This window comes from Streptomyces sp. RG80 (genome assembly GCF_040446465.1).
Taxonomy (GTDB): domain Bacteria; phylum Actinomycetota; class Actinomycetes; order Streptomycetales; family Streptomycetaceae; genus Streptomyces.
Genome location: NZ_JBEAAJ010000002.1, coordinates 668,192 through 781,446 on the forward strand (window position 1 = coordinate 668,192; position 113,255 = coordinate 781,446).

General features: G+C 71.3%; 101 protein-coding genes and 3 tRNA genes (2 of these 104 running past the window's edge). 45 read left to right on the plus strand and 59 right to left on the minus strand.

Going from position 1 to position 113,255, the window contains the following annotated elements:
* From ABKA17_RS09130 to ABKA17_RS09140, 3 genes are all read right to left on the minus strand, one after another.
* On the minus strand, positions 1-139 hold the 5' end (the start) of the coding sequence (locus ABKA17_RS09130; protein WP_353691389.1) for a BCCT family transporter. 1,565 nt of this gene lie to the left of the window's left edge; only the first 139 of its 1,704 coding nucleotides appear in the window; its start codon is at positions 137-139; its stop codon lies beyond the left edge, outside the window.
* Positions 140-204: 65 nt separating this feature from the next.
* The gene (locus ABKA17_RS09135) at positions 205-1,449 is read right to left on the minus strand and encodes a M14 family metallopeptidase (RefSeq protein WP_353691390.1); all 1,245 of its coding nucleotides are present in this window, start codon (positions 1,447-1,449) and stop codon (positions 205-207) included.
* The gene (locus tag ABKA17_RS09140; protein ID WP_353691391.1) at positions 1,446-3,401 is read right to left on the minus strand and encodes a Xaa-Pro dipeptidyl-peptidase; all 1,956 of its coding nucleotides are present in this window, start codon (positions 3,399-3,401) and stop codon (positions 1,446-1,448) included. Before ABKA17_RS09140 ends, ABKA17_RS09135 begins: the two co-directional genes overlap by 4 nt.
* Before the next feature lie 204 nt (positions 3,402-3,605).
* Here ABKA17_RS09140 and ABKA17_RS09145 point away from each other — a divergent pair, with 204 nt between their 5' ends.
* Positions 3,606-5,135 (plus strand): M1 family metallopeptidase, encoded by a 1,530-nt coding sequence (locus ABKA17_RS09145; protein ID WP_353691392.1) that lies wholly within the window; start codon positions 3,606-3,608, stop codon positions 5,133-5,135.
* Positions 5,136-5,159: 24 nt separating this feature from the next.
* Here ABKA17_RS09145 and ABKA17_RS09150 read toward each other — a convergent pair whose 3' ends face one another.
* The 4 genes from ABKA17_RS09150 to ABKA17_RS09165 all read right to left on the minus strand — a co-directional run bounded on the left by ABKA17_RS09150 (position 5,160) and on the right by ABKA17_RS09165 (position 7,763).
* The gene (locus ABKA17_RS09150) at positions 5,160-5,846 is read right to left on the minus strand and encodes a DUF6766 family protein (protein WP_353691393.1); all 687 of its coding nucleotides are present in this window, start codon (positions 5,844-5,846) and stop codon (positions 5,160-5,162) included.
* A gap of 86 nt (positions 5,847-5,932) precedes the next feature.
* Entirely contained in the window at positions 5,933-6,346 is a 414-nt protein-coding gene (locus ABKA17_RS09155; RefSeq protein ID WP_353691394.1) for a hypothetical protein, read from the minus strand.
* A complete protein-coding gene (locus ABKA17_RS09160; RefSeq protein ID WP_353691395.1) occupies positions 6,343-7,278 on the minus strand; it encodes a PfkB family carbohydrate kinase in 936 nt (311 codons plus the stop codon). The genes ABKA17_RS09155 and ABKA17_RS09160 overlap by 4 nt, the downstream gene beginning before the upstream one ends.
* Positions 7,275-7,763, minus strand: coding sequence for a macro domain-containing protein (locus ABKA17_RS09165; protein WP_353691396.1), 489 nt, complete (start codon positions 7,761-7,763; stop codon positions 7,275-7,277). Before ABKA17_RS09165 ends, ABKA17_RS09160 begins: the two co-directional genes overlap by 4 nt.
* A gap of 138 nt (positions 7,764-7,901) precedes the next feature.
* Here ABKA17_RS09165 and ABKA17_RS09170 point away from each other — a divergent pair, with 138 nt between their 5' ends.
* Positions 7,902-8,627 (plus strand): MerR family transcriptional regulator, encoded by a 726-nt coding sequence (locus ABKA17_RS09170; protein WP_353691397.1) that lies wholly within the window; start codon positions 7,902-7,904, stop codon positions 8,625-8,627.
* Here ABKA17_RS09170 and ABKA17_RS09175 read toward each other — a convergent pair.
* The gene (locus tag ABKA17_RS09175) at positions 8,613-9,338 is read right to left on the minus strand and encodes an SDR family NAD(P)-dependent oxidoreductase (protein ID WP_353691398.1); all 726 of its coding nucleotides are present in this window, start codon (positions 9,336-9,338) and stop codon (positions 8,613-8,615) included. The genes ABKA17_RS09170 and ABKA17_RS09175 overlap by 15 nt on opposite strands.
* Positions 9,339-9,489: 151 nt before the next feature.
* Between ABKA17_RS09175 and ABKA17_RS09180 the strand changes: the two genes are divergently transcribed.
* The 3 genes from ABKA17_RS09180 to ABKA17_RS09190 are packed head-to-tail and all read left to right on the plus strand — an operon-like array spanning position 9,490 to position 13,080.
* Positions 9,490-10,521 (plus strand): ABC transporter permease, encoded by a 1,032-nt coding sequence (locus ABKA17_RS09180; RefSeq protein ID WP_353691399.1) that lies wholly within the window; start codon positions 9,490-9,492, stop codon positions 10,519-10,521.
* Positions 10,518-11,609, plus strand: a complete 1,092-nt coding sequence (locus tag ABKA17_RS09185) for a sugar ABC transporter substrate-binding protein (protein WP_353691400.1) — start codon at positions 10,518-10,520, stop codon at positions 11,607-11,609. Before ABKA17_RS09180 ends, ABKA17_RS09185 begins: the two co-directional genes overlap by 4 nt.
* A gap of 1 nt (position 11,610) precedes the next feature.
* Positions 11,611-13,080 (plus strand): sugar ABC transporter ATP-binding protein, encoded by a 1,470-nt coding sequence (locus ABKA17_RS09190; RefSeq protein ID WP_353691401.1) that lies wholly within the window; start codon positions 11,611-11,613, stop codon positions 13,078-13,080.
* Here ABKA17_RS09190 and ABKA17_RS09195 read toward each other — a convergent pair.
* The 7 genes from ABKA17_RS09195 to ABKA17_RS09225 all read right to left on the minus strand — a co-directional run bounded on the left by ABKA17_RS09195 (position 13,072) and on the right by ABKA17_RS09225 (position 22,134).
* Positions 13,072-13,815 carry an IclR family transcriptional regulator gene (locus ABKA17_RS09195; RefSeq protein ID WP_353691402.1) on the minus strand — a complete coding sequence of 248 codons (744 nt, stop codon included), beginning with the start codon at positions 13,813-13,815 and terminating at the stop codon, positions 13,072-13,074. The genes ABKA17_RS09190 and ABKA17_RS09195 overlap by 9 nt on opposite strands.
* 61 nt (positions 13,816-13,876) lie before the next feature.
* Complete coding sequence (locus tag ABKA17_RS09200) at positions 13,877-15,505, minus strand: thiamine pyrophosphate-binding protein (protein WP_353691403.1); 1,629 nt, start codon at positions 15,503-15,505, stop codon at positions 13,877-13,879.
* Between the two features lie 367 nt (positions 15,506-15,872).
* Positions 15,873-18,050 carry a 3-hydroxyacyl-CoA dehydrogenase NAD-binding domain-containing protein gene (locus tag ABKA17_RS09205; RefSeq protein WP_353691404.1) on the minus strand — a complete coding sequence of 726 codons (2,178 nt, stop codon included), beginning with the start codon at positions 18,048-18,050 and terminating at the stop codon, positions 15,873-15,875.
* A 43-nt stretch (positions 18,051-18,093) separates the two neighbouring features.
* Positions 18,094-19,308 (minus strand): acetyl-CoA C-acetyltransferase, encoded by a 1,215-nt coding sequence (locus ABKA17_RS09210; protein ID WP_353691405.1) that lies wholly within the window; start codon positions 19,306-19,308, stop codon positions 18,094-18,096.
* A gap of 43 nt (positions 19,309-19,351) precedes the next feature.
* Positions 19,352-20,494 carry an acyl-CoA dehydrogenase family protein gene (locus ABKA17_RS09215; protein ID WP_353691406.1) on the minus strand — a complete coding sequence of 381 codons (1,143 nt, stop codon included), beginning with the start codon at positions 20,492-20,494 and terminating at the stop codon, positions 19,352-19,354.
* Positions 20,495-20,504: 10 nt separating this feature from the next.
* Positions 20,505-21,647, minus strand: coding sequence for a CaiB/BaiF CoA transferase family protein (locus ABKA17_RS09220; RefSeq protein ID WP_353691407.1), 1,143 nt, complete (start codon positions 21,645-21,647; stop codon positions 20,505-20,507).
* Between the two features lie 106 nt (positions 21,648-21,753).
* Positions 21,754-22,134 (minus strand): MmcQ/YjbR family DNA-binding protein, encoded by a 381-nt coding sequence (locus tag ABKA17_RS09225; RefSeq protein ID WP_353691408.1) that lies wholly within the window; start codon positions 22,132-22,134, stop codon positions 21,754-21,756.
* 91 nt (positions 22,135-22,225) lie between these two features.
* Between ABKA17_RS09225 and ABKA17_RS09230 the strand changes: the two genes are divergently transcribed.
* A complete protein-coding gene (locus ABKA17_RS09230; RefSeq protein ID WP_353691409.1) occupies positions 22,226-23,404 on the plus strand; it encodes a saccharopine dehydrogenase family protein in 1,179 nt (392 codons plus the stop codon).
* A gap of 1 nt (position 23,405) precedes the next feature.
* On the opposite strand, the gene mmpA is transcribed toward ABKA17_RS09230, so the two are convergent.
* Together mmpA and ABKA17_RS09240 are read right to left on the minus strand one after the other, a co-directional pair.
* Positions 23,406-23,552, minus strand: a complete 147-nt coding sequence (gene mmpA / locus ABKA17_RS09235; protein WP_502994189.1) for a morphogenic membrane protein MmpA — start codon at positions 23,550-23,552, stop codon at positions 23,406-23,408.
* Positions 23,553-23,880: 328 nt separating this feature from the next.
* Positions 23,881-24,609: an endonuclease V gene (locus ABKA17_RS09240; RefSeq protein ID WP_353691411.1), complete on the minus strand. Its 729-nt coding sequence runs from the start codon at positions 24,607-24,609 to the stop codon at positions 23,881-23,883.
* 37 nt (positions 24,610-24,646) lie between these two features.
* Here ABKA17_RS09240 and ABKA17_RS09245 point away from each other — a divergent pair, with 37 nt between their 5' ends.
* Complete coding sequence (locus ABKA17_RS09245; protein ID WP_353691412.1) at positions 24,647-24,943, plus strand: YciI family protein; 297 nt, start codon at positions 24,647-24,649, stop codon at positions 24,941-24,943.
* A gap of 4 nt (positions 24,944-24,947) precedes the next feature.
* On the opposite strand, the gene ABKA17_RS09250 is transcribed toward ABKA17_RS09245, so the two are convergent.
* Complete coding sequence (locus ABKA17_RS09250; protein WP_353691413.1) at positions 24,948-25,271, minus strand: plasmid stabilization protein; 324 nt, start codon at positions 25,269-25,271, stop codon at positions 24,948-24,950.
* Between the two features lie 48 nt (positions 25,272-25,319).
* Positions 25,320-26,429, minus strand: coding sequence for a WD40/YVTN/BNR-like repeat-containing protein (locus ABKA17_RS09255; RefSeq protein WP_353691414.1), 1,110 nt, complete (start codon positions 26,427-26,429; stop codon positions 25,320-25,322).
* Between the two features lie 237 nt (positions 26,430-26,666).
* On the opposite strand from ABKA17_RS09255, the gene ssgD reads away from it, so the two are divergent.
* A complete protein-coding gene (gene ssgD, locus ABKA17_RS09260; protein WP_353691415.1) occupies positions 26,667-27,080 on the plus strand; it encodes a spore wall synthesis regulator SsgD in 414 nt (137 codons plus the stop codon).
* A gap of 33 nt (positions 27,081-27,113) precedes the next feature.
* Here ssgD and ABKA17_RS09265 read toward each other — a convergent pair whose 3' ends face one another.
* Complete coding sequence (locus tag ABKA17_RS09265; protein WP_353691416.1) at positions 27,114-27,950, minus strand: isocitrate lyase/PEP mutase family protein; 837 nt, start codon at positions 27,948-27,950, stop codon at positions 27,114-27,116.
* 370 nt (positions 27,951-28,320) lie between these two features.
* On the minus strand, positions 28,321-28,989 hold the full coding sequence (locus tag ABKA17_RS09270) for a GOLPH3/VPS74 family protein (protein WP_353691417.1): 669 nt from the start codon (positions 28,987-28,989) through the stop codon (positions 28,321-28,323).
* Positions 28,990-29,331: 342 nt separating this feature from the next.
* Between ABKA17_RS09270 and ABKA17_RS09275 the strand changes: the two genes are divergently transcribed.
* From ABKA17_RS09275 to ABKA17_RS09290, 4 genes are all read left to right on the plus strand, one after another.
* The gene (locus tag ABKA17_RS09275) at positions 29,332-30,954 is read left to right on the plus strand and encodes an ABC-F family ATP-binding cassette domain-containing protein (protein ID WP_353691418.1); all 1,623 of its coding nucleotides are present in this window, start codon (positions 29,332-29,334) and stop codon (positions 30,952-30,954) included.
* 169 nt (positions 30,955-31,123) lie between these two features.
* Entirely contained in the window at positions 31,124-31,900 is a 777-nt protein-coding gene (ddaH, locus tag ABKA17_RS09280; protein WP_353691419.1) for a dimethylargininase, read from the plus strand.
* Between the two features lie 218 nt (positions 31,901-32,118).
* Positions 32,119-33,093: an acyl-ACP desaturase gene (locus tag ABKA17_RS09285; RefSeq protein ID WP_353691420.1), complete on the plus strand. Its 975-nt coding sequence runs from the start codon at positions 32,119-32,121 to the stop codon at positions 33,091-33,093.
* A gap of 82 nt (positions 33,094-33,175) precedes the next feature.
* A complete protein-coding gene (locus tag ABKA17_RS09290; protein WP_353691421.1) occupies positions 33,176-34,015 on the plus strand; it encodes a hypothetical protein in 840 nt (279 codons plus the stop codon).
* 33 nt (positions 34,016-34,048) lie between these two features.
* Here the strand turns inward: ABKA17_RS09290 and ABKA17_RS09295 are convergent.
* A tRNA-Trp gene (locus tag ABKA17_RS09295) sits at positions 34,049-34,124 on the minus strand.
* Between the two features lie 90 nt (positions 34,125-34,214).
* On the opposite strand from ABKA17_RS09295, the gene ABKA17_RS09300 reads away from it, so the two are divergent.
* Together ABKA17_RS09300 and ABKA17_RS09305 are read left to right on the plus strand one after the other, a co-directional pair.
* Entirely contained in the window at positions 34,215-35,621 is a 1,407-nt protein-coding gene (locus ABKA17_RS09300) for a DUF2201 family putative metallopeptidase (protein ID WP_353691422.1), read from the plus strand.
* 20 nt (positions 35,622-35,641) lie between these two features.
* Entirely contained in the window at positions 35,642-37,450 is a 1,809-nt protein-coding gene (locus ABKA17_RS09305) for an AAA family ATPase (protein ID WP_353691423.1), read from the plus strand.
* Between the two features lie 18 nt (positions 37,451-37,468).
* Here the strand turns inward: ABKA17_RS09305 and ABKA17_RS09310 are convergent, their stop codons facing one another.
* From ABKA17_RS09310 to ABKA17_RS09325, 4 genes are all read right to left on the minus strand, one after another.
* On the minus strand, positions 37,469-38,677 hold the full coding sequence (locus tag ABKA17_RS09310) for a leucine-rich repeat domain-containing protein (RefSeq protein ID WP_353691424.1): 1,209 nt from the start codon (positions 38,675-38,677) through the stop codon (positions 37,469-37,471).
* Positions 38,674-40,038 carry an SDR family NAD(P)-dependent oxidoreductase gene (locus ABKA17_RS09315; protein WP_502994175.1) on the minus strand — a complete coding sequence of 455 codons (1,365 nt, stop codon included), beginning with the start codon at positions 40,036-40,038 and terminating at the stop codon, positions 38,674-38,676. The genes ABKA17_RS09310 and ABKA17_RS09315 overlap by 4 nt, the downstream gene beginning before the upstream one ends.
* A gap of 33 nt (positions 40,039-40,071) precedes the next feature.
* Positions 40,072-40,143: transfer RNA gene (locus ABKA17_RS09320), tRNA-Asp, on the minus strand.
* A 9-nt stretch (positions 40,144-40,152) separates the two neighbouring features.
* Positions 40,153-40,224, minus strand: a tRNA-Cys gene (locus tag ABKA17_RS09325).
* A 96-nt stretch (positions 40,225-40,320) separates the two neighbouring features.
* Between ABKA17_RS09325 and ABKA17_RS09330 the strand changes: the two genes are divergently transcribed.
* Positions 40,321-42,792, plus strand: coding sequence for a glucosidase family protein (locus ABKA17_RS09330; protein WP_353691425.1), 2,472 nt, complete (start codon positions 40,321-40,323; stop codon positions 42,790-42,792).
* 41 nt (positions 42,793-42,833) lie between these two features.
* Here ABKA17_RS09330 and ABKA17_RS09335 read toward each other — a convergent pair whose 3' ends face one another.
* Positions 42,834-43,118 carry a WhiB family transcriptional regulator gene (locus ABKA17_RS09335; RefSeq protein WP_502994176.1) on the minus strand — a complete coding sequence of 95 codons (285 nt, stop codon included), beginning with the start codon at positions 43,116-43,118 and terminating at the stop codon, positions 42,834-42,836.
* A gap of 203 nt (positions 43,119-43,321) precedes the next feature.
* On the opposite strand from ABKA17_RS09335, the gene ABKA17_RS09340 reads away from it, so the two are divergent.
* A complete protein-coding gene (locus ABKA17_RS09340) occupies positions 43,322-44,107 on the plus strand; it encodes a VOC family protein (RefSeq protein WP_353691427.1) in 786 nt (261 codons plus the stop codon).
* Between the two features lie 75 nt (positions 44,108-44,182).
* Here ABKA17_RS09340 and ABKA17_RS09345 read toward each other — a convergent pair whose 3' ends face one another.
* Both ABKA17_RS09345 and ABKA17_RS09350 read right to left on the minus strand, forming a co-directional pair.
* Complete coding sequence (locus tag ABKA17_RS09345; protein ID WP_353691428.1) at positions 44,183-45,196, minus strand: LacI family DNA-binding transcriptional regulator; 1,014 nt, start codon at positions 45,194-45,196, stop codon at positions 44,183-44,185.
* 117 nt (positions 45,197-45,313) lie between these two features.
* Positions 45,314-46,291: a multicopper oxidase domain-containing protein gene (locus ABKA17_RS09350; protein ID WP_353691429.1), complete on the minus strand. Its 978-nt coding sequence runs from the start codon at positions 46,289-46,291 to the stop codon at positions 45,314-45,316.
* 189 nt (positions 46,292-46,480) lie between these two features.
* Between ABKA17_RS09350 and ABKA17_RS09355 the strand changes: the two genes are divergently transcribed.
* The 3 genes from ABKA17_RS09355 (at position 46,481) to ABKA17_RS09365 (ending at position 52,667) form a co-directional block, all read left to right on the plus strand.
* Complete coding sequence (locus tag ABKA17_RS09355) at positions 46,481-48,961, plus strand: ThuA domain-containing protein (RefSeq protein ID WP_353691430.1); 2,481 nt, start codon at positions 46,481-46,483, stop codon at positions 48,959-48,961.
* A gap of 56 nt (positions 48,962-49,017) precedes the next feature.
* Positions 49,018-51,171, plus strand: coding sequence for an OmpL47-type beta-barrel domain-containing protein (locus ABKA17_RS09360; RefSeq protein WP_353691624.1), 2,154 nt, complete (start codon positions 49,018-49,020; stop codon positions 51,169-51,171).
* 359 nt (positions 51,172-51,530) lie between these two features.
* Positions 51,531-52,667 carry a methyltransferase gene (locus ABKA17_RS09365; protein ID WP_353691431.1) on the plus strand — a complete coding sequence of 379 codons (1,137 nt, stop codon included), beginning with the start codon at positions 51,531-51,533 and terminating at the stop codon, positions 52,665-52,667.
* Positions 52,668-52,674: 7 nt separating this feature from the next.
* Here ABKA17_RS09365 and ligD read toward each other — a convergent pair whose 3' ends face one another.
* Positions 52,675-53,691 carry a non-homologous end-joining DNA ligase gene (gene ligD, locus ABKA17_RS09370; RefSeq protein ID WP_353691432.1) on the minus strand — a complete coding sequence of 339 codons (1,017 nt, stop codon included), beginning with the start codon at positions 53,689-53,691 and terminating at the stop codon, positions 52,675-52,677.
* 75 nt (positions 53,692-53,766) lie between these two features.
* Between ligD and ABKA17_RS09375 the strand changes: the two genes are divergently transcribed.
* Positions 53,767-54,834 (plus strand): ATP-dependent DNA ligase, encoded by a 1,068-nt coding sequence (locus tag ABKA17_RS09375; RefSeq protein ID WP_353691433.1) that lies wholly within the window; start codon positions 53,767-53,769, stop codon positions 54,832-54,834.
* 27 nt (positions 54,835-54,861) lie between these two features.
* Here ABKA17_RS09375 and ABKA17_RS09380 read toward each other — a convergent pair whose 3' ends face one another.
* Positions 54,862-56,052, minus strand: coding sequence for a zinc-dependent alcohol dehydrogenase (locus tag ABKA17_RS09380; RefSeq protein WP_353691434.1), 1,191 nt, complete (start codon positions 56,050-56,052; stop codon positions 54,862-54,864).
* Positions 56,053-56,252: 200 nt separating this feature from the next.
* Between ABKA17_RS09380 and ABKA17_RS09385 the strand changes: the two genes are divergently transcribed.
* Positions 56,253-57,269, plus strand: coding sequence for a DUF3048 domain-containing protein (locus tag ABKA17_RS09385; RefSeq protein ID WP_353691435.1), 1,017 nt, complete (start codon positions 56,253-56,255; stop codon positions 57,267-57,269).
* Here ABKA17_RS09385 and ABKA17_RS09390 read toward each other — a convergent pair.
* Positions 57,266-57,730 (minus strand): MarR family winged helix-turn-helix transcriptional regulator, encoded by a 465-nt coding sequence (locus tag ABKA17_RS09390; RefSeq protein ID WP_353691436.1) that lies wholly within the window; start codon positions 57,728-57,730, stop codon positions 57,266-57,268. The two genes, ABKA17_RS09385 and ABKA17_RS09390, sit on opposite strands and share 4 nt — an antisense overlap.
* A gap of 211 nt (positions 57,731-57,941) precedes the next feature.
* Here ABKA17_RS09390 and ABKA17_RS09395 point away from each other — a divergent pair, with 211 nt between their 5' ends.
* The 8 genes from ABKA17_RS09395 to ABKA17_RS09430 all read left to right on the plus strand — a co-directional run bounded on the left by ABKA17_RS09395 (position 57,942) and on the right by ABKA17_RS09430 (position 65,387).
* Positions 57,942-58,697 carry a CoA transferase subunit A gene (locus tag ABKA17_RS09395; protein ID WP_353691437.1) on the plus strand — a complete coding sequence of 252 codons (756 nt, stop codon included), beginning with the start codon at positions 57,942-57,944 and terminating at the stop codon, positions 58,695-58,697.
* Positions 58,697-59,341 carry a CoA transferase subunit B gene (locus ABKA17_RS09400; RefSeq protein WP_353691438.1) on the plus strand — a complete coding sequence of 215 codons (645 nt, stop codon included), beginning with the start codon at positions 58,697-58,699 and terminating at the stop codon, positions 59,339-59,341. Before ABKA17_RS09395 ends, ABKA17_RS09400 begins: the two co-directional genes overlap by 1 nt.
* Complete coding sequence (locus ABKA17_RS09405; protein WP_353691439.1) at positions 59,338-60,540, plus strand: thiolase family protein; 1,203 nt, start codon at positions 59,338-59,340, stop codon at positions 60,538-60,540. The genes ABKA17_RS09400 and ABKA17_RS09405 overlap by 4 nt, the downstream gene beginning before the upstream one ends.
* Before the next feature lie 131 nt (positions 60,541-60,671).
* Positions 60,672-61,445 carry a protocatechuate 3,4-dioxygenase subunit beta gene (pcaH, locus tag ABKA17_RS09410; RefSeq protein ID WP_353691440.1) on the plus strand — a complete coding sequence of 258 codons (774 nt, stop codon included), beginning with the start codon at positions 60,672-60,674 and terminating at the stop codon, positions 61,443-61,445.
* Between the two features lie 6 nt (positions 61,446-61,451).
* Positions 61,452-62,057, plus strand: a complete 606-nt coding sequence (pcaG, locus tag ABKA17_RS09415; RefSeq protein ID WP_353691441.1) for a protocatechuate 3,4-dioxygenase subunit alpha — start codon at positions 61,452-61,454, stop codon at positions 62,055-62,057.
* Complete coding sequence (pcaB, locus tag ABKA17_RS09420) at positions 62,054-63,388, plus strand: 3-carboxy-cis,cis-muconate cycloisomerase (protein WP_353691442.1); 1,335 nt, start codon at positions 62,054-62,056, stop codon at positions 63,386-63,388. Before pcaG ends, pcaB begins: the two co-directional genes overlap by 4 nt.
* Positions 63,385-64,521, plus strand: a complete 1,137-nt coding sequence (pcaDC, locus tag ABKA17_RS09425; protein ID WP_353691443.1) for a bifunctional 3-oxoadipate enol-lactonase/4-carboxymuconolactone decarboxylase PcaDC — start codon at positions 63,385-63,387, stop codon at positions 64,519-64,521. The genes pcaB and pcaDC overlap by 4 nt, the downstream gene beginning before the upstream one ends.
* A gap of 74 nt (positions 64,522-64,595) precedes the next feature.
* The gene (locus ABKA17_RS09430) at positions 64,596-65,387 is read left to right on the plus strand and encodes an SDR family NAD(P)-dependent oxidoreductase (RefSeq protein WP_353691444.1); all 792 of its coding nucleotides are present in this window, start codon (positions 64,596-64,598) and stop codon (positions 65,385-65,387) included.
* Here the strand turns inward: ABKA17_RS09430 and ABKA17_RS09435 are convergent.
* On the minus strand, positions 65,384-68,062 hold the full coding sequence (locus tag ABKA17_RS09435) for an ATP-binding protein (protein ID WP_353691445.1): 2,679 nt from the start codon (positions 68,060-68,062) through the stop codon (positions 65,384-65,386). The genes ABKA17_RS09430 and ABKA17_RS09435 overlap by 4 nt on opposite strands.
* Before the next feature lie 190 nt (positions 68,063-68,252).
* Here ABKA17_RS09435 and ABKA17_RS09440 point away from each other — a divergent pair, with 190 nt between their 5' ends.
* The 3 genes from ABKA17_RS09440 to ABKA17_RS09450 are packed head-to-tail and all read left to right on the plus strand — an operon-like array spanning position 68,253 to position 71,752.
* Positions 68,253-69,515, plus strand: a complete 1,263-nt coding sequence (locus ABKA17_RS09440; RefSeq protein ID WP_353691625.1) for an MFS transporter — start codon at positions 68,253-68,255, stop codon at positions 69,513-69,515.
* A gap of 4 nt (positions 69,516-69,519) precedes the next feature.
* Positions 69,520-70,674 (plus strand): anhydro-N-acetylmuramic acid kinase, encoded by a 1,155-nt coding sequence (locus tag ABKA17_RS09445; protein WP_353691446.1) that lies wholly within the window; start codon positions 69,520-69,522, stop codon positions 70,672-70,674.
* A 58-nt stretch (positions 70,675-70,732) separates the two neighbouring features.
* On the plus strand, positions 70,733-71,752 hold the full coding sequence (locus ABKA17_RS09450) for a DUF2510 domain-containing protein (RefSeq protein WP_353691447.1): 1,020 nt from the start codon (positions 70,733-70,735) through the stop codon (positions 71,750-71,752).
* A 146-nt stretch (positions 71,753-71,898) separates the two neighbouring features.
* Here ABKA17_RS09450 and ABKA17_RS09455 read toward each other — a convergent pair whose 3' ends face one another.
* Positions 71,899-72,513: a TetR/AcrR family transcriptional regulator gene (locus ABKA17_RS09455; RefSeq protein WP_353691448.1), complete on the minus strand. Its 615-nt coding sequence runs from the start codon at positions 72,511-72,513 to the stop codon at positions 71,899-71,901.
* Positions 72,514-72,737: 224 nt separating this feature from the next.
* Here ABKA17_RS09455 and ABKA17_RS09460 point away from each other — a divergent pair, with 224 nt between their 5' ends.
* Both ABKA17_RS09460 and ABKA17_RS09465 read left to right on the plus strand, forming a co-directional pair.
* Positions 72,738-73,616: a phosphatase PAP2 family protein gene (locus ABKA17_RS09460; protein ID WP_353691449.1), complete on the plus strand. Its 879-nt coding sequence runs from the start codon at positions 72,738-72,740 to the stop codon at positions 73,614-73,616.
* On the plus strand, positions 73,613-74,647 hold the full coding sequence (locus tag ABKA17_RS09465) for a DMT family protein (protein WP_353691450.1): 1,035 nt from the start codon (positions 73,613-73,615) through the stop codon (positions 74,645-74,647). Before ABKA17_RS09460 ends, ABKA17_RS09465 begins: the two co-directional genes overlap by 4 nt.
* A 6-nt stretch (positions 74,648-74,653) precedes the next feature.
* Here ABKA17_RS09465 and ABKA17_RS09470 read toward each other — a convergent pair whose 3' ends face one another.
* From ABKA17_RS09470 to ABKA17_RS09495, 6 genes are all read right to left on the minus strand, one after another.
* A complete protein-coding gene (locus ABKA17_RS09470) occupies positions 74,654-76,708 on the minus strand; it encodes a phosphocholine-specific phospholipase C (protein ID WP_353691451.1) in 2,055 nt (684 codons plus the stop codon).
* A gap of 181 nt (positions 76,709-76,889) precedes the next feature.
* Positions 76,890-77,672, minus strand: a complete 783-nt coding sequence (locus ABKA17_RS09475; RefSeq protein WP_353691452.1) for an alpha/beta fold hydrolase — start codon at positions 77,670-77,672, stop codon at positions 76,890-76,892.
* Positions 77,673-77,746: 74 nt separating this feature from the next.
* A complete protein-coding gene (locus ABKA17_RS09480; protein ID WP_353691453.1) occupies positions 77,747-80,659 on the minus strand; it encodes a Tat pathway signal sequence domain protein in 2,913 nt (970 codons plus the stop codon).
* A 10-nt stretch (positions 80,660-80,669) separates the two neighbouring features.
* Positions 80,670-81,551, minus strand: coding sequence for a carbohydrate ABC transporter permease (locus ABKA17_RS09485; protein ID WP_353691454.1), 882 nt, complete (start codon positions 81,549-81,551; stop codon positions 80,670-80,672).
* Positions 81,548-82,501 carry a carbohydrate ABC transporter permease gene (locus tag ABKA17_RS09490; protein ID WP_353691455.1) on the minus strand — a complete coding sequence of 318 codons (954 nt, stop codon included), beginning with the start codon at positions 82,499-82,501 and terminating at the stop codon, positions 81,548-81,550. Before ABKA17_RS09490 ends, ABKA17_RS09485 begins: the two co-directional genes overlap by 4 nt.
* 40 nt (positions 82,502-82,541) lie before the next feature.
* Complete coding sequence (locus tag ABKA17_RS09495) at positions 82,542-83,864, minus strand: ABC transporter substrate-binding protein (RefSeq protein WP_353691456.1); 1,323 nt, start codon at positions 83,862-83,864, stop codon at positions 82,542-82,544.
* Positions 83,865-84,326: 462 nt separating this feature from the next.
* Between ABKA17_RS09495 and ABKA17_RS09500 the strand changes: the two genes are divergently transcribed.
* Genes ABKA17_RS09500 through ABKA17_RS09510 form a run of 3 tightly spaced genes read left to right on the plus strand, consistent with a single transcriptional unit; the run spans position 84,327 to position 86,502 of the window.
* Positions 84,327-85,400: a Rieske 2Fe-2S domain-containing protein gene (locus ABKA17_RS09500; protein ID WP_353691457.1), complete on the plus strand. Its 1,074-nt coding sequence runs from the start codon at positions 84,327-84,329 to the stop codon at positions 85,398-85,400.
* A complete protein-coding gene (locus tag ABKA17_RS09505) occupies positions 85,397-85,570 on the plus strand; it encodes a hypothetical protein (RefSeq protein ID WP_353691458.1) in 174 nt (57 codons plus the stop codon). The genes ABKA17_RS09500 and ABKA17_RS09505 overlap by 4 nt, the downstream gene beginning before the upstream one ends.
* Positions 85,567-86,502, plus strand: coding sequence for a PDR/VanB family oxidoreductase (locus tag ABKA17_RS09510; RefSeq protein WP_353691459.1), 936 nt, complete (start codon positions 85,567-85,569; stop codon positions 86,500-86,502). The genes ABKA17_RS09505 and ABKA17_RS09510 overlap by 4 nt, the downstream gene beginning before the upstream one ends.
* On the opposite strand, the gene ABKA17_RS09515 is transcribed toward ABKA17_RS09510, so the two are convergent.
* Entirely contained in the window at positions 86,417-87,271 is an 855-nt protein-coding gene (locus tag ABKA17_RS09515; RefSeq protein ID WP_353691460.1) for an IclR family transcriptional regulator domain-containing protein, read from the minus strand. The two genes, ABKA17_RS09510 and ABKA17_RS09515, sit on opposite strands and share 86 nt — an antisense overlap.
* Positions 87,272-87,424: 153 nt before the next feature.
* On the opposite strand from ABKA17_RS09515, the gene ABKA17_RS09520 reads away from it, so the two are divergent.
* From ABKA17_RS09520 to ABKA17_RS09535, 4 genes are read left to right on the plus strand one after another with little or no spacing between them, the layout of a single operon-like run.
* Positions 87,425-88,393: an ABC transporter substrate-binding protein gene (locus ABKA17_RS09520; protein ID WP_353691461.1), complete on the plus strand. Its 969-nt coding sequence runs from the start codon at positions 87,425-87,427 to the stop codon at positions 88,391-88,393.
* On the plus strand, positions 88,390-89,172 hold the full coding sequence (locus ABKA17_RS09525) for an ABC transporter permease (protein WP_353691462.1): 783 nt from the start codon (positions 88,390-88,392) through the stop codon (positions 89,170-89,172). Before ABKA17_RS09520 ends, ABKA17_RS09525 begins: the two co-directional genes overlap by 4 nt.
* Positions 89,136-89,948: an ABC transporter permease gene (locus ABKA17_RS09530; protein ID WP_502994178.1), complete on the plus strand. Its 813-nt coding sequence runs from the start codon at positions 89,136-89,138 to the stop codon at positions 89,946-89,948. The genes ABKA17_RS09525 and ABKA17_RS09530 overlap by 37 nt, the downstream gene beginning before the upstream one ends.
* A 20-nt stretch (positions 89,949-89,968) precedes the next feature.
* The gene (locus ABKA17_RS09535) at positions 89,969-90,778 is read left to right on the plus strand and encodes an ABC transporter ATP-binding protein (RefSeq protein ID WP_353691464.1); all 810 of its coding nucleotides are present in this window, start codon (positions 89,969-89,971) and stop codon (positions 90,776-90,778) included.
* Here ABKA17_RS09535 and ABKA17_RS09540 read toward each other — a convergent pair.
* The 16 genes from ABKA17_RS09540 to ABKA17_RS09615 form a co-directional block, all read right to left on the minus strand.
* Positions 90,750-92,891, minus strand: coding sequence for a discoidin domain-containing protein (locus ABKA17_RS09540; RefSeq protein ID WP_502994179.1), 2,142 nt, complete (start codon positions 92,889-92,891; stop codon positions 90,750-90,752). The two genes, ABKA17_RS09535 and ABKA17_RS09540, sit on opposite strands and share 29 nt — an antisense overlap.
* 117 nt (positions 92,892-93,008) lie before the next feature.
* Positions 93,009-94,598: a glycoside hydrolase family 13 protein gene (locus tag ABKA17_RS09545; RefSeq protein ID WP_353691466.1), complete on the minus strand. Its 1,590-nt coding sequence runs from the start codon at positions 94,596-94,598 to the stop codon at positions 93,009-93,011.
* A gap of 33 nt (positions 94,599-94,631) precedes the next feature.
* On the minus strand, positions 94,632-95,492 hold the full coding sequence (locus tag ABKA17_RS09550; RefSeq protein ID WP_353691467.1) for a carbohydrate ABC transporter permease: 861 nt from the start codon (positions 95,490-95,492) through the stop codon (positions 94,632-94,634).
* The gene (locus tag ABKA17_RS09555) at positions 95,489-96,448 is read right to left on the minus strand and encodes a carbohydrate ABC transporter permease (RefSeq protein WP_353691468.1); all 960 of its coding nucleotides are present in this window, start codon (positions 96,446-96,448) and stop codon (positions 95,489-95,491) included. The genes ABKA17_RS09550 and ABKA17_RS09555 overlap by 4 nt, the downstream gene beginning before the upstream one ends.
* A gap of 5 nt (positions 96,449-96,453) precedes the next feature.
* The gene (locus tag ABKA17_RS09560; RefSeq protein ID WP_353691469.1) at positions 96,454-97,800 is read right to left on the minus strand and encodes an ABC transporter substrate-binding protein; all 1,347 of its coding nucleotides are present in this window, start codon (positions 97,798-97,800) and stop codon (positions 96,454-96,456) included.
* A 146-nt stretch (positions 97,801-97,946) separates the two neighbouring features.
* The gene (locus ABKA17_RS09565) at positions 97,947-98,942 is read right to left on the minus strand and encodes a LacI family DNA-binding transcriptional regulator (protein WP_353691470.1); all 996 of its coding nucleotides are present in this window, start codon (positions 98,940-98,942) and stop codon (positions 97,947-97,949) included.
* A gap of 87 nt (positions 98,943-99,029) precedes the next feature.
* Positions 99,030-99,719, minus strand: coding sequence for a GntR family transcriptional regulator (locus ABKA17_RS09570; protein WP_353691471.1), 690 nt, complete (start codon positions 99,717-99,719; stop codon positions 99,030-99,032).
* A 123-nt stretch (positions 99,720-99,842) separates the two neighbouring features.
* The gene (locus tag ABKA17_RS09575; RefSeq protein WP_353691472.1) at positions 99,843-100,844 is read right to left on the minus strand and encodes a proline racemase family protein; all 1,002 of its coding nucleotides are present in this window, start codon (positions 100,842-100,844) and stop codon (positions 99,843-99,845) included.
* A 42-nt stretch (positions 100,845-100,886) separates the two neighbouring features.
* Entirely contained in the window at positions 100,887-101,855 is a 969-nt protein-coding gene (locus ABKA17_RS09580; RefSeq protein ID WP_353691473.1) for a dihydrodipicolinate synthase family protein, read from the minus strand.
* 34 nt (positions 101,856-101,889) lie between these two features.
* Positions 101,890-103,317, minus strand: coding sequence for an FAD-dependent oxidoreductase (locus tag ABKA17_RS09585; protein WP_353691474.1), 1,428 nt, complete (start codon positions 103,315-103,317; stop codon positions 101,890-101,892).
* Complete coding sequence (locus ABKA17_RS09590) at positions 103,307-103,609, minus strand: (2Fe-2S)-binding protein (RefSeq protein WP_353691475.1); 303 nt, start codon at positions 103,607-103,609, stop codon at positions 103,307-103,309. Before ABKA17_RS09590 ends, ABKA17_RS09585 begins: the two co-directional genes overlap by 11 nt.
* Positions 103,606-104,796, minus strand: coding sequence for an NAD(P)/FAD-dependent oxidoreductase (locus tag ABKA17_RS09595; protein WP_353691476.1), 1,191 nt, complete (start codon positions 104,794-104,796; stop codon positions 103,606-103,608). The genes ABKA17_RS09590 and ABKA17_RS09595 overlap by 4 nt, the downstream gene beginning before the upstream one ends.
* A gap of 96 nt (positions 104,797-104,892) precedes the next feature.
* Positions 104,893-105,708 carry an ABC transporter permease gene (locus tag ABKA17_RS09600; RefSeq protein ID WP_353691477.1) on the minus strand — a complete coding sequence of 272 codons (816 nt, stop codon included), beginning with the start codon at positions 105,706-105,708 and terminating at the stop codon, positions 104,893-104,895.
* A gap of 12 nt (positions 105,709-105,720) precedes the next feature.
* Positions 105,721-106,584 (minus strand): ABC transporter permease, encoded by an 864-nt coding sequence (locus ABKA17_RS09605; RefSeq protein ID WP_353691478.1) that lies wholly within the window; start codon positions 106,582-106,584, stop codon positions 105,721-105,723.
* A gap of 4 nt (positions 106,585-106,588) precedes the next feature.
* On the minus strand, positions 106,589-107,785 hold the full coding sequence (locus ABKA17_RS09610) for an ABC transporter substrate-binding protein (RefSeq protein WP_353691479.1): 1,197 nt from the start codon (positions 107,783-107,785) through the stop codon (positions 106,589-106,591).
* A 32-nt stretch (positions 107,786-107,817) separates the two neighbouring features.
* Positions 107,818-108,855 (minus strand): ABC transporter ATP-binding protein, encoded by a 1,038-nt coding sequence (locus ABKA17_RS09615; RefSeq protein WP_353691480.1) that lies wholly within the window; start codon positions 108,853-108,855, stop codon positions 107,818-107,820.
* A 103-nt stretch (positions 108,856-108,958) separates the two neighbouring features.
* Here ABKA17_RS09615 and ABKA17_RS09620 point away from each other — a divergent pair, with 103 nt between their 5' ends.
* Complete coding sequence (locus ABKA17_RS09620; RefSeq protein ID WP_353691481.1) at positions 108,959-109,717, plus strand: FadR/GntR family transcriptional regulator; 759 nt, start codon at positions 108,959-108,961, stop codon at positions 109,715-109,717.
* Between the two features lie 41 nt (positions 109,718-109,758).
* Positions 109,759-110,523, plus strand: coding sequence for a cache domain-containing protein (locus ABKA17_RS09625; RefSeq protein WP_353691482.1), 765 nt, complete (start codon positions 109,759-109,761; stop codon positions 110,521-110,523).
* 47 nt (positions 110,524-110,570) lie between these two features.
* Here ABKA17_RS09625 and ABKA17_RS09630 read toward each other — a convergent pair whose 3' ends face one another.
* Positions 110,571-111,230 (minus strand): MmyB family transcriptional regulator, encoded by a 660-nt coding sequence (locus ABKA17_RS09630; RefSeq protein WP_353691483.1) that lies wholly within the window; start codon positions 111,228-111,230, stop codon positions 110,571-110,573.
* A 237-nt stretch (positions 111,231-111,467) separates the two neighbouring features.
* Here ABKA17_RS09630 and ABKA17_RS09635 point away from each other — a divergent pair, with 237 nt between their 5' ends.
* Positions 111,468-112,124, plus strand: coding sequence for a helix-turn-helix domain-containing protein (locus tag ABKA17_RS09635; RefSeq protein ID WP_353691626.1), 657 nt, complete (start codon positions 111,468-111,470; stop codon positions 112,122-112,124).
* A gap of 33 nt (positions 112,125-112,157) precedes the next feature.
* A complete protein-coding gene (locus ABKA17_RS09640) occupies positions 112,158-112,688 on the plus strand; it encodes a toxin-antitoxin system, toxin component (RefSeq protein WP_353691627.1) in 531 nt (176 codons plus the stop codon).
* Between the two features lie 26 nt (positions 112,689-112,714).
* Here ABKA17_RS09640 and ABKA17_RS09645 read toward each other — a convergent pair whose 3' ends face one another.
* Positions 112,715-113,255, minus strand: partial view of an alpha/beta fold hydrolase gene (locus tag ABKA17_RS09645; protein ID WP_353691484.1) — the 3' portion only. It continues 482 nt past the right edge of the window; the window shows 541 of its 1,023 coding nt (coding positions 483-1,023); its start codon lies beyond the right edge, outside the window; its stop codon occupies positions 112,715-112,717.

Sequence of the window (113,255 nt, forward strand, 5' to 3'; positions counted from 1 at the left end):
CCGTGCCCGTCGAGCCCCAGATCACGAAGGCCACGGTGATGACGGCGGTGACCCCGAACACCACCCGGTCCGTGGTGTGGGGGTCGGGAACGTCCGAAGGACCTTCCCGACCGCCCCTTTTCTTCAGGTCTTCTGTCATTTGCGGCACCTTTTCCTGAAAGTCGTGGTTACGACCTACCACAGGTACCGCGGATCGTCATGGTTTCAACAGTCGGTGTCGGGTTCCCCGATCGTGAGGTGGTATGCGGCGCGTTCGTCCAGGAGCAGCGGGACGAGGGCGCGCAGGGGCTGGCGGAGCGGGACCCAGGTGCCCTTGGTGCGGACTCCGTGCAGGGCGAGTTCGTCCTTGACCTGCGCGTACTGGTCGTCGGTGAGCCGGTAGCCGCAGGGCGGGTCCGCGATCACCTCGGCGGGTTCGGGCAGGTCGTTGTCGGCGCCGCCCAGGTAGACCGGACCGGTGTCGGCGTAGCCCTCGTGGCGGGCCGTGGTCGTGGCCGCCTCGATCCGGCCGCGCCGCTCGTCGGCGTACCCGAACAGGCCTTTCAGTGCGGCCAGTTGGGAGTTCACGCGGCGCCGGTTGTTCGTCGCCTCGTCGACGCCGGACAGGTTGTCGACGCGGCTCTCGATGAGCAGGCCGACCGCGTGCTTGACGCCGGACATGTTCCGCAGGATGCGTTCCTGTCCGTCACCGGCGGTCTGCTTGATCGGGTCGCCCGTGACGGGGTCGGTCCAGATGCCGTAGGTGCCGGTGGTGTACCCGGCGTCCCGGGCGGCGGGGCGGACATGGGCCCGGGACAGGGTCTCGGCCTCGTCGTGGACCTGCTCGTCGGTGTTGAGGTTGCGGGGCCAGAGGTCGAAGAGGTCCTTGTCGTAGTAGGGGGGTGTGGCCGAGTACTCGTGCAGGTCGTAGACGATGTCGGGCTTCCGGTCGCGGATCACGGCGGCCATGGCCCGGCCCTCGGCCGTCGCGAGCGCGAGGTGGTCGCGGTTGACGTCGACGCCGTCGCTGTTGCCCCGGGTGTCGGCGGCCCGGCCGTCGGGGTTGGCGGTGGGCACGACGAGCAGGGTGGTGCGGTCCAGGAAGCGCCGGGTGCCGGCGTCCTTCGCGTACGCCAGGTCGCGGATCCTCGACAGACAGGCCTCGCGGCCGGAGGGTTCGTCGCCGTGCTGGCTGCACACGAGGAGCACCTTGCTCGGGGCGTCCGGCCTGCCCAGGCGGGCCAGTTGCAGGGGCCGGCCCTGTTTCGTCGTACCGATGCGGGCGACGGAGAGACGGTCGCTCGCCGCGTCGACGGCTGCCAGGAAGTCCTGTTCCTCCGCCTCGCCGGTCCAGCGGGCTCCGTTCGACTTCTCGAAGCCGGTGCGCGGCGGGGCGTCGGCCGCGTGGGCCGGCACGGCGACCAAGGACGCTGCCAGGGCCGCCGTGCTCAGGGTGAGGGCCCGGATCAACGGGCTTCACCGGGGACTCGCTGGACGGTGCGCGGGGCCTGGACGCCGTCGAGCGTCACGGCCTCGGGTACGGCGGTCTCGGCGCCCTTGGTGGCCTGGGCGAAGGCGGGGGCGCCGCCGACCAGCGGGACGCTCGCCTTCGTACGGGACAGGTCGACCGTGAGCGTCGGGGTCGTCGACGGCGGGTCGATCAGGTCCTTGTCGGTGCCCGCGACGATCAGGGCGAGACGGTGACCGGCGGGGACCACGTGGTCGGTGGCGGCCAGGTCGAGGGTGATGGTGTACGCCTTGCCCGGGGTGAGCGGGACGCCCTTGCCGGGGTTCGCGTAGGTGCCCAGGTCGGCCCAACCGCGGCTGACGACCTCGTAGTCGACGTCGGCCGTCCTGGCCTTGGTCTCCTTGAAGCAGGCGCTGTCCCCGGCGGTGCTCGCGCCCCAGCAGGTGCGGTCGGTGAGCGTGCTGATGCCTTCGCCGCTCGCCGCGTAGTCGCGGATGGTCGCGGGGCCGAGGTCCACGAGGACGGCGGAGAGGTGGGCCGTCGAGGTGGTCGGGGTCGCGGTGACGGTGACCTTGGAGGAGCCGGCCAGGCGCAGGTCCTTGGTGAGGGCGCCGGTGGTGAAGCCCGCCTTGTCGGGGGTGGCGGTGTCGATCTGCGCCGCCCAGTCGGTCTCGTTCAGCGCCGGGTTGTCGGTGAAGGTCTCGGTGCCCTTGGCGCGGGAGAGGCCGAGGGTGCCGACGCCGGGCTCGGTGCCCTGGGCGGGGCGCAGGGTGGCGGTGGAGGTGGTGCGCGGGGGCCAGACCTTGGAGGTCACCCACTGGTCGGGGTGGCGCTCGATGTCGGCCATCGGCTCACGGTCGACGCCGTTGTCGTAGCCGAGGAGTTCGTGGTCGAACCAGCGGTGCAGGGTGTCGACCCACTGCGCGCGCCGGAAGTCGAAGGGGTCGACATGGCCGGTCTGGGAGAGCCAGATCTTGCGCTCGACGCCATTGCGGCCGAGGGCGTCCCACCACTGGCCGAGGTGCTTCATCCGGACGTTGAGGTCCTGCTGCCCGTGGATCGCGAAGACGCTGGCCTTGATCTTGCGGGCGTCCTTGACGTAGTCGCGCTCGGTCCAGAAGTCGGTCCGGTCACCGGTGCGCGGGGCGCCGGCGACGATCTTCTGCTGGACGGCGTCGCACTTGGCGCGGGCGTCGGGGCTGTTGACATAGTCGGACAGCCAGTCGGGGCCGGAGTCGTAGAGGGGAGCGCCCTGCTGGAAGTAGTAGTCGTACCAGGAGGAGATGGCGCTGATCGGGACGATCGTCTTCAGGCCCTTGACGCCGGTGGCGGCCACGCCGTTGGCGATGGTGCCGTCCCAGCTCTTGCCGATCATGCCGGTCCGGCCGTTGGTCCAGGTCGCCTTGGCACGGTCGGTGCCGGTGCGGCTGGTGTAGGCGGTGGCCCGGCCGTTCAGCCAGTCGACGACCGCCTTGGCGGAGAGGATGTCCGAGCGGCCGCCCACGTCGACGCAGCCGTCGGAGCGGTTCGTGCCGGCGAGGTCCACGCCGACGAAGGCGTAGCCGCGGGGCACGAAGTAGTTGTCGTAGAAGAGCGGCGCCTGGACGACGTTGCCCTGTGCGTCGTACGTCTTCTTCTGGCTCTCGTTGCCGCGCCCGCAGCAGGAGTAGTAGGGGCTGGCGTCCATGATGACCGGAACCTTGCGGCCCTGTCCGGCCGGTTCGCGGGGGCGGACGATGTCGACGGCGACGCGGTCCTTCTTGCCGTCGCCGTCTCCGTCGAGTCCGGTGTCCACCCAGACGGCCTCGCGGACGGCGTCGGCGTAGGAGTAGACGGGTTTGCTCTCGCGCGGGGCGGCCTGTGCGGCGGCCGGCGCGAGGAAGGTGGTCAGCAGGGCGGCGGTGGCCGCCGTCGCGAGCGGTCTCCAGGTCGTGAAGCGCGTGCGTATCGGCATGCGGCGGACGGTACAGCGGTCAACTCCCGTGCAAAAGAGGGCCGATCGGGGCGGGTGGAGTGTGGCTGGAAAGGTGCGTGGGACGTGATCGCTCATGACGGCCGAATGGCGATCGTGTGACGGCAGCGGCCGTGGACACGCGTGGGCTCACAGGTGATGAATAGGCTCCGAACAGACTTCGTGCCCCTACGACTTGGAGCTTTCGTGCACCGCAGACTCATCACGCCCGGCGCACTGGCCGCCGCGTCCGTCCTGCTGGCGATCCCGGCGTCGGCCGCGAGCCACTCCCCCGGCGCTCCGGGCATCGGCGACCCCTACTACCCGGCCTACGGCAACGGCGGATACGACGTCTCCCACTACGACCTGCGTCTGAAGTACCAGCCGGCGACGGACGAACTCGAGGGCACGGCCACCCTGCTCGCCCGTACCACCGAGGACCTGTCGCGCTTCAACCTGGACTTCCTGCTGGACGTCGGCGAGGTACGGGTCAACGGCGCGAAGGCGGCGTTCACCACCTCCGGGGAGCACGAACTGGAGATCACCCCGAAGACACCGCTGGCCAAGGGCACGGCGGTCACCGTGGTGGTGCGCTACAGCGGGGTGCCGTCGTCGAAGGAGGCGTACGGCTTCAACGCCTGGCTGCGCACCCCGGACGGCGGGGTCGCCGCGGGCGAGCCCGAGGGGGCCTGGTGGTGGTTCCCGAGCAACGACCACCCGCTCGACAAGGCGACCTTCGACGTGTCGGTGCAGGTGCCGACCGGCACCCAGTTCGTCTCCAACGGCACGCTCCAGTCGACGACTTCACGCCTGGGCTGGACCCGTTACAACTGGCGTTCCAACAAGCCGCAGGCCACCTATCTGGCCACGTTCGCGGCCGGCCGCTTCGACGTGACCACGGGGACCTCCGAGAGCGGTATCCCGGTCGTCAACGCGTACAGCAAGGATCTCGGCGACAACGCCGGTTCGGCGCGGGCGAGTGTCGAGCGGACCGGGGAGGTCGCCGACTGGCTGAGCGAGTACTTCGGGCCGTATCCCTTCAGCGCGCTCGGCGGCTATGTGCCCAACACCCCGCAGGTGGGGTACGCCCTGGAGACGCAGACCCGGCCGTTCTACAGCCCCCGGCAGTTCGCGAGCGGGTCGAACGTGTCCGTCGTCGTGCACGAGCTGGCGCACCAGTGGTACGGCGACGACGTGTCGGTCAAGGGCTGGAGGGACATCTGGATCAACGAGGGCTTCGCGCGCTACGCGCAGTGGCTGTGGTCCGAGCACGAGGGTGAGGGCACCGCGCAGGAGATCGCCGACTACGTGTACTCCTCACGTCCGGCCGACGATCCCTTCTGGACGGTGAAGCCGGGCGACCCCGGGCCCGAGAACCAGTTCCACGGCGCCGTGTACGACCGTGGGGCGCTGGCCCTGCAGGCGCTGCGCAACGAGATCGGGGACGAGGCGTTCTTCGCGACCCTGAAGGGCTGGCCGCAGAAGTACGCGTACGGCAACGCCTCGGTGGCCGACTTCCAGGCGTACGCGGAACAGGTGTCGGGACAGTCGCTGTCGGCGCTCTTCGACACCTGGCTGTTCCAGCCGTCGAAGCCGGCCGCGCCCGCGGCGGCGAGCGCGTCCATCGCGCGGGCGGCGGACGCGTCGGTGCAGCCGAAGTCGTGGAAGAAGATCGCCGCGACGAACGACGTGCACGAGCACGGACAGCACGGGCACGGGCACGAGCTCGGTCACTAGGAGGAGCGCGGCGGGGCGGTCCGGTCAGCCTTCGACTCCGGTCGAGGTGTGGGCCGCCCCGACGGGCTTGGACTCCGGCGAGCCGCGCTGTCGGAGGTAGATCGACAGGATCGCCATGGAGGCGACCGCGAGCAGCTCGGACTGCCAGTTCTGCAGGGTCCGGCTCCAGAAGTCCGCGGAGCCGATGTAGCCGCCCCAGCTCATGGGCGCCTGGAGCCCGCGCAGTTGCTCCTCGTTGTACGCGGCGACTCCGCTGATCGACTGGGCCAGCCACGACAGGGCGAACAGGGTGCCCATCACCAGCCCGAGCGAGTGCGAGTAGACGTGCCGCCGGAAGCCGTGGCCGCGGGCCCAGCGCGGCGAGTACCGGTGGGCGTACGGGCCCACCTGCTGGGCCCGGTCCGATTCCGTTCCGGCTTTGTCCATCTCCTTCGATTCGGGTGAGCCGCGTTGGAGAAGCCATACGGTCGCGGTGATGTAGAGGAAGAACTGGAGATATTCGGACTGCCAGTTCTCCGTCACGTCGACGGCGAAATCGGACGACATCAGATATTCGCCGAATCCGACCTGGGCGAGCCCGTCGGAGGCCAGTTGGTTGTTGAAGTCCGCGTGTCCGGCGATCGCCTGTCCCACGAGCGCCAGCAGGAAGGCGAGGCCGAATCCCAGGCCCAGTCCGTTGTCGCGAAGGAATCCGCGCGTTCTCGTGGTCATCGGTACATCAGCCCCACAGCGGTGAAGTAGGCGAGGCCGCCGACGACGATGACCAGACAGAGCGTGAACATGACCCGCATAGGGCGTCAGCCTCCCTTGATCACGCACTGGTAGGGCTGACCCGGGCGGGGGACGCAACCGGCCGCGACGACCTTCCAGCCGTCCGTGAACCGCGACAGGAACAGCGTGTCCGATTCGAGGACCACACGTGCCTGCCGACCGTAGACGTCGGTGCCGCGGATGTCGCCGCCGAGGGGGATGTCCTGGGAGGCGATCGCCTTCTCGCAGGCCTCCTTCTCGGACTCCTCCACCTCGCTCCGGGTCTCCGGCGCGAGGGCCGCGCACAGGCCCGCGGTGTCGTCGGAGCGCAGCAGACGCTCGAATCCGGTCGCCGCGGCGGAGGCCGCCGACTCGCGCTCCCCGGCACTGTCACAACCGGCGAGCCCCAGTCCGCAGAGGGACAGGACTGCCAGTGTGCCGATCCAGCGCACCTTTCTCACAAAGCTCGGGTACCCGCTTCCTCCGCACTCGAAAAACCGGTCACACGGGCGTGGAGCGTGTCCCGTCCTATCGCGTCCGTCTCCGTCGAGGGCACCGTGCAGGCGTGGGCGCCGGCGATCGCCCCGTACAGGGCACTGCGGTGCGGTGGCTCGCCGGTCAGCCTGCCGTAGAGGAAGGCCGCGGCGAAGGCGTCGCCCGCGCCGTTGGAGTCCACGACCGGGGCGGGCGGGGCGACCGCGGGGATCCGGGTCAGCTCACCGTCGGCGAGCAGATGGGCGCCCTCTGCTCCGGCGGTGGCGACGACGACCTCGGCGCGGCCGCGTTCGACGATCCGGCGCATGGTGCGCTCCGGGTCGGTGAGGGCGGCGGCGGAGAGGAAGACCACGTCCGCCGTGTACGCGAACGGCTCGTGGTAGGGGTTCTCGCCGTCCCAGTCGTGCAGGTCGGTGGAGATGCTCACGCCGGACTCGCGCAGGGCGGGCAGGGCGTGGGCGCAGGGCTGGGTGATCGACACATGCGCGTGCCGGCTGGACTCCGCCAGCTCCCGGACCGTTGCCTCGGGCAGCCGGTCCTGCGGGTGCGAGCGGCTCACGTCGTACAGGGAGAGGCGTCGTCCGTCCGGTCCTACGAGGTTGACGGCGCGCTTGGTGCCGGCGGGCTGGGGTACGGCGGTGAGGCCGATGCCGCGGTCGCGGTGCAGGGCGCGGACGAGGTCGCCCTCGGGGTCGTCGCCGAGCATGTCGAGGTGGTGGGTGCGCAGGCCCAGGGCGGTCAGACCGACGGCGACGAAGTCCCCGGTCTGGCCGGCGCGGGTACGGATCCCGGAGTCGATCATGTAGCTGTCCGCGTACGGGAGCGGTAGCTCCGGCACGTACACGATGGTGTCGACGCCCGCGCCGCCCAGTACCAGTACGTCGATGTCCCTGCTCAACTCCGGCCCTCCCCGTGGTCGTAGACGGTGACCGCGATCCCCCGCCCGGCCAGCCGCTCCCGGACGAGCGGCTCGACCCGGGACCACTTGCCCCCGGCCAACCCGCACCCTATCCGTGGCATGTGCACGGAGGCGCCGAGTTCCGCGGCCTTGTCGGCGACCTTCGCCAGGGCCGCGTCGACGGCCTCGTAGCGCACGGGTACGCCCTTGCTGCCCGTGCGGATGCCCCGCTGCCCGACCATGTTGGCCACCCACACGTACGGCTCGACCTGGACGAACTGGACCGCCCCGAGCCCGAAGTCGTTCGACGCGCGTCCCCGGTGCCAGGCGCGGAACGCCGCCTCCGGCTCCGGCCAGCGGCGCGACAGCGCCAGCACGAAGCCCTTTCCCCATCCCCCGATGTCGTTGCAGACATGGGCGATCACCTTGACGCCCTTCACCGACGGAACGGTGGCGTCACCCCTGACGTAAGTGATCTCCGACATGACGCCACCGTAGAGGGCGGCACTGACAGTGGCCCTCGGGTTTTCCCTGGCCACGGTTTCTCGCGTGATCGCCGGGGATGGTCGTCACGGGGGCCCACGAGGTTTCACAGCACTGGTGAGACAGCGATACTGCTGCACATGACGACCGAACCCACCGAGATCGACGCGACCGACCTCACGATCGACGAGCTGGCCGCGCGGGCGGGCGTCACGGTGCGCACGGTCCGCTTCTACGGCACCAAGGGATTGCTGCCGCCGCCGGTGATCGGTCCGCGGCGGGTGGGGCACTACGGGCAGGAGCATCTGTCTCGGCTGGCGCTGATCGAGGAGCTTCAGCACCAGGGGATGACGCTGGCGGCGATCGAGCGGTATCTGCGGCAGCTGCCGCCCGACCTGAGCCCGCACGATCTCGCGATCCACCGCGCGGTGGTCGCCTCCTGGGCTCCCGACACGGCGGAGACGGCCGGCCGGGAGGAGCTGGCGCGGCGGGCGGGGCGGTCGCTCAGCGACGCGGACGTGGAGCGGCTGGCGGCGATGAACGTCGTACGGCCGGACGGGGACGTCTACCGCTTCGACTCGGGGCTGCTGCGGCTCGGTGTGCAACTGCTCGACGTACCGCTGTCCCTGGAGTCGATCCTCGCCGCGCGCGGGGTGCTGGTCGAGCATTCGCGGGCGGCGGCGCACGAGTTGGCGGAGCTGTTCCGGGGCGAGGTGTCGCAGCGGGACACGCAGGACGTGAAGTCGCTGTCCGCCCATATGCATCCGATCGTGGTGCAGGCGCTGCTGACCACGTTCCAGCGGTCGTTGAAGGAGGAGCTCAGCGAATGGGTCCCGGGCTCGTCCGGCCCCTCACAAGTAGGCTGACCCGCCTGACACGTTGAGGGTCTGGCCGGTCAGGAAGCCACTGCCCTCGTCCACCACGTACAGCAGCGTCGAGACGAGGTCGGCGGGCTCCTGGGTGCGGTCGACGGCCTGTCCGGCGCGCACGGACGCGAAGCCGCCGTCCGCGCCGACCGTGCGCTCGGCGGTGGCGGTGCGGACCATGGTGGGCGCGATGGCGTTGACGGTGATCCCGTGCGGGGCGAGCGCGGCGGCCAGCGCGCGGGTGAAGCCGATCAGGCCCATCTTCGAGGCGACGTAGGGGACCATCGTGGGCGGCGCGGTGAACACGGCCGCGGAGGCGATGTTGACGACCCGCCCCCACCCGGCCGCCTTCAGGTACGGCAGCGCCGCCTGTGTCACCAGGAACGGGGCCTCCAGGTTGACGCGCATGACCCGGCGCCAGTCCTCGGCGGTGGTCTCCTCGAAGGGTTTCGACGGGTAGACGCCGGCGTTGTTGACGACGACGTGCAAGGTGCCGAACTGGTCGACGACACGCTCCAGTTCGGCCCGTACCGCCTCCTCGTCGGTGACGTCCGCGACCAGTTCCAGATAGTCGAGGATGCGGCCCGCGGTCTCCCGCTGCGGGACCAGGTCGAGGCCCGCGACCCGGTAGCCGCGCCCGGCGAGCGCGACGGCGAACTCCTGCCCGAGGCCCTGTGCCGCTCCGGTCACCAGGGCGGTACGCGTCTCCATGGGGCGAGTGTGATGACCCGTCAGGCGCCCGGCAAGAGCGCATTCCACTCGCTGGAACGCCCGTGTTGCCGCCCGCGCCCGTGGGCCCGACGCTGCGGCCAGTCGCCCGTGGGGGCGGCCCGCAGCCGCAGCCGTACGGGAGCCGTGCCCGATGACCGAGACCGAGCGTGCCGTGGACGACGCCGAGCGCGCCCGCGCCCAGGACACCGGGCCGCGCCGCCGGTGGCCGCTGCCGCCGCGCCGGCTGGTACGGGACGAACTCGGTGTCCTGCTCGTGCTGGGGCTGCTGGTGCTGGCGATCGGCATCCCGTACCCGGACTTCTTCGACACGGACAACCTGCTGTCCACCGCCCACAACTCCGTCTACATCTCGCTGATGGCGTGCGGCATGGTCTTCGCGCTGGCCATGCGCGAGGTCGACCTGTCCGTGGGCGGCACGTACGCGATGGTGCTGGTCGTGGGGGCGTTGCTGGTGCGGGACGGGTGGGCGCCCTGGGCGGCGGTGCCGGTGATGCTGCTCACCGGGATCGCGCTCGGGGTGTTCAACGCGCTGGTGACGACGCTGCTCGCGCTGCCGTCGTTCATCGTCACGCTGGGCACGCTGATGCTGTACCGGGGTGTCGGGCTGGCGCTGGCCGACGGCAAGCAGATCACCGATCTGCCGCTGGACGACTCGTTCTTCACCTTCGCGGGCGGCGATCCGGGCGGGGTGCCGTTCGCGCTGTGGGTGCTGCTCGCGGTGGTCGCGGTGCTGGCCGTGGTGCTCAGCCGCACCCGTTTCGGGGCCCGGGTGCGGGCCGTCGGCTCCAATCCCGACGCCGCCGCCTTCAGCGGCATCCCGGTGGTACGCACCCGGGTGCAGGCCCTGGGGCTGTCCGGGCTGACCACGGCGTGCGCCGCCGTGCTCGCCCTCGCGTTCTACGGCGCCGGCGACCCGACCCTGGGCCAGGGGTACGAGTTGCAGGCCATCGCCGCGTGCATCATCGGCGGCACCCCGCTGGCCGGGGGGCGCGGTTCGGTGGTCGGCGCGGTGGCGGGGGCGATGATCCTGGCGGTGGTGGCCGCCGGGCTCGTGTTCTTCGAAGTACCCATCAACTGGACGTCGTTCGCGACCGGCGGGGTCATCCTCGTCGCGGTCGCGGCGGACAGCGCGCTGCGCCGCACCGGACGCCGCCGTCAATGAGCCGCTCCCTGGAGGCCCTGATGCACCCACGACTGCGTACGGTGGCCGCCGCTCTCGGCGTCCTGGCACTGCTGGGCGCCTCCGGGTGCGGCGACGGCGAGGGGTCCGGCGGCAAGGGCGGCAAGCTGGACATGGGGATCGCGGTGGCCAACATCTCGCTCAACTTCGCCCACGAGATGGTGCTGGGCGCCGAGAGCGCGGCGAGCCACGCCGAGGACGTCGACCTCCAGGCGGTCGGCCCGCCCAACACCGACGGGCCGGCCGAGGTGCAGCTCTTCCAGAACCTCACCACCACGGCCAGGGACGGCATCGTCCTGGAGAACCTCGACCCGCCGATCTTCACCCGCCCCGCCGCCCGGGCCGTCGACAAGGGCATCCCGATCGTCGCCCTGGACACCTCCCCCACCGAGGGCAGCAAGGTGAACTTCTATGTCGGCAACGACAATTACGCGCTCGGCGAGCTGATGGCGAAGGAGGCGCTGAAGCGGCTGGGCGACGATCCGAAGGGTGAGGTCGCCATCGGCGTGCCCAATCCCGGTACGCCGGTGCTGGACAACCGGGCGCGGGGCATCGCCGACACCTTGGCGAAGGAGGCGCCGAACGTCGAGATCGTCGGCCCCTTCCAGACGTACAGCGATCCCGGCCAGAACTACAGCTCCTGGTCCGCGCAGGTCAACGCGCATCCGGACGCGCTGGCGTTCCTCGGCGTCGGGGACGCCGACAGCTACAACCTGGCCAAGATCAAGAAGCAGAAGAAGGGGAAGTGGCTGACGGCCGGCTTCGATGTCGACCCGAAGACCCTGGACGCGGTCGAGGACGGCTCGAACTTCGTCGCCATCGACCCCCAGCACTTCCTCAAGGGCTATCTCTCCACGGCGATCCTGATCGACTCGGTGCGCGACAACGACGGCAAGCTGCCGGACGGCTGGTTCCTCTCCCCCGGCGGGGTCGTCGACTCCTCCAACATCGCCGAGGTCATCGCCCGGCAGAAGTCCCCGGAAGCGGCCTACGACTGGTACAGGCCGACGATCGACAAGCTCCTCGGCGACCAGGACGGGCAGCTGCGTCCCCTGAAGGACGCGCGCTGAGATGAGCCACGGCGACATCCTCGTGGCACAGGGGCTGGTCAAGTCCTACGGCGGCGTACGGGCGTTGGACGGAGCCGGACTGCGGCTGCGGGGCGGCGAGGTGCACGCGCTGGTCGGGGAGAACGGCGCGGGCAAGTCGACGCTGGTGCGGATCGTGTCCGGGACGCTGCCGGCGGAGGAGGGGGTGGTGCGGCCGGCCGGGGACGTCCGGATCGCCACCGTCTCCCAGGAGTTGAGCCTGTTCCCCGACCTCACCGTGCGGGAGAACCTCTTCCCCCACCGTCCGCCGCGCCGCTTCGGCCTGCTCGACCGGGGCGCCATGGACCGGGCGGCCCGGCCGGGCCTCGCCGAGCTGGGCCTGGACGTCGAGCTCGGCACGGAGGTCGGCGAACTCTCCCTCGCCGACCAGCAGTTGACGGAGATCGCGCGGGCACTGCTGCGGCGCCCCCGGCTCCTGATCCTCGACGAGCCGACCTCGGCCCTGCCGGCCGCCGCCGTCGACCGGCTGGAGGGGGTGCTGCGCACGCTCACCGGGCGGGGCATCGCCGTCCTGTACGTCACCCACTTCCTGGAGGAGGTGATGCGGTTCGCGCAGCGCGTCACCGTGCTCCGGGACGGGCGGGTCGCGCTGGCCGGGGTGCGCCGCGAGGAGGTCGACGTGCCCGAGCTGGTGACCGCGATGCTGGGCGGCCGGCCCGAGCGGCAGGTGCGCCGGGCGCGGACCGTGGTCGATCTGCCGCCGCCCGTGGTGCTGTCGGGGGTGAGTGTGCCCGGGAAGCTCGCGGACGTGACGTTCACGGTCCGGGCGGGTGAGGTGGTCGGGGTCGCGGGGCTCCAAGGGGCGGGCCATCTCGGCGCGTTGGAGGTGGTCTGCGGCCGTACGGCGATCTCCGCGGGCCGGGTGGACATCGGCGGGCGCGGGCTGCCGCACTCGCTGCGGGACGCGGTGCGGTCGGGTGTCGCGTTCGTGCCGAGCGACCGCAAGCGGTACGGGCTGATGGTGGACCGGGAGGTGTGGGAGAACACGACATCGGTGAGCTGGCTGGGCCTCGGCCGGGGCGGCATCGCGCCCGCACGCTCCGAACTGGTCCGCCGTAGCGCCGACTTGACCGAGCGGTTGCGGCTGCGGGGCGGGCCGCACGACGTGGTGGCCCGGCTGTCCGGGGGCAACCAGCAGAAGGTCGTCTTCGCCAAGTGGCTGGCGACCGAACCGAGGATCGTGGTCCTCGACGATCCGACACGGGGCGTCGACGTCGGCGTGCGGGCCGAAATGCACCGCATCGTGAGCGAGTTGGCAGCAGGCGGCGCGGCGGTGCTGATCGCGTCGACGGACCTGGCGGAGCTGACGGAGGTGTGCGACCGGGTGCTGGTGTTCGTGCGGGGGCGGGTGACGGAGGAGGTGCACGGGGCGCAGCTGACGGAGCACGCGCTGGCGGTCGCGATGCAGCGGGGGGCGTCGGCGTCAGGCTGACAGCGTGCGCGTGAGCGCCCGTGCCGCCGCGCACACCCGTGCTCCCACCCGGTCCACGTCCAGTCGGCGCGTGCCGCCCGTCACCGAGATCGCGGCGACGGGGCGGGAGCCCCGGTGGTGGGCGTAGACGGGGGCGGCGACGGCCGAGACGCCGACCTCGGCCTCCTCCAGGTTGACGCCGAAGCCGCGGGCCCTGGTCAGGGCGAGGTCGCGGGCGAGCTGACCGGGCAGGACCAGGGTGCGGGGGGTCAGCCGGAGCAGGGTGCGGTGGGGCGGGCGGGGGTCCTCGGCGAGGAAGACCTTGCCGGTGGCGGTGCAGTGCGCCGGGAGACGGCCGCCGGTGCGGGAGACGATCGGGGTGGCCCGGCGGCCCGTGATCTTCTCCAGGAACAGGGTGTCGGTGCCGTCCGGGACGGCGAGGTGCACGTTCTCGTGCGTGGCCTCGTGCAGATCGCCCAGATACGGCAGCGCGGCGTCCCGCAGCTCGCGCACGGACGGCGCGGACTGGCCGAGGACGAACAGGCCGAGCCCGATCCGGTAGCTGCCTTCGGGGGTGCGCTCGACCAGACCGAGGCGGACCAGTTCGCCGATCAGCCGGTGGGCCGTGGGCTTCGGCAGCCCGGTGCGCAGGGCCAGTTCGGCGAGGCTGAGGGCGGTCCCCGAGTCCCCGCAGGCGCGCAGCAGCGTCGCACCGCGGGCGAGCACCGACTTGGGCAGAGGACCGTCGTCCGTCATGGACCGAATGGTGCTGCCCGCGTGCGCGAGTGGCAAGGTGCGCGTCGCTGTGAGTGGCCGATCATGGCCGGATGGGTACGTCGACCAGCAGCGGCCCCGTCAACTCCCCTGCCCCGGCGACGAGTTCGCGCAGGTGCTGCGCGCTCTCCGCACGAACCGCGTCGACGCCGAAGAAGCCCGCGGCCCGCGTGAAGTCCAGCGAGCCCAGGTCGGAGCCGGGGCACGGGCCCTGGCCGCCCATCGCCTCGTAGGCGTCCTGGAGGGTGCGGTAGGCGCCGTTGCCCATCACGACGAACAGGACGGGGGCCGACTGCCGGGCGGCGCTCCACAGCCCCTGGAGCCCGAACAGGGCCGAGCCGTCACCCAGTACGGCGACCACCGGCCGCCCCGGCTCGGCGAGCGCCCGGCCGACGGCGGCGCCGATGCCCCAGCCGAGGCCGCCGCCGACGGTGTGCGTGTAGCTGCCGGGGCTGTCGAGACGTACCAGACGACGCAGCAACAGCCCTACGGTGATGGCCTCTTCGACGACGGCGGCGCCGGGCGGCAGACCGCGGGCCACGGCATGGGCGGCCGCCCAGGGGGCGATGGGGGCCGGGGAGTAGGCGGCGCGGGCGGCGGACTCGACGCGGTCGCGCTCCACGGCGTGCCGTTCGCCGGCGCGCAGCATGCGGCCCTTGGCGGTGCGGTCGGGCACGCGGTCGCGCAGCAGGTCGGCTAGGCGGTGCAGGGAGGGGTCGAGATGGCCGACCAGGCCCGCCTCGGCGGGGAAGTTGCGGCCGATCTCGTCGGGGTCGGAGTCGAGCTGGACGACCGTGAGGCCGGGCGGCAGCGCGGGTCCTGGCGTGTAGTGGTGCGGGGTGAAGGCGTGGGCGCCGGCGATGAGCAGCACGTCGTACGGGGCGAGCGCGGCGCGGATCGCGTCGTGGCGGGGCGGCAGCATCCCGGCGTACAGGGGGTGGGTGGTCGGGAAGTTCAGACAGTCGGCCATGGGCTGGTGGTGCACGGTCGCGCCGCAGGCCTCCGCGGTGCGGACCAGGGCGCCGAGGGCGTCCTCGCGGCCCACGCCGTCCCCGGCGACGATCGCGGGGCGGGCGGCGCCGCCGAGCAGGACGGCGGCGCGTTCGATGCCGGGGGCGGGGCCCGGCGGGGGCGCTGGGGTAGGGGCCGGGATCTCGACCTCGGTGTCCTCGGTGAGCACGTCCATGGGGATGGACAGCAGCACCGGCCCGGCGGGCGGTCGTACGGCCAGGGCGAAGGCCCGGCGTAACGCCAGTGGCAGGTCGTGGGCGTGCTGGATGTCGTACGCCGCCTTCACCGCGGGTGCGGCGAGCGTGACGAGGTCGCCGGAGAGCATCGGGTCCTGCTGGAGGTGGCGGCGGTCCTGCTGGCCCGCGGTGACGACGAGGGGGGTGCGGGAGCGGCGGGCGTTGAGGAGGCCGATGAGTCCGTTGGCCAGGCCTGCGGCGACGTGCAGGCTCACGAAGGCGGGCCTGCCGGTGGCGCGGGCGTATCCGTCGGCCATCGCGACGACGGCGCCCTCGTGTACGCCGAGGACGTACTCGGGGGCGTTCTCGGTCTGGGACAGCGCGGCGAGGAAGGGGAGTTCGGTGGTGCCGGGGTTGCCGAAGACCCGGTCCACGCCCTCGCCGCGGAGGATGTCCAGGAGGGCGAGGGCGGGACGGGTTCCCATGGGGGGCTCCTCGGTGGGGACGGGGACCGACCGGTTCGCCGGTCAGCGTGGGGGGCCCGGTGTGCGCGGAGCAAGGGGGTCGTGTCGCTGAGCGGTATGGGGCGCGGATGTCTTGCTTTTTCCTCGCCCCCGCCGCCCCTACCCGTTCCCATCCTCCAGGGGCCGCTGCCCCTTCGACCCCGCACCCAGGGGGCTCCGCCCCCTGGACCCCCAACGGCCCTGAAGGGGCCTTGTCCTCAAACGCCGGACAGGCTGAAAAACGCGGGTGGGTGGGGGATCGGGACGGCGTGCTCTCGTCCTCAAACGCCGAACGGGCTGAAAAACACGACCCGGACCGGCGTTTGAGAGGTGCGTGCGCCGAACAGTGTCACGCGTCCCCGAACCGCTCCCCCTTCTCCGCCTTCTCCACCAGCAGCGCCGGCGGCGTGAACCTCTCCCCGTACCGCTCGGCGAGCTCACGCGCGCGTGCCACGAAGCCGGAGAGGCCGCCCTCGTAGCCGTTGATGTACTGGAGGACACCGCCGGTCCAGCCCGGGAAGCCGATGCCGAAGATGGAGCCGATGTTGGCGTCGGCGACCGAGGTCAGGACGCCCTCCTCAAGGAGCTTCACGGTGTCGAGGGCCTCGGAGAAGAGCATGCGTTCCTGCATGTCCCTGAACGGGATCTCCTGGCCCGGCTTGGTGAAGTGCTCGCGCAGGCCCGGCCAGAGGCCCGCCCGCTTGCCGTCCTCGGAGTAGTCGTAGAAGCCCGCTCCCCCGCTGCGGCCCGTGCGGCCGAACTCGTCGACCATGCGGTCGATGACGGCCTCCGCGGGGTGCGTGGGCCACACGCCGCCCGCCTCCTCGACCGCCCGCTTGGACTCGTTGCGGATCTTGCGCGGGAGCGTGAGGGTCAGTTCGTCCATGAGGGAGAGGACCTTGGCGGGGTAGCCCGCCTGGGCCGCCGCCTGTTCGATCGACGCGGGCTCGATACCCTCGCCGACCATCGCGACGCCCTCGTTGATGAAGTGGCCGATCACGCGGGAGGTGAAGAAGCCGCGCGAGTCGTTGACCACGATCGGCGTCTTCTTGATCTGCCGTACCAGGTCGAAGGCGCGGGCCAGTGCCTCGTCGCCCGTGCGCTCGCCCTTGATGATCTCCACCAGCGGCATCTTGTCGACCGGCGAGAAAAAGTGGAGTCCGATGAAGTCGGCCTGGCGCTCCACTCCTTCGGCGAGCACGCTGATCGGCAGGGTGGAGGTGTTGGAGCACAGCAGCGCGTCCGGCTCGACAACGTGCTGGATCTCCTGGAACACCTTGTGCTTGAGCTCAGGGTTCTCGAAGACGGCCTCGATCACCGCGTCGCAGCCCGCCAGGTCGGCGGCGTCGGCGGTCGGCGTGATGCGGGCCAGCAGCGCGTCCGCCTTCTCCTGGCTCGTACGGCCCCTGCTCACGGCCTTCGCGCACAGCTTCTCGGAGTAGGCCTTGCCCTTGGCCGCCGCCTCCGCCGACACGTCCTTGAGGACGACGTCGATGCCCGCGCGGGCGCACGAGTACGCGATGCCCGCGCCCATCATCCCGGCGCCGAGAACGGCGACCTTGCGGACCTTGCGCGGTTCGATGCCCTTGGGGCGGTTGGCGCCGGAGTTGACGGCCTGGAGGTCGAAGAAGAACGCCTGGATCATGTTCTTCGAGGTCTGCCCGGCGGCCAGTTCGACGAAGTAGCGGGCCTCGATGACCTGCGCGGTCTCGAAGTCGACCTGGGCACCCTCGACGGCCGCCGCGAGGATGTTGCGCGGTGCCGGGTAGGGCGCGCCGTTGGTCTGCTTGCGCAGATTGGCCGGGAAGGCGGGGAGGTTCGCCGCGAACTTGGGGTTGGCGGGGGTGCCGCCGGGGATGCGGTAGCCGGGCTTGTCCCAGGGCTGCTGGGAGGCGGGGTTGGCCTCGATGAAGGCGCGGGCCTTGGCGAGGAGCTCCTCCTGGGTGGCGGCCACCTCGTGGATCAGGCCGTTCTGGAGGGCTCGCTGCGGGCTGTACTGGGTGCCCTGGAGCAGCACCTTGAGCAGGGCGTCGGTGATGCCGAGGAGGCGGACCGTGCGGGCCACACCGCCGCCGCCCGGGAGCAGACCGAGGGTGACCTCGGGGCAGCCGATCTTCGAGCCCGGCGCGTCGAGGGCGACGCGGTGGTGGCAGGCCAGCGCGATCTCGAAGCCGCCGCCCAGGGCCGCGCCGTTCATCGCCGCGACGACCGGCTTGCCGAGGGTCTCGATGCGGCGCAGGTTGCGCTTGATGGCCAGGCCGCCGTCGAAGAGCTCCTGCGCGGTCTCCGGGGTGACCCGGATCAGGTCGCGCAGGTCGCCGCCCGCGAAGAAGGTCTTCTTGGCGGAGGTGATGATGATGCCGCGGACGGAGTCCTTCTCGGCCTCCAGGCGGTCGGTGACGTGCGCGAGGGAGTCGCGGAACGCCTGGTTCATGGTGTTCGCGGACTGGTTCGGGGCGTCCAGGACGAGGGTGACGACGCCGTCGCGGTCCTGTTCCCAGCGGATGGTGGTGGACTGAGTGCTCATGTGGAGGTGCTCCGTGTGATCCGTCGTATCCGTCGGGAGGGGGTCAGATGCGCTCGACGATGGTGGCGATGCCCATGCCACCGCCGACGCAGAGCGTGGCGAGGCCGTAGCGCTTGTCCTGGCGCTCCAGTTCGTCCACGAGCGAGCCGAGGATCATGGCGCCGGTCGCGCCGAGCGGGTGGCCGAGCGCGATGGCGCCGCCGTTGACGTTGACCCTGTCGAGCGAGAGGCCCATGTCCTTCACGAAGCGGAGCACGACGGCCGCGAACGCCTCGTTGATCTCCACCAGGTCGATGTCGTCGATCGTCAGCCCCGCCTTGGCGAGCGCCTTGCGGGTGGCGGGGGCCGGACCGGTGAGCATGATCGTCGGCTCGGAGCCGGAGACCGCCGCGGAGACGATCCGCGCGCGCGGGGTGAGGCCGTAGCGCTCGCCGACCTCCTTCGAACCGATGGCGACCAGGGAGGCGCCGTCGACGATGCCGGAGGAGTTGCCCGCGTGGTGGACGTGGTCGATCTTCTCGACCCAGTGGTACTTCTGGAGCGCCACCGCGTCGAAACCGCCCAGGTCGCCGATGTCCGCGAAGGACGGCTTGAGCCCCGCGAGCGAGTCGGCGGTGGTGCCGGGACGGAGGTGCTCGTCGTGGTCGAGGACGACCAGGCCCGCGCGGTCCTTCACCGGGACGACGGACCGGTCGAAGCGACCCTCCTTCCAGGCCGTCGCCGCGCGCTCCTGCGACAGCGCCGCGTACTCGTCGACGTCCCGGCGCGAGAAGCCCTCGATGGTGGCGATGAGGTCGGCGCCGATGCCCTGCGGCACGAAGTTGACGGCCAGGTTGGTCATCGGGTCGTTGAACCAGGCGCCGCCGTCCGAGGCCATCGGTACCCGCGACATGGACTCCACGCCGCCCGCGAGGACGAGGTCCTCCCAGCCGGAACGGACCTTGGCGGCGGCCATGTTGACGGCCTCCAGGCCCGAGGCACAGAAGCGGTTCTCCTGTACGCCGGCGACCGTGTCCGGCAGTCCGGCGGCCACGGCGGCAATGCGGGCGATGTCGGAGCCCTGGTCGCCGACGGGGCCGACCACGCCGAGCACGATGTCGTCGATCGCGGCCGGGTCCAGGCCCGGGAAGCGGCCGCGGATCTCGTGGATGAGTCCGACGACCAGGTCGATGGGCTTGGTGCCGTGCAGGGCGCCGTTCGCCTTGCCGCGACCGCGCGGGGTGCGGATCGCGTCGTACACGTACGCTTCGGTGCTCACAGGAAGGCCTTTCGAGGGTGAGGGTCAGCCGAGCAAGAAGGTGCTAGCCGAGCAGGGAACGCCCGATGATCTCCTTCATGATCTCGGTCGTCCCGCCGTAGATGGTCTGGATGCGGCCGTCCGTGAAGGCCCGGGCGACGGGGTACTCGCTCATGTAGCCGTAGCCGCCGTGCAGTTGCAGACAGCGGTCGGCGACCCGCTTCTGGAGTTCGGTCGCCCACCACTTGGCCATGGAGGCGTGCACCGCGTCGAGCTGCCCGATCGAGTGATCCTCGATGCAGCGGTCGAGGAAGGTGCGGGTGACGGCGCACTCGGTGGCCATCTCCGCCATCTCGAAACGGACGTGCTGCTTGGTGGCCAGCGGCCGGCCGAACGCCTCGCGCTCCTTGACGTACTCCGTGGTGATCTCCAGCAGGTGCTCGGCGGCGGCGATCGCGGAGACGGCGATGCTCAGGCGTTCCTGCGCGAGGTTGGTCATCAGGTGGACGAAGGCGCCGTTCAGCTCGCCGAGGAGGTTCTCCTTGGGCACGCGCACGTCGTGGAAGAACAACTCGGCCGTGTCCTGCGCCTTCTGGCCGATCTTGTCGAGGTTGCGGCCGCGCTCGAAGCCCGCCGTGCCGCGCTCGACGACGAGCAGCGACAGACCGTGCGCGCCGCCTTCGGGGGTGGTCTTCGCGACCACGATCACCAGGTCGGCGAGGATCCCGTTGGAGATGAACGTCTTGGAGCCGTTGAGCACCCAGTGGTCGCCGCGGTCCTCGGCGTGGGTGCGGATGCCCTGGAGGTCGGAGCCGGCGCCGGGCTCGGTCATCGCGATGGCCGTGATCAGCGTGCCGTCGCAGAAGCCGGGCAGCCAGCGCCGCCGCTGCTCCTCGGTGGCCAGGCCCGTCAGGTACGGGCCGATGATGTCGTTGTGCAGCCCGAGGGCGAGTCCGGGTGCCCCCGCGCGCGTGAACTCCTCGGCGAGGACGGCGCTGTAGCGGAAGTCGTCGGTGCCGCCGCCCCCGTACTCCTCGTCCACGGCGAGCCCGAGCAGGCCCTGCTTGCCGGCCGCGCGCCAGGCCTCCCGGGAGACGATGCCGGCCTTCTCCCAACTCTCGTAGTACGGCAGCACTTCCCTGGCCAGGAAGGCGCGGACCGTCTCACGGAACGCGTCGTGCTCGGGGGCGAAGATCTGGCGCTTCATGGTGTTCCGATCATGATGTTCCGAGGCCCTTCAGGAGATCGGGTACGTCCCAGTCGCGCGCCACGTCCTCGGTGTTCGCGCCGGGTCGCGCGGGGCCGGTGCGGACGGCGGTGGGGGTCGCGGAGAAGCGCGGTGCGGGCGCGGGCTGGGTGAGGCCGCCGTGGTCGGTGAAGGTGCCGCGGGCGGCGAGGTGCGGATGGTGCGGGGCCTCGCGCAGGGTAAGGACGGGGGCCACGCACGCGTCCGTACCGTCGAAGACGGCCGTCCACTCCTCGCGGGTACGGGACTTGAAGCGGGCGGCCACGGCCTCGCGCAGCTCCCCCCAGCGGGTCCAGTCCTTGCGGGCCCCGGCGTGCTCGGTGAGGTCGAGGAGCCGGACGAACTCGTCGTAGAACTGCGGCTCCAGCGGCCCGACGGCCATGTACCGTCCGTCGGCCGTCTCATAGGTGCCGTAGTACGGGCAGCCGCCGTCGAGGAGGTTGGCGCCGCGCCGGTCCTGCCAGCCGCCGGCGGCGAGCATGCCGTGGATCATCGCCGAGAGATGGGCGGTGCCGTCGACGATGGCGGCGTCGACGACCTGGCCGGTGCCGGTGGCGCGCGCGTGGTGGAGGGCGGCGAGGACGCCTACGACGAGGTAGAGGGAGCCGCCCGCGTAGTCGCCCAGGAGATTGGCGGGAGCCGGTGGCGGCTCGCCGGGGCTGCCGATCATGCCGAGGGTGCCGGTGAGGGCGATGTACGCGATGTCGTGGCCGGCGCGCTGGGCGAGCGGGCCGTCCTGCCCCCAGCCGGTCATCCGGCCGTAGACGAGCCTCGGGTTGCGGGCGTGGCAGGCCTCGGGTCCGATGCCGAGCCGCTCGGCGACACCGGGGCGGTAGCCCTCGACGAGGATGTCCGCACGCGCGGCGAGGTCCAGGACGCGGGCGGCGCCGTCCGGGGCCTTGAGGTCGATGACCACCGAGCGTTTGTTGCGGTTGGTGACGTCGAACTCGGGCTTGATGGCGAGTCCGGGGCCGCCGGGCCGGTCCACGCGGACGACGTCGGCGCCGAGGTCGGCGAGCAGCATGGCGGCGAACGGGCCCGGGCCGATACCGGCGAGCTCCAGTACGCGCACGCCGGTGAGCGGACCCTGCCCCGGCGTCGTTGCCGTTGTCATCCAGCCCCCATTGGCGTGACACAACCGATGTAACACCAGTGATGCTAAGAACACGTTCCACTGGATTCAAGACCTGGGCGAGCAAGCGCTTAGCCAATCATCGCGCTCACTGTCCGTCCAGCTCCGCTATCAGCCGTTTCGGTGCGATCACGCGGTAGCTCTCCTCCACCCAGTCGCACAGCAGCTCGGCGGCCGGGGCGCCGGTCTCCTCCAGCGGTACGCGGACCCAGCCCGCCTTGCCCAGGCCGTACCCGGCGGGTTCGGCGCCGGGGCAGGTCAGCGCGTGGGCGTGCGCCTCGTCGTCCTTGAGCTTGACCGTGACGCCCAGCGGATAGCTGCCGTCGGCGACACCGAGGAAGACGAACACCTTCTTGTTGACCTTGGCGACGGACTCGCCCCAGGGGTGGTCCTCGACGGCGCCGGGCATGCCGAGCGCGAAGGCGCGCACCTTTTCCCATTTCTTCAGGGCATTTTTGGGCACCGCCACCGCACACCTCCGGCCTGTCGTCTCCGCTCCGCACACCTCACGCTAGCCTCGGCCACCGACAACGGCGCGTGGTGCGGAACCGAGGGGTGTCATGAGCAGGCTGAACAGGGCGGACCGTCCGTACGACATCGTGCTCTTCGGAGCCACCGGGTTCGTGGGGACGCTCACCGCGGAGTACCTCGCCGCACACGCGCCCGAGGGGCTGCGCTGGGCGATCGCCGGGCGCAGCGAGGACAAGCTCCGGGCGCTGCGGGAGCGGCTGCCGGGCGGCTCGGAGGTGGGGGTGCTGCGGGCGGACGTGTCCGATCCGGCCTCGCTGCGGGCGCTCGCCGAGCACGCGCGCGTGGTGGCCACGACGGTGGGCCCCTATGTGACCTACGGCGAGGAGCTGGTGGCGGCCTGCGCGGGGAGCGGGGCGGACTATCTGGACCTCACCGGCGAGCCCGAGTTCGTGGACCGGATGTACGTCCTGCACGACGCACGCGCGCGTGAGACGGGGGCACGGCTGGTGCACGCCTGCGGGTTCGACTCGGTACCGCACGACCTGGGCGCGTACTTCACGGTGCGACAGCTGCCGGAGGGGGTGCCGCTCAGGGTCGACGGGTTCGTGACGGCGGACGCGACCTTCTCGGGCGGTACGTTCGCCTCGGCGCTGGGTCAGTTCGCGCGCGGGCGGCAGATGATCGCCGCCGCGCGGGACCGCGCCCGGCACGAGCCGCGGCTGGTCGGTCGGCGGGCCTCCACCCCGAACGGCGCTCCGCGGTTCGCCGGGGAGGTCGGTGCCTGGGCGCTGCCGCTGCCGACCATCGACGCGCAGATCGTGGGACGGTCGGCCCGGGCGCTGGAACGTTTCGGCCCCGACTTCCGCTACCGCCACTACGCGGCCGTACGCCGGCTGCCGATGGCGGTAGGCGGGGTCGCGGCGGTGGGCGCGCTGTTCGCGGCGGCCCAACTGCCGCCTGCCCGGCGCTGGTTGTCCGACCGGCTCAAGCCGGGAGAGGGGCCGAGCGCCGAGAAGCGCGCGAAGAGCTGGTTCTCGGTCCGCTTCGTGGGTGAGGGCGGTGGCCGCCGGGTGTTCACCGAGGTCGCGGGCGGTGACCCGGGCTACGACGAGACCGCGAAGATCTTCGCCGAGGCGGCGCTGTCGCTGGCCTTCGACGAACTCCCGCCGACGTCCGGTCAGGTCACCACGGCGGTGGCGATGGGCGACGCGCTGACCGAACGGCTGCAGCGGGCGGGCATCGTCTTCCGGGTGGCCGCGACCCGGTGACCTACAGCTGCCAGGTGGCGACCGTGTAGATCATCCCGCAGATCCAGGCGAGCCCGGCCAGCGCGGCGAGCACCAACGCGGCCGTCACGGCACGCTCGACCGGCCGCTCGGGGTCGGCGAGGGGCTTCGGGGAGCGGTGCCTGGGCATACGGTGCGTCGTCGTCATACGGCCCAGCCTGCCGCTCACGACGGCGCACCCACATCCGTACGGATACTCAGTTCACGTACTCAGGTACCGAGTACGGCGTCCACGCGCTCGCGCAGTTCGGGGTCGTCGGCGGTGGCCCGATGGGCGAGCGTTCATGGACCGTGCGCGTCCGGCTCCTCCAAGCAAACTGGGCGAAGTCGACTACGGTTCGGCAACGCCCTCAGGGGGCGCGGGGCTGTGACATATGCGGCTCCGCCGCGTGGGCGCGACAAGCCACAACGGCGCCGCAGCCGAACGACGGCGCCAGGCGGCACTTCCAGCGGAGCGCTTAGGCGTCCGGCGCCGCCTGTTCCATCTGCGGGCTCCCGGCCCGCGTCGCCTCCTTCAGCGCCCTCCGGCACAGCGCGTCCGCGTGGCGGGTCGTCTCCGGGAGGCGGTACTGGGGGGTCAACGCCAGTGTGTGGGCGCAGGCGTTGGCGAGGCTCACTCGGTGGCCGACCGAGACGAAGACCGGCTTCACGGACTCGCGGGTGCGCAGGGCTCGGCCGACCTCCTCGGTGTCCGCGAGGAGGGGGGAGGCGCTGCCGCGCGCGGTGTCCGGGTCGTCGTAGGTGAAGGTGAAGGGGTTCTTGGCGACGCCGATCGTGGGCAGGCCGGTGAGGACGCCGAGGTGGGCGGCGAGGCCGAAGCGGCGGGGGTGGGCGCGGCCGTAGCCGTCGCAGACGACCAGTCCCGGCGGGCACGGGAGGGCCTCCAGGGCGGCCATGACCGTGGGGATCTCGCGGAAGGCGAGCAGGCCCGGGACGTACGGGAAGGAGATCCGGCCGACCGCCGTGGCCTCGGCGACGACGTCGAGGCTCGCCGCGTCCAGGACGACGGCCGCGGCGACCACGACGTCCCGCTCGTCGTCGTAGGCCACGTCGACCCCGGTCACGTGCCCCTTGCCGGGCGGCGGGCCGGGCTCGTCGAGCACCACCCTCGTGCGCAACTCGTCCTGGACGGCGCGGGCTTGCTCCTCGGTCGCGGGCCAGCCCGCGGGAATGCGTACGGTCGTCATGATGGCAACGAGGGTACGTCGGCGTAGGCTCGCGATCATGTTCGTTCTGGAGCTGACGTACACCGCCCCGCTGGACAAGGTCGACGCCGTGCTGGAAGCGCACGTGGCGTGGCTCGACGAGCAGTACGCGCGGGGCGTGTTCCTCGCGTCCGGGCGCAAGAACCCCCGCGACGGCGGGGTGATCCTCGCCGTCGCGGAGGACCGCGCGCGGATCGAGCGGATCGCGGCCGGCGACCCGTTCGTGGAGGCCGGTGTCTGCGCCTACCGCGTCACCGAGTTCGCCGCCACGAAGACCGCGCCGGAGCTCGAGCGGTACCGCGAGTCGCCCTCCTGAGGCGTCACTTGCCCAGCGCCCGCTTCAGCTGGCTCTTGTTCATGTCCGAACGGCCGCTGACGTTGCGGCGCTTGGCCTCCTCGTAGAGCTGGTCGTAGGTCGGGCCCTGGGAGCCCTTCCCGGACCGCTGGCCGCCCCTCTTCCCGGACGACATGTCCTGGGTCGAGGTGCGGCTGGCGGTCTTGGACTCGCCGGAGCGGGCGCGTTCCTTGTTGACCGTGCGGGCGGCGATCTCCTCCGCACGCTTCTTGCTCTCACCCCGGTCCTGCGCGCTCTCCTTGATGTGCTCGTACTGCCGTTCCCTCTTCGGGCTCGAACCACGTGGCATGTGGGCTCACTCCTTCCGCGCTCGGCGACCGGGTACCCACATTCCGGATCAGCTCTCCAGCCGGGCCACGCGTCCCTTCTCCCCCGCCGCCCAGCAGCCGAGGTCGGGGGTGCAGTCGACGGTGTCGTACGAGCCCGTGTCGACCGTGCGCCAGGTGCGGCCGCCGTCCGTCGTCACATCGGTGCCGGTGGGGCCGACCGCGAGGGCCGCGGTGCGGCTGTACGGGAGCCAGGCGACGCCCGAGCGGTAGGCGGGCGGCGAGGTGGCGGCGGACCGCCAGGTGCGGCCGCCGTCCCGGGTCACGGCGCCCGCCTGCGGGGAGGCCTGGTCGGGGCGGTAGTCGCCGCCGACCGCGAGACCGTGCGCGCGGTCGCGGAAGGCGAGCGCGAAGACTCCCTTGGCGGGGTCGCCCGCCGGGATCGGCGACTCCGTGGCCGTCCAGGTCAGGCCGCGGTCGGAGGAGTGCAGCACGCGCGCGCGTGCCGCGCCGCCGGTGGCCAGCCAGACGTCCTTCGAACCGGAGCTCACCAGGCACTGGCCACTGGCCGCGAACCCGGCCTCGCCCTCCAGCGCGGCGGGCATGCCCGTGTTCGGCAGGACCTTCCAGGAGCGGCCGCCGTCGCTCGTCGACAGGATGCGGAATCTGCCCTCGACCGGGTCGCTCATCGCCAGTCCGTGCTTGCGGTCGAAGAAGGTGAGGCAGTCGTAGAAGGCCCGCGCGTCGGTGTTGCGGAAGGACTCGGTCCAGGTGGCCCCGCCGTCGTCGGTCCGGTACACCCGGGACGCCTCGCCCTCGCCGATGGCCAGGACGACGGCCCGGCGCGCGTCGAACGCCTCGATGTCCCGGAACTGGAGCTCGCCGGCGCCGGGCGGCGAGACGTTCCGCCAGCTCGCGCCGGCGTCCGTGGTGCGCAGAACGGTGCCCTGGGTGCCGGCGACCCAGGCGGTCGTCCGGCTGACGGCCGACAGACCGCGGAACCGCACCTCGGGCGTCCCGCTGTCCTTGAGTTCCCAGTGCGGCGCCGGGTGCCGCGGCTGTGCCTGCGCGGGTACGGCCGTCAGCGCGGCCAGCGCCGCCGCGCACGCCACCCCCGCGACGACCCCTCTGCCCGTACGTCCCCTGTGTCCCGTGCGTCGCGTGATCCCCAAGCGCCTCATGGCGGGCGAAGCTAGCCCACGCGCCCGTGGCCGTCCAGACCGCCGACGCGTGGGACGACGGTCGCCACAAGTGCCGTTCGCAACACAGAAGGTGGCCTGCGCCACTCTCGTGCATGAAAGACGGTGACCGAGGTCACTCGACTTTCGTGTACACGGATTGGCCGATTCCGTCGTCTCTACCAGTGCCCGGCCTCATCCGCCCGGAAGTCAGTCCAGCCGTCACGAGGGAGCAACGCGTTGTCCACTGTCATCGAGCAGCCCGTTGAGGCCCGTCTCGTCGCCGCCGCACCGCGGATGCCGAGCATCCCCGCCACGCTGCACTACGACCGGCGCGATCCGTTCGCCGTCCGCATGACCTTCCCGGCCCCGGCCACCCTGGAGGGCGTGGAGGTCTGCTGGACCTTCTCGCGCGAACTCCTCACCACGGGTCTGGAGACCGCCGAGGGACACGGCGACGTGCGGGTGCGGCCGTACGGCTACGACCGCACCGTCCTGGAGTTCCACGCCCCGGAGGGCACCGCCGTCGTGCATGTGCGCACGGGAGAGATCCGGCGGTTCCTGAAGGCGACGGCGGACCTGGTGCCCGTGGGGCTGGAGCACCTCCAGCTCGACCTGGACCAGCAGCTGGCCGAGCTGATGCGCGACGCGTAGCGCTCCGCACCGCTGGGCCGCCCCCTGGGTGTCTCAGCGTGCCGCCCCCAGCAACGCGTTGAGCCTGCCGTAGTCGAGGCCGTCCTCCAGCTCCCCGTACGTTCCCGCCCCCAGCAGCTCCCGTGCGGCGCGGTGGACCAGTGCGTGAGCCGCCTGGGCGATGGCCGAACCCGCGCTCACGCGCGCGACGCCGAGCGCCGACAGTTCCGCGACCGGGGGCGCGCCCGGGCCGACCATGACGTTCAGCGGGCCGTCGACGCCGTCGACGAGGAGCTTGACCGTGCCCGGGTCGACGGCCCCGGGGACGAAGATCCCGTCGGCACCCGCGGCCCGGAAGGCGGCGGCCCGCTCCAGAGTGAGGTCGACTCCCCCGGCGCCCCTCAGGAACGTGTCGATCCGGGCGTTGACGAACAGCGGCACGCCCTCGGCATCGGCGGCCTCCCGGGCTGCGGCGATCCGTTCGGCCTGCTCGGCCACCGACCGCAGCGGTCCGGTGCCCTCCTCGTACAGCGCGTCCTCGATGTTCACGCCCACCGCACCGGCCGCGAGCACCGCACGGATCGTGTGCGCCACGCCCTCCGGGTCCTCGGCGTAACCGCTCTCGACGTCCGCGCTGACGGGCACCCCGACGGCGGCGACGATCCCCGCGACGACCCCGAGCGCCCGCTCCCGCCCCACCCGGTCCCCGTCCGCCGTGCCGAGGGCCCACGCCAGCCCCGCGCTGGTGGTCGCCACGGCGGCGGCACCGGCGTCCTCGACGACCCGGGCGCTCGCGGCGTCCCAGGCGTTGGGCAGGACCAGCGGCCGCCCCGGCACATGCAGGGCACGGAAGGCGAGGGCACGCTCGCGAAGGGAGTTGAGGTTCGTCATGGCCCCACTCAAGCAGCGGGGCCGGGGCGGGTCCGGCAGGAATCCGACAGGGCCGTGAGGCCGCCGAGGGGGCTAGTGAAGGCGCGGCCACGACGACCGCCGACGGCTCGGCAGACCGCTTCACGGTGCCGCCCAGCCTCGCTCGACGCCGTCTCGGGCCCCGGGGTGCCGTATCGGGCCACCCATGGGGCTCAGGCCGCGCGCGGCATCTCAGGCTTGACCGTGCGGGCTTCCCGAGATGCGGGAACGCTTCGAACCCGGGCGGCACCGGCGAACTCCGGCAACGCCTCGAACCCCGGCGGCGTCGACCTCGCCAACCCCTCACACCTGGGCCGCACGTCAGGCAGTGCCGCATCCGGCCCCATGACGCTCACGCCCCCGTCGGTGCGTCCGCCGGTGTCAGGGCCGCGCAGAGTTCCGGTACGACCATCCGCAGCACCGGCGCCGCCGCTCCGCCGCGCTCGGTCAGTTCCAGCAGGCGGGCCTTGTGGTGGGCGCGTTCCTCGCGGGAGACACGGGGGGTGAGGCTGCGCAGCTCCGCGGCGGCCGCCAGTACGGCGAGGGCCGCGTCCCGGTCGGAGACCTCCGCGACCCGCACCGGCCCGTCCAGGATCCGCCGTACCTCCTCGCGCAGCGCCTCCACGACGGCGACGCGCTCCACGGCGTACTCCACGGTCGGGAAGAGGCCGAGAGCCCGCCGCTTCTCCACGCGCAGATACCCCTCGGCGGCCAGCTGCTCCCGTACGGCCTCGAACGTCACGCGCGCGTGCAGCGTCACCCAGCCGCGCCACCGGTGCGGCCGGGACTCGCGTACGAGTTCCAGGAGCCCGTCGAGGACGGCGTCCCCGGTGCGGGAGTCCATGTCGACGGGGGTGGCGATGCCGTCGTCGTCGACGAGCAGCCCGCGCCGGGCCAGTTCGGTGAGGGCGCCGGCCCGCACCAGGTGGTGGAGGTGGGTGGTGCCGGCGAGCTCGTTCCTCGTGGTGTCCCAGGCCAGCAGGTGGAGCCGGGCCGGCAGGGACAGCGAGCCGTTGGGCACGGGGCCTCCTTCGGGGCGGTGCGGTCGGACTTCACGTTAATTCGTTGACAGCCCACACGCCCCCTCGTACGGTGTATATCGCTTCTGTTGCCGTCGATTGGAGAAGGACGTTGCTCGTCTGAGGTCCTGAGACACCGCGTCACACCACACATCTTGTGTGGGTGCGCTGCGTGTGACCTCGGCGTACGAGCCGTCCTCCGGTGCAGGGCTTTTTTCATGCCCACGGATCATGCCCATGGATCTTCTCCAGGGATCATGTCCACGGAGCCTCGCCTCCCCCTCGGTCGCAGGTGTCTCGATACGCGTTTGCCCCCAGCCGCATCGAGCAACCGCGAGGCCTGTATGTCTACTTCCATCACCTGCACGTCCCTGTCCTTCACCTGGTCCGACGGCACCCCCGTCCTCGAGGACCTGGACGTCGCCTTCGGCCCCGGCCGCACCGGACTCGTCGGCGTCAACGGTTCGGGGAAATCAACCCTGTTGAGGCTGATCGCCGGTGAACTCACCCCCACCGACGGCGCCGTGCGCGTCACGGGCGAGGTGGGCTACCTCCCGCAGAACGTCACGCTCGACACCGGCCTGAGGGTCGACGAGGCGCTGGGCATCGCCGCCCGGCGTGCCGCACTGCACGCCATCGAGGCGGGCGACGTGGCCGAGGAGCACTTCGAGACCCTCGGCGACGACTGGGACGTCGAGGAACGCGCCCTGGCCACGCTCGGCGAACTCGGCCTCGGCGACATCGGGTTGGACCGTACGATCGGCGAGGTGTCCGGCGGGGAGTCGGTACTGCTCCGGCTGGCCGCGCTGCTGCTGCGCCGACCGGACGTCCTGCTGCTGGACGAGCCGACCAACAACCTGGACCTGTACGCCCGCAGGCGGCTGTACGCGGCCGTCGCGTCCTGGCCCGGCGTCATGGTCGTGGTCAGCCACGACCGCGAACTGCTGGACCTGGTCGACCAGATCGCCGATCTGCGCGGCGGGGAGGTCACCTGGTACGGCGGCAACTTCTCCGCGTACGAGGAGGCCCTCGCCACCGAACAGGAGGCGGCGGAGCGGATGGTGCGGGTCGCCGAGGCGGATCTCAAGAAGCAGAAGCGCGAACTGGTGGACGCCCAGGTCAAGTTGGCCCGCCGCAAGCGGTACGGCCAGAAGATGTGGGACCAGAAGCGGGAGCCGAAGATCGTCATGGGGGCACGCAAGCGCGCGGCGCAGGAGTCCGCGGGCAAGCACCGCATCATGCACGAGGAGCGGCTCGCCGAGGCCAAGGAGCGGCTCGGGGACGCGGTGGAGGCGGTACGGGACGACGACGAGATCCGCGTCGACCTGCCGTACACCGCCGTGCCACCGGGGCGTGAGGTCCTGACCCTCATGGACCTGGAGCCGGCGTACGGCGCCCGTGTGGGCGGCGGCTTCGACCTGCGCGGTCCGGAGCGGGTCGCGCTGGTCGGACGCAACGGCGCGGGCAAGACGACGTTGCTGCGGACGATCGCCGGGCAGCTGGCGCCGGTGGCGGGCGAGGCGACGGCACATGTGCCGATGCGTTTCCTGCCCCAGCGTCTGGACGTGCTCGACGACGAGCTGTCCGTCGCCGAGAACGTGGCCCGGTTCGCGCCGGGCGCCACCAACAACCGGATCCGGGCCCGTCTCGCCCGCTTCCTGTTCCGGGGCGCCCGCGCCGACCAGAAGGCGGCGACGCTCTCCGGCGGCGAGCGCTTCCGGGCGGCGCTGGCCGCGCTGATGCTGGCCGAGCCCGCGCCGCAGCTGCTGATGCTGGACGAGCCGACGAACAACCTCGACATGGCGAGCGTCCGTCAGCTCACCACGGCCCTGGACTCGTACGAGGGGGCGCTGATCGTGGCCAGCCACGACCTGCCGTTCCTGGAGTCGATCGGCATCACCCGCTGGCTGCTGCTGGACGGGGAACTGCGGGAAACCACGCCGGAGGCCGTCGGACGTCCCGCGTGACCGTCCGGGCCGCGAGCCCCGCTCGCGGCCCGGATCCGGTTACCGGCGCGTATCTCAGGAGGGCCACAGCCTGACGACGGGGGTTTTGTGTGTGCGGGCCCGCCCTGCATGATGGCGGCCGGTGCCGCTTTTCCGGGGCGCCGTCCCTGCCGCCGTTACGGAGTTCCTCGTGCCCAGCAAGAAGGCCCTCGTCCGCCGCCCCAGCCCGCGCCTCGCCGAAGGACTGGTGACGCACATCGAGCGCGAGAAGATCGACGTCGATCTCGCGGTCGAACAGTGGGAGGCGTATGTCGAGACCCTGCGCGCGCACGGCTGGGAGACCGTCGAGGTGGACCCGGCCGACGACTGCCCGGACGCGGTGTTCGTCGAGGACACGGTCGTCATGTACAAGAACGTCGCCCTCATCACCCGGCCCGGCGCCGAGTCCCGGCGCGGCGAGACCGCCGGGGTCGAGGAGGCGGTGGCCTCGCTCGGCTGCTCGGTGAACTGGGTCTGGGAGCCCGGCACGCTGGACGGCGGCGACGTCCTCAAGGTCGGTGACACGATCTACGTCGGCCGGGGCGGGCGTACCAACGCGGCCGGCGTCCAGCAGCTGCGGGCCGCCTTCGAGCCGCTCGGCGCGCGGGTCGTCGCGGTGCCGGTGAGCAAGGTGCTGCATCTGAAGTCGGCGGTCACGGCGCTGCCCGACGGCACGGTGATCGGGCACATCCCGAAGGTGGACCGGCCCTCGCTCTTCCCGCGCTTCCTGTCGGTGCCCGAGGAGGCCGGCGGCCATGTGGTGCTGCTGGGCGGGCACCAGCTGCTCATCTCGGCGAGCGCGCCGAAGACGACGGAGCTGCTCGCCGACCTCGGCCACGAGCCGGTCGTCGTCGACATCAGCGAGTTCGAGAAGCTCGAAGGCTGTGTGACATGTCTCTCGGTCCGGATGCGGGAGCTGTACGCCTGACCGAGTGAGCGGACCACCCGTTCGGCCCGGGGACCTGCGGGTCCGGGGACTTCTTGTCATGCCCGGGAACAGGGGCTGAACTGGGATCTTTACAACGTACTTAACCTACGGTCTCGTAACCTACGGATTCGTAGCCTACGCTTTCGTAAGTTCCTGTTTGGATCCGGCAACCGCTCGCCGGTTTGTTCCGCTTTGTTACGCGTCCCCCTGGAGTTCCCGTGACGATCACCACCCCTCACCTCGGCAGCCCTTCCGTCTGGACCGACGCCAAGCTGCTGTACGCGCTGGAGGAAGTGGTCGAGAAGGAACTCAACCGGCACCTCAAGGTCACCAAGGACTGGATGCCGCACGAGTACGTGCCGTGGAGCGACGCCCGCAACTTCCCCGGCTTCTTCGAGGACGGCGAGGCCTGGGACAAGGAGCAGTCGAAGGTCACCGAGATCGGCCGTATCGCGCTCGTGGTGAACCTCCTGACCGAGGACAACCTCCCCAGCTACCACCACGAGATCGCCTCGCTCTTCGGCCGCGACGGCGCCTGGGGCACCTGGGTGCACCGCTGGACCGCCGAGGAGGGCCGGCACGGCATCGTGATGCGCGACTACCTCCTCGCGTCGCGCGCGGTGGACCCGGACAAGCTGGAAGCGTTCCGCATGCAGCACATGAGCGAGGGCTTCGAGTCGGACAACCGGCACTCGATGCTGCACTCGGTCGCCTACGTCGCCTTCCAGGAGCTCGCGACCCGCGTCTCGCACCGCAACACCGGCCACCAGTCGGGCGACCCGGTCTGCGACCGCATGCTGGCGCGCATCGCGACCGACGAGAACCTCCACATGGTCTTCTACCGCAACCTCCTCAAGGCCGCGTTCGAGCTGGCCCCCGACCTGACCATGCAGGCCGTGCGCGACGTCCTCGTCAACTTCCGCATGCCCGGCCACGGCATGCCCGGCTTCGAGCGGTTCGCGGCGCAGATGGCGATCGGCGAGGTCTACAACCTGCGCATCCACCACGACGACGTCATCCAGCCGGTGCTGCGGTTCCTGAAGGTCATGGAGATCGACGGTCTCGGCCCCGAGGGACAGAAGGCGCAGGACGAGATCGGCCTGTACATGGGCGGTCTCGACTCGGAGGCCGCCAAGTTCGACGAGAAGCTGGCCGCGCGCAAGGCGCGGATGGCGGCACGCGCCGCAGGCTGACGTCACCGAAGAGCACCTGAGCCGGCCCGCGCGGAGAGATTCTCCGGTGCGGGCCGGCTTCTGCCTGCGGCATCATGCCGCCATGCGGCAGAACAGCAGGGTGGAACAGGCGGTCGGCTTTCTGCTCGGCCTGGTCGACGGGGCGACCGCCGAGCGGGTCCGGGCGCGGACCGGGCTGCCCCCGACCGAGAGCCCCGAGGACACGGCGGTGCGGGTGCGACGAGCCTGGACATGGGCGACGCACCTGCCGGCCTCCGTCGCGCTGTGGATCCTGGAGAACGACGATCCCCAGCTGAACGCCGTGGTCTGGAGGCACATCCCGACCGACGCCGGGCTGCGCCGGGCCATCTCGCGCGGTGTGCCGTTCGCACCCGGCCGCACCGGAACCATCCCGGTCGACCGCACCCTCCCGGGCGCCGAGCCGGAGATCCCCGAGGCCTACGTCGATCACGGCCTCGTCGGCAGTCTGCGCGCGGTGACCTCCATGGAGGCGGGGCGCGCCGCCGCGTCCATGGTGCTGACCAGGGACGACTGGCGGGCGGTCGGCGAGACGGACAGCGCGTTCCCGCTGCCGGGTTACGCGCGCTGGGCACTGTCCGTGCGCCCGGACTGCCCGCCGTCGGTGCGGGCCGGGTTCGGCTCGCACGCCAAGTTCACCCACCGACTGCGTCAGGCCGGCGTCTTCGACGGCCCCGCGGACTACGTGGCCTCCAAGGTCCCCGCCGTCCAGGTCCTGGAAGTGCTCGCGATGGGCCATGTGCTGTTCCCGGCCCGCGTCCGGGAGGCCGAGGACACGCTCCGGCCGCTCGTCCAGGACCACTTGGGCGACCGCGAGGAGGCCTGGGCGGTGCTGGCCCAGCTGATCGAGACCTTCCACGGGAACGCGCCGGAGCTGGTGGTGACGGCGGGCGCGATCGCCTAGGGGGCGGTTGGGCAGCGGTCGGTAGGACAGGGGGGCGGGGCGGCTGGATTCGAACCAGCGTGTTCTGGATCTGGAGTCCGGTGCGCCTGCCTCTGCGCTACGACCCCGCCCTTGGCAGCAGATCGTAATGCCTTGGCCCGATGTCAGTGGGTCCTGGTACCAATGAGGCACGGGGGAACGGCAGTACGGGGGGCACGACATGGCGTACGGAGAGCGGGGGCGGCCTGCCCCGGTGGTCGACCTCGCCGACCGGCGGGCGCTGGAGGCGTACCGCCCGGCGGACCCGGAGGTGGTGGAGCGGGCGCGGCGGCTCAAGGAGGCCGCGCTGCTGGACTTCGGGCTGACCGAGTCGGCGGTGGCGTCCTGGCTGTACGCCAAGTGCCATCACCAGATCCCGACGACCGCGATCGACACCGCGGCCGTGGTCGCCTCCGGCGACGGCACCTGCCTGCTGCTCTACAACCCGGACTTCTTCGTGGGACTCGGCCTGGACGGCGTGAAGTTCGTCCTCTTCCACGAGGCACGCCACCTGGTGCACCGCCACCTGTTCGCCGACCCGGAGCTACGGGACGACCCAGTCTTCGAGCTGGCCGCCGAGGTGTCCATCAACCATGTGGCACTGGTCCGTCTCGACCGGCGGGAACTGCCCCTGCTCGACGGCCGGCCGACCGGCGTCGACCCGCGCGCGGTGTACGGCCACTACCGCGCGGACCTGACGGCCCACGGCCTGGAGCCGGTGGCGTACGAGACGTTCACCGAGACGGACATGCGGGTCTACGGCGAGCTGAAGCGGATGCACGCCCCGCCGGTGCCGCCGCGCCGGCTCTGTGTGCACCTGACCGGCGGCGCCCCGGTCCCGGCCGACCAGGACACCGTCGACGCGGTCACCTCCTCCGCGCTGCTCAACTCCCTGCTGGCGGCCCGGCGCGGGCACGCGGGCGCGGAGCGGGAGCTGCTCGACCTGATGGGCCGCACCGAGGACGGCAACGCCCGGGCCGCCCGGATCTGGGGGAACCTCGGCGCGGGCATGCTCCGCGGCGAGACCACGCGCACGCGTACGGTCCACTGGTGGCAGCGCTGGCTGGTCGACGTGCTCGGCTCCAGACTGCGCGAGGGCGAGCGGCTGGTGTACCCGAAGAAGCGGGGCGCCCTGCTCGCGGCCCTCGGCCAGGACCCGATGCTGGCGCGCCGTGGCCCGGTGCGACACAAGGTGCTGGTCATCGCGTACGACACCTCGGGCTCGATGCCGCACCACGTGATCACCTGGCTCACCGCACTGGTCGGCCGGATCGACGGCGTGCAGGCCCACTGGCTCTCCTTCGACGCCGTGGTCATGCCCTTCGTCCCCGGCGAGCGGGTCTACGGCGGAGGCGGGACGAGCTTCCAGGCGGTCGCGGACTACGTGGAGGGCCGTACGGAGGTGAACGGGCGCCGTTTCGACGAGACCCCCGACGCCGTCGTGGTGCTCACCGACGGATACGCCCCGCCCATCGCCCCCGCCGAGCCGGACAAATGGATCTGGCTGATCACCGAGGGCGGCGACGAATGGCCCGAGCGGCACACACCGGCGATGGACTGCCATCGCGTGACCACGGGTTCGCGGTAACGAGCGGGGGACGGCAGCACATGACCACGGAAACAGAGCAGTCGACGACCAGGGGGACCGTCTCCCGGCTCGAGTCCTTCATCGACGCGATGATCGACATGGGCCAGACGGGCCAGATCTTCGGCGAGCACGGCATCGGCAAGACGGCGACGTTCTTCGCGCACATCGCCCGCGCCCACCCCGGCACCACCCTGGTGTACGTCCCGGCGGCGAACCTGACACCGGACGACCTGCTGGTCAACGCGCCGGTGCGCGATCCGCACACCGGTGAACTGGTGCTGCGCCAGCTGGTGATGAGCCAGTTGAAGCCGGGCACACCGTTCGTGCTGCTCATCGACGACTCGCTGCAGGCGGGCGACACCATCCAGTCGCAGCTGATGCAGATCGCCTGCAACTGGACGCTGGGCGAGCACGATCTGCGCGCGCTCGGCTGTGTCGGCGTGTTCCTGACCGACAACGAGTCCCTCGCGGAGACCTCGGCCCGGCGCGGCGACCTGGCGCTCCTGGACCGTATGGTCACGCTGCGGATCACCGCCAACGACACGTCCTGGCGCAGGCATCTGGCGGGCAAGTACCGCCCGTGGGACCTGCGTCCGGTGTTCTCCCTCTGGGCCTCCCTCTCCCCCGCCCTGCGCGAACTGCTCTCCCCGCGCACCCTCGACCACGTCCTGGCCAACGCCAAGGAGGGCTTCCCCCTGCGCTGGGGCCTGCCCCTGGTCGACGGCGAGCGGCTGCGGCTGGCCGAGCCCGGGCCCGACGGCAAACCCGGCCAGAACCGTACGCACGAGATCCTGGACCGGATCGCCGCGTCGGTGGGCGTGGCCAACCCGTCCACCGTCCCCGACCCGGTACGTCAGGTCCTGCGCGCCGCGCTGCGCAACCGCTGGACGGTGCTGCTCCAGGGCCCGCCCGGATGCGGCAAGACGGAACTGGTGCGGGAGACGGTGCGCGAGGGGCTCGGCAGGGACCCCCTGTACTTCTCGCTGCCGGTGACCAACGTCGAGGACCTGTGCGCGCCGATCCCCTCGTCCGACGGCACCCTCGACAACCTCCTCGCCGCGCACTTCACCGGCCCCGAGCCGAAGGCGATCGTCTGGGACGAGTACAACCGGCCCAAGGACAAGGCCGCGTTCGCCAAGCTCATGGAGATCACCCAGGAGTGGTCGCTGGCCGGACGCCGGATCGAGAACCTGCGCGCCCAGATCGCCGTCCAGAACCCGCCGTACCACCTCGGCCGCAAGCTGCTGGTGTCCCGGAACAACATCGCGCAGGCCACGCGGTTCACCGCCACGCTGGAGGTGCGCCCCGAGGACATCCCGGCCAACGAGTGGCTGCTCGCCCGGTACGGCGCGGACGCCGAGACGGTCCTGGAGTGGTGGAAGCACGACATCGACGACGACGGCCGCGCCTGGATCACCAAGCGCACCCTGGAGCGGCTCATCAAGCTGCACCGGCGCGGTCTGCCGCTGGAGATGGGCACGGTCTACCTGGGTGACGGCGAGTACGCGCCCGTGCCCCTGACGGCGCTCATGGATCGCCTGAAGGGCCGCCAGGTCACGGGCCTGCGCGAGCTCGCGCGCGACGCCGACGCGTGGGAGGCCCGGCTGCGCCGCGCCGCCGCGCACTCCGGCGAGGGCGGCGACGACAGCGACGTCGTCCACCAGATCCTCGCCAACGCGGAGCTGTCCCAGCTGAAGAAGCACCGCGCGGTGGTGACCCGCCTGGTGGCGCTGCTGCCGGCGAAGCTGCGGGCGACGTATCTCGTGGGCGCCTCCGAGCGGCAGCAGCGGTTCTGGACGGAGGTCTTCATGGCGATGCGGAGACCGTGAGCCGGTAGGGGGTGGGTTTCAGGCCGTGGTGTCGTCGGGCGGTGCCGTCCGGTGGACGCTGCGGACGGCGGCCACGTCGGCCGGGACCGGCGGTCGGGGGACGTGGGCGCTGAGCGCCTCGAGGCGGCGTTTGACGCTGGCGGCGATGCCCTGGCCCAGGACGAAGCGCGTGGCCGTGACGGCTCGGGGCGCGGCGTCGAGGAGGCGGTGGGCCTCGCGGCTGCGCATGCCGGTGTGGGTGAGGACGAGGTGGGTCAGGCGGTGCTCGGCGGCTGCCAGGTTCTGGGCGATCGTCTCGGCGGCTGCCAGGTCGACGTGGTTGTCCGCGGCGCCCAGCACGGCCGCCGCACGGACCCGGCCGAGGTCCAGCAGGGTGACGCCGGCCGCGGTGGCCGCCGTCACCAGCCGGGCGAGGGCCCGCGGTGAGATGCCGTTGCTGGCCGCGGCGAGGCGGGTGAGCCGACCGTGCGGCGCCCGCTCCAGCGCCTCGGCCAGTCGAAGCGCTCCCGCGTCCCCCAACCGGGCGGCGGAGACGTACAGTTCGTCGATCGCGCCCGCCGCCACGACCGCGCCGAGCGCCTCCGCTCCAGCCGCCCCGAGCGGGTTGCCGCCGACGAAGAGCCGCTCGATGCGGCGGCCGTTCCCGGCGGCCGCGAGCAGCGCGTCGGCGAGGACGGCGGCGCCCGCCGGGTCGAGCCCGGTCTGGACGAGGTCGAGGGTGCGCAACGAGCGTGCCGACTCGATGAGTTCGGCCGCCGCACGGCCGCCCCCGGCGCCCAGAGGGTTGCGTTTCAGCCATACCCCGGTGACGACCTGGGGCGAGGCCCGTAGCTGGTCGGCGATCCGGCAGGCGCCGCCCGCGGTGATGCCGTTGCAGCCGAGGTAGAGCGTCTCCACGTCCTCGCTCGCCCCCGCCACGGCTGCCGCCCCGGTGTCGCCGAGGCCGTCCGTGCCGAGCAGCAGGTGCCGTACCGGAGAGGGGCCCTGGGCCAGCGCCTCGGCGACCAGCGCGGCGCCCTCGACGCCCAGCTCCTGCTTGCACAGGTCGAGCCGGCCGTCGGGCAGGGCCGTACCCGCGGGGAAGTCCAGCCGCTCACCGGCCGGCCGCCCGGCGCGCAACCAGTCGAGGAGTGGGGCGAGTTCGGCGACCGGACGGGGCACGACGGACGGGACACCGGCGAAGGGGGCACCGGGGCCCTCGCCCTCGCGTTCCTCGTCCGCGCTCACCACTCCGCCTCCCGGTAGTCCTTCAGGAACACCCCGGACACGGGGTCCCCCGCCTCGCCCCGCACGATCGGGTCGTACACCCGGGCCGCCCCGTCCACTACGTCCAGCGGCGTCCGGAACCCGGCCCCGGCCATCCGGGCCTTCTTCGGCGCCGGGTTCTCGTCGGTGATCCAGCCGGTGTCGACGGCGCACATGTGCACGCCCCGCTCGGCGAGTTCGGCGGCGCTGGTGCGGGTGAGCATGTTGAGGGCGGCCTTGGCCATGTTGGTGTGGGGATGCCCGGCCATCTTGTTGCGGACGGCGAAACGGCCCTCCACGGCGGTCACGTTGACCACGTACCGGCGCGGGTGCGGCGAGGCGAGCAGCAGCGGCAGCAGCCGGTCGCAGAGCAGGGCCGGGGCCAGGGCGTTGACGAGCTGGGTCTCCAGCACCTCGGCCGGGTCGAGGGCGCCGAGCCGGGCCGACCAGGAGTTCTCCGGGGACGGGTCGGGCAGCAGTCCGGCCTCGTCGGCCTCGCGCAGGGCCGCGGGTAGGGACGCGGCGCCGCTCTCCAGCATCCGCATCGGTGTGAAGCCGGGCGCCTGCCGGGCGCCCTCGGGCAGCGCGGCGTACTCCCCGGAAGCGAGGAGCGCATACGACTGGGGCGGCCTGCGCACGGTCTGCGCGGCGTTGTTGACGAGGATGTCCAGCGGCTCGCCCTCCTGCCGCAACTCCTCGCACAGGCCGAGGACTTGGCGGGGGTCGCGCAGGTCGACGGCGAGCACGGTGAGCCGGTCGAGCCACTTCTCGCTGCCCGGCCCGGCGCGGAAGCGGCGCACGGTGTCGTGCGGGAAGCGGGAGGTCACCAGGAGTTCCGCGCCGTCGCGCAACATCATCAGCGCCAGCTGGAAGCCGATCTTCACCCGGCCGCCGGTGAGCAGGACCCGGCGGCCGGCGAGGTCGGTGCTCAGCTCCCGCCGAGTCGTGTTGTCGGCGGCGCAGGCGGGGCAGAGACGGTGGTAGAAGGCATCGACGTGTCGATAGGGCGACTTGCAGACGTAGCAGGTGCGGGGCTTGCGGAAGACACCCGTGGTGCCGGACCCGGCCAGCGGCGCGTCCTCACGCCGGTCGAGCGCGCCGGTCGCGGTCGCGGCCATGGCCTCCGCGTCGGCTGCGGCGGCTTCGGCGCCCCGCTCCTTGCGCCGCCGCAGCCGTCCGTCGCGGGCGAAGGAGGCGGCGACCTGCTCGGCGCGCAGCCGTACGGGGTCGTCGACGGGGAGGGCGCGCAGCTTGCCCACGACATGGTGGAAAGCGGCCAGTTCCGCGTCCGTGACGGCCTCCGTGCCCGCCCCGGCCATGCCCTCGGTGATCGCCTCGCCCATGTCCCGTCGTTCCCGCCCGTGTTCGTCCTGCCGCGGTCCCGACCGGATTCGAACCGGCGTATCCGCCCTGACAAGGCGGCGAGTCTGCCTCTGCTCTACGGGACCCCGCACGCATCCGGACGACCGGATTCGAACCGGCGTGTTCGCCTGTGCAGGGCGGTGCGCCTGCCTCTGCGCTACGTCCGGACGCGCCCCCGGATCCTAACCGCACCGCCGATGGCCGGTCGCACCGATTTACGGGAGGCCTTGGCGGTGCAACGGTGCCCGCAGGGGGTGAACACCATGGCCCAGACCCATGAGTGGATGTTCTACGAGGTCATGTGGCGCGGCTGGGCGGGTCGGGACCGGGTCCCGTATCCCGTGCCCTGGTGGGCGCAGCAGGCCTTCCGACGCTGGAGCGACGACTTCGACTCCGGCACCTACGAATCGAAGGAGGCGGCCTTCGCGTCCAACGCGCTGTACCGGTACTGGCACATGGTCGGCGTCAAGGACCACCGTCAGGAGTCCCTGATCGGCCAGGCCGGCGAGATCGAGCCGGTCTACGACAAGTACAGCCTCTCGTTCTTCCTGTACGACCCGGCCACGCATGCCTTACGGCTGCCCCAACTCCCGGACGGCGGACGGGTGGAGCAGCGGTTGGAGGCTCCCCATCTGCCGGTCGTGCTGACGACGTTCCGCACCGCGGAGGATGTCGAGTTCGTGCAGCGCACCTTCGCCGGGACCGTCGGGGCGAACGCGCGGGACCTGGTCGTCACCCGGGTGACCGTGGGCAGCCCGACCGGGCGGGAACGCACGGGGCTGCTGTGCGCGGCGGTGCTGCCGGCCGGGCCGAGCGGTTTCCAGCGGCACGATCGCAACGGACGCCAGATCACCGACCGGCGGCTGACGTTCCTGCGCCATCTGCCGGACGAGCAGCGGGTGGAGACCAACTCGGGCTGGGGCCCGGTCTTCGACACCGCGCCCGAGAGTTACGGGGTCTACGGCAACACGGACTTCTCCTTCGACCCCGACACCTATCTCACCCGCAGCGCCTTCCACGACCTGGTCGTCGGCGGCAAGCTGAACGGCGCCCTGGAGGCGCAGGACCAGGTGGCGGGGCTGTGCAGCGCGGTGTTCGCGTGGCCGTTCCGGGTGGCCGAGGGCGAGGTCTTCGAGATCGACGTACGGCTGCCGGTGGGCGAGTTCTCCGGCGCAACCGACCTCGCGGAGCTGCGCGGCACACCGGCCGCCGAACTGGAGTCGGCCAACCGGGACTTCTGGACGGCGAAGCTCCTCGGACAGGGGCTCCAGCCCGGGCTGCCGCGCCCGGTGGCGCATCTCGCCGACCAGTTCCGGCAGGCGCGTGCACAGCTGCTGATCCTGTCCGACCACGGTGAGATCCATCCGGGCCCCACCGTGTACGACTCGTTCTGGATCCGCGACTCCTCCGTCGAGGCGACGGCGTGCTCCCTCGTCGGTGACTCGGCCCTGGCGGAACGGCAGTTGGGCACCCACTACCCGCTGAAGTTCAACCGCGGGACGGGCCGGATCGGCCCATGTGCCGAGTACGGCTTCTACGGCGGTCCGCACGAGAAGGACGACCGCGAGTGGGACAGCAACGGCCAAGCCCTGTGGGCGATCGGCCGGTTCGACCGCACGAGCGGCCGACAGGCCGCGTTCGGCGCCAAGTTGTACGTGCCGTACGTGCTCGACGCGGCCCGCTGGCTGCGCGACAACCGTGACGGGTACGGCCTGCTGCACAGCGGCTGGAGCGCCGAGCACCTCGGTGAGCGCGACAAACCGCACTACTGGGACGACTTCTGGGGACTGGCCGGTCTCCACGAGGCGGCCCGGCTCGCCGAGCGCATCGGGGCGCCGGAGGTCCCCGAACTGTGGGGCGCCTTCGACGACTTCAAGCGCGCCACCGGCGACTCCATCCGCTGGGTGCTGGACGAGCAGCGCCGGCGCGGCGCCTGGGAGACGTACATCCCGACCGGGCCCGGGGACGTCGGCCGGCGCGACTCGACGATGATCGGCGCGGCCGCCTACTTCCATCCGCTGCGTCTGCACATGGGCAGCAAGCTGGGCGACGACATCGACCGGGCGGCCCGCTTCACGCTCGACACCATGTACGCGCACTTCGTCACCGGCGGCTTCCGGCACGACGCCGCCTGGTACGCCTACGGGCCGTACCTGACCATGCAGTTGGCGCACGCCTACCTGCTCGCCGGGAACCCGGAACGCATGGACGAACTGCTCGGCTGGACCTTCGACACGGGCTTCCCGGACGTGGCGGGACGGGCGGCGGCCCTCGGCGCGTGGAACGAGCAGCACGCGTACCCGGTGGCGTCCGACTTCGCCGAAGTCCCCTTCGGCCGCTGGTACATGGGCGACATCCCGCACGGCTGGGCGGCCGCCGAGTATCTGCTGCTGATCCGCGACATCCTCTTCTTCGAGGCCGACGAGGACCGCGACCCGCATGTGTACATCGCTCCCGGTGTACGGCCGCACTGGGTGCCGGGGGACGAGAAGGTCACCGTGGACGCGGCCCCCACGCTCTTCGGCTCGCCGTTCGGCTACCGGCTCGCCCACGACCCGGCCGCGCGGACGGTGACGGTGGACATCACCCAGGCGCCGCAGGGCGTTCGGTTCGTCTATCCGTGCCGGTTCGGCGAGGTGCGCTCGGCCGAGGCGAACGGGCAGGCGCTCGCCGTGACCGGCCAGGACGTGCGGGTGCCGGCGGGTACGTGGCGGTTCAGCGTGACGTACGCGTGAGCGGAAGGGCGGCCGAAGGAGGGCTCAGCGGGAAGGAGGGCTCAGCGGGGTGTACGCCTGATCTCCAGGCGTTCCTTCTCCGACAGGCCGCCCCAGACGCCGAAGCGTTCGTCGTTGTCGAGCGCGTACTCCAGGCAGGCGGAGCGGATCGGGCACAGGCCGCAGATCCGCTTCGCCTCCCGTACGGAGCTGCCCGGCTCCGGGAAGAAGAAGTCACCGCCGGTCTGCGCGCACAACGCCTCGTCCTGCCAGTCCGGGCCGGGCGGCGTGATCGTTTCGATGAGCATGTCCAGGATCGTGCCGGGCGGCGAAAAACGTTCGATCAACGCGGGATCAACGCCGCGTTCACGGGCCTCCGGCCGCCTTGATGGTCCTCCGCCGCACGGCGTGGCGCACGGCGGCGCGCGGAATCGTATGAAAACTGGGAGAGGCTCGACGGTCACGGATGGTCACCGCCCGGGGCGATTGTCAGTGGGCGGTGCAAGACTCGGCAGTGCAGGCAACGGGACCCCTATGAGGAGGGGCAGAGATGCTCACCACCCGTTATGTCACCGGCGCCCCGAACTGGATCGATCTCGGTACCCCCGACATCGACGGCGCCGCGTCCTTCTACGGCGCGCTGTTCGGCTGGCGGTTCCAGCCCGGGCCGCCCGAGGTCGGCGGTTACGGCTTCTTCCAACTGGACGGCAGGACGGCCGCGGCCGGTATGCGGACCGGCCCCGAGCAGGGCCCGCCGTCCTGGACGGTGTACTTCCAGACCCCGGACGCGGACGCCACGGCGAAGGCGGCCGAGCAGGCGCACGGCGCGGTGCTGATGCAGCCCATGGACGTCATGGACCAGGGCCGGATGGCGATCCTCGCCGACAAGGCGGGCGTGTCCTTCGGCATCTGGCAGCCGGGGCGCAACAAGGGCCTCGACGTCGTCCAGGAGCCCGGCTCGCTGTGCTGGCTGGAGCTGTACACACCGGACCAGCCCGCCGCCGCGTTCTTCTACAACGCCGTCCTCGGCCTGGAGACCTACGGCGTCGACTTCCCCGGCGGCACGTACACCACGCTCAACCCCGCCGGCGGCACCGAGGACGCGATGTTCGGCGGCATCGTCCCCCTGGCCGAGTCCACCGAGGAGACGGAGCCGTACTGGCTCCCGTACTTCGAGGTCACCGACACGGAGGCGGTCGCCGCCAAGGCGGCGGAGCTCGGCGGCACGATCCGCATGCCGGCCACGGACATCGAGGGCGTCGGCAGCGTCGCCCGGCTGGCCGATCCGTACGGGGCCCGGTTCGCGGTGATCAAGAGCGCGCCGATGGAGGGCTGACGCCGGTGGAGAGCTGACGCCGGTGGAGGGCTGACGGGGCAAGGCGGGCCGGGAAGTCCACCTCCGGCGGAGCGCTCAGGCGGAGGCCCGTCGGACCAGCGTCGTCGGCAGCACGACCCCCGTCGACGCGCCCCCCGTCCCCCGCAGCAGCAGCCGTGCCATCAACCGCCCCATCTCCTCGATGTCCTGACGGATGGTCGTGAGCGGGGGGTCGGTCTGTTCCGCGAGGGGCAGCATGTCGTCGAAGCCGATGACGGCGACGTCCTCGGGAACCCGCCTCCCCTGCTCGCGCAGGACCCGCAGGGCTCCGGACGCGGCGAGGTCGTTCGCGGCGAAGACGGCGTCCACGTCCGGGCAGCGGTCGAGAAGCTCACGCATCGCCCGCTCGCCCCCGGCCGGGGTGAAGTCCCCCTCGACGACCAGCCGGGGATCGCCGTCGCCCATGACGTCCCGGAAGCCCTCCAGCCGGTCCGCCGCCGACGTCTGGTCGAGGGCGCCGGTGATGTGTGCGACGCGGCTGCGACCGAGCCCCACGAGATGGCGTACGGCGTCCCGCGCGCCGCCCCGGTTGTCGCTGTCGACGTACACCACGTCATCGGCCCCGCCGCCGTTCCAGCCCGGCCGGCCGCCGAACACGGTCGGGATCCCGGCGCCCTGGATCAACCCGGGCAGCGGATCGTCCAGGTGCAGGGAGAAGACGAGCGCCCCGTCGACATGGCCCCCGGCGAGGTACCGGCCCACGCGGGCGTGGTCGTCCCGGCCCTCGGTCAGCAGCAGTACGAGCTGGTTGTCGTGAGCCGTCAACTCCTTGCTGATTCCCCTGAGTTGCAGCGCGAAGAAGGGGTCGGCGAAGACCCGTGTCTCCGGCTCGGCGACCACGACGGCGACCGCGTCGTGCCGGCGCGTCACCAGGCTTCGGGCGGCCTGGTTGGGCACGTACCCGAGCTCCTCCACCGCCCGCCGGACCCGCTCGACGAGCGGCTCCCTGACCCCGTCGCCGCCGTTCACCACCCGGGACACGGTGGCCCGCGAGACCCCGGCCCGCGCGGCCACGGCCTCCAGCGTGGGACGCGGCGCTGTCTCGGTCACTTCGGGGCCCTCCTCGCGGTTGCGGATCAGGATAGCCCTGGTCCGCGGGAGGATGAGAGCGCTCTCCGAAGGCCGGAACCCCCTGGCGGGGGGATCGGGACGGGCTCGCCTCGCCCGTCAGTGTTCGTGGCCGGGTGCGTGCGGCTCGTACCCCGGGATCGTGCCGTCCGTCTTCTTCACCAGGAACAACCCCACCATCCCCATGTCGGAGTGGCTCTGGACATGGCAGTGGTACATCCACGCGCCGGCCCCCACCCCCTCCCCCGCGATGACCTGGAAGCCGAAGGAGTCCGCCGGGCCCACGATCTTGTTGTCGATGACCTGGCTGGGGTCGTCGGGGCCGGTGAGCATGCCGGTGCGGTTGTCGGCCCAGCGGTGACCGTGCATGTGGAAGGTGTGGTAGTACTCGCCGTGCGTGATCATCACGAACTCGACGCGATCACCCACCGTGGCCTCGAAGTCGGGCCCGGAGTGCGCCGGCTTGTTGTTGATGAGCATGTCGTTGAAGACGATCGTGTGGGTCGCGTCCGGCAGGACGTCGCCCTTGCGGCGGACGATCACCGGACCGTACAGGCCCTTGCGGATGCCGATCGTGCCGTGCTCGGTGCCGACCACGTGGTCGTGGTAGTGCCAGTAGCCCGCGCTGCCCGCCCGCCAGGTGCCGTCCTTGCGGCGGCCCGGGGCGTGGGTGCGCCAGGTGTAGGTGCGGGTGCCGCCGGGCTCGACGTCGCTCTTGTTCAACTTGGTTCCGTCGCTGGTGATCTCGTAGTCCAGGCCGTGGACGTGGAGGCTCACCGGGATGTCCATGGTGTTCTCGAACTCGATGTGGGCCGTGTCGCCCTCGTTGAGCTCGATGAGCGGACCGGGGACCGTCGCCTTGCCCTTCTCGAAGCCGTAGCCCAGCTGCCCGTCGGCGAGCTTCTCGGCGTACAGCTTGATGCGTCTCACCTCGCCCCCGGCCGGCGCGGTTCTCGCCGTGCCGTCGGCGCTCGCGGCGTCCGGCGCCAGGGACAACGATGTCGCGGTGGCCGCGACACCGACCGCGGTCGCGCCGCCCAGCAGTACCGCGCGCCGGTTGAACCCGCGTCTGTCCATGCGGAACTCCCCACCCTGATACGGAATTTGCGGAGGCGTACCTGTGATGAACCTGTGAGACGGTACCGGCGCTTCCGCTGTTTATCCACACTCAGGACAAAGTTGGCCCCAACTCGGTCATAGGTATTGGCGAGTTGCGCAAAGAGGTCTAGCTTCCATCGCGCTGTCGCTGTGACCGAGGAGGTGCCCATGCACTTACGAGGGTTGAGCACGAGAAGACGGATCTGCGTGGCGGGTGTGACCGCCGGGGTCGTCGTCGCCGGACTGCTGGCGGGTCCCGCCGCCAGCGCGCGTCCAGCCCCCGAACCACCCCTGACAACGATGTCCATCAAGTCGCCGCCGGGCGGCGCGAACGTACGTGTGCTGCTCTTCTACGGATCCGCCGCCTCCGGCGAGGAGTCGCCGGTGGTCAACGCGGGCATCGCGGCGATCGAGAGGATCGGGCTGACCGGGCCCACCGAGCAGCGGTTCAAGACCGTGGCGACCGATGACGCCTCGGTGTTCACCGATGAGACGAAGCTCGGTCGCTACAACGCGATCGTCTTCCTGACCGGCGGCGGTGACATCCTCGATCCGGAGCAGGAGGCGGGACTCGAGGCCTACATGGAGGCCGGCGGCGGTTTCGTCGGCATCCATGACGCCGCCCGCGCCGAGCCGTACTCGGACTGGTTCACCGGTCTGGTCGGCGCCCGTCCGGCGGCCGGTAGTCCAACGGCCGTACAGCGGGCGGTCGTCGAGGTCGGCGACCGCGGGCATCCGGCCACCAAGGACCTTCCGGTGCAGTGGAAGCGTCCCGACCAGTGGTTCAACTGGGCCAAGAACCCGTCGGGCACGGTGCACACCGTCGCGCGGGTACGCGAGTCCACGTACCAGCCGGGCACCGGCAAGAACGGCTGGGACCATCCGGTGAGTTGGTGCCGTGACTACGACGGCGGCCGCTCCTTCTACACCGGCATGGGCGGCACGGCCTCGTCGTACGACGAGACCGACTTCCGCGCGCATCTGCGCGGCGCGCTGATGTGGACCACCCGGCTGGTGCGGGCCGACTGCAAGGCGACCATCACCGGCAACTACAAGGCCGAGCGCCTCACCCAGCCCAACCAGGCCGGTCAGAACGACCAGATCGGCGAGCCGCACGGCCTGGTCGCCGCGCCCGACGGCCGGGTGCTCTACATCGGCCGGGGCGGCGCGGACTCCTCGCAGCCCGTCGTCACCGACTGGAACAACCCCGACATCGGCAAGGGCAAGGGCGAGATCCACGTCTACGACCCGAAGACCAAGAAGGTCACCCTGGCGGGGGCGTTGACCGTCTTCGGCAACAAGGGCGGCGGCGACGAACTGGTCAAGGTCGAGGAGGGTCTGCTCGGTATCGAGCTCGATCCTCGGTTCGAGCAGAACGGGTGGGTGTATCTGCACTACACCCCGCACTCGCAGATCAACCGCGACACCCGCATGGCCGAGCGACGCGTCTCCCGCTTCACGCTCGACCTCGCCACCAACAAGCTGGACCTGGGCAGCGAGAAGGTGCTGCTCAAGTGGCCGGTACAGATCCACAGTTGCTGCCACGCGGGCGGCGGGATGACCTGGGACTCCCAGGGCAACCTGTACATCGCGACCGGCGACAACAACTCCAGCCGCTTCAGCGACGGTTACTCCGGCAACAACCCGGAGCCCAACTTCAAGGGCGTCTCCTTCGCCGACGCGCGCCGCACCGCCGGCAACACCAACAACCTCAACGGCAAGATCCTGCGCATCCATCCGGAACCGGACGGCACGTACACGCTGCCCGCCGGCAACCTCTTCACCGGCCGGGAGACCGAGGAGGGCGGCGGCAAGACGCGCGGCGAGATCTATGTGATGGGGGTCAGGAACCCCGCCCGTATCTTCGTCGACCGCAAGACCGACGTCCTGTACGCCGGTTGGGTCGGTCCGGACGCCTCGGCGCCCTCGACGACCTGGGGTCCGGCCAAGTACGACACGTTCGCCGTCATCACCAAGGCGAGCAACCGGGGTTGGCCGTACTGCATGGGCAACAAGCAGCCCTACCGGGACCGCAATCTGCCCGACCCGACGAAACCGCTGGGCTGGTACGACTGCGACCACCCGAAGAACGAGTCCCCGAACAACGACGGCCTCGTCAACCTGCCGCCGGTCACCGGCAACAACATCTGGTACTCGCCCCAGGGCGGCGCACCGGACTTCCCGCGCGACGCGAACGGCATCCCCTCCTACAAGCAGGAGGAGTCCACGTATCTGCTTCCGTGGCTGAAGGGCGGCGGACAGGCCGCGATGAACGGGCCGGTCTACCGCTACGACGCGGCGAGCGCGGGGGAGGCCGCCTGGCCTTCGTACTGGGACGGCAAGTGGTTCGTCGGCGACTTCTACGACGCCGACCAGCCGCGCAACGCCGTCATCACCGACCCGAAGACACACGGTGACGGCGGACTGCCGGTGCACTCGGAGTCGTTGAAGAAGATCGTGCCGATCGGCAACGACGGCATCAGGAACCTCATGGACTGGAAGTTCGGTCCGGACGGCTCGCTTTACGTCCTCGACTACGGCCGTGGCTTCTTCACCTCGGACGCCAAGTCGGCGCTGTGGCGGGTCGGTTACCAGGGCGGCGCCGCGACACCGGCCGCCGATCAGCTGGCGAGAGGGGCGGCGCAGTGAGGCGGCAGCGAAGAGGCCGGGCGGTCTGGACGGCCCTGTTGGCCGCCGTGCTGGTGATGCTGGGGTTGCAGAGCGTCCCCGTCTCCGCCCAGCAGCCGGTGGAGCGGGCCGCGGCCGCCCAGACGCTCACCTGGACGGCCGGTGACGACATCACCAAGTACAACTCGGCGCCGGCCACGGCGGTGGCGGGGCAGGCGACGATCGTCTTCGAGAACAGCACGGCGACCGGCAACACCACCGGGATGCCGCACACGTTGACGTTCGTGACGAGCGACCCCGAGTTCAACAGCGATGTCTCGCTGAACATCCTCGCCAACCCGAACGACGACATGGGCGGCCGCCACACGGCCGAGGTCACGCTCACCCCGGGCCGGTACTTCTACCACTGCACGATCCCGGGCCACGGTCAGATGCAGGGCATCCTCGTGGTGACCGAGGGCACCGGCGAGGACACCACGGCGCCGGAGGCGGCCGCACAGGTCACCGGGACACAGAACGCGCAGGGCGAGTACGTCGGCTCGGCGAGCGTGGCGATCAGCGCGACGGACAACGCCGGAGGGTCGGGTGTCGACGGTATACAGTACGCGGTCGGCGACGCGGGCGACTGGCTGCCGTACACCGCGCCGGTCGTCGTCGACCAGGTCGGCGCGCACAAGATCCGCTACCGGGCGCTCGACAAGGCGGGCAACGTCTCCGCCGAGAAGAGCGTCCAGTTCACGGTCGTGCCGCCGGCCACCGACGACACCACCGCCCCGGACACCTCGGCGACGGTGACCGGTGAACAGAATCCGGACGGGGCGTACCTCGACATGGCGACGGTGACCGTGTCCGCCTCGGACACCGGATCCGGCGTCAACACCATCGAGTACGCGATCGGCGACGGCGCCTGGCAGCCGTACACCGCGCCCGTGATGGTGCACCAGCTCGGCACGCACACCGTGCGCTACCGGGCCACCGACAAGGCGGGCAATGTGGCCGCCGAGAAGAACGTCCGGTTCACGGTGGTCGCGACGCCGACGCCGGACACCACCGCGCCGGTGACGGGCGTGACCGTCGAGGGCACGAAGAACTCGGACGGCGCGTACGTCGGCAACGCCAAGGTGACCGTGAGCGCCGCCGACGAGCACGGGGGGTCGGGTGTCGACCGGATCGAGTACTCGATCGACGGTGGACCGTACATCGCATACGGCACACCGGTGATCGTCGACCGCGCGGGCACCCACACCCTCGCCTACCGGGCCACCGACAAGGCGGGCAACACCGCCGCCGCCCGCACGGTGACCTTCACCGTCGTGTCGAGCCAGGTTCCCGCGCCCAACTGCGCCGAGTTCGACGAGCGGTTGACGGTGATCGTCGGCGAGGTCGACTCGGGCGTACCCAACCGGCTCACCAACAGCCGGTGCCGGATCAACGAGTTGATCGAGGACGAGAAGGAGTTGACGTCCCACGCGCTGTTCCTCAAGCACGTGAAGACGGTCCTCGACAAACTCCTCAAGGAAGGCGTCGTCGACCAGCGCGAGTACAACGCGATCCAGAAGGCCGCCCGGCAGTCCGGGATCGGCAGGCCCGGACAGACCGAGGGCTACCGGAAGATCCTCGACGGCAGCGCGGCGTCCTTCGCCAAGTGGCAGCAGGTGGGCGGGGGTTCGTTCGGGCTGAACGCCGACGGGTCGATCACCTCGGGGACGACGAAGGCCGGGCTCGGCATGCTGTGGTTCCCCGAGCGCAAGTACGGCGACTTCTCGCTCCGCCTCCAGTGGCGGGACGACGCGCCCGGCACCGGCAACGCCAACTCCGGTGTGTTCGTGCGCTTCCCGTGGGTCCACGACCACCCGGAGGAGTCGCGGCCGGAGTGGGTCGCCATCAAGTACGGGCACGAGGTGCAGGTCCTGGACCGGCCCGACGGCGACATGTACAAGACGGGCTCGATCTACGGGTTCGACCGGGTGGGCCTGGCCGGCGCGGGCGTGACCCAGAAGGGCACCTGGAACGACTACGAGATCAGGGTGGTCGACCAGCACTACTCGGTCTTCCGCAACGGTGTGCTGATCAACGAGTTCGACAACACCGGCGGCCAGGACTTCGTCCCGCCGCGCTCGGACGACCCGGGCACGGACGGGCGGCGGTTCGCCTCCGGCTACCTCGGGCTCCAGGTGCACGGCACGACGGACGTCGTCTCGTACCGGGACATCCGGATCAAGGAGTTGTGAGCGCCGTCCTGAAGTGATTCCCAGGGGTGCGGCCCACCGCGGTGACGGTGGGCCCCCGGGCGGTGCGGGGGGCCCCCACCCCGCGAACGGTTTGCCCGGCGGCGAGGGCACGTGCGAGCCTGCTGCCGTCCCCTCTCCGACAGCCCCGACAGGACAGGTCATGACACTCGGCATGGTGCTCGGCATGGTGCTCGGCGACGTCCCCGCTCGCGCTTCGACGCGGGAGCGGTAGCCCCGGCGCTCACAGAGAGCCCCCACCTGCCCTTTCACCGCGGCCACGCCCTCGCGTCGGCCGCTTCTCGTGCTCCTCGTCGAAGTGCTCTTCGTGTATCCGCACGTTCGACCACGAGGAGTTCACCGTGTCCACCATCTCCTGGACCGAGCCCGGCACCGACACCGACGCCAGGACCGTCCGGCACGCCCGCTGGCACTCCGAGAGCGCGGCCCCCGCCCCACGGCGCGTCGTCGTCGCCGACGACCGTATGAGCGCCGCCACCGCCCACCGGCTGGCCTGCGAGGGCACAGCCCTGCTGTGGCGCGGCGACTACCACCACGCACGCCGCCTCCTGGCCGCCGTCGGCCGACGCGTCGACCGCAAGCCGCCCCGCACCGGCGACAGCCCGGCCGAGTCCTTCCACCTGTACCGCAGAGCCCGCCGCCACCGCGCCCAAGTCCTGGGCCGCGTACTGGTGTTGCTCACGCACGACCACTCCCTGACCCTGCGCCGCGCCCCTGACGTCCGCGAGGCCTGCGCCGGGGCCTACGGTCCGCCCCGGGGCGCCATGGCCGTGTCCCTGCGGGAGTTGCTCGGCGTGATCGGCGCCCACCAGTGGCGCCTCAAGGGCGTCGAGGTGCCGGCTCTCGGCGCCCGCGTCCACCCCCACTACGGCGTGTTCTCCCCGGTCAGGGGCGAGTACGTAGACCTCGTCGCGACGGCGCCCCTGCCCGTGCCCGCGCCACGCACCGCGTTCGACCTGGGCACCGGCACCGGGGTGCTCGCCGCCGTGCTGGCCCGTCGCGGGTGCGGCCACGTCACGGCCACCGACATCGGCCCGCGCGCCCTGGACTGCGCCCGCGACAACGCCCGGCGGCTGGGCCTTGCCGATCGCATCGACGTGACGGGCCCGACCCTGTTCCCCGAGGGGCGCGCCGACCTCGTCGTCTGCAACCCGCCCTGGCTCCCGGCCCGTCCGTCGTCCGCGCTGGAACAGGGCGTCTACGACCCGGGCGGCGCCATGCTCCACGCCTTCCTGTCCGGACTCGCCGACCGTCTCGAGCCGGGCGGCGAGGGCTGGCTCGTCCTGTCGGACCTGGCCGAGCGGCTGGAGCTGCGCACCCGCGGCGAGCTGCTGTCGGCGATCGGGAGGGCGGGGCTGCGGGTCCGCGGCAGGATCGACGCGAAGCCGCGCCATCACCGGGCCACGGACCGGGACGATCCCCTCCACGCGGCCCGCAGCGCGGAGACGACGTCACTGTGGCGGCTGACCCACAGTTGACGGTCCGTCAACTGTCCTCGTGTCTGGCCCTGCTCGGCTGTACGCGCTTGGGCTCGCCCGGCATCTTCGGGTACTCGGGCGGGTACGGCAGATCACCCAGTCCGTGGTCGCGCTCGTCCTGCCGGGCGAGTTCCAGGAGCGCGTCCAGGGAGAAGGCGTGGTCGTCCATGTCCGCGTGCACGTCGCCGAGTTCGGCGAAGCGCGCGGGCATGGTCGCGAGGTCGAAGTCCCGCGGATGCGCCTCGCCGACCTCGTCCCAGCGCAGCGGTGCCGAGACCGGGGCGTGCGGGCGGGGTCGTACGGAGTAGGCGGAGGCGATGGTGCGGTCTCTGGCGGTCTGGTTGTAGTCGATGAAGATGCGCTCGCCGCGCTCCTCCTTCCACCACTTGATCGTCACCTGGTCCGGCATCCGGCGTTCCATCTCCCGGCCCACCGCGATGGCCGCCCGCCGGACCTCCGTGAACGTCCAGCGGGGTTCGATCGGCACAAAGACGTGCAGGCCCCGACCGCCGGACGTCTTCGGCCAGCCGCGCAGTCCGCCGAACTCCTCGAGCACGGCGCGGAGTTCACCGGCCGCGCGCACGGCGTCGTCGTAGTCGGTGCCCGGCTGCGGGTCGAGGTCGATACGGAGTTCGTCGGGGCGGTCGACGTCGTCGCGGCGTACCGGCCAGGGGTGGAAGGTGAGCGTGCCGTACTGGGCGGCCCACAGGACCGCGGCCTCCTCGGTGGGGCACATCTCGTCGGCGCTGCGGCCGCTGGGGAAGGTGATGTGCGCGGTCGGGATCCAGTCGGGCATGTTCTTCGGCGCGCGCTTCTGGAAGAAGTTCTCGCCGGCCACCCCGTCCGGGTAGCGCTCCAGGGTGGTGGGGCGGTCGCGCAGGGCGCGCAGGATTCCGGGGGCGACCGCCTGGTAATAGCGGGCGAGGTCGAGCTTGGTGAAACCGCGCTCCGGGAAGAAGATCTTGTCCGGGCTGGACAGCCGCACGGTCCGGCCGCCGGCCTCCAGTTCCACCGCGTCTCCCATGCGAGCCACGGTAGGCGTACCGCGCAAACCTCGCACACCGGGCACAACCGACCGTACTGGAGCAGAATCGTCCGCATGGATCTGCCGGTGATGCCGCCCGTGAAGCCGATGCTCGCCAAGTCGGTGGCGAAGATCCCGCCGGACATGCAGTACGAGGCGAAGTGGGACGGGTTCCGGGCGATCGTGTTCCGCGACGGCGCCGACGTCGAGCTGGGCAGCCGTACCGGAAAGCCGCTGACCAGGTACTTCCCCGAGCTGGTGGCGGCGCTGACCGAGCGCGTCCCGAAGCGCTGTGTGCTGGACGGGGAGATCGTCATCGCGCGGGACGGGCGGCTGGACTTCGACGCGCTCACCGAGCGCATCCACCCCGCCGACTCCCGGGTGCGCACGCTCGCCGAGCGGACCCCGGCGTCCTTCGTGGCGTTCGATCTGCTGGCGCTGGCGGACGAGTCGCTGCTGGACGTCCCGCTGACCGACCGGCGGGCGCTGCTGACCCGGGCGCTGGCGGACGTCACCCCGCCCGTCCACGTGGCACCGGCGACCACCGACATCGAGGTCGCGCGGTCCTGGTTCGAGCAGTACGAGGGGGCGGGCCTGGACGGGGTCGTCGCCAAGCCGCTCACCCTGCGCTACCTCCAGGACGAGCGGGCCATGTACAAGATCAAGCACGAACGCACCGCGGATGTCGTGGTCGCCGGCTACCGCCTCCACAAGAGCGGCCCGATCGTCGGTTCGCTCCTGCTCGGCCTCCACGACGACCGGGGCACCCTCCAGCACGTGGGCGTGTCGGCCGCCTTCACCATGAAGCGGCGCGCCGAGCTGGTCGAGGAGCTGGAGCCGTTGCGGATGGCGGACGCCGCGGGCCACCCGTGGGCGGCCTGGTCGGACGAGGCGGCCCATGAGACGGCCCGGCTGCCGGCGGCGCCCAGCCGCTGGTCGGGCAAGAAGGACCTGTCCTGGGTGCCGCTCAGGCCGGAGCGGGTGGCCGAGGTGGCGTACGACCACATGGAGAACGGGGCGCGTTTTCGCCACACGGCCCGGTTCCGCCGCTGGCGCCCGGACCGGACCCCCGAGAGCTGCACCTACGCGCAGCTGGAGGAGCCGGTCCGGTACGACCTCGACGAGATCCTCGGCCGCCCCTGACCCGGGGCGGGCGGGGGCGGTGCCGGGTCAGGGTTCCATCAGGACCTTGACCGCGCCTTCCCGCTTGCGCTGGAACATCTCGTACGCGTGCGGCGCGTCGCTGAGCGGCAGCCGGTGCGTGGCGAACTCGTCGACGCCGAGCGGGTCCTCGTCGGTGAGGTACGGGATGATCGCCTCGCTCCAGCGGCGCACGTTCGCCTGGCCCATCCGCATCTGGATCTGCTTGTCGAACAGGGTGAGCATCGGCATGGGGTCGGCCATCCCGCCGTAGACGCCGACGAGCGAGAGGGTGCCGCCGCGCCGTACCAGCTCGATGGCGGTGTGCAGGGCGGCGAGCCGGTCGATGCTGAAGCGCTCCGCGAACGGGCCGCTGATCCGGCGCGGCAGCATGGCCGAGGCCTGCTGCGCCAGCCGGGCGGCCGCGCTGCCGTGCGCCTCGGTGCCGACCGCGTCGATCACCGCGTCGGGGCCCCGGCCGTCGGTCTCGTCGCGGATCGCCTGGACGAGTTCCTTCTCGCTGTCGAAGCCCCTCAGGTCGTACGTCTCGACGCCACGCGCGCGTGCCCGGCGCAGTCGCTCGCTCACCAGGTCCACTCCGAAGACCCGCCCGGCGCCGCGCACCTGGGCGACACGGCAGGCCATGTCGCCGATGGGGCCGAGTCCCAGCACGGCGACGCTGCCGCCCTGCGGGACATCGGCGTACTCGACCGCCTGCCAGGCGGTCGGCAGGACGTCGGAGAGGTAGACGAAACGGTCGTCCGGCGGGCCCTCGGGCACCTTGATGGGGCCGTACTGGGCCTGCGGGACGCGCAGATACTCGGCCTGGGCGCCGGGGACCGCGCCGTAGAGGCGGGTGTAGCCGAACAGCGCCGCGCCCATGCCCTCGCTGGTGACCTGGGTGGTCTCGCACTGGGTGGGCAGCGAATTGAGGCACATCCAGCAGTTGCCGCAGGCGATCTGGAACGGGATCACCACCCGGTCGCCCGCCTTGAGGTCCGGCACTCCCGCGCCGACCTCCTCGACGATGCCCATCGGCTCGTGTCCGAGGATGTCGCCCGGTGTCATGAACGGGGTGAGCACCTCGTACAGATGCAGGTCGGAGCCGCACAGTCCGGTGGAGGTGATGCGGACGATCGCGTCCGTCGGTTCCTGGATCCCCGGATCGGGCACGTCCTCCACCCGTACGTCGCGCTTGCCCTGCCAGGTCACTGCCTTCATGGTCGCGCTCCCTTCCGCCCGGCGGAGGCGCCCCGGGTACCCGGCGGTACCGCCCCGAACCGTGTTCTTGGGCCGCTCGGCGTAGGAAACGCTGTCCGTCAGAGGTATTCACCCAGCCCACCAAATCCGACCGGGTATGGCCATCAATGAACACATAAGCGCACAATCAGTGAAACGACTCTTGGGTGGCGACGGTGGGCATGGGACGAGGGGCGCGCACGAGACGCGCCACGACGACGGCGGCGCTGCTGACCGTCGCGCTGGCGGTTTCCGTGGTGGCGGGCTGCACGGGCACGGACCGGCCGGGACCGGTCGACGACGGGAGGGGCACCGAGTCGGACCGGAGCCGGAGCGCGAGCCCGGACCAGGGCGAGGACCAGTGGCCCCCGCAGAGCGGGCTGACCGGCGAGTCGGTGCTCGCCGTGAAGATCGACAACGCCCGGGCGGCCCGACCGCACACGGGCACCGACTCCGCCGACATCGTCTACGCCGAGCAGGTCGAGGGCGGCCTGAGCCGGCTGATGGCGGTGTACGCGACCAAGCTCCCGAAGGCCGTCGGACCGGTGCGCAGCGCCCGCGAGTCCGATCTGGAGCTGCTGCGCCAGTTCGACAACCCGACGCTCGCCTTCTCGGGGGCCCAGGGGAAGCTGATGCCGCTGATCGACAAGGCGCCGCTGAACCCGCAGACGCCCGAGACGACGTCCGGCGCCTACTACCGCGGCACCGGCAAGCCCGCGCCGCACAACCTCTATCTGCGCCCGCACCGGCTGGCGCCCACGGCTCCGGGCGCGGACGCCCTGACGACCGGCTTCACCTACGGCAAGGCCCCGTCCGGCGGGACGAAGGACACCTCGGAGACGGTGCGCTACCCGGCGGCCTCCTTCACCTTCAGCTGGTCACCGAGCCGCGGGCGCTATCTGGTCTCGATGGACGGCACGCCGGCGGTGACGACCACCGGCAAGCGGCTCGCCCCGGCGACGGTGGTGGTGCAGTACGTGAAGATCCGCAAGTCCGACTTCCACGACTTCCTGGGCAACAACACGCCCTACACCGAGACCGTGGGCTCCGGCACGGCGAAGGTGCTGCGCGGCGGGAAGGCGTACGACGTCGACTGGGAGCGCGCGACGGCCACCGACGGCACGACGTTCACGACGGCCGACGGCGCCCCGGTGAACTTCGCCGAGGGTCAGGTGTGGGTGGTCTTCGCCAAGGCCTAGCGCTGGGCCACGAGGGGTTCCGTGGGGTTGCGGAGCCCCTCGGCCGCGTCCGCGACGCGCTGGATCAGGTCGAAGAAGACGGACTGCTCGTCGGCGGTCAGCGGGGCCAGGAAGACCTGGTTCATCCGGGCGGTGCGCACGGTCAGCTTGCGGTGGGTGCGCATCCCGTCCTCGGTCAGGCGCAGCAGGAAGCGGCGGCCGTCCTGCGGATCGCGCACCTTGTCGACCAGCTCGCGGCGGCCGAGCCGGCTGATCACCTCGGCGATGGTGGACCGGTCCAGCCCCACCCGCTCCCCCACGGTCCGCTGGTCGAGGCCCGGCTCGGCGACCAGCGCGTTGAGGACCGCGAACTGCGGCGAGGTGATCTCCTCCGAGACCATCGTGTTCCACAGCAGGTGGTGCGCCTGCTGGAGCCGCCGGGCCAGGTGCCCGGGGTGGGTGGTGAGGTCCACCGCGGCCATGTGCGCTCCCCACAGTCGAATTGGTTGGTGCACTGAACGATACCGGTGGACCAGCACACTGTCTGCACACCGGAACGCATCGCTGACCTCGCATTTCTCCAGGGTCTTGACGTCACACCCTTCCGGTGGCAGCGTGAAGGAAACTTCACCGAAATGCTCAGTGCCCTGATTAACTCGGGACCGGACGCTCGGACGAGATGGAGCTTCACGCATGGACAAGGTGGTCGCCACCGCCGCCGAGGCGGTGGCCGATGTGCCGGACGGCGCGACCCTCGCCGTCGGCGGCTTCGGACTGAGCGGTGTGCCGAACGTGCTGATCCAGGCCCTGTACGAGCGCGAGGTCGGCGGCCTCGGCGTCGTCTCCAACAACTGCGGGGCGATGGAGTCCGGCCTGGCCGTCCTGCTCGCCGCCGGCCGGATCGCCCGCGTGACCGGCTCCTACATCGGGGCCAACAAGGAGTTCGCGCGGCAGTACCTGGCCGGTGAGCTCGAGGTCGAGATGATCCCGCAGGGCACCCTCGCCGAGCGGCTGCGGGCGGGCGGCGCGGGCATCCCCGCCTTCTACACCCCGGCCGGCGTCGGCACCCAGGTCGCCGACGGCGGACTGCCGTGGCGCTACGACGGTGAGGGCGGCGTCGCGCTCGCCTCGCCGCCGAAGGAGGTGCGGGACTTCGACGGCACGGAGTACGTGCTGGAGCGCGGGATCCGCACCGACTTCGCGCTGGTGCGGGCCTGGAAGGGCGACCGGCACGGCAACCTGGTCTTCAACAAGTCCTCCCGGAACTTCAACCCGCTGGCCGCGATGGCCGGCCGGGTGACGATCGCCGAGGTCGAGGAACTCGTCGAGCCCGGCGAGATCGAGCCGGACGCCGTGCATCTGCCGGGGATCTTCGTGCAGCGCGTGGTGGCACTGACCCCGGAGCAGGCCGCCGACAAGCGGATCGAGCAGCGGACGGTGAGCAACTGATGGCCTGGACACGCGAGCAGATGGCCGCGCGTGCGGCGCGCGAGCTTCCCGACGGGAGCTACGTCAACCTCGGCATCGGCCTGCCCACCCTGATCCCCAACCATCTGCCGCCCGGGGTCGAGGTGATCCTGGAGTCGGAGAACGGCATCCTGGGCACCGGCCCCTACCCGAGCGAGGACCGGGTCGACCCGGATCTGATCAACGCCGGCAAGGAGACCGTGACGGTCCTGCCCGGCGCGTCCTTCTTCGACTCGGCGCTGTCCTTCTCGATGATCCGCGGCGGGCACATCGACGTCGCCGTGCTCGGCGCGATGCAGGTGTCGGCCAGGGGCGACCTGGCCAACTGGGCCGTCCCGGGCAAGCTGATCACCGGGATCGGCGGCGCGATGGACCTGGTGCACGGCGCCCGTACGGTCATCGTGGTCATGACCCACACCGCCAAGGACGGCTCGGCGAAGATCCTCTCGGAGTGCGTGCTGCCGCTCACCGGCAAGGCGTGTGTGAACCGGGTCATCACCGATCTCGGCGTGCTCGAGGTGACGCCGGAAGGGCTGGTGTTGACCGAGGTCGCCCCCGGAGTCACCGTCGACGACGTCGTCGCCAGGACCGACGCCAAACTGACCGTCGCGGAGGATCTGCTGTGAAGCCCGTCTACATCGTCGACGCGGTCCGCACCCCGATCGGCCGCTACAACGGCGCGCTGGCCGGCGTCCGACCCGACGACCTCGCCGCCCACGCCATCCGTGAACTCCTCGCCCGCACCCCGGACCTGGATCCGTCCCGGATCGACGACGTCTACCTGGGCAACGCCAACGGCGCCGGCGAGGACAACCGCAACGTGGCCCGCATGGGGGCGCTGCTCGCGGGTCTGCCCACCTCGGTGCCGGGCGTGACCGTCAACCGGCTGTGCGCCTCGGGCCTGGAGGCGGTGATCCAGGCGGCCCGCGCCATCGCCGTCGGGGACGCCTCGATCGCCGTGGCCGGCGGCGTGGAGTCGATGACCCGCGCACCGTACGTGCTGCCCAAGAACGACCGGGCCTTCCCCGCCGGGCACACCGAGTTGTACTCGACCACGCTCGGCTGGCGCATGGTCAACCCGCGGATGGACCCGCAGTGGACGATCCCGCTGGGCGAGTCGGCCGAACTCATCGCCGACAAGCACAAGATCACGCGTGAGCAGCAGGACGAGTTCGCGCTCGCCTCGCACCGCAAGGCCGCCGAGGCGCGGGAGGCCGGCCTCTTCGACGCCGAGCTCACGCCCGTGCCGATCCCGCAGCGCAAGGGCGACCCGGTGGTCTTCGATGCCGACGAGAGCGTCCGCGCGGACGCCTCCCTCGCGGCGATGGCCAGGCTCATGCCCTCCTTCCGCGAGGACGGTGGCACGGTGACCGCGGGCAACGCCTCGCCGCTGAACGACGGTGCCGCCGCGCTGCTGCTGGTCGACGAGGAGGGGCTGAGGGCCACCGGCCGCGAACCGCTCGCCCGCGTCTCGGCGACCGGCGTCCACGCCGTCGACCCGGACTACTTCGGGCTGGCCCCCGTCGAGGCCGTCAACCGCGCACTCGCCAAGGCGGGCAAGACATTCGACGACCTGTCGGTGCTGGAGCTGAACGAGGCTTTCGCCGCGCAGGTACTCGGATGCGTCGCCGAATGGCCCGAGTTCGACCCCGCGATCCTCAACCCCCAGGGCGGCGCCATCGCCCTCGGCCACCCCCTCGGCGCCTCCGGCGCTCGCCTCGCCGGCACGGTCGCCCACCAACTGGCCCGCAAGGGCAGCGGCGTCGGCGTCGCCACGTTGTGCATCGGCGTCGGCCAAGGACTCGCCCTCGTCTTGGAACGCTAGGCATCGATTTCGACTGCGGGCCGTCCGTGGCTGGTCGCGCCCACGCGGCAGAGCCGCACATCAATACAGCCCCGCGCCCCTTCGGGGGCGCGACACCGCCCCCGAGCATCAGAGAACCCCAGGACCTCCCCATGACTCTCACCCAGCACGACATCGACCAGGAAATCGCCGCCGAGCACGCCGCCTACGAGAAGCGCGTCGCCGACGGGGCCCCCGTCGAGCACCAGCCGCGCCGCGACTACGCGCCGTACCGCTCCTCGGTCCTGCGCCACCCCCAGCAGCCGCCGATCACCATCGACGTGACCAAGGACCCGGAGCTGGTGGAGCTGCACTCCCCCGCCTTCGGCGAGCGGGACATCACCGAGATCGACAACGACCTCACCCGGCAGCACAACGGCGAGCCGATCGGTGAGCGGATCACCGTCTCGGGGCGGCTGCTCGACCGCGACGGGCGCCCGATCCGGGGGCAGCTCGTCGAGATATGGCAGTCCAACTCGGCCGGCCGGTACGCCCATCAGCGCGAGCAGCACGACGCCCCGCTGGACCCGAACTTCACCGGCGTCGGCCGCACCCTCACCGACAACGACGGGCACTACCACTTCACCACGATCCAGCCCGGCCCGTACCCCTGGCGGCAGCACCTCAACGCCTGGCGGCCCGCGCACATCCATTTCTCGCTCTTCGGCTCGGCGTTCACCCAGCGGCTGGTGACGCAGATGTACTTCCCGGCCGACCCGCTGTTCCCCTACGACCCGATCATCCAGTCGGTGACGGACGACGCGGCCCGCCAGCGCCTCGTCGCGACGTACGACCACAACCTTTCGGTGCCGGAGTTCTCGATGGGCTACCACTGGGACATCGTGCTCGACGGCCCGCACGCCACCTGGATCGAAGAAGGGCGCTGACCTGCCATGACGAAGATCGACACCAGCCGTCCCGAGACGGTGCTGCCCACTCCGTCGCACACGGTCGGGCCCTTCTACGGGCACGCCCTGCCCTTCCCGGGCGGCGGCGACATCGCGCCCCTCGGCCACCCGGACACCATCGCCGTCCAGGGCTACATCCGCGACGGTGAGGGCAATCCGCTGCCGGACGCGTTCGTGGAGCTGTGGGGCGCCGATCCGGACGGCAACCTGTCGACGGTCGACGGCTCGATGCGGCGCGACCCGGCGTCCGGCGGTTTCCTCGGGCGCAACGGCGTGGAGTTCACCGGCTGGGGGCGTATCCAGACCGACGCCAACGGCCACTGGTCCGCGCGGACACTGCGGCCGGGCGCGCGCGGGCACAGCGCCCCGTACCTGAGCGTGTGCGTCTTCGCGCGGGGTCTCCTCGTGCACCTCTACACCCGGATCTACCTGCCCGGCGACGACGCGGCACTCGCCGCCGACCCGCTGCTGGCCCAGGTGGACGAGGCGCGCCGGGGCACGCTGATCGCGGCGGACGACGGCCGGGGGACCTACCGTTTCGACATCCGCCTTCAGGGCGAAGGCGAGACGGTCTTCCTGGAGTTCCAGTGACATCTGCCCCGGAGTCGGACGCCGGACTGCTCGCCCCCGGGTGGGCCGGTTCCCCCGCAGCCGCCGCGACGAGCGACGCCGCGTATCTGCGGGCGCTGCTCGACGCGGAGGCCGCGCTGACCCGCGCCCAGGCCGTGCTCGGACTGGCCCCCGAGGCGGCGGCCACGGCGGTGACCGCGGCCGCCGGGTCGGGGAGCTTCGACGCCCGGGACATCGCCGTACGCGCACGCGCGGGCGGCAACCCGGTGATCCCGCTCGTCGCCGACCTGACGAAGGCGGTGGGCGCGGAGTACGGGTCGTATGTGCACCGGGGCGCAACCAGCCAGGACATCCTGGACACCGCGACGATGCTCGTCGCGGTGCGCACCCTCGATCTGGTCCGCGCCGACCTCGGACGCACCGAGGCCGCGCTGGCCCGGCTCGCCGCCGAGCACCGGGACACCGTGATGCCGGGACGCACCCTCACCCAGCACGCCGTGCCGACGACCTTCGGGCTGAAGGCGGCCGGGTGGCGCGCACTGGTGCTGGACGCCCGGGACCGGATCACGGCCGTACGGAACTCGGCTCCCGCCCAACTCGGCGGCGCCGCCGGGACCCTGGCCGCCTTCACCGCGTACGGCGCCACGGACCCGACGCTCCTTCCGGCTGCGTACGCGCGGGAACTCGGCCTGAGCGCGCCCGAGTTGCCCTGGCACACCCTGCGCACCCCGATCGCCGATCTCGCCGGGTGCCTGGCCTTCGCGGCGGGGGCGCTCGGCAAGGTCGCCGTGGACGTGCTCACGCTGGCCCGTACCGAGATCGCCGAGGTCGCGGAGGGCAGCGGCGGCGGCTCGTCGGCGATGCCGCACAAGGCCAATCCCGTCCGGGCCACGCTGATCGCCGCCGCGGCCCGGCGGGCACCGCAGTCGGCGGCCACGCTGTACGGGTCGCTGGCCGCCGAGGACGAGCGGCCGGCCGGGGCCTGGCACGCCGAGTGGGAGCCGCTGCGGGACCTGCTGCGGCTGGTCGGCGGCGCCGCGCGGGACGCCGCCGAACTGGCCGAGGGTCTGCGCGTCAACGCGGACGTCATGCGTGAACACCTCGACCTCACCCACGGGTTGATCGTCTCCGAGCGGCTCTCCGCCGAGCTGGCCCCCGTGCTGGGCCGGGCCCGCGCCAAGGCGCTGTTGACGGAACTGGCCCGGCGCACCTACGCCGAGGGCCGCGGCCTCGGCGAACTCATGGCGGAGGAACCGGAGTTGAAGGGCGTCGACCTCGCCGGGCTCGTCGACCCCGCCCAGTACACGGGCGCCGCCGCCACCCTCACCGACCGTGCTCTGGAGCGACGTTGACCACAAAACTCCTCAACCACCGTACCGAGGGGCCCGCTTCGGCTCCGCCGCTGCTGCTCGGGCCCTCGCTCGGGACGTCGTACGCCCTGTGGGACAAGGTCGCGCCGGAGCTGTCGATCACGCACCGGGTGATCCGCTGGGATCTGCCGGGGCACGGCGGCAGCGCGGCCGACCTGATCGGTCCGGGCGCCGGTGTCGGTGACCTCGCGGACCTGGTGATCGCGCTCGCCGACTCGCTCGGCGTCGAACGGTTCGCCTACGCCGGGGTGTCACTGGGCGGGGCGGTCGGGCTGCACCTGGCCGTCCACCACCCCGAGCGGCTCTCGTCGCTGGCCGTGATCTGCTCGTCGGCCCACTTCAACGGGTCGAAGTCCTGGGAGGAGCGGGCCGCCCGGGTGCGGGCCGAGGGCATGGACTGGCTGGTGGAGAGCGCCGACGCCCGCTGGTTCACGCCCGGTTTCACGGTGCCCCGGCTCGTCGAGGACCACCGGGACGCCGACCCCGAGGGGTACGCCGCCTGCTGCGACGCGCTCGGCGCCTTCGACCTCCGGGACCGGCTGGCGGAGATCGCCGCGCCGACCCTGCTCGTCGCGGGCCGCCAGGACCCGGCGACCCCGCCCGCGCATCTGCGGGAGATCGCCGACGCGGTGCCGGGCGCCGCGCTCGTCGAGATCCCGGGCGCCTCGCACCTGGCGGTCGCGCAGTGCCCGGAGGCCGTACTGACCGCCCTGCGCGCCCACTTCGACGGGGGCGCCCAGCGGGGCATGGAGGTTCGGCGCGAGGTGCTCGGCGACGCGCACGTGGACCGCGCGCAGTCCCGGCAGTCGCCCTTCACCGCGCGTTTCCAGGACTTCATCTCGCGCTACGCGTGGGGCGAGATCTGGACCGACCCCACGCTCAGCCGCCGCGAGCGCAGCATGATCACCCTGACGGCGCTGGTCGCGCACGGCCACTACGACGAGCTGGCCATGCATGTCCGGGCGGCCCGGCGCAACGGGCTGACGCCGGACGAGATCGGCGCGGTGCTGCTCCAGACCGCCGTGTACTGCGGGGTCCCGGCGGCCAACTCGGCGTTCGCCGCGGCCCAGCGGGTGCTGGCGGAGGAGGAGCCGGACGGGCCGCCCGAAGGGTGACCCTGCGGGTCGTAGCCCCGACAGCACCAGGCAGCCGCCTCCACCGCCCCGCACCGCGCGCCTACGGTGGAGGCATGTCCACGATTCTGATCACCGGTGCCACCTCCGGACTCGGCCGGTACGTCGCCTTCGAGCTGGTCCGCGCCGGCCATGTCGTCCTCGCCCACGGGCGCGATGCGGCCCGTACCGAACGGCTCGTCGAGGAGCTGCGCACCGAGGGCGCCGCCGAGGCGTTCGTGGCGGACCTGGCCTCGCTGTCCGAGGTACGGGAGCTGGGCGCGCGGGTCGCTCGGGCGCATCCCGAGCTGGACGTGCTGATCAACAACGCCGGTGTGGGGGCGGGTGCGCCGGGCGCCGGGCGGGAACTGAGCGTCGACGGTCACGAACTGCGCCTGGCGGTCGACTACTTGGCGCCGGTCGCGCTGACCCGGGCGCTGCTGCCGGTGCTGCGGGGCAACCCGCCGGCCCGGATCGTCAACGTGGGCTCGGTGGGTCAGGAGCCCGTCAGCTTCGACGACATCGAGTTCCGGCGCGGCTACGACGGTTTCGCGGCGTACACGCGCGCCAAGTTCGCACTGGCGGCCCATACGTTCGCCCTCGCCGAGGAGTTGGCCGGCACGGGCGTCGCGGTGAACGTCCTGCACCCGGCGACGTTCATGGACACCGCGATGGTCCGCGAGGGCGGGGTCGCGCCGTGGAGCACGGTGGCGGACGGGGCGCCGGGCGTCCTGGCGCTGGCCACGCGGGACCTCGGGACGGGCGGCTACTTCGACGGTACGAGTCCGTCGAGGGCGCACGAGGCGGCGTACGACAGGGACGTACAGAAGCGGCTGACGGCGGTCACCGACCAGTTGCTGTCGCTCTAACGAAGGCCGCGGCCCGTCTCCAGCACCTCCCGTGCCTGGGTGACCAGTCCGTCCGCGCCGCACGAACGCGCCAGCGCCAGGCCGCGGTTGATCTCGGCGACCGAGCGGGCGGCGATTCCGTACTCCACGCGCGCGGCCGCGTGTTCGTACTGGCAGGGGGACGCCTCCAGGTAGGTGACCGCCTGGGACAGGAGCCGTACCGCGCGCTGTCCGGTCTCCAGTGCCGCGGCGCAGCGCAGGGCCTCGCCGATCGCCGTGTCCGTGCCGAAGCGCTCGGCGCGGCGCCGGGCGTCGGAGGCGAGCTGGGCGGCGCGGCCCGGGTCCTGTGTGGCGAGGGCGCGGGCCAGGTCGAGCGCCCAGGGGACCATCACGGGGTTGTGGTGGCCGCGGGCGGTCGCCGCCTTCTCGGCGGCCTCCAGTTCGTTGATCGCGTCCTGGGTGCGGCCGACGGCGAGAAGCAGCCGGCCGCGTACCGAGCGGGGGTCGGGCAGCACGATGGTGGACGGGTAGGGCGGGGCGAAGCCGTACTGTTCGGCGATCTCCCAGGCCTCCTCGACATGGCCGCGGGCGAGGAGCGTGTCGACGAGGTTGCAGGTCGCCGACCAGTACAGGGGCAGTCCGCGGCCGACGCGCTCGGCGATGCGCAGCGATTCGCGCAAGGTGGCCTCGGCCTCCCGCAGACGGCCGCGCCGGCGGTGCGAGAAGCCGAGGAAGGCGTGCGCCAGGGAGAGGTGGCCGCCGCTCCAGCCGGCCGACTCGTAGGTGCGCAGGGCCTCGGTGAACATGCTCTCGGCGCGGTCGAGGCGGTCGGTGTAGGTGTAGGAGCTGGCCAGCATCATGAGGATCTCGACGCCCCACTCGGTGTCGGTCCAGCCGAGCCCGGGGGCTAGGCGGCCGTTGACGAGGGCGCGGTCGCTCAGTTCGACGACGATCTCCGCGTTCTCGCCGTGGGTCATGGCGTCGAAGCCGCGCAGGATGAGCAGGGCGCGCTCGGGGTTGTCGCGGCCGGTGCAGGTCGCGGCGAGTTCGGCGAGCCGCTCGGAGCGGCCCGGGGAGCTGGCCTCGCCCGCGTGGATGCCCTCCCACATGTACTGCACGGCCTGGAGCCGCAGTTGGGCGGGGCCGGGTCCGAGCCGGGCGGCCTCCGCCTCGACCGTGCGGACGGCGTCCTCCAGCTGGTCGTTGTGGAGCAGGGCCTGGGAGAGGCGGAAGACGGCGTCGACGCGTTCGGCGCCGTCCAGGCCGGGCATGGCGAGCGCGGACTGGAGGTGGTCGACGGTGGTGGCGGGCGCGGTCAGCAGGGTGGCGCAGCCGAGTTCGTACAGCACGCGCGCGTGGGTCTCCGGGAGCGGCGGTTCCTTGAGCGCGCGCTCCAGACAGCGGCGGGCCGCGTCGGGGGCGCCGACGGCTACGTGTTCACGGGCGGCCTCGCGCAGCTGCTCGACGAGTTCCTCGTCGTCGTCCGGGTGCACCTGGAGCAGGTGGCGGGAGGCCATGGCGGGGCCGAGCCCGGAGTCGGCGACGACCTGGGCGGCGATGCCGTGCATGGCGGTGCGCAGGGCGTCGGGGATGGAGTTGTAGACGGCGGTGGCGATGAGGGGGTGGACGAACTCCAGGTCGCCGTCGTCGGCGGGGACGGCGGACGGGTCGGGTTCGGTCAGGATGCGGGCGGTGCGCAGGAGTTCGGCGCAGCGGACGGCGTCCTCGCGGCTCATGGTGGCGAGCTTGGCCACCAGCTCGACGGAGATGCCGGTGCCGAGGATGGCGGCCGCCCAGGCGAACCGGGTGGCCTCGATGCCGAGCCCCTCCAGACGGGCGACGAGTCCGCCGCCGCGCGCGGAGCGGTTCAGCGCGCGCAGCTCGCAGGCCTGGGCCTCGACGGGTTCGAGTTCGCTGTCCTGGACCTTGGCGAGGAGCTCGACGGTCTCGTAGGGGTTGCCGCCGGTGACGGCCCACACCTCGCGGCAGAACGGGGCGTCGGCGTGGGCGCCCAGGGTGGCGCGGGTGAGGCCGGCGGTGGCTTCCGGGGTGAGGGCGCTGAGCGTGCTGACGGGGCCGCCCTCGGCGACGGCGTCGAGGTGCCGGGCACTCTCGCCGGTGACGTCTCCCGGGCGGCGGGCCACCACGACCAGGACCGACAGGTCGTCGAGGCGCTCGGCGAACGCGGCGAGCCAGCGCAGGGTCTCCTGGTCCGCCCAGTGCGCGTCGTCGATGACGAGGACGAGCGGCCAGTCGCGGCGGGCGAGCCGGCGCACCGCGGCGACCAGGCCGTCGCACACGCCCTGCGGATCGGCCTGGCGGTCGCCGGGTTCGGTGATGCCGAGGGCGGGGCCTGCGATGTCGTACCAGTCGCCGAGGTACTCGCGGGCCTCCTCCGGCATGAGGGAGACCAGGGCCGGCTGGAGCAGCTGCCGGACCACGTTGAAGGGGACGGACCTGAGGGTCTCGCCGCCGCGGGCCGACCAGACGGTGCAGCCGCGTGCCTCGGCGATCCGGCGGGTCTCGGTGAGCAGCGCGGTCTTGCCGAGTCCGGCCTCGCCCCGGAACACCAGCAGGCTGCCCGAGGACGAGCGGTCGGCGCAGAGGGTGTCGATCGCCAGCTCGACGGTGGCGACCTCCTGTTCGCGCTCCCACAGGGAGGCCGAGGGGCCCGATGTGGGCCGTTCCTCCGTCATCCCGTACCTCCCCAATGTCGCCCGAACGACGTACAGACCTCGAGCGTAGCCGTCCGGTTGCCTATGCGGAGGGCGGTCCGGGCAGCTGTTGCCTTGATGGGTGACAGCGGTTTCGGACAGGCGACGCATCAGGCCTGTGACCTGCTGCGCCAGCCATTTGACCGAGCGTCAAAAACCGGAGGAGGAGCGCATTTTCCAAGATCGGAAGTCCGGCGGGTCCCGCCGCGCACTGGTCGCGGGGTCGGTCGGCAACTTCATCGAGTGGTACGAGTTCGGCGTCTACGGCTACTTCGCCACGATCATCGCGGCCCGCTTCTTCACCCCGGAGGGCGGCGGTGAGGCGGAGGCGCTGGTCAGGACGTACGCGTCGTTCGCGCTGGCGTTCTTCTTCCGGCCCGTCGGCGCGGCCCTGTTCGGCCGGCTCGGCGACCGGATCGGGCGGCGGCCGGTGCTGATCCTGGTGATCGTGCTGATGACGGGCGCGACGACGCTCATCGGCGCGCTGCCGACGTACGCCCAGGTCGGTGCTCTGGCGCCCTGGCTGCTCACGTTCCTGAGGATCCTTCAGGGACTGTCGGCGGGTGGGGAGTTCGGCGGGGCGGTGTCGGTGATGACCGAGTTCGCGCCGACCGGGCGACGGGGGCTGTACGGGGCGTGGCAGTCGTTCACGGTGGCGCTCGGCCTGCTCGGCGGTGCGGGGGCCGCGGCGCTGCTGGCGACCCTTCTGACGGAGGAGCAACTGGGCGACTGGGGATGGCGGCTGCCGTTCCTGCTGACGTTGCCGCTGGGGCTCGGGGCGCTGTGGCTGAGGCTGCGGCTGGACGAGACGCCCGCGTTCCAGGAGGACCACGAGGCCGAACGTCCGCCGGCGCGCCGGGTGGCGGGGGCCGTCGCGCTCGGCGCGGGGCGGATCATGGGCTGGGCGGCGGCCGGGTACACCTTCCTGGTCGTGCTGCCCTCGTATCTCCAGAGCACCCTGGACGCGACCTTCCGGCAGGCGCTTCTCGCCACGGTGCTGGCCAATCTGGGCTTCGCGGCGACCATCCTGCCCGCGGGGCTGCTCAGCGACCGGGTGGGGCGCAGGCCGGTGATGCTCACCGGGGCACTCCTGGTCGCAGCGCTCGCGGTTCCGCTGCTCAACCTCCTTCAGGACACCGGGACTTCGAACGCCGTGAAGGGCTTGGCGGTGTGCGGGGCGGGGGCCGTGGTGGGGCTGATGGCGGGCCCGGGGCCCGCGATGCTGGCGGAGCTGTTTCCCACGAACGTGCGCTACACCGGTCTGGGACTCGCCTACGCGCTGTCCAATGCGGTGTTCTCGGGTTGCGCGGGGCTCATCATCACCAAGACGGTGGAGCGCACCGGGAACGTGGACATCCCGGGGTACTACGCGGCGGCGACCTGCGCGGTGAGCGCGCTCGCCCTGATCAAGTCCCCTGCGAGGAAGGCGGGTTGAACGTATGCGGGTGATCGGTCTGATGTCCGGCACGTCGTACGACGCCATCGACGCGGCGGCGGCCGACCTGGAGCTCGTCGGCGACAGCCTGGTCCTGAGACCGCTGGGGATGGTGAGCGAGGCGTACGACGACGAACTGCGCGAGGCGCTCGCGGCGGCGCTGCCTCCCGGCACCACCTCCATGGCCGAGGTGTGCCGGCTGGACACCCTCGTCGGGCAGGCCTTCGCGGCGGCGGCCGTGCGGGCGGATCACGAACTGTGCGCGGGACGGGCCGAGTTGGTCGCCTCGCACGGACAGACCGTGTACCACTGGGCCACCGGCGCCACCGTGCACGGCACCTTGCAGATCGGGCAGCCCGCCTGGATCGCCGAGGCGACCGGACTGCCCGTGGTCGCCGACTTCCGGCCGCGTGACATCGCCGCCGGCGGTCAGGGCGCGCCGCTGGTCAGCCTGGTCGACCTGCTGTGGCTGCGCGGCCGCCCGGGCACGCCGGTCGCGCTCAACCTCGGCGGCATCGCCAACCTCACCGCACCCGACGGGACCGCCTTCGACACCGGCCCGGGATGCGCGCTGATCGACGCGGCCGCCCGGGGGTTCAGCGGCGGGCGCCTGTCCTACGACGCCGACGGGGCGCTGGCCGCGCGCGGGACGGTGCGCGAGGTACTGCTGGAGCGGCTCCTCGCCGAGCCGTACTACGCGCTGCCGCCGCCCAAGACGACCGGGAAGGAACTGTTCCACCTCGGGCATCTGCAGGACGCCCTGGCCGGGTCCGGGACGCTGCCGGCCGAGGACGTGGTCGCCACGCTGACCGCGCTCACCGCCCGGACGGTGGCCGACGCGGTCCGCTCGATGCGGGCGACGGAGGTGATCGCCTCGGGCGGCGGGACCCGTAATCCGGTACTGCTGGGCATGCTGGCAGCGGCTCTGCCGGGCATCGCGCTGCGGACCTCCGACGAGCTGGGGCTGCCGTCGGACGCGAAGGAGGCGTACGCCTTCGCCGTACTGGGATTTCTGACCGCGCACGGACTGCCCGGGACCGTGCCCGCGAGCACCGGAGCCCGGCACGCGCGGGTGCTCGGTTCGGTGACTCCGGGCCGAGGCGGACTGCGGCTGCCGCCGCCCGCGGAAGAGAAACCTGTACGACTCGTACTGGAGTGACCGGAATTCGGCCGGGCCCTCTCATCCGCCTTTCACCGACGCCTCATACGGTGGTGGCATGACGCAGGTGACTCCTCCCGGGTGGTACCCCGATCCCGGGCAGACAAGTGACGGTCCCGCCACCGAGCGCTGGTGGGACGGCAAGGCATGGACGGACCAGACCCGCCCCGCGGGATCGGCCGCCGTATGGGGTCCTGCGGCGCAGACCCCCGACGCGGGGGCCTATCCGGCGTATCCGGGCTATCCGGCCTATCCCGGCCAGCCGCCGGCCGGCGGGCGGCGCGGTCTGCGCACGGGCATAGCCGTGACGGTGGCCGTCGCGGTCCTCGCCGCCATCGGTGTGGGCGTGTGGGCGCTGGCCCGCGACGACTCCGGCAGCGGCAGCGCCAGCTCGCAGCAGGGGTCGGGCGGACCGGGCACCGGTGGCCAGGGCGGACCGGGCGGCTCCACGGGCGGCCAGGGCGGACCCGGCGGGAACGGCGGCTCCGGAGGCCCGGGCGGTTCCGGCGGTTCGTCGCCCTCGCCCGAGCAGTCCGAGGCGCCGAAGATCGAGAGCGGCTCGGTGACCGACGCGATCAGCGGGATCAGCATCCCGATCCCGGACGACTGGTACGGCCAGCAGATCCAGGCCGGTGCCTCGGTCACCTCCAACGACTCCTACCAGTGCCCGGGCGAGACCTCCCAGACCTGCACCAAGGGCGGCGCGTACTCGGCGCCCGCCACGCTGCTGGGCACCGCGGGCACGACGCCCGAGCAGATCGCCAAGGCGGACATCAAGGCGAACGCCGAGCAGTCCTACGGCGGCAAGACCTACGGTTCGATCACCTCGCACGAGGTGCTGGCCTCCAAGGCCGTGACGGTCGCCGGGCAGAAGGGCTATCTGGTCCGCTGGAAGGCGGTCACCAGCAAGGGCGCCGACGGCTATGTCGAGTCGCTGGCCTTCCCCTCCCCCGCGAACGCGCAGCAGATCGTCGTCGTGCGCTTCGGTGTCGACGTCGGGGAGAAGCAGTCGGTGATCGACGAGATCACCAAGGGGATCAAGGTCTCGACGGGCGGCGGCAGCGGCCAGGACGTCTGACCCCTGCGGGAAACCCGTCGGCCGGGTGGAGCGCCTCTCCGCTCAAGAGGAACCCCACCCGGCCGGGGGGTGCGCGCCGCCCCCGTCCCCACGGTGCGGCGCGAGCAGGTCACCGTCCAGTCATCCCATGGACGGCGGCCTGGGTCTCAGGTGAGCCCCAGTGCGGGGAGCACCGCGGCCTCCACGAAGCAGACCAGATAGTTCGGATCGGCGTACTCCCCGTCCACGATGGGCCGCGCCCGGATCACGCCGAACATCTGGGCCGGGATGTACTCCAGCGCCGGATGCCCTTCGGTGACCTCGCCCCGGTCGACCCCGCGCTGCAGGATCTCCTTCAGCGACGCGATCTCCGGGTCGACGAGCGCCTCCCGCAGTGCCTGCGCCAGCTCCGGGTCCTGTGTGACGGCGTGTCCGAGGGCCTGGAGCAGCTTGGTGTCTTTATTCGACCAGCGTCCCGCGGCCCGCGCCACCTCACGCAAGTCCTCCGCAAGCGATCCTGTATCGATGCCGTCGAACTTCGACTGGCGACGGGAGCGCAGCGCGGCCACCACGAACTGGGGTTTGGTCTTCCACTGCCGGTAGAGCGTGGACTTGCTGCACCGGGTGGTGGCGGCGACACCTTCCATGGTCACGGCCTCATAGCCGCACTCGCGGACCTGTTCGAGCACGGCGTCGAAGAACTCCTGCTCACGCTCGGGCGTGATCTTGGAGCGGCGCGAGGCGGCGACCGTCTCCGGTCCGTCCGCGGCCTGCGACGTCATCGGCTCTTCTCCTCGTTCGAGTGGGGCTTGAGCGACTTCATACAAGGTGGAGCGGGGTTGCTTCCAGTGTGGCGTATCTCTATCGATACGCGAGTGTACCGGTACTCGACCGTATCGGTACACTGGCGTATCGGTACGAACCCGTATCGATGAGCCCGATGAGTTCGCCGCACCAGACGAGTCAACAGCTCAGCCCGCACCACCGTCAGCGAAGGGGCCGGGGGATGAATGCCCGCACCGAGCCTTCCGAAGTGGAGACCCGCGCGACAGCGCGGCCGCCGCTCGTCCGTGAGCTCCTGCTCGTCGTAGGACTCTTCCTCGTCTACAAGCTCGGCCGTCAGCTGGCGACCGGGCACACCGGCGAAGCGTTCCGCAACGCGCACCGCGTGTGGGATCTGGAACGAGCCCTCCGGCTGCCCGGCGAGGGCGACATCCAGGACCTGCTGCTGCACGGCGACTCCCTCGTCCACATCGCGAACACCTACTACGCGACGGTCCACTTCCCGGCCACCGCGGCCTTCCTGATCTGGCTGTACCTGCGCCGCCCGGCGCACTACGTGTGGGCCCGCCGGGTCCTCGCCGCGCTCACCTCCGCGGCCCTGGTGCTGCCCTTCGTCTTCCCGCTCGCGCCGCCGCGGATGCTGGCCGCCACGGGACTCGTCGACACCGCGCACGTCTACGGGCCCTCGGTCTACGGCCCACCGTCCTCGGACCACCTCTCCAACCAGTTCGCGGCGATGCCGTCACTGCACTTCGGCTGGGCCCTGATGGTGGCGATCGGCCTGATCGCGGCCACCCACTCCCGCCTGCGCTGGCTGTGGCTGCTGCACTCGCTGGTGACGCTGGTGGTGATCGTGGGAACCGCCAACCACTACTGGCTCGACGCCATCGTGGCGGCCGCCATGCTCGGCATCGCGCTCGCGGTGTTCCGCCCGCCGCACCGCACGGAGCGGCCGGCTGACAAGCCGACGGCGGACGGGGCGGCGGACACGACACCGCGTCCGGCGACGGCATCAGGATCGGCATCGCCATCGGCATCGCCATCGGCATCGGCATCGGCATCGGCAGAGGAGAAGAACGTGCTGGTCGGAGCGGACCGATGAGCGCCACCGCCCTCGCCGTCGTCCTGTCGCTGTTCTCCGCCGTCGCCTACGCGGCCGCGGCCGTCGCCCAGGAGCGGCTGGCCTCCCGCGACCCCGGCGCGGGGATGCTGCGCATGCTGGGCTCGGGCGCCTGGTGGGGGTCCGTGGTGCTGAACGCCGCGGCCGCCCTGCTGCACGTGGTGGCCCTGAAGTACGGCCCGCTGACCGTGGTCCAGCCGCTCGGCGCGCTCACCCTGGTCGCCGCGGTGCCGATGGGCGCGCGGGTGGCGGGCCGGCGGGTCAGCGCGACGGAGTGGCGCGGTACGGCGTACACCCTGATCGGTCTGGCCGCGATCCTCGTCACGGCCACCGGTCCCGCGCCCGACGACGTGCTCAGCGTGCCCGAGGCGCTGGCCGTCGCCGGTGGGACGGCCGCGGTGATCGGGCTGCTGGCCCGGCGCGGCACCCGGCCCGGTCTGCGGCACGCGTCCGCCTCCGGGGTGGCCTCCGGAGTGGCCTCGGCGCTCACACAGACCGTGACGGTGGCCGCCACCGACCGCTCGGACTCCCTGCTGAGTGTGCAGGTCGTCGGAGTGACGCTGCTGGTCGCGGCGTTCGCGGCGGGCGGTCTGCTGCTGTCCCAGGTCGCCTACCGGGGCGGTCTGGGCGCCCCGCTCGCGGTGGTGACCCTGGCGAATCCGGTGGCCGCCGCGGTCATCGGCCTCTCCCTGCTGGGCGAGAGCCTCCAGGGCGGCGCGGCGGGCGTCCTGCTGGCGCTGGCCGGCGCGGGGCTCTCCGCGTGGGGTGTGGTGCTGCTGAGCCGGGCGACACCGGACGTGGCGGTGGCGGATCAGCCGTACGACGACATCGTCGGCGTGGGGCAGCTGTACGAGGACTCCGCCGCGGCGGACCGGCCCTACGACCGCGTCCTCGTGACCGCCGACCACGAGCACCCGGTCGCCGCCGTACTCGCGCTAGAACCCGCGACGGCCTCGCCCGAACCGGCGTTGATGCCCCGGCAGCCCGGGCCGGGGCATCTCACGCCGCTGTGAGCCGCGCTACTCGGTGATGATCGCCGGGTCGCTCACGCCGGGCCGCCCGTTCTCCACGTGCCCGGCGAACCTCCGCAGGAAGGCGGGGTCACCGTCGGAGGTGACGGTCAGGTCGTACCAGCGCCGGCTCACCGCGAGGTCCACGCAGGTCCGTACGGTGGTGCCGGGCCGCACGGTGAAGGTGCGGGCCCTGCCGCCGTAGCCACTCACGACCTTGAGCCGGACCGTGCCGGTGCCCTTGTTGGTGAAGGTCAGCTCGATGTCGTCGCCGGTGTGGCGCGCGGTGACCTCGGGACCGGCCGTCTTGTTCGCGCCCTTGAAGGAGCGCACGAAACCGTTCGGGCCGTGCACGGTCAGGTCGTACGAGCCGCCCGAGTACGCCGAGTTCCAGGTGTCCGCGACGGACTTGCCGGCCTCGGTCGTATAGCTCCAGGGGCCGTCGGTGCGGTTGCCCGACGTCACATGGAAGGCGGCTCCCGCCTTGGCGCCGGAGGCGAAGCTCAGGGTGAACTTCCCGTTCGCCGCGTCGACGGAACCGTCCACGCGTGGGGCGTACTTGAGGGGGCGGGTGGGGCGCGGGCCGCGCTCCTGCTTGGGCAGGGCGCCCGCGGCGGGCGGGGTCGGCACATAGTCGGGGTGGCGCTCCCGGTCCGGCGGTTCGTAGCCGTCGGTGTCCGGGAGGGCGACCGGCTTGGTGTCCTTGCGGGAGAAGTCGAAGGCCGAGGTCAGATCGCCGCAGATCGCGCGCCGCCAGGGCGAGATGTTGGGCTCGTGGACGCCGAAGCGGGTCTCCAGGAAGCGGATGATCGAGGTGTGGTCGAGCGTCTCGGAGCAGACGTAACCGCCCTTGCTCCAGGGCGAGACGACGAGCATGGGGACGCGCTGGCCGAGGCCGTAGGGGCCGGCGGGGTGAGTGCTGTCGCCCTTGTACAGGTCGAGGGCGGGGTCGACGGTGGACTTGCCCTGCGCGGCGGAGCCCGCCGGATACGCGGGGACGACGTGGTCGAAGAAGCCGTCGTTCTCGTCATAGGTGACGAAGAGGGCCGTCTTCGCCCAGACCTCCGGGTCGGAGGTGAGCGCGTCCAGGACCTGCGCGATGTACCAGGCGCCGTAGTTCGCGGGCCAGTTGGGGTGCTCGGTGAAGGCCTCGGGGGCGACGATCCAGGAGACCTGCGGGAGCTTCCCGGTCTTGACGTCGGCCCTGAGCCGGTCGAAGTAGCCCTCGCCCTTGGTGTAGTCGGTGCCGGTGCGGGCCTTGTCGTACAGCGGGTCGCCGGGCTTCGCGTTCCGGTACTGGTTGAAGTAGAGCAGCGAGTTGTCGCCGTAGTTGCCGCGGTAGGCGTCCTGGATCCAGCCCCAGGAGCCGTTCGCGTCGAGGCCGTCACCGACGTCCTGGTAGATCTTCCAGGAGACGCCGGCCTTCTCCAGGCGCTCGGGGTAGGTCGTCCAGCCGTAGCCGACCTCGTCGTTGCCGAGGACCGGGCCGCCGCCCTGTCCGTCGTTGCCCGTGTAACCCGTCCACATGTAGTAGCGGTTGGGGTCGGTCGAGCCGATGAACGAGCAGTGGTAGGCGTCGCAGATGGTGAAGGAGTCGGCGAGGGCGTAGTGGAACGGGATGTCCTCGCGGTTCAGGTACGCCATCGTCGTGGAGCCCTTGTTCGGGACCCATTTGTCGTACTTGCCACCGTTGAAGGCGGCATGTCCGTCGTTCCAGCCGTGCGGGAGGTCCTGGATGAACTGCATGCCCAGGTCGTCGGCCTCGGGACGGAAGGGCAGGATGTCCTTGCCGCTGCGGTCCGCCTGGTGCCAGACGGACTTGCCGTTCTCCAGCGTGACCGGCCGGGGGTCGCCGAAGCCCCGTACGCCCCTGAGCGATCCGAAGTAGTGGTCGAAGGAGCGGTTCTCCTGCATCAGGACGACGATGTGCTCGACGTCCTGGATCGACCCCGTGCGGTGGTTCGCCGGGAGCGCGGCAGCACGCTGGATGCTGCTCGACAGCGCGGTGAACGCCGAGGTGGCGCCCGCGAGTTGGAGGAATCTGCGCCGGTTGACTTCGGGCATGGGTGGGTGCTGCCTCTCATCCAGGGGTGCGGATGGCCGGAACATGACGGAATGTGCGCGCAGCGAGTGTTCCAAGAGCACCAAACGTCAGGGAAGGGTCTGGTGGCGCCCATGTGAAAGTCGGCGGTACGGGTGGTGCCGCTGTTTCCTCGCGGGGTTCCGGGGCACACTCACGGTCCGGTCAGCGGGCCGCCCATTCCCCGATGAGGCGCACCGTCCGCTCGTAGCGCTCCTCGTGCAGGTAGTGGCCCGTGTCGGGCCAGTGCTCCACCCGGGAGCCCGGCAGTTGCGGCAGACCGCTCTCCCAGGCGGCCGCCTCCCGCGAGGTCCATACGGTCAGGGCCGGCCGCCGGCGGCGGCGCAGATACGCCTCGCTGTGCGGGCGGACGCCGACCGCGCCGGGGTCGGTGTACATCCCCGCGTAGGACTGGGCGATGACGTGGTCCGGGGTGCCGAGCATGGTGCGGACATGGGCGGTGCGCAGTCCGGGCGGTGCGTGCGGGGAGAAGGCGTCGGCGACGAAGTCGGCCGCCGCCCTGGCCCCTTGGGCCCGGTAGGCGGCCGAGCGGGCGGGGATGAGCTCCACTTCGGCGCCGTGGGCACCGTGGGCGGGGTCGAGGGCGACGACCGAGCGGACCAGAGGCGGGTGGCGTACGGCCAGGAGGTTCACCACCTGCCCGCCCATGGAGTGGCCGACGGCCACGACCGGTCCGGTGGCGAGGCTCTCGACCAGTGCCGCCAGGTCGTCCGCCATCTCCACCGGTGTGTTGCCGCTCTCCGGCACCTCGGAACGGCCGTGGCCCCGCAGGTCCGGGACGACCAGCCGGAACCGGTCCGCCAGCGCCTCGGCGTGCGGCGACCACTCCCGGCCGTCGCCGCCCCAGCCGTGCACCAGGAGCAGGGGCGGGGCGGTGACGGGGCCGTGGGTGGTGCGGAACAGGCGGATGCGGCCGGTGCCGATCACATGGGCTCCGTTCGAAACGTGGTGGTCGCCGGGGCCGGTGCGGTCCCCCGTACCGCACCGGCCCCGGACGGGTCTCAACCCCGGTACAGGACCAGGGTGCTGAGCGGGCCCACCTTGGGCCGGTGGCCCGCGCCCACGGTCTTGCCCGTGGCGAGGTCGCGAGCCGGGCCGAAGGCGGTGCGCGGCGGGAGGGTGACCGTCTTGTCGGTGCTGGTGTTCATGGCGATCAGATAGTCGCCGTACTCGCAGAGATAGAAGGGCGCGCGGCCCACCAGCATGGTCTCCACGCCGTCGAAGTGGACGCCGAGGGCCGGGTCGGGAACGTCGTCGGGGACGGGGGCGAGGTGGTAGACGTCGCCGGCGAGGGCCTGGTGGAGGGTGTCGCCGGGCGGCGGGAAGCCGCCGGGTGGGAGGTGGGCGGCGCCGGGGTCGTTGATGGCGTAGTCCCACAGGATCCAGTCGCGGGCGGCGAAGGTGTCGTCCGTGAGGCCGGCGGACCGCTCACGGATCGTGGCGGAACGCTGGTCGGTGGCGGTGACATGGTGGATACGGGCGTAGTTGTTGACGCCCTGGCGGGAGCGGAAGTAGAGGGAGGCGAAGAGGAGTTCGTCGCCGTTCTTGACCGCCACGCACCCGTTCTCCTCGTCGGTGAAGACGAAGTCGGGACGGCCCGGGCCGGTCGGGATACGGCCGGGTCGGGCGGCGAGCGCCTGGAACTCGGGCCAGTCGCGGGACAGGAAGCGCAGGGCGTTGAGGCCGACGCGGGTCCAGGTGTGGGTGGCCTGGAGGTTCAACTGGGGGTAGAGCTGGCCGTCGTCGACCATCTCCTGGGTCCAGCCGACGATGTCGGGGTCCTTGAACACCGCCGCCGTCATCACGGGGTTGGAGTCCCAGGCGGTGCGCGAGGCGTACGCGGTCTCGCCGGGGTAGACCTCGTTGCGCCAGCCGATGACGGTCTCGATCCGGGAGATGCGGCAGCCGTCCCGGTCCACGTCGATCACCCGGAACCTGCCGCGCGCCTTGGTCATCTCCACCATCTGCTCGCGCAGTTCGGGCGCCTCCTGGCCGCCGTAGCCGCGCGTGACGGACTCGTACATCATCACGAGCCAGTCCATGACCTCGCCGTAGTTGCCGACGTAGCCGAGCTCACGGGTGAGGCCCTTGCGGGTCACCTGCGAGTAGCCCTCGCCGAGCGGCTTGGTGGGGTTGCCGTCGGCGTCCTCGGGGCCGAGGTAGGGGCGGAGGCCGATCGCCTGGTACAGGTAGTCGCGCGCCTTGTCCTCGGACAGGGCCAGGTCCGGGGCGAGGAGCCGCAGGCCGCGGTTGGTCTGGTAGAGGCCGATGGCGCAGATCTGCGACTGGTTGCTGTAGTGCGGGAAGTGCCTGCGCCAGTAGTCCCGGCTGGACTTGAGCATGTCGGTGTACGCGTCCCTGCGCACCGGCGGCACGGGGGTGGTCGCGTCCGCGGGCGGGACGAGGGTGACGTCGTCGAACCAGGCGGTGCCGGGCCCGGACAGCCGCAGATGCATCTCCATCTGCGTGGCGCCGGCCGGGGTTTCCAGGTCGATCGACACGTACTCCCAGTCGTGGGTGCCCTTGCTCGCGTACTTCTTGTGGTCGCCGCCGACCAGCTTGCCGTTCGCGTCGTAGAAGAGCGGGTCGATGTGGGCGCCGAGGCCGGTGGCGCCGTCGGTCCTGATCCAGGCGCCGTAGGTGTAGGTGCCGGAGCCGACCTTCACCCTGGCCGTGGAGCTGACGTAGCTGTAGCCGCTCGCGGCGGTGGCCTGGAGCCTGAGAGAAGCAGAACCGTTTCTGTGAGTCGTGGTGTCCCGGGCCCAGGTACCCCCGCCCGCCGTGGCCCAGCCGGGCATCTGCCAGGCGGTGGGTGTGGCGGCGCCGTTCTCGAAGCCCGGGTTGACGACGGCGTACGGCGATCCGGTGACCTGGCTGTCGAGCCGGTCCCCGAGGCTCTCCCACAGCAGCGCCAGCACCAGGCCGACCCGGCCGAAGCCCTGCCACTGCTGGTCGGAACCGGTCATCACGGTGGCGTCGGACTTCCAGGCCAGGTAACGGCCGTCGATGGCCTGGAGGACGCGGTCGATCGCCTGCGGGTTCTGGTATGCCGGGCTGCCGGACCACAGGTAGCCCTCGGCCAGGGACTGCATGGCCCAGCCGTCCATGGTCGCCGGGTTGGCGGTGGTGAGGTAGGTGTTCTGGTCCTTGAGCACCCGCGCCTTGATGGCGTCCAGGACCTCCTCGCCGCCCGTGCGGGGCTTCGGGACGGGGGCGGGGCCCTGGACCTCGCCCTTCGGCGGGACGAAGCAGGGGTCGGTGTGGGTGTAGAGGCGGTAGATGCCGCGCGACGGTGTGGTCATGGTGCGGTAGAGCTGGGACGCGTCCTGGCCGTAGGACCAGATGCGGCCCATCGCGCGGATCTCCAGCGTCACCCGGTCCTTGCCGGCGGTCATCTTCTCCGGCAGCGGCAGGGTGTGGAAGAAGAAGCGGCCGGGGGTGCGCGGGGCGGTGTCCAGGATGTCGAGGGGGTCGACGGCGCCCTGGTCCTGGTGGCCGACCTGCTTGCCCTCGCAGAAGAGCTGGAGGCGCCACATGTCGGTGCCGGACGCGGCCTCCTCGGAGGTGTCGTCGTGGTCGTCTCCCCACAGGCGGACGGTGACGTAGGTGGTGCCCCTCGGGCGGACCGCCACGTCGAATCTGAGGGTGCCGCCCCAATAGCTCGCCGGCTCGGTGGGGTTGAGGACACGGGCGCTCTGGCCGAGGCCGCCGGTGACCGTGTCGGAGAGGGTGGCGGTGAGGGCGTGCGCGCTCTCCGAGTCGGCGTCGCCGAAGACGACGACGTCCAGCGGTGCCTGGCGGACAGCGGCCGTGGCGGGGGCCGCGGTGCCGAGCGGCAGGCCGGCGCCGGCCACGACGACGCCGGTGGCCCCGGCGTACTTCAGTACGTCGCGTCTCTTGGGTGCGTTGGGCACGGTTGATCCTTTACTTGAGGCTGCCCATGAGGATTCCGCTGCGCCAGTACTTCTGGAGGGCGAACATGAAGACCGCCAGCGGAACGATCGACAGCAGGGACCCGGTGAGGACGAGGGTGTTCATGTCGCGGGACTGCTGCGCCTGTTGCACCCAGGAGAAGAGACCCAGGGTCACGGGGAAGGAGCGCTCGCCGTTGAGCATGAAGAGGGGGAGGAAGAAGTTGTTCCAGATGTTGACGAAGTCGAGCATGAAGATGGTGATGCCGCCGGTGCGCATCAGCCGCAGCGCGATCGAGAAGAAGACCCGTGTCTCGCTCGCGCCGTCGATACGGGCCGCCTCCATCAGCTCGGCGGGTACCGAGCTGTCGGCGTAGACCTTGCCGAGGTAGACCCCGAACGGGTTGATGAAGTACGGGATCAGCACCGCCCAGACGGTGTTGGTGAGGTGGATGTCCGCGAAGACGAGGTAGAGCGGGAAGGCGAGCAGGGTGCTCGGCAGCAGGGAGGCGCCGACGATGACGCCGAACAGGGCGCCCCTGCCCCGGAACTCGTACTTCGCCAGGCCGTACCCCGCGGCGAGCGAGAGCAGCGTCGAACCGGCGGCGCCGACGGTGGAGTACAGCACCGAGTTGAGGATCCAGCGGCCGAAGACACCGTCGTGGTAGTCCCAGATCGCCGTGAAGTTGTCGGCGAGGTGGTTGGAGGAGAACCACAGGCCGAAGGTGGAGTAGAGGTCGGTCTGGTTCTTCGTCGACGCCACCAGCAGGAACCAGGTGGGGGCGAGCGAGTAGAGCAGGAAGACGATCAGGAGGCCGGTGGTGAGAGCCACCGCCCGGCGGGTGGGACGGACCCCGCCCCCGTGGGCGGTCGCGGCCTTCGTGGCGCTGCTCATGACATCTTCCTGTTCGTGACGCGGTAGAAGACGAAGGCGAGGATGCCGGTGACGGCGGCGAGGACGAGCGACTCGGCGGCGGCGTACTGGTAGTCGCCGGTCTTGAAGGCCCGGTCGAAGATCTCCAGCATCGGGGTGAAGTCGGTGCTGATGGACTCCGGCGCCACGTACCTCAGAAACAGCGGCTCGGTGAACAGCTGGAGCCGGCCGATCAGGGAGAACATGCCGGTCAGGATGAGGATGCCGGTGATGTTGGGGACCTTGATCGACCAGGCGATCCGCCACTCCCGCGCCCCGTCGAGGCGGGCCGCCTCGTACAGCTCGCGCGGCAGGGCCTGGAGGGAGGCGGAGATCAGGATCATGTTGAAGCCGATGCCCTGCCAGGTGAGCAGATTGCCCAGCGAGAGATAGGTGTTGAGGCCGCCGAAGAAGGTGATGCCGGTCCCGGCCCGGTCGGCGAGGTCGACGATGGGGCTCGCGGTCGGGCTGTAGAGGAACAGCCAGATCAGCGTCGAGACCACGCCGGGGATGACGTACGGGATGAGGAGTCCGGCGCGGAAGAAGCGGACCGCGCGGGCCGCGACGCCGTCCAGGAGCAGGGCCAGCAGCAGTGAGATGCCGAGCATCACGGTGATCTGCGCGGCGCCGAAGAGCAGGGTGCGCAGGGTGCCGGTCCAGAAGGTGCCGTCCGTCAGGATCGCCGAGAAGTTGGCGAAGCCCGCGAAGACGGTCCTGGTCGGGCCGAAGCCGATGCCGCTGCTCTTCTTCTGCTGGAGGCTCTGGCCGAAGGCGTAACCGATCGGCACGACATAGGTGAGCAGGAAGCCGATCAGGAAGGGCAGCATGAAGAACAGGCCCTTGTAGGCTCCCCGCCGCCCGGTCCGGCGGGGGGAGGTCCGCCGGACCGGGGAGTCGGTGGCGACCTTCGCGGGTCGCGTGAGGGTGGACACGGATCTCTCCAAGTGGGGTGCGCCGAGGGGAGGTCGGGGGTCAGTGCGCGGCTACGGCCTTGACGCCCTTGTCCTTCAGGTCGTCCAGCACCCACTGCTGAAGGTGCGTCAGCATGTCCTTGACGGTGAGCTCCTTCTTCATGACCTTGCCCCACTGCTTCTGCATCTCGGAGTACATGGCCGCGTAGTCGGGCCCGTACTGCCACTGGTCGCCGACCCGGGAGGCCGCGGTGGTGATGATCCGGGCGCTGTCGGACTTCCCGTTGAACATCTCGGTCGGGATGATCTTGTCGACGTACGGGGAGACGTCCTTGACGGCGGGGAAGAGCCCGGACTTGGAGGCGGGGTCGGTGAGTGCGGTCAGCGACTCCTTGCTGCTGGACAGCCAGGCGGCGAACTCCGCTGCCCGGTCGGGGTACTTGCAGCCCTTGAGCACGGCGGTGACGTCGAAGTTGCTGGAGGTCCGCGGCTGGGACGGGTCGAAGAGCGGGGCGTCGGCGAGCTGCCACTTGCCCTTGGACCTGGGGAAGTTGGTGTCGTAGATCGGCAACTGCCAGGTGGAGGTGGTCATCAGGATCGTCCTGCCGAGGTCCCAGGTCTTGAAGACGCCGGGGTCGGCGTAGGAGGCGTTGGAGGCGAGGCCGTTGTCGACCAGCTGCTGCACGATGTCGCCGGCCTCGAGCGCCTCGGGCGAGGTGAAGCCGATCTCCCAGTGGTCGCCGGTGATCCGGTACCAGGCGGCGCCCGCCTGCCAGGACAGGTCGACGAGGGTGCTCGGGTCCTCACCGGCCATGTTGAAGATCTTGACGTCCTTGTCCTTCTTCTGCACCGCTTTGCCCGCGGCGATCACGTCGTCCCAGGTGGTGGGGGCCTTGACGCCGTACTTCTCGAACAGGTCGGCGCGGTAGGCGGTGAACAGGGGTGAGGAGCCGGTGGGGATGCCGTAGGTGGCGCCGCCGGGGCTGACCGCGTTCCAGGCCGGGGTCGTGTAGCGGGACTTGTACGGGGCGGCGACCTTCGTGATGTCCGTGAGGAGTCCGTCGGCGGCGAAGTTGGCCAGGTTCATCCCGTCCATCTTCGACAGACAGGGCGCGTTGCCCGAGGTGACCGCGGCGCGCAGCTTCTGGTAGACGGTGTCGCCCGCCGCGTTGACGAACTTCACCTGGGTCTCGGGGTGCGCCTTGTTCCAGACGGCGACCTGCTGCTGGATGCCCTCGGTCCAGCTCCAGAACTCCAGTTGCACCTTCCCCTCGGTCCTGGCCCCCGAGTCGGTGTCGTCACCGCCGCCACAGGCGCTGAGGACGAGGGACAGCGACAGGGCGGCGGCCGCGCCGGCGAAAGCTCTCGTACGGATGGTGCTCATCGGTCCTCCGGGGAAGGCGGACAGCGCCTGCGGTGGGGAGAGGGCGCGGGCGGCTGAAGGCAGGCAAGAGGGAGTGCGCTGATCGGTTTCAGTAACCGTTTCCTGTGGACCGTAGGACCTGGAACCGCGCCACCACAAGAGGGACGGAGCCATCTGTTTCGTCAAGCTTGCCGGGGAGTTACTGCAAAGATGCCGTTGATCTGCCGGTTTTCATGCGGGTCCGGGACCGGGGCGAACGCGGCCCGATTCCCTCGCTCCATGGAATACGTTTACGCTCGCTTTTCCTGATCCTGCTCTCCGGCAGGCCGCCCTCGCGGGGGTCGGCGTCGTCGGCCGCGGGGTCGGTCGCCGCCCTCTGAGCAGGCACATCGCCGACCTCCTTCCGTCCGGCGGAAGGACCGTTGCGGCACCGTGACGACCTCCCGGACGATGCCACCACCACGTCAGACGGGAGCCGTATCCATGCCGCACACGACCGCCTTCGCCAGGAATCAGTGGTACGTCGCCGCATACAGCCACGAGGTCGGCCGCGAGGAGCTGCTCGGCCGGACCATCCTCGGTGAGCCGCTCGTCTTCTACCGGACCGAGGAGGAGGGCACCCCGGTGGCGCTGGCCGACCGGTGTGTGCACCGCAGGTTCCCGCTGCACGAGAAGCCGAGCCGGCTCGACGGCGACAAGATCGTGTGCGGGTACCACGGGTTCACGTACGACACGACCGGCACCTGTGTGTATGTGCCGGGCCAAAAACGCGTCCCGCGCACGGCGCGCGTCGCCTCGTACCCGATCGTCGAGCAGGACTCCCTGATCTGGGTGTGGATCGGTGACCCGGCGCTCGCCGACGCCGACACCATCCCGCGGGCGCGGCACCTCGACTCCCCCGGCTGGCTGACCGTGCGCGGCATGGAGCCGATCGACGCCGACTACGGACTGCTCGTCGACAACCTCCTCGACCTCTCCCACGAGACCTATCTGCACGGCGGTTACATAGGCACCCCCGAGGTCGCCGAGACGCCGATCACGACCGAGGTCGACGAGGGCGCGGGGATCGTACGGGTGAGCCGGCACATGGACGACGCCGAGTGCCCGCCGTTCTACGCCAAGTCCACCGGCATCACCGGCCGGATCACCCGCTGGCAGGACATCGAGTACCACGCGCCGTGCCTGTATCTGCTGCACAGCCGGGTCGCCCCGGTCGGCGTGGTGCCCGAGGCGGACGGCAGCGACCCGAACGGCTTCCACACCGAGGTCACGTACGCGATCACACCGTCCTCGGACGGCAAGGTCTACGACTTCTGGATGGTCTCGCGCGACTGGGCGACCGGGGACGACGAGGTCACCGAGTTCCTGCGGAAGAACAACCACACCGTCGTCATGCAGGACGTCGACGCCCTCAACCTGCTCCAGAGGACGCTCGGCACCGAGCGGACCGGGTACCAGGAGCTGAGCATCAACATCGACACCGGCGGCCTGGCCGCCCGCCGTATCCTCGCCCGGCTGGTCGAGGAGGGCGACAAGCCCGTGGAGAAGGTGCTGTGAGCGCCGGCCCCACCGGAGAGATCTACCGCATCGACTGGCTGCCCGGCACCGACGTCCTGCACGGCACCTGTCACTGCGGCCGCGAACACACCTCGCAGGACCCGATCGAGATGTGGGAGTGGATGCTCGCCCACCCGCAAGGACACGAGCCCCGAGGAAACAGCTCATGAGCGTCTACGAAGCCGAACTCGTCGTCGAGCGACGGGAGTCCGCGGCCGAGGGCGTCCTCGCCCTCAGCCTGCGCCACCCGCTGGGCGAGCAGCTGCCCGCCTGGGAGCCGGGCGCCCATATCGACGTCGTGCTCGGTCCCGGCCTGGAGCGGCAGTACTCGCTGTGCGGCGACCCGGCCGACCGGAGCGTCTGGCGGATCGCCGTGCTGCGCGAGCCGGACGGGCGGGGCGGATCCGCCCATGTGCACGAGCAGTTGGGGCAGGGCGACAAGGTCCGGGTGCGCGGGCCGCGCAACCACTTCGCCCTGCGGCCCGCCGACCGCTACCGGTTCATCGCGGGCGGCATCGGCATCACGCCGATCCTGCCGATGCTGGCCGAGGCACAGGCCCGGGGCGCCGAGTGGACACTCTTGTACGGCGGTCGCACCCGTGACTCCATCGCGTTCACCGAGGAGTTGGGCGGCTACGGCGAGCGGGTCACCGTCGCTCCCCAGGACGAGACCGGGCTGCTGGACCTGGCATCCGTGCTCGACGACGTCCCCGAGGGCACCCTCGTCTACTGCTGCGGGCCCGGGCCGCTGCTGGACGCGGTCGAGGCGCGCTGCCCGGCCGGGGTGCTGCACATGGAGCGGTTCACGCCCAAGGAGCAGGTGAGCGGCGAGAACACCGAGTTCGAGGTGGAGCTCGCGCAGAGCGGCACCACGGTCACGGTCCCGCCCGACGTCTCGGTGCTCGACGCGGTGCGCGGGGCCGGCGTCGAGGTGCTGTTCTCCTGCACCGAGGGCACCTGCGGAACGTGTGAGACCGATGTCCTCGAGGGCGATCCGGACCATCGGGACTCGGTGCTCACGGACGAGGAGCGGGAGGCCGGGGAGACGATGATGATCTGTGTGTCCCGGTGCCGTGGGAAGCGGCTCGTCCTCGACCTGTAGCCATCCTCAGGTCGGTCTCGATCCCGGCGACCGTGTCCAGCAGAGCGGGCAGCAGATCGCGCCGGACCGACGCCATGGTGTTGCGGCTGGCGTGCACCGGGATGTTCACCGCCGCCACCACTTCGCCGCCCCGGTCCCGGACCGGGGCGGCGACCGAGCGCAGCCCCTCCTCCAACTCCTGGTCGACGATGGCGTATCCCTGGGCGTGGACCTTCGCGAGCTCCGCGCGGAGCAGGTCCACGGTGACGATCGTGCGCGGGGTCAGCGGCCGCAGGTCGATCCGGGCGAGCCTGAACTCCCGCTCCTCGTCCGGGAGATGGGCGAGGATCACCCGGCCCACCGAGGTGACGTGGGCCGGGAACCGGGTGCCGACGGTGATCGCCGCGGCCATGATGCGGCGGGCGGGCACCCGGGCGACGTAGACGATGTCGTCGCCGTCGAGCACGCACAGGGACGAGGACTCCCTTGTGCGGTCGACGAGTTGTTCCAGATGCGGCTCGGCGATCTGCGCCAGCGAGAAGCCGGCGAGGTAGGAGTAGCCGAGCTCCAGCACGCGCGGTGTGAGCCGGAACGTCCGCCCGCCGGTGTGCACGTATCCGAGGTCGACGAGCGTCAGCAGGAAGCGGCGGGCCGCCGCCCTGGTCAGTCCGCAGGTGCGGGCGACCTCGCTGAGGGTCAGTTCCGGGTGTTCCGCGTCGAACGCGCGGATCACGGCGAGCCCGCGCTCGAAGGAGCGGACGAAGTGCGGGGCGCGGTCTGCTGCGGGCATCGTCGCCTCCACCAGGACTTCGATAAACTGTCAACAATATTGTCAGCGAAAGGCATTGACCGGGGCGAGTAAAAACTCTACCTTTCGCCCTGTGCACCAATGTGCGCTACGCGCACACCCTGTCGGAACAATGAAGTCTGCGCAGGAGGAGCCATGCGTCGTCTGCTCGCCGCTCTCGCGGCCGGAGCATTCCTGGTCACCGTGTCGGCCTGTGGCTCGTCCGGGGACAGCACGGGGTCGGACAAAGCGTCGTCCGGCGGCACCACCAAGGTGAAGGTCGGCGTCATCCCGATCGTCGATGTCGCCCCGCTGTATCTGGGGCAGGAGAAGGGCTTCTTCAAGAAACAGGGCCTGGAACTGGACATCTCGCTCGCGCAAGGAGGTGCGGCGATCGTGCCCGCCGTGGCCAGCGGGCAGTACCAGTTCGGCTTCTCCAACTCCACCTCGCTGATGATCGCCCAGTCCAACAGCGTGCCCGTGAAGGTCGTCTCCAACGGGATCGCGTCAACGGGCGTACAGGGCAAGGACTTCGGGGCGCTCACCGTGAAGGGCGACAGCTCGATCAAGACGCCCGACCAGCTCGAGGGCAAGAAGGTCGCCATCAACACCCTCAAGAACATCAACGAGACCGCGGTGCGCGAGTCGGTGCGCAAGGCGGGCGGCGACCCGGACAAGGTGAAGTTCGTCGAGCTCGCCTTCGACCAGATGCCGGCCGCCCTGGACGGCGGGCAGATCGACGCGGCGATGGTGGTCGAGCCGGCGCTGGCCACGGTGAAGAGCCAGGGCGGCAAGGAGATCGCCTCGCCGCTGGTCGACATCGCGCCGAAGCTGACCGTGGCGATGTACTTCACCTCCACCTCCTACGAGCAGCAGAACGCGGCCGTGGTGAAGAAGTTCAAGGACGCCCTCGCCGAGTCGCTCGCCTACGCGGACGCCCACCCGGACGAGGCCCGCCAGATCGTCACCACGTACACCAAGATCCCGGCGGCCGTGCTGGCGAAGGTCACCCTGCCCGCCTGGCCGGCCGACCCGAACCGCGCCTCGCTCGACGCGCTGGAGAAGCTCGGCCAGCAGGACGGCCTCTTCAAGACGGCACCCGACCTGGACAAGCTGCTGCCGTGAACGCACAGACCGCCAAGAACGCGGCCCTCGGCGCCGCCGGGCTCGCGGCCTTCCTCGCCCTGGGCGAGGCGGTGCCGCGGCTCGACCTCGTCAAGGAGGCCTACTTCCCGCCCACCAGCCGCATCATCGACGCCCTGGGCACCGAACTCTCCGACGACACCTTCTGGACGGCGCTCGGCGACACCCTCACCGGCTGGGCGCTGGGCCTGGGCATCGCGTCCTGCGCCGGAATCGTCGTCGGCGTCCTCATCACGGTCGTGCCGTACCTGCGCCAGGCCACCGCCTCCACCATCGAGTTCCTGCGCCCGATCCCCTCGGTCGCGCTGATCCCGCTGGCCGTACTGCTCTACGGCACCGAGCTGAAGTCGGTCCTGCTGCTCGTCGTGTACGCCTCGTTCTGGCAGGTGCTGATCCAGGTCCTGTACGGCGTCCAGGACGTGGACCCGGTCGCCGAGGAGACGGCGCGCTCCTACGGTCTGGGCACCTGGGCGCGGGTGCGCCACGTGCTGTGGCCGACCGCGCTGCCGTACGTCATGACCGGCGTCCGGCTGGCCGCGGCCGTCGCCCTGATCCTCGCCATCACCGCCGAACTCGTCATCGGCGCACCGGGGTTGGGCGCCCGGATCGCGGTCGCCCAGACCTCCCAGGCGGTGCCGGAGATGTACGCGCTGATCGTGGTGACCGGTGTTCTGGGGCTGCTCATCAACGTGGGCGCGCGTACCGTGGAGCGGCGGGCCCTGGCATGGCACCAGTCGGTGCGCGGGGAGGTGGCGGTGTGAGGGGCTTCCTGCTGCGGATCTTCTTCGTGTTCGCGCTGCCGCTGCTGCTGATGGCCGTCTGGTGGTTCGCGTCCGACGGCAGTACGAACGTGTTCTGGCCGCCGCTGCGGAGCATCCTGGACACCTTCCCGGACGTGTGGACGACCGAGCGGCTCAAGGACGACGTCCTGCCCAGCCTGTGGCGGCTGTCGGCCGGTTACGCCCTCGCCGCGGCCATGGGCGTCGCGCTCGGCACGGTCATCGGTTCCTACCGGCGGGTGCGGGCGGTGTGCGAGCCGGTCCTGGAGTTCCTGCGGGCGGTGCCGCCGCCGGTCCTGGTGCCGGTCATCATGCTGTTCGCCGGCATCGGCGACACCATGAAGATCGTCGTGATCGCCAGCGGCTGCGTCTGGCCCGTCCTGCTCAACACCGTGGAGGGCGTTCGCGCGGTGGACTCCGTGATGGCGGAGACAGCCCGCTCCTACGGCATCACGGGCATCGCCCGCCTCCGGGAGGTGGTGCTGCGCTCGGCGAGTCCGCAGATCTTCGCGGGTCTGCGCCAGGCCCTGTCGATCGGCATCATCCTCATGGTCATCAGCGAGATGTTCGCGGCCAGCGACGGACTCGGCTTCACCGTCGTGCAGTTCCAGCGCAGTTTCGCGATCCCCGACATGTGGACCGGGATCCTCGTCCTCGGTCTGCTCGGCTTCCTGCTCTCCGTCGTCTTCCAGTTGGTCGAACGGCGGGTGCTCGGCTGGTACCACGGTCTGCGGGCCCAGGCCCGGCGATCCCCGTGACGCTCACGAAAGGGCGGTCCATGCTCGACGTACGCGGCCTGAACAAGGTCTACGAGGGGTCCGGGCGCCGCGTGGAGGCGGTGCGCGACCTCACCTTCACCGTCGAGGCGGGCGAACTCGTCTGTCTGGTCGGCCCGTCGGGCTGCGGCAAGACGACCCTGCTGAAGTGCATGGGCGGCCTGCTCACGCCGAGCGGCGGCGAGGTCCTGCTGGCGGGGAAGAAGGTCAACGGCCCGCCGCCCGGGATGGCCTTCGTCTTCCAGGAGTACGGCCGCAGCCTGTTCCCCTGGAAGCGGGTCGGCGAGAACGTCGAACTGCCTCTGAAACAGAAGGACTTGAGCAAGCAACGGCGCCGCGAGCTGGTCGCCGACGCACTGGAGTCGGTGGGGCTCGCGGACGCCGCCGGGGCGTATCCCTGGCAGCTGTCCGGCGGTATGCAGCAGCGGGTGGCGATCGCCCGGGCGCTGGCCTACGAGCCCGAAGTGCTGCTCATGGACGAGCCGTTCGCGGCGGTGGACGCGCAGACCCGCGCGGACCTGGAGGACCTGGTACGGCGGCTGTGGCGGGAGCGCGGCATCACGATCCTGTTCGTCACCCACGACATCGACGAGGCGGTGTACCTGGGCCAGCGGGTGGTCGTGCTGTCCGCCTCCCCCACCGTCGTGCAGGAGCAGCTCAAGGTCGATCTCCCGGACGAGCGCGACCAGTTGCACACCCGGGTCGCCCCGCGCTTCGCCGAGCTACGGACCCATGTGTACGAGCAGATCCAGGCGGCGAAACGCGGGACTCCCCAGGACGCGGTCAAGACAGATACGCCTCCACCTCGCTGAACTGGGCCGCGGGCCAGCCGGTGTTGGCGGTGACGACGAGCCTCAGATGGCGCAGGCTCGTGCCGGGCAGAGTGACGGTGACGGTGTTGCCGGTCGCCGGATCGAAGCGGTGGTCGCGGGCGGCGACCAGCGTCGAGTAGGTCGAGCCGTCGGTGCTGCCCTGCACGGCGAACGTCTGGGTGCGCGCCTGCCACACGGACTGCGGAGGCAGCTTGAGCACCAGCCGGCGAACAGGCTCGGCCGAGCCCAGATCGACGGTCCAGGACTGCGGGAAGGCGTTGTTGGTGGACTCCCAGTAGCTGTTCGGGTCGCCGTCGACCGCCCTGCCCGGTGTGTAGACGTCCTGCGAGCCGGTGGCCGTGGCCGGGCGGCCCGCCGCGAGGTTGCGGGCCGGGTCGGGATCCGGGTTGTCCTGGCCGGGTTGCGGCCACGTCGAGCAGTCCGACCAGGTGCTGCTCCAGCCGGAGTTGCCGCCGCCGTCGGTGAGGGTGAAGGCACCGGAGTTCGCCGGGTAGGGGCAGTTGTAGACACCGGCGGCCCCGACACCCGTCGCGGTGACGCCCCGGAAGGTGGCCGCGCCCTGCGACTCGGCCTGGACGACGACGGTCCCGGTGCCGCGGACGGTGGCGCCGTCCACGGTGACGTTGCGGACCGGGTGGCCGCGACCGCCCCCGGAGACGAACTCGAAGGCGCTGTACGGGCTGTCGATGATCGTGGTGTCGGTGATCCTGACCGTGGCGTCGATCGCGCTGTCGTAGGAGTCGACCCGCAACGCGCCCATCGGGTGGTTCCAGTTGGGGTTCATCGCGCCGGTGCGCACGAGGGTGTTGCCGGCGACCGTGATGGTGCCGGCCAGCGGGTGGAAGGGGTCCAGGAACTTCTGGTTGGAGATCGCGATGCCGCTGCCGAGGGCGTTGGTGTCGGAGATCAGGTTGTTCTTCACGGCGATGTCGGTACCGCCGTAGATCGCGATGCCGTTGGCCAGGTTCGGCTGCGTGATCGTGTTGCTCTCGAAGCTGCTGTCGGTGTCCGGCGCGTACAGCGACCACATGGCCAGCGCGTCGTCGCCCTGGTTGCGCAGGAAGTTGTGGCGGACGCGGACACCGCGGGCGTTGCCGTTGAGGTTGAGGCCGTCGGCGGTCATGTCGAGGAAGCGGTTGTTCTCCACGACGAGGTTGTCGTTGTTGCCCAGCAGCCACAGGCCGACCTTGAGGTGCTGGAGCCACATGCCGGAGACGCTGGAGTTCGGGCCCAGTGATCCGTTGACGAAGTTGTCCGGGTTGGAGTCGACGCGCTCGGTGACCTCGCCGACGACGGCGAAGTCCTTGATGTGGACGCCGCCGGAAGAGCTGGACTGGTCGATGAATCGGGAGCTGTGCACGACCGAGTGCCAGTGGCCGGCGCCCTGGAGCGTGACGTTCTGGACGCCCCCGAGCGACGAGGTGAGCCGGTAGTCGCCGGGCGGGATCCAGACCACTCCCCCTCGGGCCGCGGCGATGGCGTCCCGGAAGGCCTGCGTGGAGTCGCCCTGACCGCTCGGGTCGGCGCCCTTGTCGGTCACCGACACGGATCCGGCGGGCCTGCTCGCGGCCGCCGCGACCTGCTCGAAGTCGGCGACGTCGAGCGTGACTTGGACGTCGGTGGCCTCGAAGGCCACCTTGTCTCCGGCCTGCACGTCCTGGCCGAGCACCAGACGGGCGTTGTCGTAGAAGTGGTGGGTCTTGGCGCCGGGGATCCAACTGGTGTCGATGTAGGAGTACTTGGAGGTCACGGCGAGGGTCTTGGAGAGTTTCCGGCCGTTGACGTACACGTCGAGGCTGCCGGACCGGCCGTCGGGCACGCTGTAGACCACGTTCACGGCGTTGGCCGCACGCGGCACGGTGAACTCGACCCGCCGGCCCGTGTCGAGCCGGACCGCCTGCCGCCCGGAGGCCTCCGAGGCCAGGGTGCCCTGCGTGTGGTCGGGGCCGATCCTCTGCCCGGTCGTGGTGGCCGACTCGGCCTCGACCGAGGTGAAGGGGAGGGTGGCGCCCGCGGCCGCGGCTGCGTGCGCGGTGGGTGCGGTGGCGGTGAGGAGGGCGGAGGAGAGGGCGACCACGAGTCCGACTGACATGCTCCTGACATATCTGATGGTGCGCATGTGCTGATCCCTTCGGGGTGGGGGTGCGGGGATAGCGGGACAGTTGTGGGGAGAGCGGGACGGGTGCGGGGAAGGCGGTCGACCGTGGCCTCAGACGCGCAGCCAGACCGCGGTGTCCTCGGGCAGGCGGTCCTCGGTGTCCAACGGGCCGCTGGCCAGGAGGAGTTCGGTGTGCGGGGGCAGGTCGGCTGGGGTGTCGGTGAGGTTCACCACGCAGGTCAGGCCCTCGGCGCGGGTGAAGGCGAGGACGCCTTCCGGGGTGGGCAGCCAGGTGAGGGGGGCCTCGCCGAAGGCCGGGCGGATACGGATCGCCTCGCGGTACAGGGCCAGCATGGAGGCGGGGTCGTCCTGCTGACGATCGACTGCATACGACGTCCAGTCGACCGGCTGCGGCAGCCACGGCCCCGTCTCCCCCGCGCCGAACCCCGCCCACGGGGCCTCGGCCGCCCACGGCAGCGGAACCCGGCAGCCGTCCCGGCCCGGATCCTCGCCCCCGGACCGGAAGTGCATCGGATCCTGTATGCGGTCGACGGGGATCTCCACCTCCGGCAGCCCCAGCTCCTCCCCCTGGTACACGTACACCGCCCCGGGCAGCGCCAGCGACAGCAGGGCGGCGGCGCGGGCCCGCCGGGTGCCGAGGGCGAGGTCGGTCGGGGTGCCGAAGGCCTTGGTCGCGAAGTCGAAGCCGGTGTCAGCGCGGCCGTAGCGCGTCACCGTCCGTGTGACGTCGTGGTTGCACAGGACCCAGGTCGCGGGAGCGCCCACCGGGGCGTGCTCGGCGAGCGTCTCGTCGATGGACCGGCGCAGTCGCCCCGCCTCCCAGGGACACGTCATGAAGGAGAAGTTGAAGGCCGTGTGCAGTTCGTCGGGGCGCAGATAGCGGGCGAAGCGCTCGGTGTCGGGGAGCCAGACCTCACCGACGAAGATGCCGCCGTACTCGTCGGCGATCGCCCGCCAGGAGCGGTAGACGGTATGCAGTTCGTCCCGGTCGACGTACGGATGCGGGTCGCGCCCCTCGACGAAGTCCGGCAGGCGCGGGTCCTTGGCCAGCAGGGCGGCGGAATCGATCCGCACGCCCGCCACGCCCCGCTCGAACCAGAAGCGCAGGATGTCCTTGTGCTCCTGACGGACGGCGGGGTGGGCCCAGTTGAGGTCGGGCTGCTCGGGGGCGAAGAGGTGCAGGTACCAGTCGCCGTCGTCGACGCGGGTCCAGGCCGGACCGCCGAACTGGGACCGCCAGTCGTTGGGCGGGAGTTCGCCGCGCGCACCGCGGCCGGGCCGGAAGTGGAACAGCTCGCGCTCGGGGCCGCCTGCCAGGGCGGCGCGGAACCAGGGGTGCTGGTCGGAGACATGGTTGGGCACGATGTCGACGATCGTGCGGATGTCGAGCTCCCGGGCCTCCGCGATCAGCTTCTCCGCCTCGGCGAGGGTGCCGAAGGCCGGGTCGATCGCGCGGTAGTCGGCGACGTCGTAGCCGCCGTCCTTGAGCGGTGACTGGTACCAGGGGGTGAACCAGAGGGCGTCCACGCCCAGTTCGGCGAGGTACGGCAGCCGGGAGCGGACGCCCGCGAGGTCGCCGGTGCCGTCGCCGTCACCGTCGGCGAAGCTGCGGACGTACACCTGGTAGATGACGGCGGAGCGCCACCACTCCTTCGGGGCGGCATGGGTGGGCTGTCCCACTGAGTTTCCCTTTCTGTGGACGGGGCGTCGGCGTCAGCCCTTGGTGCTGCCCGCGCTGATCCCGGCGATGATGTGCCGCTGGAAGACCAGGAACAGGGCGACCATGGGGATGCTGGCGATCACCATCGCGGCGATGAGAACGGTCAGTTGGATGTTCTGCGACAGCTGGACGAGTGCCACACTGATGGGCTGTCTGTCGGTGTCGGAGAAGACCATCAGCGGCCAGAGGAAGTCCTGCCACACGGCCACCAGCGCGAAGATCGACACCACCCCGAGGACCGGCCGCGACATCGGCAGCACGATCGACCGGAGGATCCGCAGCTTTCCGGCGCCGTCGATCTCGGCGGCCTCCAGGACGTCGCGCGGGATCTGGTCGAAGAACCGTTTGAGGAGATAGAGGTTGAAGGCGTTGGCGACGGCCGGCAGCCAGATGGCGAGCGGGTCGTTGAGCAGCCCCAGGTCCGCCACGGTCAGGTACTTGGGCACGACCAGGGCCTGCGCGGGGACCATGAGGGTGGCCAGGATGCCGGCGAGGATCACCCTGCCGAAGACGGGCTTCAGCTTGGACAGGGCGTACGCGGCGGCCGTGCACAGAACCAGCTGGAACGCCCAGGCGCCGGCCGCCTGGACCACCGTGTTCCACAGGTGCGTGGGCAGTTGCATCAGGTCCCACGCGTCACGGTAACCGCCGAGGCGCCACCGCTCCGGGACGAGGGTGGGCGGGGTCCGGGCGACCTCGTCCGGTGACTTCACCGCGCCGGTGACCATCCAGTACACGGGGAAGAGGAAGGCGAGCGTGAAGAGCAGGAGCACGCCCGTGAAGACGGTCCAGTACAGGGCCTTGCCGCGGGGGCGGGCCAGGGTCGCCGGGGAGACGAGGGTGCGGGTGCTCACGCCGAGTCCTCCTCTTGGGACCGGGTCAGGCGCAGGTATACGGCGGAGAAGGCCCCCAGCAGCACCAGGAGCATGACGCTCAGGGCGCAGGCGCCGCCGAAGTCGTTGTAGAGGAAGGCGTACTTGTAGATCAGGTAGAGGACGGTGACCGTGGCGTTCTCGGGGCCGCCGCCGGTGATGACGAACGGTTCGGTGAAGACCTGCATCGTGGCGATGATCTGAAGGAGCATCAGCATGAGGATGACGAACCTGGTCTGAGGGATCGTCACATGACGGATGCGCTGGAGGAGTCCGGCGCCGTCCAGTTCGGCGGCCTCGTACAGCTCACCGGGGATGGACTGGAGCGCGGCGAGGTAGATCAGGACGGTGCCGCCCAGGTTGGCCCAAGTCGCCACGATCACCAGCGAGATGAGGGCGGTGTCGGCGCCGTTGGACCAGTTCGAGGTGGGCAGGTGCAGGAAGCGCAGGGCCTCGTTGGCCAGGCCCGCGCCCGGGTCGTAGAACCACTTCCACAACAGGGCGCTGACCACCGGCGGGATCATCACCGGCAGATAGACCACGACTCGGAAGAACGCCTTGGCGTGTCTCAACTCGTTGAGCACCAGGGCCAGTACGAAGGGGATCGCGAAGCCGAGCAGCAGGGCGAGGGCGGTGAAGGTGAGGGTGTTGCGCCAGGCCGCCGTGAACTCCGGGTCGTGCCAGACCCGGCTGAAGTTGTCGGTGCCGACCCATTCGGGCGACGAGCCCGGGGTGTACTTCTGGAAGGCGATCACGATGGCGCGGAGCGCCGGGTACCAGGAGAACAGGGCGAAGCAGAGCAGGCCGCCGAGGAGGAAGGCGTGGGCACGGAGTTGGTCGGTGAGGCGGCGCCGCCTCCGGTCCCCTGCCGGGGGCGGCGCCGGGACCGGTCGTACGGCGATCGCTTCGACCGGTCGTCGGGGAGCTGTCTTCGGCATCGGGGTCAGCCCCGGGCCAGGATGCCGTCGATCTTCGCGGAGGCGTCCTTCAGGAGCCGGTCGATGTCGGCGTCCTCCTTGGTGAGGACGGCGGAGACGACGCCGTCGAGGACGGAGTAGATCTGCTGGGCGTGCGGCGGCTCGATCTTCATGTCGAGGTTCTGGTTGCCGTCGAGGAAGGACTGGTAGTTCTCCACCGGCACATTGGCGTTGGCCTTCTTGACCTGCTGGTCCTTGGTGTCGGCGGCGCCGGTGAACAGGCGCGGTTCGGGCAGGCCGACGGGCGCGTCCTGCTTCTTGGCGCGGGCGTAGTCGCCGAGGAAGCCGTCACCGGGGGTGAGGAACATGTGGTCCAGCCACTTCAGTCCGGCGCGGATCTGGGCGGGGCTCGCGTTCTTGTCGAACATGTAGCCGTCGCCGCCGATGAGCGTGCCCTGACCGCCGGGCATGGGGGCGAGGGCGAGGTCCTGGTAGTCGCCGCCCTTCTCCTTGACCAGGATCGGGATGTTGTCGGGGGCGGAGAGGTACATGCCGAGCTTGCCCGAACCCATCATCTGCTGGACGTCGTTGATGACCAGGAGCTGCTTGCTGCCCATCGAGTCGTCGGTCCAGCGCATGTCGTGCAGGTTCTGGAGCACGGCCCGGCCCTCGGGAGTGTCGACGGTGGCCTTCTTCCCGTCGTCGCTCACGACGTCGCCGCCCTGGGAGTAGAGCTCGGCGGTGAAGTGCCAACCGCCCTGGTTCTGGGCGCTGTAGTCGGCGTAGCCGACGGTGCCGTCGCCGAGGGCGGCGATCTTCTTGGCGGCGGCGCGGAGTTCGTCCCAGGTGGCCGGGGGCCGGTCGGGGTCGAGGCCGGCCTTCTCGAAGAGGGCGCGGTTGTAGATCAGGCCCATGGAGTATCCGGTACGCGGTATGCCGTAGACCTTCCCGTCGACCGTGTACACGTCCCGGAGCTGGCGCTGAAGGGTGCCGTAGCTCTTCAACTCCTTGACGTACGGCGTGAGATCGGCGGCCTGGCCGATGTCTACGACGTGCCGGGCGTCGGTGAAGTACGTGTAGAAGACGTCCTCCATCTGTCCGCCGGCGAGCTTGGCGTCGAAGGTCTTCGGGTCCTGGCAGGGGAAGGCGTCGTGGGCGACGACGTCGATGTCCGGGTTCTGCTTCTCGAAGGCGGCGACCTCCTCCTCGAAGAACGCCCGGTCCACCTTGGCGCTCTTGGGCGGCATGCAGTTGACCGTGATGCGGGTCTTGCCGCTCGCCGAGTCGTCGCCGGACCCGCAGGCGGAGGCGGTGAGGGCGAGGGAGCAGACGCTGAGCGCGACGAACGTACGACGGAACCCGGTGCTTCTCATCGGTGGACCCCTCTGGGCAGGAGCAAGGAGGGCACGGCGACGGGCGGTGCACGGCCGCTGTGCTGGCGCCGCACACTCAAGCACCGGCGACATCGGTTCGCAAGATGTCGCGCGGATTCTGTAATTATTCGACTTCCCGGTGGATCTCAGTCGCGGGGTGCTTGCGCCGTGGACCCCCGCACCACCAGTTCCGGCTCGAAGAGCAGCTCCTCCGGGGTCACGGAACCGCCTCCGATCTGCGTGTTCAGCAGTTCCACGGCCGCCCGGCCCATGGCCTCGATGGGCTGGCGGACCGTGGTCAGCGGGGGCTCGGTGCAGTTCATGAACGCGGAGTCGTCATAGCCGACGACCGAGATCTGCTCCGGTACCCGAAGCCCCTTGCGGCGGGCGGCCCGGATCGCGCCGAGGGCGAGCGGGTCGCTGGCGCAGATGATGCCGGTGACGCCCCGGTCGATCAGCCGGGAGGCGGCCGCGTGACCGCCCTCGATGGAGAACATGGCCCGCGCGACATGCTCGTCGGGAAGCTCCCCCAGGGTGCGGGCGGTGGTGAGCTTGCGCGCCGAGGGGACGTGATCGTCCGGTCCCAGCACCAGCCCGATGCGCTCGTGGCCCAGCGAGGCCAGGTGCCGCCAGGCCTGCTCGACGGCCACCGCGTCGTCGCAGGACACCCCGGGAAAGCCCAGGTCGGCGATGGACGCGTTGACGAGGACCACCGGGATGTTGCGGTCGGCGAGGAGGCGGTAGTGGTCGTGCGGGGCGTCGGCCTGGGCGTAGAGGCCGCCGGCGAAGACGACGCCGGAGACCTGCTGCTGGAGCAGCAGGGTGACGTAGTCCGCCTCGGAGACGCCGCCCTTGGTCTGGGTGCACAGCACCGGGGTCAGCCCGAGTTGGGCGAGCGCCCCGCCGATCACCTCGGCGAACGCCGGGAAGATCGGGTTCTGGAGCTCGGGCAGCACCAGGCCGACGAGCCGCGCGCGCTCACCGCGCAGCTGGGTGGGCCGCTCGTAGCCGAGCACGTCCAGGGCGCTCAGCACCGCCTGCCGGGTGGCCTCGGAGACGCCGGGCTTGCCGTTGAGCACCCGGCTGACCGTGGCCTCGCTGACCCCGACCTTCTTCGCCACCTCGGCAAGTCGTCGCGTCATGAACGCAAGAATAGCGCAAGAAACGCAAGCCGCTTGCGTATCGGTGGAAGTGACTGTTCGGCGGCGGTGACTATTGGGGAGCTGTGACTACTTGGCGGCCCACAGGCCCCGTACGTGTCCGATGTGACGGGTCATGACCTCGTGAACGGCCTGCTCGTCGCGGGCGGTGAGCGCGTCCAGGATCTCCAGGTGCTCCTCGGCGGAGGCCAGCAGCCGGCCCGCCTCCAGCAGCGCGGTGAGCCCGTAGAGGCGGGAACGCTTGCGCAGGTCGCCGACGACCTCGACGAGGTGGGCGTTGCCGGCGAGGGCGAGCAGGCCGAGGTGGAAGCGGGTGTCGGCCTCGACATAGCCGACGAGGTCACCCGAGGCGGCGGCCTGGACGATCTCCCGCGCCGCCGGGCGCAGCGCCTCGAGGGAGACGGGGTCTGCGGTCCGGGCCAGCTCCACGACCGTCGGGATCTCGACCAGGGAACGGATGTGGGTGTACTCGTCGAGCTGCTTCTCGGAGACCGCGGTCACCCGGAAGCCCTTGTTGGGCACGGTGTCGACCAGGCCCTCCTTGGCCAGGTCCAGCATGGCCTCGCGCACCGGGGTCGCCGAGACGCCGAAGCGGGCGGCGAGGGTCGGCGCGGAGTACACCTCGCCGGGGAGCAGCTCACCGGCGATCAGCGCGGCCCGCAGGGCGTCGGCGACCCGCTCCCGGTAGCTGCGCTTCTTGCCGCCGAGGCTGGGCAGGGCCGGGGCGGCGGCGGGCGAGCTGTTGCGGGCGGCGGGCATGGGCGGTCTCCTACGGTGCAATGTCACGCGCTATCGGCTCATTATCAGCCCGCGCACGCCACCGGTACGCCCCCTACTCGTCCCCTCACCGTCCCTCACCGTCGCCACTCGTCCCTACTCGTCCTAGAGGACGAAGCCGGCCGGGAACGGGTCGGTGGGGTCGAGCAGGTACTGGGCGGTGCCCGTGATCCACGCGCGGCCGGTGAAGCTGGGCAGGACGGCCGGGGTGCCGGCGACCTCGGTGGTGGAGAGGAGTCGGCCGGTGAACCGTGTCCCGATGAAGGACTCGTTCACGAACTCGGTGTTCAGGGGGAGTTCGCCCCGCGCGTGCAGCTGGGCCATGCGCGCGCTGGTGCCGGTGCCGCAGGGTGAGCGGTCGAACCAGCCCGGGTGGATGGCCATCGCGTGCCGGGAATGACGGGCGGTGGCGCCGGGCGCGTACAGGTGGACGTGGTGGCAGCCGCGGATCGACGGGTCCTCGGGGTGGACGGGCTCCCCCTCGGCGTTGATCGCCTCCATGAGGGAGAGTCCGGCCGCGAGGATGTCGTCCTTGCGGGAGCGGTCGAAGGGCAGACCGAACTCCGCCAGCGGGAGGATGGCGTAGAAGTTGCCGCCGTATGCCAGGTCATATGTCACCGTGCGCCCGTCGGCGAGTGTGATCTTGCGGTCCAGGCCCACGGAGAAGGACGGCACGTTCTGGAGGGTGACCGCCTTCGCGGCGCCGTCCTCGACCGCGACCTCGGCGACCACGAGCCCCGCCGGGGTGTCGAGGCGGATCGTGGTGACCGGCTCGACGACCTCGACCATGCCGGTCTCCACCAGCACGGTCGCCACCCCGATGGTGCCGTGCCCGCACATCGGCAGATAGCCGGAGACCTCGATGTAGACGACACCCCAGTCGCAGTCGGGGCGGGTGGGCGGCTGGAGGATCGCCCCGCTCATCGCCGAGTGTCCGCGGGGTTCGTTCATCAGGAGCTGCTTGATGTCGTCGCGGTGCTCGCGGAAGTACAGCCGCCGCTCGTTCATGGTCGCGCCCGGGATCGTGCCGATGCCGCCGGTGATCACACGGGTGGGCATGCCCTCGGTGTGCGAGTCGACGGCGTGCAGGACGAGTTTGCTGCGCATGACGCTCCTGGTGGTCGGGACGGGAGGGGGTGCCGGTGCCGCTTACGCGAGTCCGGCCGCGACGGCCCGCTCGGTGGCCGCCCGTACCGCGGCCTCCTGCCCGGGCAGCAGGGGCACGCGCGGCGGGCGCACGGGACCGCCGTGCCGGCCGACGATGTCCATGGAGAGCTTGATGGCCTGCACGAACTCGACCTGGGAGTCCCAGCGCAGCAACGGGTGCAGCTGCTCGTACAGCTTCTTCGCGGTGGCCAGATCGCCCGCCACGGCAGCCCGGTAGAGCTCGACGCTCGCGCGGGGCAGGGCGTTCGGGTAACCGGCCACCCAGCCCTTGGCACCGGCGATCGCCAGCTCCAGGAGGACGTCGTCGGCGCCGATCAACAGGTCCAGTTCGGGGGCGAGTTCGGCGAGCCGGTAGGCGCGGCGGACGTCACCGGAGAACTCCTTGACCGCGTGGATGTACCCCTCGGCGTGCAGCTCGGCGAGCAGTTCGGGGACGAGGTCGACCTTGGTGTCGATGGGGTTGTTGTACGCGACGACCGGGAGGCCGGCCTCGGCGACCTCGGCGTAGTGGGCCAGCACGGACCGCTGGTCGGCGCGGTAGGCGTTGGGCGGCAGCAGCATCACGGAGGCGCAGCCGGCGTCCCTGGCCTGCTCGGCCCAGCGGCGGGCCTCGGCGGAGCCGTAGGCGGCGACACCGGGCATCACGCGCTCGCCGCCGATGGCGGTCACGGCCGTCTCGACGACCTTGGCCCGCTCCTCGGGGGTGAGGACCTGGTACTCGCCGAGGGAGCCGTTCGGTACGACGCCGTCGCAACCGTTCTCGACCAACCAGGCACAGTGCTCTGCGTACTTGGCGTGGTCGACGGAGAGGTCGTCGTTCAGCGGGAGGGCGGTCGCGACGAGGACACCGCGCCAGGGGCGGGCGCCGGCGCTCTCGGGGGCGATCGTGGAGGCCGGGGCAGTCGTGGAGGCCGGGGCGGTCGTGGAGCTCGCGGAGGTCGGGGCGGTCATCTGCGGTCCCATCTCGTCAATAGGGTGTGACATGTCATCGGTCGGATCGGGGTCGGTCGCCCAGGTCGCGGTCCTCCTCGAACCCGGCGGCCAGCACACCGAGCGGCACCGGCCGGGCGAACGGCCGCCGTGACGGCGTGAGTTCGCACCCGGCGAGTCCCGCGACGGCGGGCTCGCACACCCGCCCCTGGCACCAGCCCATCCCGGCCCGCGTCAGCAGCTTCACGGTCCGTGTGTCGCCGGCACCGAGTTCGTCCACCGCCTCGCGGATCGCGCCCGCGGTGACCTCCTCGCAGCGGCAGACGACGGTCTCGTCGGTGACCTGCTCGGTCCAGTGGGCGGGCGGTGCGCAGACGGCGTCGAGCGCCGCGAAGAACGCCCGCAGCCGGGTCCGGGTCCGCGCGGCGGCGGCCCATGCGCGCGGGTCGGGCGCGGTGCCGTGCAGACGCGCGGCGACCGACCGGCCCGCGATGTGGCCCTCGGCGAGGGAGAGGGCGGCGCCGCCGATGCCGGTGGTCTCGCCCGCGGCCCAGACGCCGGGCACGTCGGTGCGCTGCTCGTCGTCGACATGCACGTCCGTGCCGTCGAGGCGGCAGCCCAGCGCTTCGGCGAGGTCGGTGTGCGGGAGCATGCCGTGGCCGACGGCGAGCGTGTCGCAGGCGATACGGCGTTCGGTGCCGGGTCCGACCCGTCCGTCGGCGTCGAGGGCGGCGACGGTCACCGCCTCGAGTCGCTCGGTGCCGTGCGCCTCGACGACGGTGTGACGGACGAGGGTGCGCACCCCTCGCCGGAGCAACTGGGCGGCGTACAGGGCGCCTTCGGCGACTTTGGCGGGCTCGGCCGCCAGCGCGCGGGACCGTCGTACGAACGCCTTCGGGTCGGCGGACTCGACCAGGGCTGCCACCGTCACTCCGGCCGCGGCGAGGCCGGTCGCGACGGGGAGCAGCAGGGGGCCGGTGCCGGCGACGACCGCGGTGCGGCCGGAGACCGCGAGGGAGCCCTTGAGCATGGCCTGGGCGCCGCCCGCGGTGAGGACCCCGGAGAGTGTCCAGCCGGGGAAGGGGAGCACTTTCTCGTAGGCGCCGGTGGCGAGGAGGACGGCGTCGGCGCGCACCTCGGCCGGTTGTTCCTGTTCGGGGCCGAGCAGGGCGTGCACGACGAAGCCGTCGGCCGCCCGCTCCACGAACCACACGTGATGATCCGTCAAGTGCCTTACGCTGCCTGCTTCCACGCTCGTCCGCAGCCCGTCCCGGAGTCGCTCCCAGGTACGCCACTGGTGGTGCAGGGCCTTCGGCCGTCGGGCGTCGAGACCGGCCGCGGGCTGCCGGTAGAACTGTCCGCCGGCCTCCGCACCCGCGTCGAGCAGCGTGACCCGTACACCGCGGGAGGCGGCGGCGAGCGCGGCGGCGAGGCCCGCGGGGCCGGCGCCGATCACGGCGAGACGCGGTCGCTCACTCCCCATGCCCCGTCCCCTCCTGCGTACGGATCGCGTCGCCCGGGTGCAAGGGCACCAGGCAGGCCCGTTGGTTCGGGCGGTCGTTGACGGTGACCAGGCAGTCGAAGCAGACGCCGATGCCGCAGAACACCCCGCGCGGGCGGCCCTCGCCCCGGGTGGCGCGCCAGGAGGTGACGCCGGCCGACCAGAGCGCGGCGGCGACGGTCTGGCCGGGCAGGGCCTCGATCTCCCGGCCGTCGAGGGTGACCGTGAACGCCGGGCCCGGTCGGGCGTCGGCGAGGTCGAGGGGGGTTCTCACGCGGTCTCCTCGTCGGCGGCGGATACGGAGGCGGAGGCGGAAACGCGGTCCGGGAAGCGGTCGGGGCGGAAGGGCGCCAACTCCAGTTCGGGCGTCTTCTCGGTGAGCGCCTGCGCGATCAAGTACCCGGTGCCGGTGGCCAGTCCGATGCCGGCGCCCTCGTGGCCGCAGGCGTGATGCAGGCCGGGGACCCTCGGGTCGGGACCGATCGCGGGCAGGTGGTCGGGCAGATACGGGCGGAAACCGAGGTAGGCGCGCATGGCCCGGACGTCCGCGAGGAACGGGAAGAGCCGGGTCGCACCGGCCGCCAACGCCTGGAGCACAGGGAGCGACAACGACCGGTCGAAACCGACCCGTTCGCGGCTCGCGCCGATCAGTACGGGCCCCGCCGCCGTCCCCTCCACGACGGGCGAGGTCTGGAGCGCGGCGGAGTCGCTGGCCACGTCGGCCACGTAGTCGGCGGCGTACACCTTGTGCCGCACTCTGCGCGGCAGGGGTTCGGTGACCAGGACGAAGCCGCGCCGCGGGAGGACGGGGAGGCGGACTCCCGCGAGCGCGGCCAGTTCGGAGCCCCAGGTGCCGGCCGCGTTGACAACCGCCGGGGCGTGGATGTCGCCCCGGTCGGTACGGACACCGCGCACGGCGCCGCCGGGCGTGAGCAGCACGTCCGTCACGGTCCTGCCGGTGCATGTGCGCGCGCCCGATGCGCGCAGCACATGGGCGGCCGCCAGGGCGGGCATGACCTGACAGTCCTGCGGATACAGCACCCCACCGGGCAGCCCGGGCGCGAGGTGCGGTTCGAGGTCGTACAGCCCCTCTCCTACGACGGTTTCGGCGGTGACCCCGGCGGCGCGCTGCTCGTCGGCGAACCGTTCCAGGGCCGTGAGGCCGTCCGGCGTCGAGGCGACCACCACGCCGCCCTTGGCCTCGTACTCGACGGCCTGTCCGAGTTCCTCGGCGAGGTTTGCCCAGAGGCGGCCCGACAGCAGGGCGAGGTCCAGTTCGGGCCCGGGCTCCTTGTCGGAGACCAGCAGGTTGCCCTCACCGGCTCCGGTCGTGCCGCCGGCCACCGGGCCGCGGTCCACGAGGATCACGTCGAGGCCCGCCCGGGCCGCGTACAGGGCGCAGGCCGCGCCCACCATTCCGGCTCCGACCACCACGACATCGCAGGTCAGTCGCTTGCTCACAGCAGTACCATGTCACATGTTTCCCTCACTGGGAATGCCGCCGACGACGGCACCCCGTCCGTGTCAGACCCGGCCTCCCGTCAGACCGGCTGCCCGTCAGACCCGGCTGCCGGTCGCCGTGTCGGACGACAGCCGTTGGGCGACGTAGATCGGGATCACCGACAGCAGCACCAGTACCGCGGCCACCACGTTCACCACCGGTGCCTGCTGCGGCCGGGTCATGTTGTCGAAGATCCAGATCGGCAGGGTCTGCACCCCGGGACCGGCCGTGAAGGTGGTCACCACGATCTCGTCGAAGGAGAGCGCGAAGGCCAGCAGCCCGCCCGCGAGGAGCGCCGAACGCACCAGCGGGAAGGTGATGTCGACGAAGGCGCGGAAGGTGTTCGCGCCGAGGTCCATCGCGGCCTCCTCGTACGAGCCGGAGGTGCGCCGCAGCCGGGCCACGACGTTGTTGAAGACGACGACGATGCAGAAGGTGGCGTGTCCGACGACCACGGTGAACAGGCCGAGTCCGACACCCAGGGGCTCGAGGACCGTGCCGAACGCCGAGTTGAGCGCGATGCCCGTGACGATGCCGGGCAGCGCGATCGGCAGGACGACCACGAAGGAGAGGGCGTCACGGCCGAAGAAGCGGTGCCGGGCGACGGCGAACGCGATCAGCGTGCCCAGCACCAGTGCGATGGCAGTGGCACCGAGGCCCGCCTTCACCGACACCCACAGCGCCTCTCGGGCACCCTCGTTCTCCCAGGCCACCGACCACCAGCGGGCCGTCAGTCCCGGTGGCGGCCAACTCGCGCTGCGGTCCGGGTTGAAGGAGTTGACGAGGACGAGGACGAGCGGCACGTAGATCACCGCGAAGCCGAGTCCGGCGGCGACGCGCAGCGCGATCCGCGCGGGGCGGGACAGTTGCACGGGTGGGCTCCTCTACAGGCTGCTCAGGGCGCCGGTGCGGCGCATCGCCAGCAGGTACAGCACGATGACGACCACCGGCACCGTGCCCAGCGCGGCGGCCATCGGCAGGTTGAGTTCGATGTTGGAGTAGACGACGTTGCCGATCAGCTGGGTCTTGCCGCCGACGATCTGCACGGTGATGTAGTCGCCGAGGCTCAGCGAGAACGTGAAGACCGACCCGGCGGCCACCGACGGCAGCACCATCGGCAGCACGACCGACCGGAAGGTCCGCCAGCCCTTCGCCCCCAAGTCGGCCGACGCGTCGAGGAGGTTGGCGGGGAGCTGCTCCAGCGCGGTGTGGATCGGCAGGACCATGTACGGCAGCCAGAGGTACGTCAGGGTCAGCACGGCCGCGGTCAGCCCGTACCCCGGCCCGCCGAGACCGAACGGCTTCAGCATCCAGTCGGCGAGCCCGCCCTCGGAGAGGATCAGCCGCCAGGCGTACACCTTGACCAGGTAACTCGCCCACAGCGGGGTGAGGATGGCGACCACGAGCAGTGGCCGCCATCTGGGTTTGGCGACGCGGGCGGTGTAGAAGGCGAGCGGGAACGCGATCACCACGCACAGGGCGGTCACCGCGAGGGCCACGCCGATGCTGCGCACCGTGACCTGCCGGAACACCGGTGTCGTGAACAGCGCGTGGAAGTTGTCCGTCGACCAGACCTTCACCACCTCGGAGGTGAAGGAGTTCGTCGTCCAGAACGCGGAGACGAACAGCACGGCCAGCGACCCGAGATAGAGCACGGCCAGCCACAGCAGCGGGGCCGCGAGGAGGAGGGTCAGACGGAGGCGGGGGCGGCGGTGCAGCGCCCCCGCGGTCCGGTTCAGTACGGTCAACGCCTCAGCCCTTGATCTCGGTCCAGGCCTGGACCCACTTCGCGTACGGCACGCACTTCACGTCGGTGCGGCCGTCGAGGCACTGCTCGATGGGCGTGTTCCAGAAGGCGATGTTCTTCCAGTAGTTCTCGTCGGTGGCGTGGTAGGTGGCGCAGAAGTTCTTGTCGCTGGTCAGCGCGCAGGCCTTGGAGTTGGCGGGTGCCTCGCCGAAGTACTCGGCGACCTGGGCGTTGGCTTTCGGGGAGACGATCCAGTCGAGCCATTTGTAGGCGCAGTTGGGATGCTTGGCCTTGGCGGAGACCATCCAGGTGTCGGACCAGCCGGTGGAGCCCTCCTTCGGTACGAAGGCCTTGACCTTGGCGCCCTCGTCGGTGGTGAGGTTGGCGATGACCTGCCAGGTGGTGCCGACGACGGAGTCGCCGCTCTTGAAGGCGGAGATCTCCTTGAGGTAGTCGCTCCAGTACTCGCCGACGTTGGCGTTCTGCCGCTTCAGCAGGTCGACGGCGGCGTCGAACTGCTTCTGGTCGAGGGCGTAGGGGTCCTTGATGCCGAGGTCGGGCTGGGTCGCCTTGAGGTAGAGGGCCGCGTCGGCGATGTAGATGGGCGAGTCATACGCGGTGACGTGGCCCTTGTACTTCGCGGCGTCGTCGAAGACCGCGGACCAGGAGGTCGGCGCGGGGGTGACCTTCTCGGTGTTGTACATCAGCAGGTTGGCGCCGCGGCCGTGCGGGATGCCGTACATCTGCCCGTCGACGGAGTTCCAGTCGCCGTCCTTCAACCCGCTGAAGATGTCCTGGTAGTTGGGGACGAGGTCGGTGTTGACGGGGGCGGCGTCGCCGGAGGCGATCAGGCGCAGGGAGGCGTCGCCGGAGGCGGAGACGGCGTCGTACTGGCCGGTCTTCATGAGCTTGACCATCTCGTCGCTGCTGGCGGCGGTCTTGGAGTTGACCTGGCAGCCGGTCTGCTTCTCGAAGTCGCTGACCCAGTCGACCTTCGGGTCGTTGGAGCCGTCCTCGACGTATCCGGCCCAGGCGATGAGGTTGACCTCGCCCTCGGTCTTGCCGAGCTTCGACTGGGCTTTGAGGTCAGGGGGGTTGAGGCCGGTGGCCGAGGAGCCGTTGTCGCCGTCGTCGGAGGATCCGCAGGCGGTGACGGCGAGGAGCAGTGCGGCGGCCGCGGCCGCCTTGAAGGTGACGCGCACGACGTACTCCAGGGGTGAGGGTCGGAGCGGGATCAGTCGGGGACGGGCACGGCGACGGCGTGGCGGCGGTGCCATTGCAGTCGCACCCGGGTGCCGCGGTAGGCGGCGACGTCCTCGGAGGAGGTCTCCAGGTTCTGCTGGAGGGCGGTGAGCCGGCCGCCGTCGTCGAGGTCGACGAGGAAGCGGGTCGCGTCGCCCAGGTAGACGACCTCGGCGACCGTGCCGACGGCGGTGGCGTGCTCCGGCGCGTCGGCCTCGGCGGACTCGTTGAGGACCCGGATCTTCTCGGGCCGGATGCTGTAGGTGCCCGGGGTGCCGACGATCCGGTGGGCGGACTCGCCGTCGAGGAGGTTGGAGGTGCCGACGAAGGACGCCACGAAGGGGGTCGCGGGGCGTTCGTAGATCTCGGCCGGGGTGCCGACCTGTTCGATGCGGCCCCGGTGGAAGACGGCGATGCGGTCGCTCATCGTCAGGGCCTCCTCCTGGTCGTGGGTGACGAAGACGAAGGTGATGCCGACCTCCCGCTGGAGCGCCTTGAGTTCGACCTGCATCTGCTCGCGCAGCTTGAGGTCGAGGGCGCCGAGCGGTTCGTCGAGCAGGAGCACGCGGGGGCGGCCGACGAGGGCGCGGGCGAGGGCGACGCGCTGGCGCTGTCCGCCGGACAGCTCGGCGGGCCGCCGCTTGCCGAAGCCCTCCAGCCGGACCTCGGCGAGGGCCTTGCGGGCGCGCACCAGCCGCTCCGCCCTGGGCACCCTGCGGACCTTGAGCGGGTAGGCGACGTTCTGCTCGACGCTCATGTGCGGGAACAGGGCGTAGTCCTGGAAGACGGTGTGGACGTCCCGCTCGAAGGGCGCGAGACCGGTGACCTCCTGCCCGGCGAGTTCGATGCGCCCGGCGGTGGGGGCCTCGAACCCCGCGATCATGCGCAGGACGGTGGTCTTGCCGGAGCCGGAGGGGCCGAGCAGGGAGAAGAACTCCCCGTCCCGGATCTCCAGGTCGACCCCGGTGACGGCGGCCGTCTGCCCGAACGACTTCCGCAGATCCTGAAGCCGGATCGCCATTCCCTCCATGCCGGGGAACCTTTCTGCCGCGCTCGTGCGTTGACCTATTGACCGGAAACATATGAAGTCATAGTTCAAAGCTCAAGGCCCCCTTAGGGTAAAGCTTGAGTCAATGTGCAAGGTGGTGCCCGTGAAGCAGCAGCACATGAACGGCGGCGCCCGCAGAGCCGTCTTCGCCCCGGTCGACAGCCGTGCGCGCGTGGACACGGTCGTCCGCCGGATCGGCGACGCGATCGAGCTCGGCCTGCTCGCCGACGGTGAGCAGCTGCCGGGCGAGAGCGAGCTGGCCGGGCAACTCGGGGTGTCCACCGTGACCCTGCGGGAGGCGCTGATGGCGCTGCGCCAGCAGGGGTTGGTCACCACCCGCCGGGGCCGCGGCGGCGGCTCCTTCGTCTCCCTTCCCGAACTCCCCGGCGAGGACCGGCTCAAGGACCGGCTGCGCGGCTGGAGCACCGAGGAACTGCGCGACCTCGGCGACCACTGGGCCGCCCTCTCGGGCACCGCGGCCCGGCTCGCGGCGGACCGCACAGAACCCGACGACCTCGTACAACTACGGCGCAGCGCCGAGGAGTTGGGGCGGGCCAAGGACGCGGCGGCGCGCAGCCGGGTGTACGGGCGGTTCCATGTGGAGCTCGCCGCCGCCGCGCAGTCGGCCCGGCTGACCCGCGAGCAGGTGGCGCTCCAGACGGAGGTCGGGGCGCTGCTGTGTCTTGTGCTCGGGGACGACGAATATCGTGAAGAGGTGTCCGAACGACTCCGATTCGTCATCTCGGCCGTGCAGGATGGGGCCCAGGAATCGGCCAGGGAACTCGCCGAGCGGTGCGTGCGGGAGTCGACGTCGCGGCTGATCGCCCTGCGTCTGACCCTGTGACCGCACCGGCCGCCCGGTCCCCCGTCCGCTGGAGGGCACCCATGAGCCTCGCGACGGCATTGCGCGACAAGGCGCCGGAGGAGTCGGTCACGGCCCGGGTCCGCGAGGCCCTGGAGGCGGTGTTCGACGCCGTGGCCGCGACCCGCGCCGACACGACGGCGCTCCTGGAACGCGTGGCCTTGACCGGCCGTGACCCCGCGACCGCGGACCTCGCCGCGCTCCGCCCCGGCCTCCATCTGCGGCTCGCCCGCGAGGAGTTGGTGTCCGGCGTCGGCTTCGTCGCCGCGCCCGGACTGCTCGGCGATGTACCGGCATGGCTGGAGTGGTGGCAGTCCGGCCGGGACGGCGACGTACGGCCGCTGCTCCTGGACCTCGATCCGGAGCACTCGGCGTACGCCGACTACACGCACTGGGACTGGTTCGCCCTCCCCCGCGACACCGGGGAGCGCGCGGTGGCCGGGCCGTACGTGGACTACCTCTGCTCCGACGAGTACAGCCTCACCCTTTCCGCGCCGGTACGGGTGCGGGGGCAGTTCGCCGGAGTGGCCGCCGCGGACGTGTATCTACGGCACTTCGAGGCGGCCGTCATGCCGATGCTCCGCCGACTACGGGGTCCCGCGCGGCTGGTGAACGCGCGGGGGCGGGTCGCGGCGTCCACCGACCCACGGCACCTGGTCGGTTCCCTCAGCAAGGGGCCGCACTTCGCCCGGGCCCTCGCGTCGGGCCGGCCGGGCCACGCCGACGGGATGCGCCTGGCGCCGTGCGACGGGGTGCCGCTGGTGCTGGTGACCTCGGAACAGGGGTGAAGGGGCGAGCCAGGAGTACTGCGGCGGCCCGGTGGCCGCCGCGCCGCTCACTCGGCCGCGGAGACGACCCTCAGATGGGCGGCGCCGCGGCGCGCGGCACGGGATCTGGACGACGTACGACGGGTCTCGCGCAGGACCAGGGTCAGCCGGGTGTAGCCCAGCTCCTTCAAGGTCGCCGGTGTCTCGTCGACGACACGGCAGTCGGTGGTGCCCCAGCGTGGGTCGGGGTGCAGGACCGGGCGGACCGCGCCGTCGTGGGCGAAGGCCCGCTCGCCGACCGCGCGGATCCAGTGCGGCAGACCGTGCCGGTAGGCGGCCTCCATGATGGGGTCCTGGGCGATGTCCCGGCGGATCGCCTGGAGCCCGTGGTCATGGCCGTTGCGCTCCACCGCGGCCGCGAAGTGGGCGAGCATGGGCAGGCACCAGCTGGACTCGTGCTCACCGAGGACCGTGCCCGCGTCCGGGTGGAAGAGGACGAACCTGAGGAAGTTGTCCTCGGGCATGGCCGTGGGATGCGGACCCACATCACGGAAAAGTGTCTCGAAAGCGGTGTTCGACAGCACCACGTCCCATCGGTGGTCGAGGACGACCGACGGAAAGGGGACCGCTTCCAGGAGGGTGGCGTAGTCCTGCAGATACGCCCGGGCCTCAAGACTGTCGGGGACGGGCCGCGGCTCCGGCCGCTGCCCTCCTGCCTGTTGTGCCATCGGGAGGTCACCCCTCTTGCCTATGCGGCCTTGACGCGGCGCCCTGATCCTGCTGCCCGAGCGCGAGTCGTGTCAACTATCGTGGCATTTCGTGCCTGTTGACGGCTGAAATTGGCCACAGTTGTGGCGAGACCTGGATGTGAGTTCGAACAAGGGGCTACTCTCCCCGGAGTTCACGGCAACCGCTTGTGATGATCTGCTTGTGAGAAGCCAGTGAGAGACGTGGGAGATCTGTCGGTGACGGAGGGCTACGCGAGTCCGGCCGCAGCGGTACCGGCTGCGCTGTCGGCCGTCGTCGCCCGGGTCACCGCACTCGCCGACCGGCTCGGCGTGCCGTCCGCGGAGGTCTTCCACACCGGCCGTCTCTCCGTGGCCTCCGGCGTCCCCGAGTCCGTGGTCAAGGCCCTGCTGAGCGGTCGCCCCGCGGGCGAGCCCGACGTACAGGCCCGCTTCCTGCAACGCCTGGACCTGCTGCGCCGCACCCGGCTCAAGCCCAACGGCCGCAAGTACACGCAGCAGGAGATCGCCGACGGCGCCGCCATGTCGCGCCAGCAGGCCGGTGCCCTCATCAACGGCGACCGGCGCCCCACCATGGAGCACTGCGACGCCATCCAGCGCTTCTTCCGGGTGCACGCCGGCTTCCTCACGGCCGAGGACCCCGAGGCGCTCGCCGGAGCACTGCAACGCACCGAACAGGATCTGCTCCAGAAGCTGGCCGACCGTGAGAAGGAGCCGGCCGCGGTGGCCGGCGACCCGCTGGAGCGGCTGCTCCAGGACCACGGCGTGCGCGGGATCGCCTGGCGGGCCGCGCAGTTGCCCACCGACCAGCACCGCGACAAGGTCGCCGAGTGGTTGGACATGCTCCTGGAGAGCGTCAAGCGGCCCGAATCGTGAGCCGAGGGGACAACTGTGGGCATCGGTAGGGAAATGCGCCGCCTCAGCGGCGAACTGGTCGCGGAACTGAACCTCCCCGCACCGGCACGCCCCACGGACCTGTACGGCGCCCTCTGCGATTCGATGAGCCGCCGCCGCGGCCGCCCGGTCCACTTCCGTACGGCCGCCTTCCCGCCCGGCACCGCGAGCGGGCTGTGGCTCGACATGGCCGACCAGGACCTCGTGGTGGTGGAGGAACGCACCGCGCCCGGCCACCAGTTGGTGATCCTCGGACACGAGCTGTGGCACATGAAGGCCGGCCATTGCAGCCACCACGTCGAGGGCGCCGCCGTGGCGGCTCGCATGCTCAGTGACGACGCCGACCTGCGCGCCGCCGTCCTGAAGGTCGCCGCCCGCACCCACTTCGATCAGACCGAGGAGAAGGAGGCGGAGCGCTTCGGCCTGCTGCTGGCCAGCAAGTGCTTCACCTGGCTGGACGGCTCGCCGGTACGCGGACCGGTGCGGCGGGACCGGCTCGCCGGCCGTATCGAGGCGTCGCTGGGCTACCTCGGCCCGCAGAGCTGAGGCGGAGCCGGCCGACGCCGCCGCCCTCACGTGGCGCTGCGTTCGCTCGCCTCGCGCAGTTCGCGTTCCGTGACCCGGCCGAGGGCGACGCCGGGCCGGCCCTCGCACAACAGGTCGCGCCAGTGCTCGCGGCTCCAGTCCGCCGGTGCCGTGCTCGCGGTGAAGTCCTCGACCAGGGACACGAATCGCCCCGGGTCGGTGTGGAACGGGAAGTGCCCCGCCCCCTCGAAGATCTCCAGCCGGCTGCCCGGCATGGCCTCGTGCGCCCCGAACGCGTGCCGCACCGGCACCACGCTGTCCCGGTCGCCCCAGAGCAGCATCGTCGGCATGCCCTCGGTCAGGTAGCACCGGTCGAGCATGGTCACCACCTGGCCCCGCCAGTCGACCACCGCGCGCAGGGTGCGGACGAAGGCGTCGCGCGAGGTCTCGTCGGGCAGCGCGTCCACGAGGTTCAGCAGGTCGGGCGCGTCCTGTCCGAGGTCGGTGTCGAGCAGCTTCATCAGCCGTACCGCGAGCCCCACTTGTAGCCGCATCCCGGGCAGCCGCAGCGTCGACAGCATCAGGTGG

Coding starts and splice junctions, on each gene's coding strand:
- ABKA17_RS09255 (WP_353691414.1), bottom strand. CDS start 26,429: ATGAGGCGCTTGGGGATCACGCGACGCACGGGACACAGGGGACGTACG.
- ABKA17_RS09350 (WP_353691429.1), bottom strand. CDS start 46,291: ATGGACAGACGCGGGTTCAACCGGCGCGCGGTACTGCTGGGCGGCGCG.
- ABKA17_RS09205 (WP_353691404.1), bottom strand. CDS start 18,050: ATGAGCACTCAGTCCACCACCATCCGCTGGGAACAGGACCGCGACGGC.
- ABKA17_RS09430 (WP_353691444.1), top strand. CDS start 64,596: ATGTCCACGATTCTGATCACCGGTGCCACCTCCGGACTCGGCCGGTAC.
- ABKA17_RS09485 (WP_353691454.1), bottom strand. CDS start 81,551: ATGAGCAGCGCCACGAAGGCCGCGACCGCCCACGGGGGCGGGGTCCGT.
- ABKA17_RS09560 (WP_353691469.1), bottom strand. CDS start 97,800: ATGAGAAGCACCGGGTTCCGTCGTACGTTCGTCGCGCTCAGCGTCTGC.
- ABKA17_RS09535 (WP_353691464.1), top strand. CDS start 89,969: ATGCTCGACGTACGCGGCCTGAACAAGGTCTACGAGGGGTCCGGGCGC.
- ABKA17_RS09530 (WP_502994178.1), top strand. CDS start 89,136: ATGGCACCAGTCGGTGCGCGGGGAGGTGGCGGTGTGAGGGGCTTCCTG.
- ABKA17_RS09450 (WP_353691447.1), top strand. CDS start 70,733: ATGACGCAGGTGACTCCTCCCGGGTGGTACCCCGATCCCGGGCAGACA.
- ABKA17_RS09555 (WP_353691468.1), bottom strand. CDS start 96,448: ATGCCGAAGACAGCTCCCCGACGACCGGTCGAAGCGATCGCCGTACGA.
- ABKA17_RS09390 (WP_353691436.1), bottom strand. CDS start 57,730: ATGGCCGCGGTGGACCTCACCACCCACCCCGGGCACCTGGCCCGGCGG.
- ABKA17_RS09460 (WP_353691449.1), top strand. CDS start 72,738: ATGAATGCCCGCACCGAGCCTTCCGAAGTGGAGACCCGCGCGACAGCG.
- ABKA17_RS09570 (WP_353691471.1), bottom strand. CDS start 99,719: ATGCCCGCCGCCCGCAACAGCTCGCCCGCCGCCGCCCCGGCCCTGCCC.
- ABKA17_RS09400 (WP_353691438.1), top strand. CDS start 58,697: ATGGCCTGGACACGCGAGCAGATGGCCGCGCGTGCGGCGCGCGAGCTT.
- ABKA17_RS09495 (WP_353691456.1), bottom strand. CDS start 83,864: ATGAGCACCATCCGTACGAGAGCTTTCGCCGGCGCGGCCGCCGCCCTG.
- ABKA17_RS09200 (WP_353691403.1), bottom strand. CDS start 15,505: ATGGGAACCCGTCCCGCCCTCGCCCTCCTGGACATCCTCCGCGGCGAG.
- ABKA17_RS09615 (WP_353691480.1), bottom strand. CDS start 108,855: ATGGAGGGAATGGCGATCCGGCTTCAGGATCTGCGGAAGTCGTTCGGG.
- ABKA17_RS09470 (WP_353691451.1), bottom strand. CDS start 76,708: ATGCCCGAAGTCAACCGGCGCAGATTCCTCCAACTCGCGGGCGCCACC.
- ABKA17_RS09330 (WP_353691425.1), top strand. CDS start 40,321: ATGGCCCAGACCCATGAGTGGATGTTCTACGAGGTCATGTGGCGCGGC.
- ABKA17_RS09245 (WP_353691412.1), top strand. CDS start 24,647: ATGTTCGTTCTGGAGCTGACGTACACCGCCCCGCTGGACAAGGTCGAC.
- ABKA17_RS09515 (WP_353691460.1), bottom strand. CDS start 87,271: ATGCCCGCAGCAGACCGCGCCCCGCACTTCGTCCGCTCCTTCGAGCGC.
- ABKA17_RS09540 (WP_502994179.1), bottom strand. CDS start 92,891: ATGTCAGTCGGACTCGTGGTCGCCCTCTCCTCCGCCCTCCTCACCGCC.
- ABKA17_RS09315 (WP_502994175.1), bottom strand. CDS start 40,038: ATGGGCGAGGCGATCACCGAGGGCATGGCCGGGGCGGGCACGGAGGCC.
- ABKA17_RS09250 (WP_353691413.1), bottom strand. CDS start 25,271: ATGCCACGTGGTTCGAGCCCGAAGAGGGAACGGCAGTACGAGCACATC.
- ABKA17_RS09215 (WP_353691406.1), bottom strand. CDS start 20,494: ATGAAGCGCCAGATCTTCGCCCCCGAGCACGACGCGTTCCGTGAGACG.
- ABKA17_RS09170 (WP_353691397.1), top strand. CDS start 7,902: ATGACGACCGAACCCACCGAGATCGACGCGACCGACCTCACGATCGAC.
- ABKA17_RS09355 (WP_353691430.1), top strand. CDS start 46,481: ATGCACTTACGAGGGTTGAGCACGAGAAGACGGATCTGCGTGGCGGGT.
- pcaG (WP_353691441.1), top strand. CDS start 61,452: ATGACGAAGATCGACACCAGCCGTCCCGAGACGGTGCTGCCCACTCCG.
- ABKA17_RS09240 (WP_353691411.1), bottom strand. CDS start 24,609: ATGACGACCGTACGCATTCCCGCGGGCTGGCCCGCGACCGAGGAGCAA.
- ABKA17_RS09380 (WP_353691434.1), bottom strand. CDS start 56,052: ATGAAGGCAGTGACCTGGCAGGGCAAGCGCGACGTACGGGTGGAGGAC.
- ABKA17_RS09165 (WP_353691396.1), bottom strand. CDS start 7,763: ATGTCGGAGATCACTTACGTCAGGGGTGACGCCACCGTTCCGTCGGTG.
- ABKA17_RS09520 (WP_353691461.1), top strand. CDS start 87,425: ATGCGTCGTCTGCTCGCCGCTCTCGCGGCCGGAGCATTCCTGGTCACC.
- ABKA17_RS09220 (WP_353691407.1), bottom strand. CDS start 21,647: ATGACAACGGCAACGACGCCGGGGCAGGGTCCGCTCACCGGCGTGCGC.
- ABKA17_RS09195 (WP_353691402.1), bottom strand. CDS start 13,815: ATGACGGACGACGGTCCTCTGCCCAAGTCGGTGCTCGCCCGCGGTGCG.
- ABKA17_RS09455 (WP_353691448.1), bottom strand. CDS start 72,513: ATGACGTCGCAGGCCGCGGACGGACCGGAGACGGTCGCCGCCTCGCGC.
- ABKA17_RS09565 (WP_353691470.1), bottom strand. CDS start 98,942: ATGACGCGACGACTTGCCGAGGTGGCGAAGAAGGTCGGGGTCAGCGAG.
- ABKA17_RS09585 (WP_353691474.1), bottom strand. CDS start 103,317: ATGGGGAGTGAGCGACCGCGTCTCGCCGTGATCGGCGCCGGCCCCGCG.
- ABKA17_RS09230 (WP_353691409.1), top strand. CDS start 22,226: ATGAGCAGGCTGAACAGGGCGGACCGTCCGTACGACATCGTGCTCTTC.
- ABKA17_RS09290 (WP_353691421.1), top strand. CDS start 33,176: ATGCGGCAGAACAGCAGGGTGGAACAGGCGGTCGGCTTTCTGCTCGGC.
- ABKA17_RS09360 (WP_353691624.1), top strand. CDS start 49,018: ATGCTGGGGTTGCAGAGCGTCCCCGTCTCCGCCCAGCAGCCGGTGGAG.
- ABKA17_RS09150 (WP_353691393.1), bottom strand. CDS start 5,846: ATGACCACGAGAACGCGCGGATTCCTTCGCGACAACGGACTGGGCCTG.
- ABKA17_RS09620 (WP_353691481.1), top strand. CDS start 108,959: ATGTGCAAGGTGGTGCCCGTGAAGCAGCAGCACATGAACGGCGGCGCC.
- ligD (WP_353691432.1), bottom strand. CDS start 53,691: ATGGGAGACGCGGTGGAACTGGAGGCCGGCGGCCGGACCGTGCGGCTG.
- ABKA17_RS09265 (WP_353691416.1), bottom strand. CDS start 27,950: ATGACGAACCTCAACTCCCTTCGCGAGCGTGCCCTCGCCTTCCGTGCC.
- ABKA17_RS09580 (WP_353691473.1), bottom strand. CDS start 101,855: ATGACCGCCCCGACCTCCGCGAGCTCCACGACCGCCCCGGCCTCCACG.
- ABKA17_RS09630 (WP_353691483.1), bottom strand. CDS start 111,230: ATGGCACAACAGGCAGGAGGGCAGCGGCCGGAGCCGCGGCCCGTCCCC.
- mmpA (WP_502994189.1), bottom strand. CDS start 23,552: ATGCCCAGGCACCGCTCCCCGAAGCCCCTCGCCGACCCCGAGCGGCCG.
- ABKA17_RS09180 (WP_353691399.1), top strand. CDS start 9,490: ATGACCGAGACCGAGCGTGCCGTGGACGACGCCGAGCGCGCCCGCGCC.
- ABKA17_RS09510 (WP_353691459.1), top strand. CDS start 85,567: ATGAGCGTCTACGAAGCCGAACTCGTCGTCGAGCGACGGGAGTCCGCG.
- ABKA17_RS09305 (WP_353691423.1), top strand. CDS start 35,642: ATGACCACGGAAACAGAGCAGTCGACGACCAGGGGGACCGTCTCCCGG.
- ABKA17_RS09375 (WP_353691433.1), top strand. CDS start 53,767: ATGGATCTGCCGGTGATGCCGCCCGTGAAGCCGATGCTCGCCAAGTCG.
- ABKA17_RS09275 (WP_353691418.1), top strand. CDS start 29,332: ATGTCTACTTCCATCACCTGCACGTCCCTGTCCTTCACCTGGTCCGAC.
- ABKA17_RS09640 (WP_353691627.1), top strand. CDS start 112,158: ATGCGCCGCCTCAGCGGCGAACTGGTCGCGGAACTGAACCTCCCCGCA.
- pcaH (WP_353691440.1), top strand. CDS start 60,672: ATGACTCTCACCCAGCACGACATCGACCAGGAAATCGCCGCCGAGCAC.
- ABKA17_RS09175 (WP_353691398.1), bottom strand. CDS start 9,338: ATGGAGACGCGTACCGCCCTGGTGACCGGAGCGGCACAGGGCCTCGGG.
- ABKA17_RS09500 (WP_353691457.1), top strand. CDS start 84,327: ATGCCGCACACGACCGCCTTCGCCAGGAATCAGTGGTACGTCGCCGCA.
- ABKA17_RS09465 (WP_353691450.1), top strand. CDS start 73,613: ATGAGCGCCACCGCCCTCGCCGTCGTCCTGTCGCTGTTCTCCGCCGTC.
- ABKA17_RS09575 (WP_353691472.1), bottom strand. CDS start 100,844: ATGCGCAGCAAACTCGTCCTGCACGCCGTCGACTCGCACACCGAGGGC.
- ABKA17_RS09385 (WP_353691435.1), top strand. CDS start 56,253: ATGGGACGAGGGGCGCGCACGAGACGCGCCACGACGACGGCGGCGCTG.
- ABKA17_RS09300 (WP_353691422.1), top strand. CDS start 34,215: ATGGCGTACGGAGAGCGGGGGCGGCCTGCCCCGGTGGTCGACCTCGCC.
- ABKA17_RS09625 (WP_353691482.1), top strand. CDS start 109,759: ATGAGCCTCGCGACGGCATTGCGCGACAAGGCGCCGGAGGAGTCGGTC.
- ABKA17_RS09435 (WP_353691445.1), bottom strand. CDS start 68,062: ATGACGGAGGAACGGCCCACATCGGGCCCCTCGGCCTCCCTGTGGGAG.
- ABKA17_RS09340 (WP_353691427.1), top strand. CDS start 43,322: ATGCTCACCACCCGTTATGTCACCGGCGCCCCGAACTGGATCGATCTC.
- ABKA17_RS09445 (WP_353691446.1), top strand. CDS start 69,520: ATGCGGGTGATCGGTCTGATGTCCGGCACGTCGTACGACGCCATCGAC.
- ABKA17_RS09185 (WP_353691400.1), top strand. CDS start 10,518: ATGAGCCGCTCCCTGGAGGCCCTGATGCACCCACGACTGCGTACGGTG.
- ABKA17_RS09190 (WP_353691401.1), top strand. CDS start 11,611: ATGAGCCACGGCGACATCCTCGTGGCACAGGGGCTGGTCAAGTCCTAC.
- ABKA17_RS09395 (WP_353691437.1), top strand. CDS start 57,942: ATGGACAAGGTGGTCGCCACCGCCGCCGAGGCGGTGGCCGATGTGCCG.
- ABKA17_RS09140 (WP_353691391.1), bottom strand. CDS start 3,401: ATGCCGATACGCACGCGCTTCACGACCTGGAGACCGCTCGCGACGGCG.